Here is a 115343-nt window from a genome sequence, read left to right as displayed (position 1 = left end):
CGTGCCCAGCACGAGCGTGAGATCCGCTTCCGCGACAGTCTCACCCAGTATCTCGATAGCCTCGTCGTCGACGTGGAGACTGTTCTTCTGGAGGTCCACCATCAGGTCAGTCCATCTGGAGATAGAGACGCTGCCACGCCAGTATGGGTACCCCGGAAAGTACGTCTCGGGGAACACGACGATATCTGCACCGTCCCGGCCGGCCCGCTCGATATACCGGCATGTCTTGTCCAGGGTTTCCTCCTTGTCGTGGTAGACGGGCTCGACCTGCGCGGCCGCGAGTGTGAACGATTCGGCTGGCATTCGTTCGCAATATACAGACCATCATCAAATCAGTTTGTCCGAAGACGGTGCGAATCTGGGCTCAGCATTCCGTCGCCATAGTCTGAACTGCGTCCGTACTACCCTACTGGCGTCCCGGTTCTGGGGCCTGCCAGGCGACGATGATACCGGCGACAGCAACCGTGCCAGCCAATACAAACGCCGGCTCGAATCCGGCCCTGTTCACCACAACTCCGCCGGCAATCGGCGCAAGAAACGCCCCCGCTAATCCGATACTGGTCTGGAACGCGACCGCCGTTGCAGCGACGTGCGGGTCAACGACTTCCCGAACGTACGTGAACGAGAGACCAAGTGTTAGTTGGACGGCAAACCCGGTCAGCAAGAGGACGGCAACAAGCAGTGGCAGCGAGCGAAACTGCGTAAACCCGAGGAGAAGCGGCGCAGCAAGGCCGAAGGACGACAACACGACCGGTCGCCGTCTGCCGTTGAAGACCCGGTCCGAGATGAGCCCGCCGCTGATTCGAGAGACCACACCAACGGCGGGGAACACGGCAACGACGAGTCCGCTCACGGCCAGGGAGAAGTCCAGTCCTTGCGTGAGGTACGACGAGCCCCAGCTATTCACGAACAGGTACAGCGCGTAGCCGAGGAAGCCGAGGACACCGACGAGCCAGACGTTCCGGCTCCGGAGCACTGCCCCGAATTCCTGCAGGGACGGGGCATCGCCGCGGCTCCCGCCGTGCCCGCGACTCGCCGGCCAGAAGACGACCAATCCCGCGAGGGCGGGGCCAATGAATGCCAGAAAGACAGCCGGCCAGCCGAACCGCTGGGCGATGAGCGGCCCCGTTCCCTGTCCGAGTGCGAAGCCGACCGGCCCGCTGGCGGTGAAGATGCCGACTGCTGTCGCGCGGTGAGAGCCGTCGACGGCCCGGCTCACCATATCGATACCGGCGTTCCAGACGATGACATACGCAGCTCCGCCCAGTGCACGCGACGCGAGGATTGATTGGTACTGGCCACGCCGACCGGCTAGCCAGCCCCACGTCCCGGCGATGACTAACGTGCCCACCGCAAGTGCCATCGCGGTCCTCGAATCGGTCCGGTCCAGCACAGCACCGACAGGGAGACTGACGACGACAGCGGTGCCGAACATGACCCCGACCAGGAGGCCGGCGGCTGTAGGCCCGACCTGTAGTGACTCCTGAATGAGTGGTGTCACGCTTGCAGGGACGATCTCGTAGGCAGCCAGTCCCAACGAGATGAGGCTTGCACCCGCTACAAGCCACCACGTCGAATCGGCTTTTCGGACGACCGACTCGGCGGCCGCATCTGATACATCCGGATCGGTAGCCTGAGGCGTCATTCGGTGAGAGCGGACTGTTCGTGTGTGGATCGCGATCTCTGCCATCGGTAGCCGGGAATCCCGGGCCCGCTCAGTCCGAAAGCCCGGTTACTTGTGAGCAGTCCAGTTTGAACGTGAAGAGGGCCGTTGAGCGAAAGGGGGAGGTAGCGGTGTCTCACTACTGTGGAGTGTAATAGTAGATCGTATTGAAACCATGGGACCTGAGCCGGGTAGTGCTATCCAGCGGTCGTGGATTGCGGCGTATTGACTGAGAGGACCAGCGATCCCCCAGATGCCGATTATAAACTGATCAATCGATAGTTCTCGAACACTCGGCACTCGAGCGGAGATATGAAGTGGGATATTTGGTATATATCTCTGCTCTAGGATTCCTATACAAATAACTGTATTATTTAACTTCATATTTGGGTATTGTCTGGCAAGTATCCGATATATGGATTCATAAACCCAAATATAATATTTAAATACTGCACTTGCGAGTAGCTATTCAGGCCTGTCAGGATACGCGAGTTCTATCGGGAGTGAGCAGACTGCCCCCTCTGAAATCTGATGTAACTCAGTTATGCACCGTCCCGTATCCCAGGATCATAGTGAGGTGGCTTATGAAAGAATTAGCAGTGGGTGTCCGCACCGCCAACACTGCGTCAAGTATACTGGAGCAGTGGCACACCAGCCGGCAATGTGCGACGCGCTTCGACGGCGCTTTTACCGTCGGGTGGTGACCGGCAACTGAATGAGTCGCTATCGAACGACCGGTTGCTTTCTCCTGTTGGCTGCAATCTGGGGCACCGCATTCATGGCGACAGATGTCGGCCTCGCCGACCTGCCGCCAGTACCGTTTGCCGCCGCGCGCTTCGATATCGCCACCGTTCTCCTGTTCGCCGCGTTGGCCGTCACAGATTCGCTGGAGCGGCCACAGACTCGTGATGACTACGTGTACGTCACCGTGGGCGGTGCGCTCATGATCGGGGCCCATCACGCGTTCCTGTTCGCCGGACAACAGTACGTTACCGGGGCCGTCGCCGCCGTCCTACTCGGTCTCGTTCCCGTCGTCACACCCGCGCTGACGAGGCTGGCGTCCAGCGACGACAGGTTCACCGCGAACACTGCTGTCGGCGTCGTACTCGGCTTTGCCGGCGTCGTCGTTATCGCCGACCCTGACCCGGCGAACCTGCTCGCCAGTACCATCGGCATCGCGCTCGTGTTCGCGGCGGCACTGGCGTTTGCCATCCCAGCCGTCATCACGCACGACACCAGCCCGTCGATGTCGTTTCTCGCCACACAGGCGTGGTTGATGGCTATCGGGGCCGTCGTCCTCCACGTCGCCGTACTCGCGCTCCCCGGACAGTCGTTTGCGGACGCATCGTGGACGCTGTCCGCGCTTGCGGCGATGATGTACTTATCGGCTGTCGCCGGTATCGGTGGTTTCCTGCTGTACTTCCGGCTACTTGACGAGTTAGGTCCCATCGAGATGAGTTTCATCGAGTACGTCATCCCCTTGTTCGCGGCACTTGCCGGCTGGCTCGTTCTCGGGCAACCGGTCACGCTCGCCACCATCGGTGGGTTCGCATGCATCCTCATGGGGTTCATCGCAGCGAAGTGGACGACGTTGCGAGCAGAACTGCGTCGGGTCGTCGAGCCGAAAACCAGTCCACCGGCCGACTGACCACCAACAGGGAGAACAGGCCGTCACTGAATCTCGTGCCACCCTGTCGGTCTACGAAAACCGACAGTCAAGTATAAACGGCAAGAATGACCGGCACACAGGAGTGACAGGGCCCTCGCCCTTCTAAAAACAAGCAAATTGTAGCCGCTATTTTGCCTCCTTTTCAGAGAATCCGCGGCAGCGCTTTCTGTTCACCGACAAACCCGTCTGGAACCGGAATCTTGTAAAAGACAGCCGCATCATAGCTGCTTGCACATACTGGCGGGGCTGAGGGATTTTTATAAGACTACCCGTTGCCGTGTAATATGATACAACCCATTCGGACTCTGTGGAGCCGGTATCGATCTATCCCACTCATTTGGCGTATCTTTGTCGCCTTCATACTGGGAGCAGGTGCCGGTATAGCGTTCGGGGAACAGATGGCTGTCGTCAAACCGGTAGGCGACCTCTTTCTTCGACTGCTCAACATGCTGGTCATCCCCATCATCGTCTTCACACTGTTGACCGGCATTCGGCAGCTCTCGCCCGCGAAATTGGGGAAGATCGGCGGTGCGACAGTCGGTCTCTACGCCCTGACAACGACCATAGCAGGTATCATCGGCCTCGCGGTTGCGAACGTGCTTCAGCCGGGCAGTGGGCTCGAATTCGGCGGCGGTGAAGCACAATCGAAAGCACCGCCGTCGTTGCTGGATGTCGTTCTCGGTATCGTGCCGAACAATCCCATTGCGGCGCTTGCAGAGGGGAACCTGCTGGCGACGGTTTTCTTCGTCATCGTATTCGGAATCGCGCTGACGTACGTCCGCTCCCAGCAAGACGCGCTCGCGGATAGCGTCGATTCGGTGTTCGAGGCCTTCGAGGTGGGTGCTGAAGCGATGTTCGTCATCGTTCGAGGAGTTCTGGAATTCGGTGTGCTCGGCGTGTTCGCGTTGATGGCGTCCGGAATCGGCACCGAAGGCATCGGCCTGTTCTCCTCGCTGGGCGAGCTCGTGTTGGCAGTCACTGTCGCAATCGTTATCCACATCGGCTTCACCTATCTCGTTCTCTTGATGGGCGTGGTTGCCGACGTCTCGCCGATTGCGTTCCTCAGCGGGGCGAAGGACGCGATGGTGACCGCGTTCGCGACTCGGTCGTCAAGCGGGACGCTCCCTGTCACAATGCGCAATGCGGACGAAGACCTGCAAATCGCCGAACGGGTGTATTCGTTCACGCTCCCAGTCGGTGCAACGGCGAACATGGATGGGGCCGCCATCCGGCAGGCGGTCACCGTGATGTTCGCCGCGAACGTCGTCGGACAGCCACTGGTGCTTACTGAACAGGTCTTCGTCTTGATTGTGGCCGTCCTCATCAGTATCGGAACCGCTGGTGTTCCGGGAGCGGGTATCGTCATGCTCACTGTAATTCTCACACAGGTCGGCCTCCCGCTGGAGGTCGTCGGGTTCGTCGCTGGGGTTGACCCCATCCTCGGGCGGATTGCGACGATGAACAACGTCACCGGCGACCTCGCGGTTTCAACCGTCGTCGGGAAGTGGAACGACGGGCTCGACCTGGATGAGGGCGTTTGGTCGCGGAACCTGAGCGGAGCCGCCGAGTTCGTTCCCGGTGACGATTAGGGGATATTGACCGCCCCTCTCAGAAGACGGCAAGTATACCAACGCTTGTCCGAACGTGTCCGCCGTTGTTGACACAACTGAGTTGTCAGCTCTGACAATTGTCGCGCGCCCCCTCAATATTCCCGACACCGCGTCAAAGTCGGGAAATACGGCGCGCAAGCCGCAGACGCTAATGCTGGTACAGTTGTTATTTTAACGTATAGGTATGACAACACGTTTCGTAGCTGGACCGCGACCAGTCCGCACAAAGTGGAGCCGCCAACCCCGCTGTGTCAAGACCACTGTGGCACGGCAAAGTGGACGGGTGCATGGGCGTTCTCCGGTCCGGGGACACCAGCCGGAAAACATTCTCAGACCAATAGTTAGTATCGACCAGGTCCCAGAGATCGAGCGGTAACAGGCCCGATCTCACTTGGTTCGTTTCCGCTCCTGAGTCGGGTGGTCTGTGACGTACACTTTCGTCTCGTCCGGAATGTCGTCGGTGACCCAGGAGTTCGCCCCGATGCTGACGTGGTCGCCGACGGTGATAGCGCCCAGAACTTTCGTGCCCGCGCCGATGACGACGTGGTCGCCGATATCCGGGTGCCGTTTGTATCCCTTTTTCAACCTGTGTTCGTCGCTCTCGTCGGCCTCAAAGTGGAGCGCCCCGAGCGTCACGTCCTGGTAGAGACGGACCCACTCCCCGACGGTCGTGGTTTCACCGATGACGACACCGGTTCCGTGGTCGATGAAGAAGTAGTCGCCGATTTCAGCGCCGGGGTGGATGTCGATACCGGTCTCAGTCTTGGCGTATTCGGTGAGTTCGCGAGCGTACTCGGAGGCCCCAGCCTCGTAGAGTGTGTGTGCGACCCGCTGTACGAGTATCGCCATGAACCCCGGATAGGACCGGATTATCTCCATGTATGTTTTTGCCGCCGGATCGCCTTTGAACGCGGCCTCGACGTCTTTTTTGAGTCGCGCGCGAACCGCTGGGAGCTGATCGATGACGGCGTCGACTGTCTCGGCGGGGTCAGACCCGGAGTACGGTCTGATACCGGCAAAGAAGAGGCCACCAAGGGTGTCGAGACGGTCCAGCACGGCGAGTTCGTCCCGGACCAGTTCAGCGGCGTTCCAGCAGGTCGGGAAGAACAGTCGCTTGAGGATGTCGACTTCCGGCCTTCGGTGTTCCCGCCGCGGAAACTCCATCTGTGTCTGTGTGGGAAACGGCTCTTCGTCGGCCTGGTATGCCTCGAACAGTTTCTCGTGTGTGTCGCCCGTGTAACAGTAGTCCATATCGGATGGTTGGCCTGAACCACCTTAGTTTTGAAACAACAGCTGTCTTTTTCGCTATATGTTGTGTTCTCGCTGGCGCAGTAGAATGGGAAACCGACAGAACCGAACGCCGAGAGGTAGTTATTTGATACTGGCTTGTCATCGAGTCTGTATGAACGGCGAGTGCTACTTCTGTCACGGCATCGTCTCCGCACCCGAAGAGGGCCATATCTGGCTGCGTGAGCACGACAGCCACGAGGTGTACATGCACGAACAGTGCGCCAGCGGTCACAACGTCATCGAAGGGGGGCAGGACCCGGCCGGCGAACTCCTGATCACGTGCCCGGAATGCGGCGAAGTTGAAACCGTATAGCAGCCCACGCAGGTACCCGGCGGACTGCCAGCGCCCCTATCCTACGGGAGCGAAATATCGACGCCGGACTGCAGGCTGGCGGCTTTCACGGTGTTGTACATCAGCATCGCGATGGTGAGCGGGCCGACGCCGCCCGGGACCGGCGTGATGGCGTCCGCCTTCGCTTTCGCGCTCTCGAAGTCCACGTCCCCGACGAGTTCGTACCCCTTGTCCGTGTCAGCATCGACCCGGTTGATACCCACGTCGATGACTGTGGTGCCGTCCGAGAGCATTGATCCGTCTATCATCTCCGGAACCCCGGCGGCAGCGATCACGATGTCGGCGTTGCGAGTCTTGGCGGCCAGGTCGTCAGTTCGGGAGTGACACACAGTTGTCGTCGCGTTTCCGCCCGGCCCGTACTGAATGAGCAGGTTCGCCATCGGCTTGCCGACGATGTCCGAGCGACCGACGACGACAGCGTCTTTCCCCTCCGTTTCCACACCAGTTTCGGCCAGTATTTTCTGTATTCCGTGGGGCGTGCAGGGCTTGTATCGCGCGTTCCCTGCGACGAGTCGGCCGACGTTTTCGGGATGGAACCCGTCGACGTCTTTCATCGGATCGATCCGCTCCAATACGTCGCGCTTGGGAACGTGGTCGGGGACCGGCATCTGGACGAGGATTCCGTGGACGGCCGGGTCCGCGTTCAGCTCGTCGATGGTCGAAAACAGTGCCTCAGCCGGTTCGTCCGCGCTGATCTCGTGATGGAACCCCTCGATGCCGATTTCATCACAGGCCTGCTGTTTCATCGAAACGTACGTTTCACTCGCGCCGTCGTCGCTCATCAACACTGTCGCCAGCCCTGGTGTGACACCCTCGCTGACGAGTGTGTCCGTACACGCCGCGACGCCCTCTGTGATCTGGTCGCCGATTTCGTTGCCGTCGATTATTGTAGTCATTATTGCTGTGTTCGCTATCGGCCCGGGAGTCCCCGGTCAGGCGTCCAGAGTGGGAACCGCTGCTGGACGGTCGGCTGTCGGGGCTGGGCAAGCGTTCGATACTCGTCTCAACCCCCGCCGGAATAGTCGGCGATGGGGAATAATCCAGCCTTTGAAGTGACATCGGCTATTCGTCCAGCGTGCAACCACAAGCGGTCGACAATTCGACAGTATTTCGGGTAAAGGGGCGAGGTACCGAAGGTTTTTGTCCGAACCCGTGGTTGGTCTACACAACCATACCGGGAGGCATCGCCCTCTCATCCGGGAGCAACTGCACTATGACTGATATCCGGTTCAGCACCGACAGAGAATCGTTCATCGAAACTGCGAGGATGGCAGCGGACGGCGCTCGCGTGCCGGTCGAAGCGCGCGTCACAGTCCCTGACCCGTTTGAGGCGTATCGCCGCGCCCGGGACGGGAACACAGACGGCTTCTACCTCGAGACGACCGGCGGGCAGTCCGGCTGGGGGTACTTCGGCGTCGATCCGGTCGAGCAAATCGAAGTCTCTGCGAGCGCGACGCCCGCACAGGACGGCGGGAGTCCGAGTATCGAGACCATCGACGAGCTCCTCGACCGCGAACAGCTAAAGCGCGGCGACTGTACGGTTCCGTACCCGTGTGGCGCGTTCGGCTGGCTATCGTACGACGTGGCGCGGGAGCTGGAGGATATCCCGGAGACGACTGTCTCGGACGGCCTCCCACGGCTCCAGTTGGGCGTGTTCGACTGCGTCGCCGCGTGGGAGGAGCCACACGACGGGGCGGTCGAACTACACGTGACGGCCTGTCCAGTGATCGATGGATCACCTGAAGCGGCATACGACCGCGGCCGTGAGAAGGCCCGCGAACTGGCACAGGACGCTGTCCACGGTGAGACACACGTCCAGGCCCAGCCGACTGCTACGAGCCAGGCCACGTTCGAGAGCGAGTGCGGCGAGGCGGCGTTTGCCGACCGCGTCAAGCAGATAAAGCAGTACGTCAGGGACGGCGACACGTTCCAGACGAACGTGTCACACCGGCTGACCGCCCCGGCGGCGGTCCACCCGGTCGACACCTTCGACGCCGTCCGCCGGGTGAACCCGGCCCCGTATTCGGCCCTGCTTGAGTTCCCCGGCGTCGACCTCGTCAGCGCCAGCCCGGAGCTGTTGCTGGACGTCGATGGCGACCAGTTGCTCACGGAGCCGATTGCCGGGACGCGCCCGCGAGGCGCGACGCCGGCAGCGGACGAAGATCTAGAAGAAGACCTCTGCAACGACGAGAAGGAGCGGGCCGAACACGCGATGTTGGTCGACCTCGAACGCAACGACCTCGGCAAGGTCAGCGAGTACGGCTCCGTCGATGTCGCCGAGTACCGCCGCGTCGACCGGTATTCCGAGGTGATGCACCTCGTCTCTCTCATCGAAGGGGAACTGCGCGACGATGTGAGCATCGCTGACGCGGTCGCAGCGGTGTTCCCCGGCGGAACCATCACCGGCGCACCGAAACCGCGGACGATGGAGATCATCGACGAGGTGGAGACGACGCGCCGGGGCCCCTACACCGGCAGTATCGGGATGTTCGGCTTCGACGACCGGGCGACGCTGAACATCACCATCAGGACGCTGGTCCGCTACGACGGCGAGTACCGGCTCCGCGTCGGGAGCGGCATCGTGCACGACTCCGTCCCGGAAGCGGAGTATCAGGAGACGCTAGACAAGGCGCGGGCGCTCGTCACCGCCGTTGACGAGGCGCTTGGCGAACAGGGGTCGTTCGCAGTCGAATCCGGGAGCGAACCGATGGAGGGGATGCGATGATACTCATCATCGACAACTACGACTCCTTCGCCTACAACCTGGTCCAGTACGTCGGCGAGTTCGACGATGTCACTGTCCGCCGAAACGACGCTATCGACGTGGACGGCATCCGCGAACTCGACCCGGACGGCATCGTCGTCTCACCGGGCCCCGGGACGCCGGCCGACGCCGGCGTGTCCATCGACGTTTTCGCCGAGACGGAGTACCCGGCGCTCGGCGTCTGTCTGGGCCACCAGGCGCTCTGTGCGGCCCACGGAACTCCCGTCGGCCATGCACCGGACGTGGTCCATGGGAAACCCTCGGAAGTCCGCCACGACGGGACACAGCTGTACGATGGCATCGACGACCCGTTCGAGGTCGGGCGGTATCACTCGCTGGCCGTCGAGGCGGCAGCGCTCCCGGACGAGCTGGAAGAGACGGCACACACGAACGACGAGCAAGGCATCGTGATGGGCGTCCAGCACGCCGAGAAACCACACATCGGCGTCCAGTTCCACCCGGAAAGTATCCTCACCGACGCCGGGAAACAACTGGTCGAGAACTTCTGTACCGGAATCGCTGAGGCCTGAAACAGCGACCGCGCAGTCTATTTCTTTTCTGGTGGGTCCACGTCGTGATGCGTCTGAATGTCCGGCAGTTTCCTGACCGCACGTCTGACGAGGGATGTGTGGTCCTGTTCGTCCCGATACCATGTCACGGTCAGCCCACCGACCGCCACGAGCGATATCACGGCGAACGGGCCGCCAGCCAGGACTGCCAGGGCCTGTAACGTCTCAGCGCCCCCGAGAAGCAACACCGAGACGGCGACTGCACCCTGGAAAACACCCCAGAAGACGATATGCGTCGCCGACGGTGCCATCCCCCGTCGCGTCGCCAGCACTGAAACGACGAGCGTCGAGGTGTCCGCCGACGTGGCCATGAACACGATGATGAGCGCGAGGAACAGGAACATAAGGAGTTGTCCCAGTGGCAACGATGCGAACAGCGGGAACCCGGCGACGGCCTCCGAACCACCGCGTTGTGCGATAGCGGCGAGGATATCGGCCCGCCCCGTCTGCTGGATGAACAGCGACGTGCCGCCGAGTAGCAGGAACCAGACCATCGTCGCCGCCGAGGTCGCGACGACGCCCGTGAACACGACGGTCCTGACCCGCCGGCCGCGGGAGAGGGCGGCGATGAACAGCCCCGCGAAGGGAGCCCAGGAGAACCACCACGACCAGTTCCAGACGGTCCACTCCGCGACCCACTGCCCGCCCGTGTGGAGGCTCAACGGCACGAACTCCACCACGTAGGTCCCGAGTGCCTGCGTCCCGCGCTGGAGGATGAACGACCGCGGACCGACGGCAACGATGAGGAGTGCGAACAGTCCGAACAGGACGACGTTGAGACCGGCGATGCGACGGATGCCGCGGTGAATCCCGGTCGCGCTGGAGACCACGAATATCAGCGTCAATCCGCCGACGAACAGGACCGGTCCGACTTCACCGGCCGCCACGTCCCACTGGTAATTGATACCGGCGAGGAACTGCTCGCTCACCAGTGCGACCGAGGTGGCGATACCGCCGATAGTGGCGAAGACGGCCAGCGTGTCGACTAGTTTGGCCCACACCGAATCCAGCCCGTCAACGCCGAGAATCGGTGCCAGCACTGTCGAGACCCGGAGCGGAGCGCCTCGCGTAAACGCGAAGTACGCTATCGGGACGCCGATGACGGCGTAGGCGCTCCAGGCCGAGACGCCCCAGTGGAAAAGGGTGTACACCAGCGCGCCGTTGATAGCGTCCGGCGATCCGGCAGCAGCCCCGATGTACGGCGGCGGCTGATCGTAGTGAAACAGAGCCTCAGTGGGCCCCCAGAACACCAGCCCGGCCGCGATGCCGGCGGTGAACACGAGCGTGAAATACGTCGGATAGGTGTAGCTGGGCTCCGTCTCGGGACCGCCCAGCTTGATGTCGCCCCAGGGCCCCACCAGCAAGAACAGGCAGTAACAGACGGAAAGGAAGACGGCGGCGAGAAACAGCGGCCCACCACCGCGCAGCACCGTGGCCGCTGCCGCGTCAACGGCATTGGTCGTCCGTGTCGGATATGCCGCCTGGAGCCCGAAGAACCCGGCGAACACGAGTACCGGGAACGTGAGGATCGCTGGCTCGTGCTGTGTGAGGAACTCGCGGACGGCCCTGCGGACATCGGTCCGGCGGACGCGAAGGAAGACATCGGCCGCAGCCGGCGCGGTGTTGTCTTCGGAGTACGGAAGCAGCGCGATGTAACACAGTCCCGAACTGAAAAACACGAGGGCGATAGTCAGCCACGCCGGGCCGGTGACGGCTTCGCCGACGAGTGTGGGAAAAAAGAACCCCGCGAGTACGAGCGCCCCGGACGCGGCAAACAGTGGAACCAGTAGCTGGCCGACGATCTCCGCAATGCCACTGGCGTCCGAGGTGGCCATACCTCGATGTTCAGTATCGAATACATATATTACTATCCCAGAGCGCGCTTCAAACAGGGGACAGAGGGTCTCGATACCGTCGGTGACAGGCTTCCGGACGTTTACTCGGGGGCGTCGGCTTCGGGTCCGTCGCCGTCCGTCTCGATTCCGTCCAGCAGTGCTTCGCTCGACCCGCGGCCCAGCACCGACTGGCCCAGGAGTCGCCCGCCGATAGAGCGGGGATTGATAACTTCGTCCGCCCCGACAGCGCGGAACTTTTCGACGTGTTTCTCGGCGGTCGCCGCCGCGACTGTTCTGATGTCCGGATTGACGTTTTTTGTTGCGATGACCGCGAGCACGTCGCGTGCGTCGTCGTTACTCCCCACCACAACGCCACTCGCAGTCCCGACGCGTGCATCCCGGAGAACGTCCTCGTCGGTTGGGTCGCCGGTGAGCAGGTTCACGTCCTCGCTCTGCAGCGACGCGACGGTTTCCTCGTCGGGCGTGACGACGACGACCTCCGTCTCGTCGCCCAGTTCCTCGAGCAGCGATGCCGTAACGTCTCCGTACCCCAGAACCACGACGTGGTCCTCGAGAAGTGTGAGTTCTGATGCTGTCATGACTCCGAACGCTGTCGCCATTCTGGATTCGATAGCCGGCCCGATGAGCGCGCCCACGGCGACGGTGAACGCACCGGTCCCGAACAGGATGATCGAGAGCGAAAACCACCGTGCTTCCGCCGTCATAGGTGTGATATCGCCGTAGCCAACCGTCGCGATGGTGACGACGACGTAGTAGACGGCATCGCCCCAGCTGTCGAGTTCGAGGAACTGGCCCCGCAGTCCGTAAGCACCCACGGTCCCGTAGAGAATGACCCCGAAGATCGCCGACAGCGACGCAATCTGAATCGGTGAGAGGTCCAGAGACTGGTCGAACCGGTGGCGGTTCCGGACCAGCAGCGGGTACGTGACGAGCGTCATCACCAGCAGAGGGATGTCCGTGGGCTGAAACGTGGCAAGCGGCAGCAGTACCAGGCCCAGAAGCACGACAGCCGCCACGCGCCAGGCCAGTCGTTTACGCCGCTGGAGCCCGACTGTCACGATGCCGAGGACGAACGCAAACAACACACCGCCGAACCGGACGAAGGGTAACGGAAGGCCGACGACGGCGCTCAGCGGACCATCGAGAGCCAGCGACGCCTGGCTGAGATTCGAAAGTCCGGTCACGAACGCCAGGAGCGCGACCGCGCCGGTCAGGACAACTGTCGGCTTCGCCCCGGAGAACTCGCCCCATTCGACGAACGGAATCCTGTCGGCCGGATAGAACACGTCCTCCAGTGTCCGGTCTGACGAGTCTTCCGGGACGTTAGCCATTGCCACACTGTTGTCGGAGTCGGCATAAAAAACACGCGGCGAGTGGACACCGAACTGAAGAGAGCGGGCCGCGTACACTCTGCGTGATGCGTCGATTGCACGAGCATAGATGTCGCTGTTCGCCCGGAGAACTCATTGGTAACTGGAGCCGGTTCATACGGGGGCTAGGCAGATGAACGCCGCCGTCCTGTTCGGACTGGGGACGATGATAGCCTGGGGGTTCTGGATAGCGTTCGGCAACATCGCGTCGAGTACGATGGACCCAGAAACCGCAGCGTTCGTGTCGTATGCGGCCGCGACGGTCGTGACCGGCATGTACGTCGCTGTCTCCGACGCGTCGCTCGTTGTCACGAACAGAGGCCTGCTGTTCGCGGGCGCGGCCGGTGTCGCGGCAGCAGTCGGCGTGGTTTCAACGTTCGTCGGCGTAACCGTCGGATCGACAGCAGTGGTCTCCACCATCGGCGGGATGTACTTCATCACTGCTGCGGTCATCGGCGTCATCGCCTTCGGGGAGTCGATGACAGTGACGAAAGCCGCCGGTATCGGGCTGGCGCTGACCGCGATTGTCGTCATCAATCAGTGACTGGACACAACTGGTAAGCTCCCGAGAACGTTGTGCGAGTGCGACCCGACACGGGCGGGATTTATGCAACGAGGCCAGGTAGGGCTGCGTATGAAGCGCGTAATCAGCACCGACGAGGCACCGGCCGCGGTCGGCGCGTACAGTCAGGCAACGACGAACGGCGACCTCCTCATCACCGCCGGACAGCTCCCGCTAACGACAGACGGCGAACTGCTCGACGACGAGCCAGTCGCCGACCAGACGCGGCAGTGTCTCCGCAACGTCGAGGCGATTCTGGAGTCGGATGGGCTCTCCCTCGATGACGTGCTCAAGACAACCGTCTATCTCGACGACATCGACGACTTCGACGCGTTCAACGAGGCCTACAGCGAGTTCTTCGACTCGGAACCGCCGGCGCGGAGCGCCGTCGGCGTGGGTGCGGTCCCGAAAGGTGCAGCGGTCGAGATCGAAGCTATCGCGACCACCGACTAACGAGCGCTGCCGGTCCGGATGTTACCGTAGCTCCATCCCCTCGGCGCGCTCCGCGGCGAGGTCTGTGAGTTCGTCGACGCTACTGTCCGAGCGGTCCGCGAGGACGCGAAGCAACATCCCGAGCTGTATCGCCGCTGCCTCGCGGAGCTCGGCCGCCTCCTCGGTGTCGTTACCGAAATAGTACTCGTGACGGCCGTCCTCGTGGATGATACCGGTATACACCGAGCGCAGGTCGGCCTCGGTTATCGCGGCTGACGCCTCCGTTTTGACCTCCTCGAATCGTGGGTTCATCGTTTCGAGTGGATCAACGTCCCGCTGCCTCATTGTTTCGACGGAACGAACCGACCAGCTCTGTCCGATCAGTGCATAAGCAAGTGATATGTTGTGGGATTCGAGGATTCCAGTGCAACCGGTGGCCGCTGGGTCGGCCGGGGTTTTTAATCATTCAGCACCACGCACAGAGTATGACACAGGAACCCACTACCCTCGCTCGCTCGACCGTCGTCCGGGTGTCGACGGACGAGCGACCAGCGAGCGGGGACCGGACCCTGGCCGCGGCACGGGCAGCGGCGGACTCTGTACCGGTCGTCAGGACGGGTCCGACGGGCATCACAGCGGCCACACCGCTGGTGATGGTCACAAGGAACGGACAGACAGCCTTCTACGGTGACCCGTCACCGGCGACTGTCCGTGACCTCGTTGATGAATTGGAAGCGGGTACAGTACCGACAGCCGACGCGGACGCAGTCGTCGAGCACGACCCCGAAACGGCGTCGCTTCCCGTTCCGGAGCGCGGCCCGCTCTCGGTCGGCCGGCGGTCAGTGTTAGGTCCCTGTGGCTGGGTCGCCCCGCTGGACCCGGCCGACTGGTCGTTCGTCTCGACTGACCGAACCGCTGACATTGCAGCGGGGGGCGGGCTGCTGGGCCGGGGCCGCGGGGACGCGGCTACTAACGAGCCGGTCAGCGATGTGTGGGAAACGACCAGAGCGACCGACGGCGACCCGGTGGTCGTCTGTAACGCAAACGATGCAAGCACCCTCCCGACGGGCGACGAAACACTCCTCTCCGGAGCACCGATGGCGGTCCTTGATGGGGTTGCGGCGGTCGCCGAGTACGTGGACGCCGGGGACGCTGTCGTCTACGTCAACGAGTCTCGGTCGGACCTGCACGTGGACCTCCGGAAGGCAATCGACGCGGCCGCCGATACTCTCCCCGTCGTGCCCCAACTCGTGGCCGGCCCGGACGAGTTCCGCGCCGGCGAACCCACGGCGGCGCTCGAAGCGCTGGAGGGGGCCGACCGCGTCGAACCGCGGCTCCAGCCGCCCGCGCCGGCCAAGCGCGGCCTGTACGGCCGCCCGACAGTCATCCACACGCCGCGGACGTTCGCGCACGTCCAGCGGGCCATCGCCGAGCCCGATAGCGTCGACGCTGACGCCGCTGACCCCGGAACGCGAATCGTGACTGTCACCGGCGACGTTGCCGACCGGGCGACAGTCGAACTCGGGTCGAGCGCTAACCTCGCGGCGGTTCGCGAGGTGGTCGAGATGGACGGTTCGTTCAAGATGGCCTGTGTCGGCGGCGTCCTGGGCGGTGTCACTCGCAGCCTCGACATGGCACCGACCGCCCAGTCTCTCCGCGCCGCTGGCCTCGGCACCAACGGCGTCGTCGAACTGTTCGACAGCGATCGATGCACCGTCGAGACGGTCGGAAAACGGGCACGGTTCGCGTCGATGGAGAACAGCGGTCGGTGCGTCCCCGGCCGCGAGGGGACGAAACAGCTCGCCGAACTCCTTCGGGATATATATGACGGCTCGTTCGAGAGCGACAAAATACGCGAACTTGGCCGTGTGATGCGCCAGTCGAGCAACTGCCAGACCGGCGCGCACGCGCCCCGGCCGGTGACCACAGCCATCGACGAGTTCGAACCCGAGTTCCGCGCTCACACCGACGGCCACTGTCCCAGCGGCACCTGTACGGAGAAACTATGAGCACAGACAAATCGATTCCACGAGTTCCAGACCTACACGACCCACAACCCGAGACGCCAGTCACCCAAGAGTTCGAGACCGGAACCGCCAACGACCCCGACGTGGGGACCGACACGGACGACCCGACGACGCTCACTGTCGACGGCGAGCCAGTCACCGTCGCCCCGGGTTCGACTATCATCGACGCGCTACAGGACCTCGACGACGATATTGTCAGCGTCGACCCCGGTGCCGAGGGCGTCGAAGACGACGCCGACGTGCCGGCGCTGTGTTACTACGACCGCGACGGCGATTGTAGCGACGAGATTGGCCCGCGTAGCGAGTGTCGGACCTGCATGGTCGAAACAGAGGAACACGGCCTCGTCCCGTCGTGTTCGTTCCCCGCCGAGGACGGCCTCACCGTCTCGACGGACACCCCAGACGCCGAGGAAGCCCGTAGCGTCAACCTCGACCTCGTGTTGTCGAACCACAACCTCCGGTGTACCACCTGCAACGGCAACGGCCGCTGTGAACTGCAGGACGCCGCCATCAGCGAGGGCGTCGATCACCCCCGCTACGGCGTCTTCGATGAGCGCGACCAGTACGAACCCATCGACGACACCTCCTCGTTCATTCAGATCGACCGCAACAAGTGCATCCTCTGTAACCGCTGTGTCGACGCCTGCAACGACGTGCAGGTCGAGGGCGTCCTCCGTATCGAGGGCCACGGCGAGGACACCCGCATCGGCTTCCAGTCCGACGCCGAAACCATGCACGACTCGGAGTGTGTCTCCTGTGGGCACTGTGCTACTGTCTGCCCCACCGGTTCGCTGACCGAGAAGGGTATCGGCGGCGCTGCGACGCTCCCGTTGCCGGGCTTCACGCAACGGAACTCCATCGGGAAAGTCATCGAACACGAGGACGTCGAGACGATCGACGACACCACCGCCCCGAACCGCGGGTTCGAACCCGGCGACCCCAGAGCGGCGAAAGGGAAGACCGGCCTCGCCAGGTTCGCCTCGCAAGCCAAGCGCCGGGCCGGCGACATCGCCAAGGACTACGGCAAGAAGGCGTTCCTCGCTGGCGAACACACCGCCGAGAGCATCGCGGCGAACACGATGCCCGAAGGCCGGCTGTTCGACATCGCCAGCGCGGTCAGCGACTACCGCCTCTCGAAAATCGACAAGCAGGAGACGACCTGCGGGTTCTGCGCCGTCGGCTGCCGGTTCGAGATGTGGGGCAAGGACGGCGACTCACTCGGCGTCGTCCCGGTCGATGACCCCGACGACGCGCCCGCGAACAACTTCTCGACCTGCGTGAAAGGGAAGTTCGGCCACGAGTTCGCCAACAGCGAGCAACGGGTCACTGAGCCGCTAATCCGCAATGACGACGGCGACCTCGAACCGACGAGCTGGGAGGAGGCGCTGGATTACGTGGCCGAGCGTTTCACCGAGATTCAGGACGAACACGGCATCGATTCGCTGGGCTGTCTCGCCTCCTCAAAAGGGAGCAACGAGGAGGCGTACCTCGTCCAGAAGTTCGCCCGCCAGGTGCTTGGCACGAAGAACATCGACAACTGCGCCCGGCTGTGTCACTCCTCGACGGTCGCCGCGCTCCAGCAGACGCTCGGCTACGGCGCGATGACCAACCGCATCAACGAGGATATCGGCGAGGCCGACGCGTACCTCATCAGCGGCTCCAACACCACCGAATCCCATCCGGTGCTCGCCACGCGAATCAAGCAGAACGTCCGCGACGGGGCCGACCTCGTCGTGTTCGACCCGCGGAAGGTCGGCATCGCCGAGCACGCCGACCAGTACACCCGGACGAACCCCGGCTACGACGTGGCCTGGCTCAACGGCCTGATTCGCTACATCATCGAACACGACCTGCACGACGAAGATTTCATCGAGCGTAACACGAAGAACTTCGAGGAAGTCAGAGAGAAAGTCCAAGCGTTCACGCCGGAGAAGGTCGAGGAACTCGCGGGCGTGTCACCGGAAGAACTCGCCTCGGCGGCCGAGACACTCGCCGACGCTGACAGCGTCGTCTTCGGCTGGGCGATGGGGATGACCCAGCAGAGCCACGGCACGGAGAACCTCATCGCGATGGCTGACCTCGCGCTCGTCTTGGGCCAGGTCGGCAAGCCGGGTGCCGGCCTCTCGCCGTTCCGCGGCCAAAACAACGTCCAGGGCGGCGGCGGCGACATGGGGACCCTGCCGGGGAGTCTGCCGGGCTATCAGAACCCGGCCGACGACGAGGTCGGCGAGAAGTTCGCCGACGCGTGGGGCGAGCGACCGCCCGAGGAACCCGGGCTCAAAGTACCGGAGATGCTCGCCGAGGCCCACGCGGGGAACCTCCGCGGCATGTACGTCGTCGGTGAGAACCCGGCGCTCTCGGAACCCGATATCCAGCACGCCGCCGAGGCGCTAGAAGACATGGAGTTCCTCGTCGTCCAGGACATCTTCATGACCGAAACAGCGGACTACGCCGACGTGGTGTTGCCGGCGGCCACCTCGCCGGAGAAACACGGCACGTTCACCAACACAGAGCGGCGCATCCAGCGGGTCCGCCCCACGTCTGAGCCGCCGGGCGAAGCCCGCCAGGACTGGGAAATCACGCAGGCCTTAGCCCGTCGGCTCGGCTACGACTGGGACTACGACCACCCGCGGGAGGTCATGGACGAGATCAACTCGCTCGCGCCCATCTACGGCGGGGTGACCTACGACCGCCTCGAATCCGGCGAGGAACACGGCCTGCAGTGGCCCTGCTGGGACGAGGACCACGAGGGCACGCCGTACCTCTACGACTACGACGAGGGGAACTTCAACTTCGAGGACGGAAAGGCCCGGTTCGTTCCCGCGGACGGCGGCCATCCCGGCGAGATCCCCGACGAAGAGTATCCGCTAACGCTCACGTCCGGGCGGGTGCTTTATCACTGGCACACGGGCCAGATTACCCGCCGCGTCGAGGGGCTGATGAGCCACGTCGGCGAGAGCTTCGTCGAGGTGCACCCCGAGACCGCCGAAAAACTCGGCATCGCCGACGGCGAGTACGTACGCGTCGAGTCCCGGCGAGGCGACATCGTGGTCAAGGCGCAGGTCACCGAGCGCGTCGGCCCGGGGACGCTGTTCATCCCGATGCACTTCGCCGCGGGCGCGGTCAACAAACTCACTGGGGAGACGTTCGATCCCACGGCTGGGATCCCCGAGTACAAAGTGTCCAGTGTTCGCGTCGAAGTTCTTGGACCGGAGACGGACGAGACGGTGCTCCGGACGCCGGATGCCGGCGGCAAACAGGTTCGAAAGCGAGGAGCCGGCGACGACTGAGTCGGCGCGGCCAGTCGGCCGCGGTTCCGCAGTCCGATTCGGGACAGCCATACTATCTACAAATTCGGCCGTAATATGGCGGAATCGGGTGTTAAACTCTGATAATATTGCCTTTTGTTTCTCTAATAGTGCCTTCCAAACCCACTTTACGTGTCTACCAATAGAGAACCGGGCAAATAGACCGAAGAAGCGCGTTCCATATCGGTAAATTCGGCCGCTGCGGCTCAGTCTCGCGGGCCGACCGGCCGGTCCGCGACTGCATCGAGGAGTTCGACGAGCGACTCCGTCGTCAGCTCCAGCAGCGTCTCCCCGCGTTCGGCGCTGCCCTCTCGCGGGTCGCCGACGACGCCGTTCTCGGTGAACTCGTCGGAATCGAACGCGAGGTTGACGCCGCTTTGCCACTCCCCCCAGCCGTCGCTGCCACCGTCCGCGGCCTCGTCCAGTCGGTCCTCGTGGACTGTTTCGGGATTCGTATGCCGGAGCAGCGAGGTCTCCAGCGGCCCGCCGTGACCCATGTCGGCGCTGTGGTCACCGACCGCGTCGAACCACGTGAACGGGACGGCGAAGGCCTCGTCGTGGCGGGTTATCGTGCCCGAGACTTCCCGCAGCGCGTCGACGTTGCCGCCGTGGCCGTTGACCAGCACCACGCGGTCCCAACCGTGGCTGGCGAGGCTCCCGACGATGTCCCGGACGTAGGACCGGAACGTCGACTCGGAGGTCCACAGCGTCCCTGAAAAGGCCCGGTGCTCCTCGGCGACGCCGACGGGGACTGCCGGCGCGACGACGACGGGGTCGTCGTAGCGCTCGGCACCGCGTTCGGCGACCGCCTCGGCGTCGAGCGTGTCCGTCCCGAGCGGGGCGTGTGGCCCGTGTTGCTCCGTGCTTCCGACGGGAAGCAGCGCCAGGTCCGTCTCGACGTCCGCCACGTCGGTCCAGGTCTCCGTCTGTAGGTTCATAGTCACATGTCCGGAGGCGGCGAGATAAAGCCCGTTCTCTCGGCGGCTTTTACAGTGGTTGCTGGCGCGCTCTCGCTATTCAGGAGCGCGCCTGAAACTCGAACACCCAAATTGGTAAGTAGATATGCGTATCGGTCACGAAGGGCAGCAGTCCACCCGAGACAGAACGAGTGAAGCAGTTATGTAAGCCCGAGGTAAATGAACGCGAGGCCAACACCGACTGCGACGACTCCTCCGAGGCGCTCCTCAACTCGTCGCCATCGAACTTTCGACTCCGAATAGTCATCCTTGTTCGCCACGACAAGATCGTGTTTCTCTGGCGAACGGATCATCCAGCCACCCGCAAGGATGCTCAGCGTGCCAAACGTGACCACCATAGCTGACCCGCTGACATTTCGTTTGAGGAACGGGAGGCCAGCGAGTACCAGAATCAACAACACGGAGAAGCCGCCCACTTTCAGAAGTTGTGTTCTACTGACTCGATCCATCCGATATGAATCATGAACCTCGACAGATAATGGTTCTGATACTGGTGAAAGCTATATCTCCTGTACTGACCGGGTGTTCCAACTCTGGCATGGGACAAAGAAACGCTGTTGGCAACCACAGTTTACAATTGCGAGTCGGTTCCGGACCCGGATTTATTACGTACTGATACGTGCGTTGTGGTAGCATGTCTACAGCCTCGGATTCGATTCCGATGACGGTCATCAGCGGCCCCCTCGGCGCTGGGAAGACGACACTGGTCAACAGGCTGCTGAGCGAGCCCGGCGACAGGCGAATCGCCGTCGTCGTCAACGACATGGGGGAGATAAACGTCGATGCGGAGCTCATCGCGGACGAGGCGGATACGGGCGAGGAGGGCGTCGTGGACCTCTCGAACGGGTGTATCTGTTGTCGGCTCCAGGACGACCTCGTCACCGAGGTGACGCGGCTCGCCGAAGAACGGTCGTTCGACTACCTAGTCGTCGAGGCCTCCGGCATCAGCGAGCCGATCCCCATCGCCAGAACGCTGACCGTCGGGCCGGACGGGGGCGACCCCCCGGAGGGGTTCCATCTGGATACGACGGTCTCGGTCGTCGACGCCTACGGGTTCTGGAAAGCGTTCGACCCCGAGGAATCGCTTCCGGACACTGCACCCGACCCCGAGCGGCCGCTCACCGAGGTGCTGGTCGACCAGATAGAGTTCTGCGACGTGCTCCTTCTGAACAAGTGTGATATGGTCCCCGACGACGCGCTCGAATCCGTGGAGGCCGCGATCAGAACGCTCCAGCCTCGGGCGTCCATCCATCAAACCACCTACAGCGAAGTCGACCCCGACGACGTGCTCGGAACCGGGCGGTTCGATTTCGAGGCCGCCAAGCGACAGCAGGGCTGGAAACAGGCGTTGGCCGAGTCAGGCGGCCCGGACGGCCACACCGGTCACGATCACGACGACGAGATGCCGGCTGCAGCGGCCCATGGCGTGGAATCGTTCATCTATCGACGAGACACGCCGTTTCATCCCGTTCGGCTCAACGACTGGCTCGACGACTGGCACGGCGCTATCGTCCGCGCCAAGGGGTTCGCGTGGGTCGCCAGCAGGCCGGAGGCAGTCCTCGGCGTGAGTCAAGCCGGCCCGTCGGTCCAAGCCGGGCCCATCGGCGAGTGGGGCGACGACGATCCGTCCACTCGGCTCGTCTTCATCGGGCAGGAGATGGACGAGGACGCCATCGTTGCCGAACTCGACGACTGTCTGGTCACGGATGAGGAGCAAACTCAGACTTTCGACAGCGATCCGTTTCCGCGGGAGCGGTGACCTACAGCAGTCACGATCAGGTCGTGCCGTAGCCGACCTCGTCGCGGAGTTCGTCCCACGACTCGTGGAACCCGTACGTCGACTCGGACTCGCCGCCCATCGCGGTCTGATAGACGTCATCGTAGGACAGTAGCTGCGTCCAGCCGTCGTGGAACCGATAGCTACAGTACTGACACATAGCTGTGCATACTCGGCAGTCGGACGTATAGCTATCGCAAAAAATGGATCGAGAGAACCGGTGTCAGGGCTCCAGCAGCACCTTGGTGACGCCTTCTTCCCGGTTGTCGAAGGCTTCGTACATCTCGGGGGCCTCTTCAAGATCGACGCGGTGGGAAACCACCCAACTGGGGTCGGCGCGGCCTTCGATGATCAGGTCGCGAAGCTCTCGGTTGTAGGACTTGACGTTACACTGGCCGGTCCCGAGGGCCTGCCCCTTCTCGAAGAGCAGCCCGAAGTCGATGCCGAGACGGCCCTGCGCGGCCATGTCGTCGGGGGCTCCCGGGTCCTCCGGTACGTAGAGCCCCGGAATCCCGAGTTCGCCGGTCGGTTTCACCGTCCGGATGAGGTTGTTGATGACCACGGCCGGGTTCTCCCGCGCGGGGTCGTACGCGTCGTCGGCTTCCTTGTCAGGGTCGATGGCCTGGTACCCGACGGCGTCGACACCCTTGTCGACACCGCTGCCGTGTTGCTCTTTGATCTGCTCGACCGGATCGCCCTCCTCGAAGTTGATCGGTGTCGCGTCACAGTGTTCCTCGGCCAGTTCGAGCCGACTCGGGACGCGGTCGATAGAGTATATTTCGGCCGCACCCTTGATCTTCGCACTATACGCGGCCATCAGCCCGACCGGACCGGCCCCGTAGATGGCGACGGAGTCGCCCGGTTCGAGGTTGGCGAGTTCCGTCCCGTGCCAGCCTGTCGGGAAGATGTCCGCGAGCAGCGAGAACGCGTCCTCGTGCTCGTCGCCCTCCGGGAGCTTGAGCGCGTTGAAGTCCGCGTAGGGGATTCGGAGCTTCTCGGCCTGCCCGCCCTTGTACGGACCCATGGCGACGTAGCCGTAGGCCCCGCCGGCGAAGCCGGGGTTGACGTTCGTACAGAAGCCCGTGTACCCGTTCTCACAGTTCTCACAGAAACCACAGGCGACGTTGAACGGGGCGACGACGCGGTCACCCTCCTCCAGCGAGGAGACGGCGTCCCCGACTTCGGTGACGATACCCATGTTCTCGTGGCCGAACACGATACCAGGCTCCGCCGCTGTCCGCCCCTCGTACATGTGGAGGTCGGACCCGCAGATACACGTCGTTGTGATGTCGATCAGTACGTCGTTCGGGTGCTCTATTTCCGGTTCATCTACTTCTTCGACGGCCACTTCCTTCGGTCCCTTGTACACAACAGCGTTCATTGACATTGGTTAACACAACCATGTGCATGCTAGTATAGCTGTCACTTATAACTAGTCAATTATTATGACTTATCGGCTGAGAACCACTGTCGATAGCGCGACGGTAAGTTTCGCTCAGTGCAGTCGGACGAGGTGGTCGTACCCACGAACAGATCGGAATCCGCACGGGGCTCGTGAGAGCTATTGTTCCGGTCGTCACTCCCTAACTGGGGCCGATGTATCTCGACGAGTCCAGACAATCGGTGTCCCATCAGAACCCGTCACACGAACAGTGAGGTAGACTAACGAGACGATGGCGGCGTACTCGATCACACCGGCTACCAGATGGAGTCCGGATGGGATGTTCACCGTGATGATGAACGGCGGGTGATTCATCGATGCATGAAACAGGGCGACGAGCCAGAGGTTGCCCGTCAATGCGTACACGCTCCCGTAGGCCAGCCCCATGAGCGTCAACCCGAGAAGTTCGGCGGCAAGCGCAGACCCGACGCCGTGCCCCAACGCCAGAAACCACCGCGGGAGGTGGAAGAGTGCGAACAGGACTGCGACGAGTCCGATGCCGGACAGCACTGCGCGTCGTGTAATCCCGCCGGCCAGCGCCGTGCATTTCTGCTGCAGGTAGGCGCGAAAGAGGAATTCTTCCGGAACAGCAGTGAACAGAAGCGAACTGAAAAGCGCCGCGAGATACAAGAGCGGATGGGCGGCGGTTCTCGATAGCGTGGCTTCGAACCCGGAGACGCCACCCAGTGCGAGGGCGAGCGCGACGAGGTTGTACAGTCCCCAGAACGCGGCGACAACCCCAACCACGGGCAACAAGGTGCGAGCAGGTGGAAGAAGAGAGCGTGGTGCTACGGCCTCGATTCTGACCGCAGCGACTGTGAGTACGACGAGGAAAATACCCCAGAGCGTCCCCAGAATAGGCGGCGGTGACGTCCTCGGAGAGATAGTTACCAGTCCGGATAGGACGACAAGCACCAGGAGGTACGTTACAACGGGAACCAACGGCCCGCCTTTGAATCTCGGCAGGCCAGTATCAGGGCGCAACATCCAGTCGAGATCCCATAGCGCCCCTCAAAATCAGCTTCCATTTAGCATTTCGGTATGGCCCCATCGGTGACGATCACTTATGCGTGAGAAGAGGGTCACAACGCTTGTTCCCCGAGGTTTAAAACTAGTTTTTAGTCTCTGGTAGCTTTAGTATGCTTCCACCCATCGGATCAAACGCCGGAACCGCCTGAGAGGTGCCCGGCTACCACCCCCTCCCCGAGCGCCACACCAGTTGCCACGAGACGGAATCCATTCCGCTCCGGTTGTCCGCACGTCAACGGGCTCAGCCCTCCCCGTTGTCGACCATTCGATTTACAGAAGGCTGGTAGTACACCAACGGCCGAAATCGAGAATAACAATGAAACGACCCGGGCATCGATTGTACCGCTGCTGTGTGACCGGGTGTGCACTGATTTTCATTGCCGATGATCTGTACGTTGATTGCCACCGCGCACCCGAACACTTCGAGATGACACTCGATATCCGGGGACTGATCGCTGAGAGGCGGTCGCTCCGCACACCGTCGGCAGCTTCGCGGCGGGTGGTCGGCTGTGCGTGATCGTACCGTGGGGCTACTGGCTGTCGTCGCTATCGTGTGTCTCACTGGTAGCATCGCGATGCTCGCGGTGACGACTCCGGCGGACTCCCGCCAGAATAGGGCCGACAGCGAACCGATGTCAGTGTCGGAGGGAACAGCCGGCAAGTTCGATCGGCTCCACGCGGCCGGCATCACGGGCTCTGACGTTTCAGTCGGTATCGTCGACCCAACGGGGTTCGACACGGAGTCGAAAGCGATCGCCGGCCAAGTCGTCGAAACGCGGAGTTTCGGTGTTGGGTCTGCACACGAGACTCGTGAGGCACACGGAACTGCGACGGCGGCAGTCGTGTCACGGACCGCACCGGACGCCGACTTATACCTCGCGCGGATCGACAGCGTCGATAGTTATCAACAGGCCGTGGACTGGCTCGTTGGAGCGAACGTCGACGTAATCGTCGCACCGGTCTCGTTTTACGGGCAACCGGGTGACGGAACCGGACCGGTCGCTCGGAGCGCGACGCAAGCGACGTGGAGTGGATCTGTATTCATCGCCCCGTCCGGCAACCTCGCGCAGTCGCATTGGTCAGGTCGATACACCGCCGAGACCGCCGACAATCGGACGATCTCGTTTACGAACGAGAGCCGGCGGAACTACGTTCGAGGCGGGACCGATATCACGGTCTGGCTCTCGTGGGAGCCCGACCACGCAGACGAGGAGTACACGGTCGAACTGTATCGAACGAACGGAACCGACTCCCGTCTCGTCGCCCGCTCACAGCCCTACCGCGGCGATGCCGTACCAAACGAGCGTATCGTTGCCGATGTCAGGCCCGGCGACTACTATCTCGTCGTTCGGGGGCCAGCATCGCCGACTGGCACTCGGCTACGGCTCGTATCACCGACGCACGACCTCCAACACGCGACGGCCCGAAGCAGTATCGTCGCGCCGGGGACCGCACGCAGAACTATCACTGTCGGGGCGTACAACAGCCGCGTCGACCAACTCGAACCGTTCAGTTCGCGCGGCCCGACTGTCGATAGCCGTACTGGTGTCGACGTCGTGGCACCGGACCGGCAGTTCGCCGCCGCCGCACCTGACGGCTTCGTCGGCTCTTCGGCCGCAGTCCCGTACGTCGGTGGCACTGCGGCCCTGCTGCTGGAGGCCAACGAGTCGCTGTCTCCCCGCGATACCGAACGGCTGCTGGAACAGACCGCCAGCGACGTGGGAAGGCCGGGACTCGACAACGGAACCGGGCACGGAGCAGTTGATCCGGTCCGTGCTGTCCGGGCTGCACAGAACCGCACCGATGGTTAAATCTCTCTTTAAGCCAGCCACAGGCCTATGAAAACTGCCGTGTCACGTATCCGACAGTGACGCTATGTCGAGTCTCATCGAAAAGATACAGGAGCGGACCGGGACCGCTGACGAATCACCGCGGGTGCTCGGCGTCGCGGACAACGAAACCGATGACGTGCTCGATGCGCTCGCTTCGGACACCAGTCGGTCGCTGTTCCGCACGCTGTACGACGAGCCTGGAACGCCGTCTGAGATAGCGGACCGGTGTGACACGTCGGTCCAGAACGTCCACTACCACGTCTCGAACCTCGAAGACGCAGAGCTCATCGAACCGGTCGAAACGGTCTATTCCTCGAAAGGCAACGAGATGACCGTGTACGGCCCCGCGAGTGACCCGATTGTGCTGGTCGGTGACCATGACATGGAGCCACGCATCCAGCAGTCGCTGGCCAATGTTGTCGCTGGGGTGGGGCTGATCGGCTTTGCGAGCCTCCTCGTCCAGTGGGGCGCGGAGAAGCTGGCGAACTCAACCGCGGGGGGGTGGGGTCCTAGCTCCGGCGAGCCCGAACGCAGGGCCGGTCAGCGGGGCCAACACACTCGCGAGGTTCGTTTTCGAAGTCGTCGAGCCAGGCGTTCTGTTCTTCTGTCTCTGTCTCACTGTTCTCGGTATAGCTGCGCTACTAGCCGACGAGTGAGCCTGACCGAGTCACACTGCCAGGCGGACTCTTCGGCTTTGGCCGGTTTGAACGCAGGAGAGAACGACCCAACGCCCGGCGATGACGTTGTAACCGGGTCAGTGAGAGCAGGCGTCCGAATAGAAAAGCTGCCTCGCTGTAGCCCGATAGTGCTTCAGAAACCGTGTGTTCGGTGACCGGAGCAGCTTCAGTCCATAATCGCTCGCAAGCAGATCCCCACGCCGGCGACGGCGAGTACGCCGCCGATGGCGAGAGCGCCGCCCCCAATCCCGAGATTACTGCCCTGAGACTGCCTTGCGACCGACGTTTCGCCGCTCACCGAATCGACGCCGTCGGAAGACGCGTCCGCGGACGTGGCGGTGCCCTCGGTGACAGTCAGTGTTCCGACTGCATCGGGCTGGCCGGCCGCCTCAGTCCCGCGATACAGCGACAGGTCGTAGCTGCCCGCAGCGAGTTGCGAATCGAGGGCGACCTCCGAACCGGATTCGACTGCCACGGCGTCGGCATCCGCGGCGGTTTGGAGAGTCGGTTCGTCGCGACCCGCCGCCGTGGTATCGAACAGGAGAGCGACGCGATTGTCGCCGTTTCCGTCACGGACGGTCGCATTGATCTCGTAGTTGATGGCCGGGCTTCCGATAGAGACAGTGGCCGCGTCAGCGGTTGCCAGGGCGATAGTAATCCGACCGGTGTTGCCCTGTTGAATCCTGGTCACCGACTCCTCGAAACCGAATTCGGTCGTCTCCTCGACCTCGAACTGCTCGTTCGCTGTCTCGTTTGCTTCGACGACGAGGCGGCCGACAGTCGGCGTGCTGTCGGTTGCTTGATCCTCAAAAACGCGGTAGGGATACGCGGCAGGGTCAAGCCTCGACGGGAGTTCCGGCTCTGACGCAGTGACGGTCAGTGAGTCACCGTCGTCCGCGACGGTAAGGGTCTCCGCGTCCGTGCCGGCGGCCGCGGTGTCGAAGAGAACCAACACCTCGCCGTCGCCGTCCTCGTCACTGACGGTCGCGTTGATCCGGTAGTTGGTTGCCTCGCTGCCGACAGAGAGCGTTTTCGTCCCCCCGTCAGTCATCGAGACCGGAATTTCGGCGGTTTCACCCTGGGAGACTGTGACGACGTTTTCGCCGTCGTCAGTCCGCGCCGGGGTCTCTGGCACCGGATCAGTACAGTCGCCGTCGCACTGGGCTACGGTTCCGGTACGTTCAAACAGCGTGTCACCGTCGACGTGGCCGTACAGTTCGTACGACGTGTTCGCTGGCACCCCGGTCAGATCGAACCGGGCGGCGAATGTCCCATTGGGTCGCACTCTGACCTGGGATTGCTGAATAAACGGGTTCGATGCATCAGCTGACTTGATTCTGACCGTCATCTCCGCCCCGGGCTCCAGCGTTGTCTCTCCGGAGACCACCTGTTGTTCGTCGGAGTGCAACGGAAAACTGTCCTCCGAGAGCGTGGCCCGCTCCGCAGCGGCCAGCCCCGGACCCGTCGCCGTTGCAGCGATGAGTACCGCGGCCAGCGCCACCGACCGAACGCTCACAGGATCACCTCCCGGGGCGAGGGCAGATGTGTGTACACTTGGGCTCGGTGCTGCCGACAGTACCGTATCGCAGGTGGAGGGCAATTCGCTGGCATGCGACTGATAGTTACGGTGGAATTGAAAAACCGCCTGCGGTAGCTTAAAACCACGTTGAATTCGGCACTGCCAATCGAATCGTTGCGGCTGTTCAGAACCTCTATCGTGCAATCACCGATAACGGCCACAAGCACCGCAATAGCTGAACCCTGGTGAAAACGGCACGCCGATTCGGCGGCGATGTCCGTGGCGTCTACGTGCTTACTGGTTTGTGCAATGAGCGGTAATAAGGCGTGCAGAACTGGGAGAGATGCAGTATTTTTATGGTAATTTCGGGACGATCTACTGATATGCGAATGGTCCTCGCAAACCAGCTCTCCAACGTCCGAGTAGTGAGTACCGATGGCCGCGAAATCGGCACACTGCAAAACATTACGCTCGATACAGCTACCGGAGAACTTCAAACAATTGTCATAGATAGCGATCTCCCGGAAATATTCAACGTTGAGCGAGATCCCGACGGCTACATTCGATTGCCGGCGACCCTTATCGAGTCGATGCGCGACCACCTGACCATCCAGCCGCCTACAGAACAGAGTGCTGCAAGCGGCGATACTGTAGACTCGTAAGCAGTTCGTCGGCTGTTCGAAGGGCCCTTTCACAGTCTGAGACGGACGCGGTTGTTAGCTGAACGTATTCGATTATCGTTCGATGACGTTTACCGGCGACTGTGTGACTGCGCGTGCGCTTTGAGTGTTCAAACCTCTCTGTTCCCTCGTTCAAGATAACGCCCGTGGCCGAACCTATCGGACTGTAATCAGAGCAATTACATAACGCAAAACGTCTCCAGTGGCAGAGAACGGTGGCGACGTGACGAGGATTCGCCATTTTTTTTCATCACCCGAAAGCCACTGCCGATATGGTCCCGCTTGAGGTGTTCGTTGCCCCCCTCCAGAACAGCGGCGCAGGTGATATCGTACTGTTCCTGCTCAATCTGTTGATTGCCGGTATCCAGATCGCCGGGATGTGGATGGTATTCGAGAAGGCTGATCACGCAGGCTGGAAGGCAATCATTCCGATATACAACCTCTATGTCATGCTCCAGATCGGTGAAAACCCGTGGTGGTGGTTAGTGCTGCTGCTGGTCCCCATCGTGAACATTTACGCGTTATACAAAATTCACGCTGGCGTAGCCAGGGCGTTCGGACGGGGCATCGGCTTCGGACTCGGACTCGCGTTCCTGGGAATCCTCTTCTTCCCACTGCTGGGCTTTGGCGATTACCAATACCGCGAGTCCGCCGGACTCGCCTAAGATCCGCCGGCGCGGTCACGCGGCGGAATCCGCTCTATAGTAGCCATTGAAAATCAATGCACACCCGACCGCACGACTGCAGTGCGGTCGGTGTGTAAATCGTTTCAATTGTTACTATAGCTTGAGGCTCTATCGGTCGACCGTAATCAGAGCGGGTAGTCGCGGGGCTCGTGCTGGACGGAAATCCACTTCGTCTCAGTGATCTCCCGGAGGAACGCGTCGCTGTTGTACTCGCCCACACCGGAAGCGCCGATGCCGCTAAACGGCACGTGGGCTTCGTCGTTTATCGGCTGGTCATTGATGTGGACGTTTCCGGTCTCCATCCGACCGGCGATGTCCTTCGCGACCGAGAGGTCTCCGGCGTGGACGGCACCGGAGAGTCCGTACTCCGTGTCGTTAGCGATTTCGACGGCCTCGTCGACATCCGAGAACGGGATCACTGGCGCGATGGGCCCGAAGTGCTCGTTGGCGGCGGCCGGCATGTCGTTGGTCACGCCGGAGAGCACCGTCGGCTTCACCACCAGCGAATCGTCAGTGCCGTCGATTGCTGCCGTCTCACCGCCAGTTTCGAGCGTCGCGCCGGCGCTGACGGTCCGCTTGACGTAGTCGAGCATCTCGTCGCGCTGGGATTCGTCGATGATCGGACCGACTTCAGTCGCGGCGTCGTGGGCGCTGCCGACGGTGAGCGAACTGGCTCGCTCGGTCAGCTTCTCGACGTACTCGTCGTAGACGTCTTCGTGAACGATGTGCCGATTGATCGAGATACACACCTGTCCCTGGTGGACGAACGAGCCGAACGTCGCCGCGTCCACCGCGCGGTCGATGTCGGCGTCGCCGGTGACGACGAACGGGTTGTTACCGCCCAACTCCATCGCAGGCACTGCGAGGTTCTCTCCCGCAAGTCCCGCGACGTGCTGTCCGACCGCCGTTGAGCCGGTAAACGAGACGACGTCGCTTTCCGGGTGGCTGGCGACGCGGTCACCGATCTCCGAGCCGCGACCGGTCACCACGTTCAGCACGCCGGGGGGCAGGTCGGTTTGCTCGAAGAGCTTCGCGAACAGCAGCCCGCCCGTGATCGGCGAGTTCGTCGAGGGTTTGAGGACGACGCTGTTCCCGGCGGCGATGGCAGGGAGGACCGCTCGCGCGCTCAGATTCAGCGGGAAGTTCCACGGGGAGATGACCGTTACGACCCCCTTCGGTCCACGCTCGACGGTGTTTTCCTTCCCCGGGATGTTCGACTCTGCGTGCTCGCCTTTCATCCGCCGAGGCAGTGTCGCCGCCTCACCTGCGTGGTCGGAGGCGATCTGGATGGATGTCTCGCCCATGATGGCGGAGCCGCCGACCTCGTGAGCCAGCAGGTCGGCGACTGCGTCATCGTGCTCTTGCAGTACCTGCAGGAATTGCTGAATGACTGCGGCGCGCTGGGCTGGCGGGGCGTCTGCCCACTCGTCCTGCGCCTCGCTCGCGGCCTCGTAGGCGGCGTCCACGTCGCTCTCGGTCGCGGCGGGGACAGTGGCGACGACTTCACGCGTCGAGGGGTCTTCGACAGCGGTGGTTGTCCCGTCGTCAGCGGGCACCCACTCGCCGTTGATGTACTGTGTGCTCCAGTCGGCGTCTATCGACAGGTCATTCGACATCTGTGTTTTTACCAAGTGGTAGAATACGGAAAAGCGGCTGAGATGGGGAGAAAAACACCGGTTGGTGGGTACTGATACGTCCCTGGTCTGCTCTCGAGTGATACGTTTGGCAAAACGACGACCCGGCCCCAACTGGCCGGACCCGGATCCTCAGCGACACGTTGTCTCCTGGCAGCTACAGCCTCTCCGGTATCGGGTCTCACCCCGACACGAACAGGTTCGGACGAATACTCATTTTCACAAACGGCTGAAAGAGCCTATGGAGGCACTATCGCCTGCGGAGACCTATCCCGGCGTTGTCCTTGGTATCCTTTGTGCGGGTGTCGGGGTCACGTTGCAGGGCATCGAAAGTAGCGTTCTGTGGGGCCTTATCGGGTACTTTCTGGGCAAATCGATTCAGAGCATGCTCTGGACCGTTACTGGTGATCGGAGCGCTGCCGAACCCCTTCGGGACAGGTGACATCAGTCCGCTTGTGTACCATCCAGTATAGAGATGCCAACGAAGATTCAGGTGTGAGACCAGTCGGAAGGAGAACGCTGTGAACAGCTCTTCGACGGGTTGGCGGGTGCGGAGGTCGGTGACACCATCGAAGTCGTGGCCGACAGGGATATCGACCCTCAGTTGGTTCGCTACCAGCTCGAACACGCCCGGTCGCTGGAGTGGGAATACGCACATCCCGACGCGGAGCCGCGGGAGCTTGCGGTGACCGTCGGCGAACCGCTTGAGGACGAGTCACTCGCCACGATTGATGTCCGTGACCTGAAGCCACAACGGCGACACAAGGCGCTCCTGGAGATTTTCGACGATCTGGCGGCGGGTGAAGGATTCATCCTCGTCAACGATCACGATCCCAAGCCGCTGTACCACGAGCTCAAATCGCTGCACGGGGACGTAATCGAATGGGATTACGCGAGTCAAGGCGGCGAATGGCGGGTCGAGGTCGTCAAGACTGGCGATTCTGAGCCTGCCGACGAGGATATCGTCACCCGGTATGACGTCCGCGAGATACCCAAACAGGAACGGCATCCGACGATCCATCACCGATACGGAATGATACCCCGGGGTGGGACGATGGAACTCGTCGCCCCCCACGAACCGCGGCCGCTGCACCGGGAGTTCCGACAGCAGTACGGCGACACGTTCACCTGGGAAGTCGTCGAGTCAGAGCCCGGCCGCTGTCGCGTCCAGATCACGAAAACATCGCATACAGAGGAGGCCGCTGATTCGGATACCGCTGACGATACTGTGTCGGCCACACCATCTGACGACGAGTCCATCGAGATCACAGAGGAACTCGATGTCAGAGAGCTCCCGCCGGCACAGCGACACGAGCAGATCTTCGAAGCGTACGCAGAACTGGACATCGGGACGGGGTTCATTCTCGTCAACGACCACGACCCCAAGCCGCTGTACCACCAGTTCGAGGCCGAAGCGGGACCGGAATTCCACTGGACCTACCGCCGCCGGGACCCCGGCGAGTTCAGAGTCCTGATTGGAAAGGCCGAGCCGCCCATCGACGGCTCGGCCGACGACGAGACGGAAGCCCCGTTCTGACCGTAGTCGACGGCACTCAAATCCGAGAGTAGGGGAATAGAGCGGTCCCAGCAACGGCTATTAATGGCCGAATCCACCGAGCCGGGCTGACCGCTTGACGCACTCGTTAGGGAGAATTCGCCGTTCGCTCGCGTCTTCGAATCAGTCGGGCTCGATTTCTGCTGTGCCTCCCCACAGGAGTTGGAATAACGCTCGCGGCAGGACTGGGTGGCGATTCGGACGGCTTCACGAGCTTTCATTATGACAGCAGTTACTGCTGAGCAACGCAGAGACGGATTTGAAGCGGTTTTCAACAGCGCAGGTACCCATACGAGACAGCTGAGACCCTCACCGACGATCTGGTGACCGGCAGTGTCTAAAACCGCACCGACAACAGCTAGTATACTGACCGTGGAGCGACTGTATCAGGGCCCCGCATCATAACCCGCATCCTCCACAGCGGCGATGAGTTGCTCTGGGCTGGCGTCGCCGACGACAGTCACCTGTTCGGTGTCCCGGTCGGCTTCAGCGTTCTGGACACCAGTGAGAGCTTCTATGGCCTCTTCGACGGTCTGTTCACAATGACCGCAACTCATCCCTTCGACGGTCAACGTCGTTGACATAGCAGGTTTGCCTAGCGACGCGTAGAACTTCGGGATTACGACTTTAAAACTACAACACTGGCCAGCAGTACGGCCAGATGGGACTGGCTGGTTACGATAGTGCAAGCGGTAGTCACGTTCACTCTCAGCGTACTCGATGTAGCCTGACTGAACAGAGTGGCTCACGTCATTGGTAAGTAGTGTGATGGTACGACAGAGGCTTCGTAGGCGTCCAGTTCCAAGTATCAGATTCCGCTCTCCGAATTATGAATAAATCTATTGTTTCCTTACTATCTAATAAATTTGATAGTACTCGTCAAACATCTTTTTCGATTCTAGACTCGTGACTGAGACCAGTATTAGCTTGGATTATTCCAGAAGTATCTGAGTGCAAAGCAAAATATAATTTATATTCTATAATTAGAACCACGGTTTACTCGATGATTGTTGAAACCTATGCAATAATAGTTTAGAATAATAGGATATATATGGGGTAGTATACTTCTACAGTGGGCCTGCTTGCCGGCGTCTGATTAAGAATGGGACACCAACCTTTCACTACATCTGTACAAAACAATCAAATTTGATAATACTGGGGACACTGATATATTGTTTGAAGGGCTCTTGAGCGTATGGCTCACAGCGACGTGACAAATGCGGGGAATGGTAGACAGCGGGACAATATCGTCGACAGTGGTGGTCTGCTGTCGACAATTCCTGACGGGAGTTCAATTCCTGACGAGACCTGGCAACGGCGCCACAAATATTTCATAATTACAGTCCTTTCGCATATTCCATTTTTGCTCGCCCTAGGACTAGTTGAGACAGCACAGAGTCCGGTTATAGGCGCAACGATCCCCTCGATCCCTACCGGACGGGTACTGCTTCAGATCGGGCTTATTGCCGGATTTGCATTTGCTGCGGCTATTCCACAACTCAGCCGTCGAGTGCGGACCGTCTTAGCGGTCACAGCACTGGCGTTCTGTACTGGTACGCTCGTGCATTTCAGCGGCGGGTACATCGAGGCGCATTTTCACTTTTTCATCGCAATCGGCATCGCTGCTATCTATGAAGACTGGATCCCGTTCGGAATCGGCATCGGCTATGTCGTAGTGAGCCACATTATCTTCGGAATTATCGACCCTACGGCGGTCTACAACCACACGGCAGCGCAATTGAACCCGATTGCCTGGGGCGCCATTCACGGTGGGTTCGTCGCAATGTTGGCTATCTCGCTGACGATTCACCTGAGTTCTATCGAGAAGTCCCGACAAAAGGCACAGGCAGAGATTGAACGTGCTCGCGAACGGGCAAACCGAATCGATAACCTCGAGGAAGAGCGCGCTGAAATCGAACAGCAGCGTGAGGAAGCCCAACGCCTCAGGGACGAAGCCGAACAAGAGCGTGAAGAGGTAGCTGCGCTCAACACCCACCTCGAACTGAAAGCCGAAACGTACAGAGAGGCGATGGAAGAAATGTCGGACGGCGACTTCACTGTGCGCGTAGATTCAGACAGTGAAAACGACTCGATGGCTGAAATCGGAGTTGCGTTCAACGATATGGCGGACGAACTCGAAGAGACGCTCGGCGAGATTCAGTCCTTTGCCGCCGCTGTCGATCGCCAGGTCACGGAGTCGGATTCGGCACTTCAGGAGGTCGCGACAGCAAGCAACGGTGTGAGCGATTCCATCCAGCAAATCGCCGCCGGCGCGGACGAGCAGCGCGGGATGGTCCAAGAGGCGAGCGCCGAGGTTTCGAACTTTTCGGCAGCGGTTGAAGAGATCGCGGCGTCGGCTGATGAAGTCGCACAGACCTCTGCTGAGACCGCGACAATCGCGACCGACGGGCAGGAGCTCGCTGCTGACACGTTAACTGACGCCCGAGAAGTCAAGGCGTCAATTGACGAAACGGTGGAAACAGTGACTGAACTTGACGATCAGATGGGAGAGATCGCGACGATTGTGGACTTTATTTCCGACATTGCTGAACAGACGAACATGCTGGCCCTGAACGCGAACATCGAAGCGGCCCGTGCCGGGAACTCAGGGACTGGCGATGCGGGCGACGGCTTTGCTGTTGTGGCTGACGAGGTCAAGCAACTGGCCGACGAAACGCAGGAGTCTGCAGGTAATATTCGAACCCGAATCGAGAACATCCAGGACCAGACTGGCACCGTTGTGGGTCAGGTCGAACAGGCAAGTGAGCTCGTCGAACAGGAGATTCAGGCCGTCGAAAAGGCCGTCGATGCGTTTGAGCGGGTTGCTGAAAACGCGGAGCAAACCGATACTGGCGTCCAAGAGATCAGCGACACGACTGACAGTCAGGCGGCAACCAGCGAAGGGGTCGTGTCGATGATTGACGAAGTGGCAGAGATCAGTATCGAATCGGCAGATGAAACGGAATCTGTGTCCGCAACTGTCGAAGAGCAGACTGCTTCGATCAACGAAGTGAGTAACAGAATGGACTCGCTGTCCGACCAAGCACAACAGCTCGAAACGCTGGTCGGTTCATTCAGCGTCAGGACCGGTGGCGCACAGTCACGGTAGTGACATCCTCCGCGCCGTGAACGGCGCGGCTTCCCTGCATGGGAATACCGGCTAACTACCGGCAGAGGGTTCCGACCCGACCTCGCCGAGCGTCATTTGCCGTGGTTGGCTCTTCTCCGTGGGGGTCGCGGCGCTGTCACAGGCGCTCCCATCCCGTGAGATGTCATCGCCCGCCGGTTTCAGCGGCAGGCTCTCACCCCACGGGTCGTGGCGGTCAGCAATATTGACCGCCGCGTTGATGTCTGCGTGGTACTCCGACACCCAACACTCGTTGTTCGTACACCGAAACTCATCGCCGTTCCGATACCCGATGTGACCGCACTCGTGGCACGTCTGGCTCGTGTACTCCGGGCGGATGTATTCGACCGGGATGCCAGACTCTCGTGCTTTGTCTTCGATACGCTGTTGAAGCCGAGCGAACGCCCATGCATGGAGGCGTCGATTCATCCACTCGCCGTAATCGAGGTCTTCGCGGATGTACGAGAGGTCTTCCAGAACGACCACAGGCTTCTCGAATCGGCAGGCGTACTCGATTGCCTGCCAAGACGCCTTCTCGATGATGTCTGTGAGTGCGTTCTGGTAGTGGTCGAACCGTTCGTCAATCCGCCACTGGGCGGCGTCACGCTCTTGGAGTCGCTTGAGCGTCGTGTGCATCTCTTTGCGGAGGTGACGAGCGCGACCACCGTTGCTGAGTAGTGGGTCGGTCGGAGTGCCCTGCTCGCAGGCACAGCCCGCGAGCAGGTGTGCTTCGCCAATGTCGAAGCCGACTGGTGTTACATCGTCGTCTGTCGGTTCGTAGTTCGGTTGTTCGACCGGGAACTCGACGGTGACGTGAAGCGTCCACGACGTGCGGTGGTGTTGCAGGCGGAGTTGGCCTGCCGACGCTTCACCGTCCACGAGGTCGTGCCACAGTTCTTCTTGAGCGGGGTTGATACGGAGTGGTATCCAGAAGTTCGTTCCGCGACCGGGCTGTGGTACCCACCACGTGAACTCGTAGTCCCGTTCCGGTGAGTGTTCGAACTCGGCGGCTTGGTTGGTGAGTCGAACCGGGTGGTCATCGTCCAACTCCTGTGCATCGTAGGTTCCGTGCAGTTGCGGAACGTAGTTACACAGGGCCGCTTTCGCCTGATACGGCAGGTCGTAGGGCGTCACCACGTCGCTGGTGGTGGTCATCGTCTCGCACCCGGCCTCGAACGCCTCGTGGAGTCCTGCCCGGTAGGTTTCGAGCAGGTCGCACAGTTTGCGCTCTTTGTGAACCGTCGGCGGGGCGAGCGTGGCCTCCAGCGTTTTCGTGGTTGTTGCGGTCATGCTACTGGTTTTCCACGTAGTCCATCAGCACGTCGATGCTCACTTGGCCGGTCGTGGCGAGGAAGTACCCCGGTTGCCAGAACGCATCTTCGAGCGTCTGTTTCACCTCGGGGTACTCCTGCCGAATCCGGCGGGATGTGACGCCCTTGAGCGAGTTGATGAACTTGGTGAGGTCGGTGGTGGGTTTGGTCGTGAACAGGATGTGAACGTGGTCGGTGCCGCCGTCCACGTTCTTGATGTCGGCCTCGAAATCCTCTGCAATCTCGTGTGCAACTTCAGCCACGCGCTCCAGCCGCTCATCGGTGAGGATGTCGGCGCGGTACTTCGTGACGGTCACGAAGTGATATTGGAGCGCGTAGACCGTGTGCGACCCGGATTGCAGGTTATACTCTATTTGGCCTCACCAAATACAAGACACCCAATTTCAATAACTCTTGTGACGTTGGGTATTCGGTCGGGCAGAACCGCGTGGACTGTCGTACCGGGCTTACGCGATTCACGCCCGCCGTGAACGGCGGGGATTCTCTCGCTGAATCAAGATAGCTCAGACGGACTCGAATCTCTGGGTTGCGCCTGTACCGACTACCACACCGCCCGTGACTACTGACTAACCGCTCTCTTACTCTGACTCGGAAATGTCCACAGTGAGCACCGGCACGGACGATTTTGTGACGACTTTCTGTGCTGTACTCCCGAGCATGTTCTGTTCATATTTGTCCGCCTGCGTCCCCATCGTAATCAGATCAATGTCGGCGTCTTCAACGTACGACACAATGCGGTCCGCTGGTTTCCCTCGCAGGGTGGCTGTCGAGACCTCGATTCCCTCCTGTTCCAGTGCCTCTTGGACTACTGACGTGGCCTCTTCGCCCTCGGTCCGCAAGTTTTCCAGCACGTCATCTTGCATTTCATCATCCATCGACAGGAACGCCCGGTCGTCGACGACATACAGTGCGTGGACTGTGACATCCCGCCCGTCGGCAATATCGATCGTGTGTTCCAGTACCTCCTTTATTGACGCGCTCCCATCTGTCGGAACGAGAATATCGCTATACATCGTCCGTATAAATCAAGTTGTGACAAACATCGCTTTCGATTCTGTCCAGCCACGGTCACACTCCCGGTCAGTCATTGCGACTGAACTGAGCAACTAAGCCAACAACCACATCAGGGCATTTCGACGCCATCAAGATCGGTTTCCAGCGAATCGCCCGTCGTGACTCGCGACCCGCGGCGGCGAAGACGACAGTCCTACGACTGGGCACGACAACTCTTTTTCTGGGGCTCGGATGAGACTGATTCAGAGATAGCCGAGTCGCTCCAGCCGCGACTTGAGATCTACGTCGTCAAACCCATCGATATCGTATTCTGCCATTTCGTCTTCCCCGGCAGCGAGTTGCGTGATTTCGAGCGTCTCACTTTGATCTGCGGAGTCAGCGACAATTTCTGACGGTGGGCGGTCGATAGGTGTTCCATCGATGGGCTCGGACCGCCGGCCCCGCGCGACCGCTTCGTACTCATCGTCCCCCCACGTTGCGCGCTTGTACACAGTGTCGCCGGGGCCGTCCTGGTACACGAGCGACGCAGGCTGTCGGAATCGGTCCGGTTCGTCAGTGTACTGTTCGGCGTATTCCGCCGTCTGCCCGGTCGGCGGCGCCTGGTACGCAGTCGTCTGCCCGTCGCGGGCGACGAACCAGCCAGAATCACCCGTTTCGCCGTCAAAGGCAGCCAGGACGGCGTCGGGAAACCGCGATAACGTCGCCAGGGACGTGATTCGGCGCCCATCAGACTGCCCGGGTGCTCGGACGACCAGTGGGACGTGAAACAGCTCTTCCTGTGTGCCCATGCCGTGCATGACGGCCGGTGGCTCTGTGGCGGCCTGGGGCGGTTCTCCGAACCCGTCACCGTGGTCCGACGTGATGACAACGAGCGTATCGTCTAAAACGCCGCGTGCTTCCAGGTCACCGATGACCTGCTCCAGAATGGCGTCAGTCTGTCGAATTGCTCCGTCGTACAGCGGTTCGAGTAGCTGACCGACGCCCGGCGGCAGTTGTTCACCGTAGACGCTCCACTCCCACTTGATGGGGAGCTCGTCGTGCATAGCCCAGTAAAAGTCCGCGCCCCACTCGTCGTAGCCGTCGCGCGTTGCGTACGGCATGTGTGCGTCCATCAAATTGAGGCACGCAGCCCATGACTCCGTTTGCTCGTCGATCCACTCAGTCAGCTTGTCAGCGTACCAGAACCCGTCGACACCGTTGCGGGTTTCGGACGGATCATCGACGTCTGTTGAATCGGGTCGTTCCGTGACGACGGTCTCAAAACTATCACTGAGTCCGGACGCGTGAACCGTGAGATACGGGTTCTCGGTGAATACGCCGGTCTCGTATCCCTCGTCGTGGAGGAAATCAAAGATGGTCTGGCCGGGCACCAGCCGTTCGGTGATCTGGAGCTTGTGGCCTTCGGACGGGACACCGGTGAACAAACTCGTATGGGCCGGCAGCGACCAGCTCGCGGTTGTCCGTGCCTGTGTGTACACCGTCGCCTCACGGCTAAACTCTTCGAGAAAGGGAGTGGTCGTGCGCCGATGTCCCAGCAGGGAGGTGTTCGCCGCACGCACACAGTCAAGAACGACGAGCAACACGTTTGGCCGACCCATTGTCAGGCTTTGGAAGGTGTCCACAGCAAAAGTATGTTCTGTAATCGATATTTGCACCTGTTTGCGGTCGGTGCCGGACGAGAGTCTCTGTCCTTGTCACCGGCGATATCCGGGTTCTGATCTTACCATCTACTGTTCACTGTCATTACAAATCACTCTCTCGACTTCATCGCTGCGAGGCAGTCTGCCGCTCCTGAAACGATACAGGCGGTCGAGACGCACTGTGGTTGGTCCCCTCGTGAGAATATTTTATATAGGTCGACAGTCTGATGATAAACACGTGGTCAAATCAACGGTCCGGTTTCCCGAAGCGGTGATGGACTGCGTCGAGGAGATGGTAGAGGAGGGTGTCTTCTCGAACAAGTCAGAGTTTCAGCGCTTCGCCGTTGAGTACGTCCTTTCCGAAATCGAGGACTACGAACCCGAGATGGTTGATTTCAACGAGCTCCGGAAAGAGGTGTTTCAGCACCAGCCCGCTACAAACGGGGCCGAAATGTCGCCGGAGATCAACGAGAATTTCTACGAGAACGCTGCGCGCGTCCGACAGTTCGCTATTCGCGGTGACATCGAGACGGCAGAAGAGTACATCGACACTGCGTACCCGGTCACCGATCCCCGGTGTCTGCTCCTCGACGACTTGCTTGAACCCTATCGACAGCGCGAAACCGACGACGAATAGGCCCCTCTCGGGGCCGATACTCGGTTGCCTCCCCGTATCTGGTAGGAATCTCCCCCGGAGCGTTAGTCGTCGTCAGCGCGGGCTTCCGGCGTCTCAGCCGAGCGTGGCCCGGCGGCATGTCCCTCGTGCGTCAGCGCTGTCGCGAACAGTTCTTCCGAGACAGCGGGCACCTCTGTGTCCTCGACCGCTCCGTCGGACTCGATGTCTTCGACTGAACGCGGGTACTTCCTGAGGTCCTTGTGGATCGCGATGCCCGCGTCCGCGCCCTCGCCCATCGCGACCGGGATCTGGTTGTGGCCCGGGGTGAGGTCACCCACAGCGTAGACACCGGAGACACTGGTCTCGCCGTGGTCGTCGACGGCCACTGTCCCGTCGCTGTTTCTATCGAGTCCCAGTTCGTCGGCGAGTTCTGCGTGGTAGTCCGAGCCGAGCATCGGGAAGCCGCCCTTGTATTCCCGAACGCTTCCGTCCTCGAACTCGTACGCTGATAGCCAGCCGTCGTCGTCAGTCCGCTTGCCAGACAGTTCCGTATCGACGATCTCGACGGGGTGATTCTCGAGCATCGTCTGCGTCTCGTCGCTCCATTCCGGCTCTTCGCCGCGAGTCAGGATATCCACGTCGTCGGTGTAGTTTAGCATGATCATCGCGACGTGGGCCGCGGCTTCGCCGGTCCCCATGACGAAGACCGGTTCGCCAACGAACATGAACGCGTCACAGTGGAGACACCAGTGGAGCCCCTTGCCGGTGCGTGGTAGCGGCGGGTCCGGGCGCTCGTCGGCGAACCCGGTTGCCAGGACGACTCGCTTGACTGCCAGTTCGTCGTCGCTCGTCGTTACGGCGAATCCGTCCTCGTCTGCGTCATCGAGTGGCTCGACCGACTCGACGAAGCCCCGCTCGTAGGTCCCGCCGTAGTCCTGTACCTGTTCGCGCGCGGTCTCTAGAAATTCGTTACCCGAAACGTCCTCGGTGACGCCGATCACGTTGTGCGTATCGGTCATCATGGCAGCGCGGCCGCCGCCGCGGTTGATGACGATCGTGTCCATCCCGAGCCGGGTGGTGTACAGCGCACTCGTCAGCCCGGCCGGCCCGCCGCCGACCACGGCCACATCATAATCGTACCGCCCATCGGTGTACATTAACGTAGTGTACGTGTTCAAGGAATAAAAACAGCAGAACAGCGGACAGCTACACAGCTAGCTGATACTGTTGAGTCAATCCCCGACTGAGGTACACGACCGGCAGGAACGGCGTTTCCGGATGAGAGACCGGCGCATTCAGTCACCGGCGGAGCTTCTGATTCGAATACTGGCACACTCAATAGAGCCCGCCAACTGGCAGCGCTGTCTCATCCAGGGCCAAGGGCTGCGATATCGGCTCCGACTGTCGCCCGCGCATCAGCCGGATTCGGATCACTGTCGGCCAGGTGCGTCCATTCGTGGGCGGGCAGTGTCGACAGGTGGTCAGTGATAGCTGTGCTGTACGGCGTCGCTTGCACAGTGCTCTCACTGTCACCCCAGATGTGGTTGATGACGGTCATCGAATCGATACGGATCTCAACGGACGCAGGGTCACACCGCGCCGTCAGTGCCTGCAGTCCGAGATGGAGGGCGGCATATTCGGCGACGTTGTTGTTCGTCCGGGAGCCGACTGGGCGCCCGAGTCGGGCAATCGGTGTCTCATCTGCCTGAATCACAGCACCGGCACCGGCCGGTCCGTTACTGTGCGCGCTGCCGTCCACATAGAGAACTACCCTTGATACGGCGGAATCAGTCGCGCCCTGTTGTGACTGGGGTGGGCCGGCTTCGAGCAGTTCACCGATAGCAGTCCGTATCTCATCATCGGTGGTCTCCGGGTCGAACAGCCCACCGTATCCAGCAATGGCCGCATTGATTGCATCGATAGCGGGGGTGAGTTCGTATCGATACAGGGCCAGCAGTTCGTCGACCCGTGTCGCCAGCGGCGAGAGCGTCTCTGCAGGCAACCGCTCCCTCTCTCCTGCCGGCGGATCGTGACGGTCCATCAATGCCGGTTACTAGCAGCGAGCGAGTAAAGACACTTCGCCACAACGGGCCAGGGAAGGCAGGATGCGTCCCGTGAGTACCGGCTGTTGACCGCATCACCTCTCCGTCTGAGCTAATCAGGGCCGTAGTTAACAGCACCGAGACCGTAGACGAGGCTACGATGGACAGACGGACGTTTCTCGCTGTGGGCGGGCTCACGCTCGCTGGACCACTCTCGGGCTGTAGTGCCCCGAGTGACGACCAGCAAGCGGATGGTGCTACAGCGGCGGATTCCGGACAGACCGGCGGGTCAGAGACGGCTGTGGCTGTCGAGACCGTCGTCGGTGGGCTCGAATCGCCCTGGAGCGTCACGCCGCTGCCTGACAGTTCACAATTGCTGGCCACAGAGCGCGTCGGTCGCGTGGTGCTGGTCGACCCCGCGGACGGGACCGTCACGCCCGTCAGCGGCACACCGTCGGTGTACGCCAGGGGCCAGGGTGGGATGCTCGACGTGGCGCTCCACCCCGGCTTCCCGGACCCCGCGTGGGTGTATCTGACGTATTCGAAGGCTAACGACAGCGGCGAGTCAGCCACGCACCTGGGCCGTGGCCGCCTGGACGTGGCCGGCGCGCAGTTCGAGACGTTTGAACAACTGCACGTCGCGGAGCCGTTCGTCGATTCCGACGGGCACTTCGGGTCTCGCGTTGTATTCGGTCCGGACGGGTTGGTGTACATGACCGTCGGCGACAGACAGTTCAAGGACTTCGGACCCGACCACGTCGCTCAGGACAGGACGAACGAGCTCGGAACCACGCTTCGACTGACGCCCTCAGGTAAGATTCCCGATGCGAACCCGTTCACCGACGACCCGGACGCGATGGACTCGATATTCAGCTACGGTCACCGCAACGCCCAGGGGATGACCGTCCACCCCGATACCGGAGCCATCTGGCAGTCCGAGTTCGGCGAGCAGGACGGCGACGAAATCAACGTCGTCGAGCGGGGCGCTAACTACGGCTGGCCCGTCGCCGACGAGGGCTGTACCTACGGGAGCGGCGAGCCCATCGGCGTCAGCCACGCGGACCGCGACGACGTGGTGGCACCGGTCTACTCGTGGGACTGCGGGTCGGGCGGGTTCCCGCCCAGCGGCACGACTTTCTACACCGGTGATGCCTTCCCGGAGTGGACCGGCGACTTGCTCGTCGGGGGGCTGGCCTCGCAGTATCTCGCCCGGTTCACTGTCGATGGGCGAACAGTCAAAGAAGCGACGCCGCTCCTCAACGACCGCGGGTGGCGCATCCGTGACGTCGTCGTCGAGCCCGATAGCGGATACGTCCTCGTTGCCATCGACTCGCCGGACGCACCCATCGTGCGACTCCGTCCCGCCTGAATCGGGTAATTCGGAGACAACCGCGTGGACTGGCTGTGTCCGTGATCTGAATTGGTGTTGGAGCGATACACCGACGGTGAATGTGGTCGTTCCGGTCCCACACTCCCACGGAAATTTTCCTCGATTAGACCCGACCAGCGAGCCCGGTACCGCGCCATTTTTGCTTCTGAACCCGCTACATTGGCTGTGAATCAGACTGCGATTCTGCACGCCGCGTTCGGAGTACTGATCGTCGCAGGGTTCGTCGTTTCGGGACAACTCCTGAGTTATGGTCTATACGGACTGGGGGCTGCGTGTTTCCTCGCCGGTATACTGCTTGCACGGCGAGACAGCGACGGATCGGAAGCCGCGGATAGCGTCTGACAGCGAGAATCGTACCAGCTTACCTGCTATGGCGGGGCAGAGTAGTTATCGGGCCGTCTCGCGCTATCGATGTGGCCGACACGACTAGCATGGATTGTCGGCTACTCGATCACGCTTCCTGTAGTCGGCCACCGTCGACGGCCACGTTCTGGCCGGAAATGTAGTCAGCCGCGTCACCGCAAAAAAACAGGATCGGGGCCGAAACGTCCTCGAACGTGGCTGGCCGCCCGCGCGGGTACTCCGAGACGTCCACGACAGTGTTCTCGACTGCGAACGGGGACACAGCGTTGACTGTAATCCCGTCGTCCTGTGTATCGTACGCCAGGGTTCGCGTGAACTGCAGGACCGCCTTCTTTGCTGCGAAGTACGGGAAATTCATCGGCACTGCCCTGTCATCCCGCGCGTCCGCCACGCCAAAGTTGATAATCCGCCCCCAGCCGGCCGACCGCATTGACGGGAGCGCGCGCTGCGAGCAGAGATACGTCGAGTACAGACACCCCGCGACGGCGGTATTCCACTCTTCGAGGGACAGTTCGTCCCACCGTCCCTGTGGAAGCGGGCCGACGGCATTAACCAGGATATCGACCGCGCCCAGTTCTGATTCACAGTCCGAGAACAGCGAATCGACGGCTTCGGGCTCCGTTACGTCGCCTTCCACGGTTATTGCCTCGACGCCGAGGTCCCGTGCGTCGGCTGCTGTCTCCGCCGCCGCTGTCTCGCTCGTCCGGTAATGCACAGCGACATCGGCACCGGCAGCCGCTAACTCGAGAAGCACTTCCCGACCGACCCGCTTTGCCGACCCCGTCACAAGAACAGTACGCCCGTCCAGCTCCGGTTGAATTGCTACCACTTCTCAATGTATGGCTGGGACCGTCAAAAATACGAGGGAGAATCCTGCGGAATGGGGTGATTCACTGAGTAAAAAGGCACACACGGCCCCGTGACCAGGATTCACCTGATCAAAGAGTCCCGGATAACGTATCCGAGAACGGCGATGACCCGTACAAAAACGATGCGAGGTTAGTCGTCGGCGGGCGTCTCGGCTTCTTCCGTGGGACCGAGCGGCTCCTTTGGCTTGATCGGGTCACCGGATTCGAGCCCCTTTTCGGCCAGTGCCATACTCCCCATGACCTCGATGATGAGTCGGTTGGCCAGCCCGCTGGTGACACCGCCGTTGTAAGAGCTACTGTCGCTGGTGTCGTAGGCCGGCGACACCTCGACCACGTCGAAGCCGAAGTCTTCGGGGTCGAGTGCCTTGACGACCTCACGGACCATGTAGATGGCCTCACGCGGGATGAGACCGCCGGGCTCGGGCTCGCCGGTGCCGGGGGCGTAGGCCGGTTCCATCACGTCCACGTCGAAGGAGACCCACACGGCGTCGGTGCCGTCGGTGGCCCGCTGGACCGCGTCGGCGACGATGTCGTCGAGGTCCATATTGCCGACTTCCATCGAGGTGTACCACTTCATATCGGCCTCTCGCATCTCCTCGTAGGTGTCCGGGCCGGGCCAGAAGCCGCGCGGGCCGATGAGGGTGTAGTTCTCGCCGGCCATGAGGTCGTCGTCGAAGACGCGCTTGACCCACGCGCCGTGGTCGTACTCGAAACCGGTCAGTCCCTCATCGCCGGTATCGGCGTGACAGTCGAAGTGGATGAGGCCGATGTCCTCGTAGCCGTTCGCTTCGGCCCAGCCCTTGATATCGGGGTAGGAGATGGAGTGGTCGCCGCCGATGACGATGGGCGTGGCCTGCTCGCTGATCTCGTAGACGGCGTCCTCGATGTTGAGCTGGCTCTGACGGGTATCGCCGGGGGAGACAGCCGCGTCGCCGGTGTCGGCGACGCTGAACGTATCGAAGGGGTCGACGCCGGTCTCGATGTTGAAGTGCTCGTAGGGTGGCGAGGGGACCGTCGAGGCGGCCCGGACCGCACGCGGGCCGTACCGGGTGCCCGGACGGATAGTCGTCGCCGTGTCCAGGGGCGCACCGAGGATGCCGATATCGACGTCCTCCTCGTCGAGGGCGTCGCGCTCGACCTCGGGGAGCTTGAGGAACGTCGGGATGCCGCTGAAGATGGGTTCGTTCGCTTCCTTGTGCTTGTCGCCGTAGATGTCGTCGCCGTTTCGGTCGGTCATGATGTGGTAGTTTTCCGGACTCGAACTGGTCGAACCCGGAGCGTTTATCGACAGAAGTAGATGATTGCGAACTACGGATAAGCGTTCCTTCGGATGTGTAAAACCCACTCCTATGACCACGAGTGGACATGTACCGTTGGAGTTTCCTTAAGGAATTTAATGCCACCGGTCACCCGCCCGCCCCAGACGACGACTCCCCGGTGACCAGCGAGGGGTCGTTCCGGAAGGCCAGATGCGTCGCAACCGAGAGGCTGTCGCGGGCGTGTCTGGCGCTTCGCTCCAGCAGGACGACGGCGCGCTGGAGCGCGAGCAGCGGTTCGGGCCGCTCGGCTTCGAGGTGGGCGTTCAGGTCGGCGATGCGGTCGTCGACGAGGTCGAACGCGGCGCGGGCGTCCTCTGTCGCGTCGTAGTTGGGCGTCGTCACCGCCGACCGGGTGGCGCTGGCCGCGTCGTCGAGCGCGTCCCCGAGTTCGGTGAGCTTCGAGGCGGTCGTCGGGTCGGGCGTCGCCGAATCGGTCGCCAGGCCTGCGATTTCGATGGCCGTGTCGGCCATCAGCACCACGTCCTGTGCGACCGAGCGGTAGCCGATGAGGGGAAAGCCCGTCTCCAGCCCGACAGCCTGGTTCAGCCGCGGGTTCCGGTAGATGGTAAACACCAGGCGCAGGAACAAATAAAAGAGCTTCTCGACCTGCTCCTGGCGGCTTTCGACGGTTTCGACGAGGGTCGTATCGCCCTCGATGAGCGCGGAAATCGCGTCCCCGCGTATCACCGCCTCGGTGCGGCTGAGCCGACCGAGCAGCGTCGGGAGGTCGAAGTCCTCCGGGGCGACCGAGCACCGCACCGTCACCGTCCGTTCGGCCTGTTCGACGATGCCTAGTCCCATCAGCCGCCGTTCGGCGTTCATGATGGCGTCGCGGTGTTCGATACCAAGCGGCGCTGTCGCCTCGACGCGGATGAGCTGTCGGCCCAGGACGTACTGCGTGATGATGGCCCGCTCCAGGGCGTCGGCCGTCAGCGCGTCCGCGTCGATGGTCGCCTCCACGTCCTCGATGGTCGGCTGTTCGGGGACAACGAGCAGCGATCCGCCGTTCTCGTCGCGCTGGACGATGACCTCGTCGCCCTTCGAGATGTCGTGCTGGCGCGCCCAGTCGACGGGCACCGTCACCGCCAGCGTGGAGGAGCCCAACTGCTGGACCTTCCGTTTCATTCGAATCGGATCGGGCGTCACTTTCTAGCCTCCCTGTGATTTTGCGGTACGTCCATTGATTACTCTACGTACTGTCCGAATAGGACGTATTTTCCACTTCCGGTTGGAACAAATTCTCCGCACGCGCGTGTGACTGGACGATACGCAACCTGCCACCCGGCCGAATGTTAAAACAGTACTAGGAATTTCATACCGTGGGTACTGTCCATGTGTCCATCTATCTGTGCCTACAGTCCATGCTCGTTGCGGGATAACTCTACTGTGTAAACAATACTGTCATAACCGCTTTATGTAGTGCCCAAAACGAAACTCATGTGACTGTTTACCGTCCGACTCGAAACCACACCGGGACTAAAACTGTCGAAGCGAGCGGTGAAACCGAAAATAGCTGTGCAATCGTCAACGGCGGTGGTGCGACGTGAGTGTCATCCTCTACGGGCTCGCCGCCACCATCGTGACGATGATGACCATCGGGTTCTACGTCGCCAAGAAGGTAAACGGCGACAGCATCAACTACATCGTCGCCGGTCGGGGGCTCATCCTCCCGCTGGCCGCGGCGACGCTGATGGCGCAGTCGCTGGACTCGAACGCGACGCTCGGGAACACCGACCTGGCGGCTGGCTTCGGCTTCTGGGCCGGCGCGGCCCTGCCCGTCGGGCTGGCGACCTGCCTGTTCCTCACCGGGCTGTTCTTCGCGAAACCGATGAACCGGCTCAACCTCACGACGCTGCCGGACTTCTACCGTCGAAAGTACGGCCGCACCGCCGAAATAGTCGCGAGTATCATCATGTCCGTCGCCTACGCGTTCCTGCTCGCCGGGAACCTCGTCGCCGGCGGCTACCTCTTCCAGATTTTCGTCGGCACGAGCTTCCAACTGGGCGTGTTCATCATCGCCGGGCTCGTGCTCGCGTACACCGTCGCCGGCGGGCTGTTCTCGGTGGCCTACACCGACGTGATACAGGCTGGGGTCGCCTTCGTCGGCTCCGTCGCGCTCATCGTCTACGTCACGACTAACTACGGTCTGACGATTCCCACCGGCATGGGTCCGACGAACCTCGGCCAACTTACTGACCCGAGCCAGGGGGCGTACATAAACCTCGCCACCATCGTCGCTCTCGGCCTCGGCGACATCGTCGCCATCGACTTCATGGAGCGTGTGTTCGCGGCCGACAGCCCCGAGACGGCACAGAAGGCCTGCTTCATCGGGGCCGCCGGCACGCTCGTCATCGGCATCCCGTTCTCCGTCGTCGCGCTGTCGGCGAACCCGATTCTGTCCTCGCTCGGCGTCGAGGCCGGGAACCAGGCCGTCCTGTACACGCTCCTCCAGAGCGCCGTGCCGCCGTGGCTGGCCGCGCTCGTCCTCGCCGGTATCGTCGCCGCCTCCTTCTCGACGAGCGACGGGGCGATACTTGGCACGTCGGCGGTCATCGCCCGAAACATCGGGAACATCCGCGTCGACGAAGAGACCGCCGGCAGTCCGGCGACGGCCGCGGACGGCGGCGTCGACGAGGGCTTTTTCGGCTCGGAGAGCGACAAACTACTCACCGTCACGCGCCTGATGTCGGTGCCGATTACGCTGCTGGGCGTGTTCCTCGCGATACGGGTGTCCGCGACCGGGATGTTGCTCGTGCTGGCGTTCGACATCATGCTCGCCGGCGCGTTCGTCCCGCTGGTGATGGGGCTGTACTGGTCCGACATCGCCACCACGCCGGCGGCGCTTGGCTCGATGCTGGCCGGCTCCGGGACCCGGCTCGTGCTGTTCGTCCTGGTCCCGACGACTTACGCCTACGAGAACACGCTCCTGTACATCCCCAACGACATCTTCACGTCGGCCTTCGACGGCCTGCCGACGTTCATCGCCGCCGCAGTGGGGCTCGTGGCATTTCTCGCAATCGCCTACGTCACCAAGGACGACTACCCGATATACAGCGTCGAAAAGCAAAACAACCCAAACATCGTGGCCGGCGGCGAGGAAGACTGACCGGTCAACGTCGCAGGACCCATTTGGCGATTCCGCTCTTGACCACCTAGCGGGGCTCGACGCCGTCTCAGACGAGCCGCGGCAGTCTGGTGGCTTCCTCGGAAGACTCGCTTGTCGTCACAGGGACCTCTCGCCAATTAAACAACCCTAGTCGGAACAGCCGGTAACTGTAGGGCTCCCCGTGAGGGGCGAACACGACGAGCGCGAACCGGTCACGGATGTTTCGTCGGTCGGTGCCCGTCAGGCCAGACGGTGTCGACGCCGACGTGTGGGAGTGATAGAATACGCGTGGCTCCGGCGGGACCCCATCGGTTGCCGTGGCGACGAATCGGCGCCGTGGCCTCGGTGAAACGTTGTCGAGCGGAACGTGGTCGGTCGCATATATCCGGTTACCTTCTCGCGCACACCCGAGATATCCTCCGGCCTCGTGGGGATGACTCGCCGCGACATGTGCCGCTATCGCGTCCCGAACGTCGTCGGGAATCGTGAGCGCCCGGGTCCGGTGACTGAGCCGCACAGTACCGAATATAGAGGGTGTAGGCATAGAGTTGTTTCGACTGGCCGGCCAGTGGTGTCCGGCTCACAGCAGGAGCGCGAAGAGGAGGTACGACCCGACGACAGATAGCGACGGCGTGAGGAGCCAGAGAATGACGATTTGGCTCGTCGCTGCCGGGTCGAACAGGTTCTCAGCAGTTAGCTCCGCAATGTCCTCCTCGCCAATGGCTGGGACTGATGGTGACTCCTCGTACTGCTGTTCCGGATTTGTCGGCTCTCCGGATGCGAGTTCGCCCACAGTCGGACCCGCCGATTTCTCTTCCTCGGTCGATGGGGCGGCGAGAGCGCCAGTACTGAGATTCGGCCCGGGTTTGGACTCGGACGGTGGTGTAGCGAGTTCCGTAAGCGTGACCGCGCGGCTTGCCCGGCCCCATCCCAGGCCGATGATACAGCAGGTCGTGCTCACTGCGAGGCTCGCCGGAATGCCGAAGTACGAGAGGATGGTGATGATTGTCGCTCCGACGGACGAAACTATGAGGGCCGCCAGAATGGGGAGGTCCGTGATGCCGTCGCCGACCGTCGCAAGAGTGCGTCGAGCGATCGTGAACCCGCCGAGGCTGATGGCTGCGACTGCAAGGAGCACGCCCTGATCGATACTGACGGCACCGTTGCCGACCAGGGGGGCGACTGCGTTCGCGGCGTTCGAGGCCCCCGCACTGAAGCCCATGTAACAGGCGATGCCCAGCACCAGCGCCGATCCGATGAGGTCACGGGGGGACGCGTTTCCGTTGAGTCGGATGCGGGGGAACCGGCCCGAACGGTCGATCTGCAGCAACTGCCGTTCCAGGCGCGTAAAGGACAGACGAACCTCGAGTTGCGGATAGACGTACCGGCCGATGACCGCACCGATGACGAGTCCAATGAGCGGAGCAACAATCCACGCGGAGACGATTGTGAACATCAACGCCTCGTTGAGCGACCCCGTCGCGAGTCCGAGGCCCACAATCGCCCCCACAGCCGTCATCGAGGTCGAGGCGGGGACGCCATACACGTTCGAGACCAGCAGCGAGAGGCCAGTGAAAAACAGGACGCCGACACCGGCTACTGGGGTGAACTGTGCGGCCGGTACGATCCCCTCGCTCATCGTGACGATGACGTTGCGGCCGACCGTCCACGCCCCGATGAACGCGAACACGCTGAACAATGCTGCCGCTGTTACCTTTCTGACCAGCTTGCTCCCGACAGCCGGCCCGAACGCGACGCCTGTTGACGAACCGCCGATGTTGAATCCCACGAACGCGGCGACGAGTAAGCCGAGGATGAGAAGCAGCGAGACCATGAAGGTAATCCTATACGTACCATTTCGGATACAGGCATAATGGACTGTTCATCTATCATTGGCGTCTGAGGTCTATTCTGCCCCGAGGGGTCCGGCTACCGCTGCCTGTGGAGTCCGCCACACATCTCGTCGGCGGTTTTATCCGACAGGTGAAACTATCTCTGTCATATGACTGACCAGCCTGTCGACGTCGAATCCGGGGGCGAGAACGTCGCCGGTGAGGCACCCGCCGAGGAGCCGGAAGCCGTCACCGACGACGCGGTCGTCCACGACGACGACGTGGAACTCGAACGGACTATCGGGCTGGTCGGCGGGCTGGCAATCGGGATCGGGACGATGATCGGGGCCGGAATCTTCGTGTTTCCCGGGCTGGCGGCTGCCAACGCTGGGCTCGCAGCCACCCTCTCGTTCGCAATCGGCGGCCTGATCGCGTTGCTCGTGGCGCTTCCGACCTCCGAACTCGCCACGGCGATGCCCCGGAGCGGTGGCGGGTACTACTTCATCTCGCGGGGAATGGGGACGGCCTACGGCGCAATCGTCGGCCTCGGGCTGTGGCTGGGCCTGATGTTTGCCTCAGCGTTCTATCTGGTCGGCCTTGGTCACTATGCGAGCGCCGTGTTCGCCGAACTCAATGTCGCGCTCCCGTTCAGTCCGGTCACCGGAGTCGGGCTGCTGTTCGGGGTCGCACTGACGGCGTTGAGTATCGGTGGTACGGAAAACACCGCGAAGATTCAGAACGCGGTGGTCGGGATTCTCCTCGTCGTGCTCACGGCCTTCCTCTCGTACGGTGTCCTCGACGCCGTGGGCGTGTTCGGTGGCGGAACCGTGCCGGAGCAGTTCTTCTCCAGAGGGTACTTCCCGGTGTTGACGACCGCGGCGCTCGTGTTCACGTCGTATCTGGGATTCGCCCAGGTCGCAACTGTCGCGGGTGAAATCAAGCAGCCGGGTCGGAACCTCCCGCTGGCGATGGTCGGCTCGGTCCTGATTGTGACCGTCTTTTACGTCGTGACGATTTTCGTCGCGACCAGCGCGTTCGGCGCTGAACGGCTGGGGGAGTTCGGGGAGACAGCGATGGTCGAAGTCGCCCGTGACTTCCTCGGATTGCCCGGCGCGGTCGCTATTCTGGGCGCCGGGCTGCTGGCGACGTTTTCGAGCGCGAACGCGTCGATTCTCAGTGCCTCGCGGGCGGTGTACGCACTGAGCCGGGATGCCTTGCTCCCCAGAAAAGCGAGCGAGGTCAACCTTCGATACGGCACCCCTCACGTCGCGCTGCTCGCTGCTGGTGGTCCGATCCTCGTCCTCGTCGCGACTGGCCGGGTCGAACTCCTGGCCGAAGTCGCCTCCTTTCTCCATCTGATCATGTACGGGCTGATGTGTGTCGCCCTGATCGTGTTGCGCCGGCGGGATCCCGAGTGGTACGCACCCAGCTATCAGGTGCCGGGCTATCCGGTGGTACCGGCCCTGGGTGGGCTCGCGAGCTTCGGACTGATCGTGTTCATGCAGCCTGCCTCAATCGGTATCGGCATCGTGGTCATGCTCGCCTCGTACCTCTGGTACCGTTATTACGCTGGGGACGTGACACTCAAAGGAGACATCTGATCATGACGGACCGACCATCGATACTCGTCCCGCTTCGCGTGCTCGAAGGGGAATCGGTCCCCGAAGGTGTCCCAGAACTTCTCGCCGACGCTCACGTCATCCTGCTGGGGTATCACGTCATCCCGGAACAGACCGCTCCCGGACAGGCACGGATGCAGTTCGAGGACCGGGCCATGGAACGGCTCGACGAGTACGAGGAGATGTTCGAAGAGGCCGGGGCGACCGTCGAGCGGCGGCTCGTGTTCACTCACAACGGCCAAAAAACGATCGACCGCATGATTGCTGAGCACGACTGCCTGGCTGTCCTCGTTCCGAACGCGACAGGCCCGGTCGAAGACGTACTGGTTCCAGTCCGTGGGGCCGTCGGGGTTGACCGCCTCGCCCGTGTCGTTGCCAGCGTTTTCGGACCGATGGATGCCGACGTGACGTTATATCACGTCGCAGACGAAGACACAACGGACGACGATATCCAGACCCTCCTCGGTGGGATGACGGACCGATTGGTGGAGTTGGGAATGGACCCGTCGACTATCGAGACACGGATCGACCGCGATCAGGGTCCCCTTGGCGCGATTGTGGATATGGCTGACTCGTTCGATACGGTCGTCATGGGTGAATCCGACCCCTCTCTGACGACGTTCGTCTTCGGGATGCCGGCCGACCAGGTCGCCGAGCGGTTCCTCGGGCCGGTGTTCGTGGTCCAGCGCGAACCGGCCCCGGACGATGCGGACGAGTGACACCGTCCCCGTCTAAAGACGCGGAGGGTTCTCCATTGGGAGTCTAGCTACTGAGTTCGAGAAGCGATTTGTACGTTTGTGTCGATCTTCGCCAGTCTTCAGTTCCGGAAGGGTCCTGCCCAATCGCGGTCACCTCACAGCTGGCTCGCGAATCACTTCAGCAGAGTTGGTTACTCGAATACACCGTCTCCGTCAGAAGGGGTCTGTTTTTGGCGCTCTGGCTGTCGGTCGAACACCGCTATCACCGGGTCCGAATCGGGCACGTGTGGCAGCACATATTCGCCGTCAGCGTGTTCAATAGTAACCGTCTCGGTTCCGAGCAGGGAATCAACGGGTGTCCGCTCGACGCGGAGGCCACTTTCATCCCACGACTCAATGCGCCAGAGTGCCGTCCCGAACAGGCGGTCATATGCGACGAGCGCACCAGCGTCAGGCTCAATTCGGTATTCGAGCGTCCCGTAGCGCAGTAACTGATCGAAACACAGCAGGAGAAGCGGGATGCAAAGGCTTGCGACAAGGATTGCGGCGACAATGGCCCACGACCCGCCAATTGCGAACAACCCTGCAACGAGCAGCCCCAAGCCGCCGAGATATGCGCTTCCCGGGTGCTGCGGGAGCCGGAGTGGACCGCCGATTACGCGCCCCCAACGAACCGGACGGACCCGCTCGGGCGCATCAGTGAGCGCGTCTTCAACAGCTTTCGACTGCGGCGGGGCTTCTTGCCATCCGTACTTCTGATCGTACGACTTGAAATAGACAGCCAGACGGTCACTGTACACTCCCAAAAAGTCGGATGTGAATTTGAAGCAGACGATCATGAGCAGCAGTGGCAGGCCAACTGCACTGGGATCGAGGCTGCCGAGTTCCGCCTCTGGTCCTTCTGTGGCCGCAGTTATCAACGTCAAGGTGAGTATTCCGCCGAAGAAGACAGTGACCATCCTGGGCAGCAGTCCACGAAACGCCGTCTGGGAGTTGTGGTTACGATACTCCCCGTTATAGAAATAGTTCCGCACCGTCGTCACTCCTGTTGAAATAAAAATCCCCCCACTTGCCACCACCACACCGACCAGCGTGTCCGAACTGGGTTCTGGCAGTGGGCCGATGAGAAGTGCGCCGGTAAGAAGCCAGGCGCCCGCGACGATCAGCACAGTAACCGGGAGTGTGAGTACTGTTGTGAGGTAGACCCGAAGATCGGTCCGTGGTACTGAGAGGGACACTTGTCGTGCCGCTAGCGGACCCACGAGCAAGCCCTCAGTCGCAATATCCGGCGGCCGACCGGCGAATAGTGCCCGAACAAGTGCCCACACCGAGTCGACACCGAGTTCAAGCCAGTAGAGGAGCAACAACGCGGCCGCACTCCAGTCAAGTAGACCGACACCAACAATCGGGAGCGCGTTCGTGACGAGAATACTGAGTAGTTCTGTCCGACGGCTGTTCTCCGTAGTGAGAACCCGTCTGACCAGGGGCATTACTGCGTGATGATAGCCGATAGCGTATGAACGAACTGATTGGGCGGCAACCAATGGACCGTGGCCGGTCTCCGTCCCTCATCGAGACGATGGAACTGTCCTACCAGAGGGGCTTGGCATTGACACTAGCTGGGTCGATATTACAACCGACGTCCTGCAGTCAGGTAGCAACACGTGGCGACGATGACATACCTGCTCGCCGCTACGGTTGCACCGCTCGATAGAATCGGTCTCGGCCAACGGATGGCTGATACCGATACTGGCAGTCTCGGACGTGACCCCGCAGTCCTGGGTTCAGTGCCCCACCGCCCACGGATACCCACCGGCCGCCGTATGGGCGTGGTCGTGCCCGGCGTCCGTTGTGCGGTCGTCAGCGCTGGTCTGCATGACGTCATCGATCCGAAGGATCTGTGTCACAACGGCGACTGCCCGTTGCAGTGCAGTTTTGAACACGATCGTTGGTTCCAGAATACCCGCGTCAGTCATGTCACAGGGATGACCATCGGGTCCGACACCGACTGTCTCCGTCCCGTTGTCGTGTCGCTGTTTTGTGCTCGTCAGCGTACCCAGCGGGTCCGTGCCCGCGTTTGTGGCCAGTGTGCGCGGAATCGCTTCCAACGCGGCGCTAAACCCATCGAAGACAAGCTGCGTCCGGTCCGGTATCCCACGGGACAGCGCGGAGAGATCCATTGCCAGTGCGGTCGGCACCGCACCGCCGCCCGGAACGTACGTCGCGTCGTCTAGTGCGACACGGGTGACGTCGATACAGTCAGCGATGATACGGCGGACTTCATCCGCGACGTGTGGCGTGCCGCCACGGAGCAGTAGTGATGCCCGTTGCTCCTCGGGGCAGCCCTGCAGCACGAGTGTCTGAGTCGTCCCCACCGTACGCTGCGTGACCGACTCGACGGAGCCGGTGTCGTCTTCGGTAAGTTCGTCGACAGACATGACCGGCGTACTCCCTGTCGCCCGGGCGATGACGTCGAACTCGTCCCGCCGGGTCCGCTCGACGGGGAGCACGTCACGTTGGGCAAGGGCAGTTCTGACCGCCTCGTCGATTGATTTCTGGCAGAGGAGTACGGTCGCTCCCGACCGCGTCACCTGTGTCACGAGCTCAGTTCTGCGGTCCTGTTCGTGGTCCTGAAACGCGCTCCGCTGTGTCGCATTCTGGAGCTCCACCGACTCGATGCGGTTCGGTTCCTCAATACCGATTTCGGCGTCGACCATGGCGATAGTCGGATTGTCGTGACTCCGAGTGGTTGGGTCACGGAGGGTTTCGAGAGATGTCGAAGAGGTTTCCAGATCGACCACCACGCCGTCGAGACATGCCGACTCGCGGAGTTCACCGCCGGGGTATGACTTGAGTGTGAGCTTCGACGTGTCGAACTCGACAGCCTGCAGTGCACTGAGGGTCAGTTCGGCGAACCGGTCAGTCGAAGCGTCGTCCCACCGCCCCGTGACGGCGGTTTTCGCGATATCCGCGAGCCGGTCGTCGTGCCGACTGCGCAGGTCACGCTCGCACTGCTCAAGCCGGTCAACGGCGGTCTCGACAGCCCTGCCGTAGCCTTCGACGATTGTCGTCGGGTGAAGCCCGTCCGAACGGAGCCTCGCGGCTCCCTCGAGGAGTGCGCCGACCAGTACCACCGCCGTCGTCGTCCCATCCCCGACGGCACTGTCCTGTGCAGCCGCGGCCTGTTCGACCAGGCGGCCGACCGGATGCGTGATATCCATCCATTCGACGATGCTCGACCCGTCGTTCGTGACGATGACCGTTCCGTTCTCGCCGACGACCATCTTGTCCAGCCCGTTGGGCCCGAGCGTCGTCCGAATTGCGTCGGCGAGTTCCCCTGCAGCGGTCTGCGGGGCTTTCTGCTCGTCATCGCCGTCGTCGTCATCGGTCGTCTCTCCCAGCATTAGTGGTGGCAGTCGGCGTTGTCTCTAGCCCTCATTACAGCGGGTCGTCGGTGACACAGAGGTCACCGCGGTCAGCGCTGTTGTGCTCAATGCCAGACGGGGATGCATCAAAGTCGAACGCGCCCGTCGGGAGCGCCAGCGTCGAACAGGCGTTTGGCACGTCTACGACGCCACTCTGTCGCCCCTCGACCGGGACGGTCCCGAGAATGTGCAATGCCTGCTGGCCGGTGTAGCCGAACTGCTTGAGGTAGTCGATAGCCTGGAGACAGGCCCGTCGGTAGGCGGTGTGAGAGTCGATATACTTCTGCTCACCGTCCTCGGTCACCGAGTAGCCACAGAAGGTAACGTAGTCCTCGAAGTTCGGCCCGCGGTGACCAGGTTCGAAGATGGGGTGGTCGACGCCGAACTTCTCCATCCCGTCTTTCACGAGATCGAACTCGAGGTCGACGTAGGCGGCCATCTCGATTGCGCCACAGAACGAGATCTCGCCGTCGCCCTGCGAAGCGTGGAAGTCCCCGATACCGAACTTCGCTCCCTCGACGTAGACCGGGAAATACACCGTCGAGCCGATTGAGAGGTCCTTGATGTCGTGGTTCCCGCCGTGTTCCCGGGGCGGAACGGTTCGGGCCGCGACCTCCGCAGCCTCTTCGGCTTCGTCGGGGTCCATCTCGCCCATGAGCGCCCCGTCGGGGGTCGGCGGGTTCGCCACGCCGGGCTCTTCCTCGCCGGTCGGATGGTTCGGTATCGACTCGGGGTCCTCGGCGTGTTTATCGATAAGTTCCTGTTCGCGTTCGTTCCACGCCTCCAGCAGTTCTTCGCTGGGGGCACACCCCGCGAGGCCGGGATGAATCTTCCCCTCGTACTCCACGTCGGGGATATGGCGGGACGAGACTGTGTAGCCGTCGATGTCCCAGATGGATTTCGCCGCCTTGGGGAAGTGGTCGGTCAGGAAGCCGCCGCCGTTTTGCTGGGAGAACGTCCCGGTGAAACCGAACTCAGAGCGGTCGTTGAGTGGCCCCATGTCGTGGAAATCGACTTTCAGTAGGTCACCCGGTTCGGCACCGTTGACGTGTACTGGGCCCGCGAGATAGTGTACTTGCGAGAGGTCCACGTCGCGGACCTCGTTGGCGTTGTCGTTATCGGTTATCTGTCCGCCGGTCCAGTCGAGAGCTTCCAGCCGCATGCTCTCGCCGGGGTCCGCTTCGACGACGGCCGGAATGTCCGGGTGCCACCGATTGAACGGGTTCGCTCCCGGCTGTTCGTCTGGCGCACTATCGACATCAACCTCGAACTTCGTTTCTGGCATTACGACCACATTATCGGATAGATTACACTAAAGTGTTCGGCCAGTTGACGTTTAGAAATTACAGTTTCAGCCAAGAGCCTACAGTACTCAAAAGAGTATCTTCGAGAGAAGACCACATATCAATATAGATTACCAATATAAGTGTACACGGAGCTTTCTGAAACATCTGTACTTTGAGCCGATTAGTTTTTATTTATGATAAAATGTATGCCCGTAAGTATAGACATCCCTGTCAGAATCTACCACACACTACAGGGCTGGTGTCCAAGGTTGTGCGGCACGCAGGGCCAGTGGAACCCAGCCGGCTCGCCGAAGCCGTCTCATACTGGGAACACCGCAGTGTTGGTACACACTCACAGCCCGAGACCATGTGAAAGCAGGCGAGAGACAGTTTACGAGAGTCACACCAGATTCCCCAAATATTCGAGGGCATAAGTACCGAGTATGCGCCGACGGACGGTTCTCAAATCGACCGGTGCAGTTGGAGCAATTGTTGGCGTCGCCGGGTGTCTTGGGAGTGGTGGCTTCGGCGATTCGAATCCCAACGTTATCCTCGAAGAGCCCGACCGGGAGTTCGAGAGCAGCGACGTTCCGTATCCCGCATGGGGCGAACAGATTCCGGACGTGAGTCTCTCTGTGCCGACCGAATCACGGGAGATCCGGCTGGGCGATATCGAAACCCCAACTCTCCTGACGTTTTTTTACAGCCACTGCCAGACCGTGTGTCCCGTGCTCATCGCAACACTACGAAACGTTCAGAGTCACGCCCAGAACAACGGCTATGCTGATGCGGTCACGTTCCTTCCGATGACCTTCGATCCCGCTCGTGACACTGCAGAACGCCTTGGGGAGTATGCCGACGAAATGAACGTCGACGCCGATAGCGACAACTGGCAGTTCCTTCGGCCGGCATCGAAGCAGCGAGCCAAGGATGTCATACAGGACCAGTTCGGGGTTGTGTTCCAGCGCACCGAACCAGAGGATATGGACATGTACATGTTCACGCACACAGCACTGACGCTACTCGTCAACGCTGATGGGTTCGTTGAGCGTGCATACCGCTCGAAGTCACCGGACGAAGAGACCATCATTGCTGATCTGAAAACGGTGAGAAACGCGTGAACCGCCGGCAGGTCGTTGCGGCGATGACAGGGCTCGGTCTCACCGGGGGGAGTCTGTGGGTTGCGAAAAACGGACTATCGGGTATCCGGCCTCGGGAGACAGAACAGCTCCCGGTTCGCGTTGAGACGCTGGATGCTCACGGCTCGTCGGCAGGCGAGACGCGCGTGCCGACCCCGGGAACTGTCACGGTGATCGACCTCTTCGCTACGTGGTGTGCGCCCTGTGACGACCAGCTCGAGATATTAAACGCGATGCAGCCCGAGTACACCGACGTTTCGTTCGTCTCCGTGACGAACGAGCGGCCAAGCGAGACACTAACCAGAGCTGACATCAGCGAGTGGTGGAACCGGAACGGCGGGGCCTGGACTGTCGGGCTGGACCCCGGCAGCGAGTTGTTGGCGGCGCTCGGGGCGGAGGGACTCCCGTACATCGCGATTGCCGACGAGAGCGGAACCGTCCAGTTCGGCCACAGCGGACTCGCCGGGAAAGAGACGCTCCGAGACGAACTCGACGCACTGGTGTAAGATGGCCGGGGCTGCCGTAATCGGGACACTCGCGTTCGCCGCGAGCGCCGGCATCGCGACGTTCTTCGCTCCGTGCGCGTTCCCGCTTCTCCCGGGCTACATCGGGTACTACATGAACGAGAGTGACGGGGACGTGGGTATGCTGCCACCTGCCACCGCCGCTGCTTTCGGGGCGCTTGTCGCGCTTACCCTCGTCGCCCTGCTCGTTCTCGCACTCGGGCAGCCACTGAAAAACGCACTCCCAATGCTCGAACCGGTCGTCGGACTCGGCCTGATCGTGTTCGGCGTCGTGATGCTCCTGAACAGGGAGCCCGAACTCCGCGTCCCGCTGCCACAGCGACCGGCGTCGGTAACCGGATTCGGTGTGTTCGGTGCTGTGTACGCGGTCGCCGCAGCGGGCTGTGTCGTGCCGCTGTTCTTCGGCGTGGTCACCCAGGCACTCGCATTGCCAGTCCAGGCGAGCGTTCTCGTCCTGACGGTGTACGCACTCGGGGTAGCCCTTCCGCTTGTCGGCGTGACACTCCTTGCGGGCGTTGGTGTCGGTCTCTGGCGCACTTTGGGCAAGTACCTGCAACGAATGCACCAGATCGCAGCCGTCGTGATGATACTAGCCGGCGGCGGGCAGATTTACCTCGCAGTGTTCGAACTCGGCGTGTTGTAGTCCGACCTGTGTTCGCGCGGTTTCACCGAGTCCGCCGTGATATAATAAACGGCGCTATCTCTGTGGAGGGAAGCCGCGCCGTTTACCGCGCGGAGGATGTCACCTGCCCCAGTGATCCCACTGCTGAGACCGCTGTTGCTCTGTGCGCTCTCACGTCGAAAATGACGTATTCGGCGGGTGAAGCGCAGAGAGCGCTCCTGTTATTGTGCATACGGGGCGTGAAATTACGGAAACTGGGACAGTTGTCGGCGGTCGGCTCTTTCGCTAGCGTTCTCATGAGCGACTTCCCGGGCTGTGTCAACCCAACTGTGGTCCGGGAAGGGAGCGGGACGCACATCGTACGTATACCGATAATCACGCTCGTCTCCGTCGAGCGTGATATCGAACGCGTAGACGATCCCGTCCTCGGCCCCGAGCTGTAGCGTGCCGCTGAGAGGCGGTGGGATATCGGCGGCGGTGGCGCGTACGTCCGAGACACGGTACGTGATGACGGGGACCCCATGGCGGGTCGTCCTGTTGGTCGCCGTCCACGTGTACCCGCCGAGGATATCGGGATGTCGACCGATGTTCGTGGGTGCGATCTGTCCGTAGTGTGGGTCGTACCGGTAATACGCGTCGGTAGCGTTGTCGTAGACGTACGCGTCGTCGGACTCCAGTTGCTCTCGCTGGTGCTCGCTCGAGAGACCGTCAGCAGGCTGGACAAACGCATACGTCGTCCCGTTCCGATAGACAGAGGCGTTGTGCCACCGTTTGGCGAGTATCTCGCCCGTGACGGAGTTGATGTAGTAATCGCCCTCCACGAGCCGGCGTTCGGGCGGTGCGGTGTAGACGATGGCGTAGGAGTCCCAGTGTGCCCGCGGAGTGTGCGAAACGTTCATATCGTCTTCCTCAAGCGCCGAGAAGTTGATGTGATCCGGTCCTGCCCCTGCAGGATATGTCTGGTCAGACCCGGGAGAGGTTGTTTGCGGAGACCAGATGGCTGTGAAAGCGACCAGTCCGATACCGGCTGCTACGAGCACGACGAGGCCAATGACGTAGCGACGGTCCATACCCAGTCAAATCACAGCCCCAGTAAGTAAGGTCGTGTTTAGTTAGCAGCATTGTGCCAGACGGCAAAGGTTCGTAACCATGTTTCAGCTGTTTCTGGTTCGACGTGGCTAAAACAGTTTGAAAAAGAAGACGTTCGTCGTTTTACCTCTCGAAACACACGTTCGATACTATTCCGATTTCCGTGGAGTTCGTATCTGAAATCGAGGCCGTGTCGTTGCAGTGCTGTTTTGAGCCAGTCCGCATCATCGACGAGAAACACGGCGTCGTCGACGCTGTGTTTCTCGCGGAGTTCTCCGAGAAAGATTTCGGTCAGCGCTGTAGTGTACGTGGTAAAGAGCCGGATATGGAGAAATCTGTTCGTGTCAGGATCGACGGCGGCGTACAGCCAGTACTGCTGATCGTTGATGCGAATCACGCTCTCGTCAAGCGCAACCTGATTCGGAGCTTCACCGCTATCTGGCTGTAAATCAGCTTTCTGTACCCAATCGTGGACGGCCTTTCGAGAGCGCTGGACACCCAACTTATCAAGAACAGATATTGTATTCGAAAGTGATAGTCCCGCAACGTGCATCTGAATACCGAGCTTCATCGCTCGCTCGGGTGTCCGCTCACGCTCCACAAAATCCAAATCAATCCACTCGCTACTACCGTTGAGGCGTGTGATTTCGGCCATGGACAGCAGAAATCACACTCGCCTCACTTTTCATCCTTAACTAAACACCGCCGTAAGTAAGTGCCCAAGACTCAAAACAGAACTTGTGTGTTACGGGGGACCACAGATCCCCCCTCAATCTGTGAACGATACGGCCACTGTACCTGCCCACACTGCCCTGCGGACGACTGACCGTTCGTTGTTTCGCAGCATCGACGCCGACAGGCCACAGTGTGGCTGTGAACACTTCGATACCCAACGGCAAAGCCGCGTAGCTCATCGGGAATCAAGTCAGGTATGAATGGTGGCGGCGAACCGCGTTTCCCAGAGGCTCGCGCACTCCAGTACTCCCCGGAACGCTGGTGGGCTTATCTTCCGTGTTCGGGATGGGTACGGGAGGCAACCCCACCGCTGTGGCCGCCTATACAGTGTTTCTGGCAGCCACGCTTATAAGAGTAGCTACTTGCAGACAGGAGCGGTCGGACCAGAGTTCAGCAGCGCAATGGAGCAGATCCGAACGGAGCACGATACCGCCAGATTCGGTCCGAAATCGCGTTTCGCCCCGCTGAGCCACTGCTGGGGGTCGCCAGCGCAGCCAGTGGTATCGGAGAGATAATTGGTCTCGCTGCGGCCAGCGTGAAAATCCGGGGTGTTATACAGACCGCAGTCTGTCGCTCACTCAAACCGACCGCTGAAGACTATTTCGTCAAGTGGCTTCCGACCGCTTGGCTCTTCGCGCTCTCTGAGGTCTTCAGGCAGCGTCTCGGGATCGGCGCGTTCACCGACAGCGATCATCGCCTCGGCGTCGAACTCGTCTTCCGGGACGCCCAGGGTTTCGTGGATCCGGTCCCAGTCGAAGCCCGCCATTGGGTGAACAGCCAAGTTGCGCCGAGTGCCTTCGAGAGCGAGATTCTGCCACGCAGCGCCGGTATCGAAAGAGCGCGTCGCAGCGGGTTCGCCGTTGTGCTCGAGGGAAACCTTCGAGAAAACGGCGATGAGCGCGCCAGCATCGCGTGCCCAAGAGCGGTTGGCTTCGTTCAGCAATCCGAGGAACGACTCCCATTCGTCGTCCTCACGGGTGGCGTAGACGAATCGCCAGTGCTGATTATTGAATGCGGAAGGTGCCCAGCGCGCGGCCTCAAACAGCGCCAGCAGGTCATCCTCAGGAAGCGAATTACCAGCCATCGCACGCGGTGACCAGCGATTAACAAAGAGTGGGTCGACGTTGTGGACGGGGTCACGGTACTCAGTGATCTCGTCATCGAGACTACGGTCAGAATACGTTTGTGATACTGTATACAGCTGTTCGGTACGCGTGCTTATGTGCTACTGGTAACACAACTACAATCGGGTGACACAGATGCTATCGTTGGCTAAGTTTCAAAGACTAGGATATAGTGTGGCAAAGGCATATACAGCCGATCAGATCCGGGTATGGCCGCAGTCTCATACCCAACTTGATACGTCTACGCCAGTCTATTCGGACTTAAACCGTGGATATGAACTACGGCCACGGCTAGAGAACCGGTCAACGGCCAGATGATGGAACACCGAGCGAGACTCCGGCGAGGAAGATCGGCATGCCGGCGATAGCAACGATGGCGGCTACCGCTGTGGCAACAGGGATGAAAAGCACGCCCAGGCCGAAGGGCGCAGGCAGTACTGGGAGTACCGGCACCACCGACAGCACGAACCCGATAGCGGCAGTTTTCATTGCCAGCCGGCGGTTCCCGTGGCCGACTGCGTAGCCGACCGGAAAAAGGACGAACGCGGGTCCAAGAACCAACAGAGTGGACAGCACCGGGAGCGTGAATCCGTGCCGGGCGAACAGCGGCGTCGCCGTTATCGTCACTCCGAGGGCGATGCCCGCTCCGATCACCGCACCGCCGACGACCGTACGATAGCTCGCGCGCTCGCGGATACTTTGCTGTGAAAGGGCGACTCCACACAAGAACAGCGCAGTGCCACCACCGAACAGCGGCGCCGCTACGCCGCTAACCCGCAAAACGCCCGTAGCTGCGAGAAGCAAAAGGGTTGTCGCCAGTGCACCGAAACCAGCGAGTACTCTGCCGGCAGAACCCTGTACCCGTCGGAAATCCCAGTCAAGCCAGGCAACGCCGCCGGCGGCAGCGCCGATCAAGAGAGTAAACACCGTTGCCGGGAGCGTAATGTATGCAAGCGCCTTCACCGCCAGCACGGGGCCGAGAAGCGCTCCAACCGCGAGGAGACTCAACAGCGGCCCGAACGCTGTATCCCGGGGAACAAACGTCACGACACGACCGTCGTTGAGCTCGGTCAGCGTCATCCGCCGTCCGTCGTCCGAGACGGTCGCGCCGTCGATGGCCCACCCGACTCTCGTCCCTTCGGGAGCGACGACGGCGAGCCGATCAGCCCCCAGGCCATCGAGGTTTCGATAGCCATAGGCTTCGGTAAACTCGCCAGTGCGGACCGTGCCGCCGACTGACTGCTGGGCGAAGTCGGCCTCACGGTAGCGCAGTGTTATGACGCCGTCGCCAGAAACGTTCGCGCGTAGCAGTTCGGTGTCCCACATCGCCCTGTCGGCGATAGCAGTCCGGAGGCTCTCGTTCGTCCGAAGCCGTGCAGCCCCCGCTGAGTCAGACAGACGGTTGTGGACGACCCACGTTGCGCTGCCGTTCTTGTGGACGGCGACAGTTGCGTTGCTGTGGGTGACCGTGACCGAAACGCCGTGGGACTGGGCCGTCGATTCGAACGAGTCACCGCAGGCGTCACACAACGGCCGCGGCGGCGGCGCTGCACCAGCGGGCATGGCGGTGCCGAGGAGCGGCGCACAGACCAGACAGAGGAGGGCGAGATGGCGGAGTCGATGCGGGGCCATATAACATATCTATCCTGTCATGTGTTAAGAGCCTTCGATTACTCAAACAACAGTTATACCAACACGGACGGCGGGTGACACTTCGACCGATACGGCCCTGACAATTGTACCATCCGTTAGATGTACGTATCCGCGAAACCGCTGTCGGACTATCTGGGATGTTCTTATCTAGTATAACAACTTATACCGACAGAACCACGAAAATAGGCAGAACGCCGTGACAGCAATCGAGATCGAGTCGCTCCGGAAGTCGTACGGCGACGTGACCGCGATAGCGGACCTCTCGCTCAGTATCAACGATGGTGAGTTCTTCGGATTGCTCGGGCCGAACGGGGCTGGCAAGACCACGACGATGGAGATACTCACCGGGCAGCTCAGTCCGGATAGCGGGCGGGCAGCGGTACTCGGTGTCGACCCGGCGACGCAACCAACAGTGGTCCGCGAACGGGCGGGGATTCTCCCCGAAAAGGAGTCACCGCCGAGTTTCATGACGCCGCGCGAGTACTTCGACTTCGTCGGTGCAATCCGGGAGATGCCCGAGGAAACGGTGACCGAGCGGACGGGGGTGTGGGCCGAACGCCTCGGCTTGACCGCGAAACTCGATACGCTGTCATCGGACCTGTCACGTGGCCAACAGCAGAAGGTGATGATCGCCGGCGCGTTCTTCCACGAGCCGGACGTCGTGTTCATCGACGAACCGCTGGCGAACCTCGACCCAATCGTACAAGAAAGAGTCAAGCGCTTCCTGCGTTCGTATCGGGACGCCGGCAATACAATCGTCGTCACCACACACGACGTAGACGTGGCCGCCGAACTCTGTTCGCGGGTCGGCATCATGTACGAAGGCGGCCTCGTCGCCGATGTCCGGCCGGCGGAACTCGATACCGATGTGACGCTCCTCGACGTGTTTTTGGACAACGTCGATGCAACAGTGAATCAGATCGACGAACCGCTGACCCATGAGTGACGCACGGGCGCGCAGGGTGTTCGTCGAGATGCTCCGCGAGGAGTGGCGACTCCACAGTCGGCTCTTCCGCGGCAGTCACTTCTCTCTGTTTCCGGTGTTCATCTGTCTCCTCATCGGGGGCGCGGCCAAGCTTCTCGTCGTTACTGGGACCGGACCAGAAACCGTGTTTGCTGGCCTTCACGCACTGGTGTTCGTCTTCGGCCTACACACCGGATCTATCGGCTTTGTCGGACAGGATGCCCTCCGAAACCTCCTCGGCGACGTGACGCTGCTTGTATTCTCTGCCCGCACGCTCCCGTTATCGCAGAATACGTTGCTGGGTCTGTTCGTTATCAAGGACAGTGTCTACTACGCAGTGCTGTTTCTGCTGCCGATGTCTCTCGGAACGGTGCTGGCAGTCCGTGGAGTCGGTGGCCCGTTCTCCGTAGCCGAGACAGTCCTCCTTTTGTGGACGACCCTGGCACTGCTGTTCGTCCTCGGGATGGGAACGACGATTGCGGCCCTCGGTCTCGCCGGTCGAGGCGTTCCCGGGCTAGCGTTACTCGCGGTCCCGCTCGTCGCAGTGGGTGCAGCGCTGGCCAGCAGTATCGATGTCGTGTCGTACACTCCCTACGGTCTGTTTCTGGCCCAGACTCCTCTGCGAGCCGGAACGACGGTTGTCAGTATCTTCGCCGTCTTTCTGCTCGGGGCCGTCACCTTCGATGCGACCGCGCCTCGTCCCGCTCGGACGGTCAAACCGACCTTCCGCCGCTGGTGGCGGCGGATCGGTGACCCAGTCGCAACGAAGAGCCTGCTCGACATCCACCGGAGCGCTGGCGGGTTCGGAAAGGTCCTCTTCTCGGCGGCGGTGCTGTTCGGTGTCACCGCCGCGCTGGTCGATTTCGCCGGCCAGATCACGGGTGTGTCACCGTCGACCGGTATCTCGTTCGGTGCGATTCTCGGTCTCTCGGGGTTCACGACCTATAACTGGCTCACGCAATCCGACGACGTTGATCTATATCTCTCCCATCCACTCTCAGTCAGAGCTGTTTTCGCGGGGAAGTTCCGGGCGTTCCTCCTGCTCGGCCCGCTGGTCGGACTCGCGTTCTACGGACCCGCGCTGGCCTGGCGTGGCGGGCCGGTCGCCGAGGCGTTTGTCGGAGCCGTCCTGCTCGTCGGCGTCGCCTGCTACATCTTCGGCACAACCGTCTACCTCACCGGCCTCTCGCCGAACGAGTTCCTCTTCGATACGCCCCTGTTCGCTGTTTTCGGCGCGGCAATGGTCCTCCCGCTGGTTCCGGTACTCACCGCCGGGTTCGCCATCTCCCCGCTTTCTGGGCCCCTGCTTACCGCACTCGGTGGGTTCGGTGGCATCCTGGGCGTCGTCGGCGTCGGCCTCTACCGGCGGTCGCTACTGAAGTGGTCAGAGCGGTATCAACAGGTGTGAACTGACGACGTCTGCGGTCGGCATGGTGGTGGAGCAGGTATTCTTGAACTGTCTCCGGACGTATTCGGTGAGGTGACGGACGTCGGCGAGTTGTTCGACCGGCAGCGGATCACCGACATCGTTACCGAGGAGTACAAGTCATACGTGGCAATGGCGGCGGAACGGTCTTTACGAGGCGACGATGGACTGCATCAAATCCCGAGTGCCGTCCGAGAATGAAGGCTCGACTGTAGCTTGTGTCCCAATCTAATCAGATATAGCTGTATTTGATATTTTATTGGTATCGGGAACTATATAGCTGTACTATAGCCCCATTTCGGATGATGACTGCCCAGAAATGCCTAACTGTCCATTGTTTGACTGCAGAAAAGGTGACGTACAACAGAATTGCCCGAGTAGGGAGATAGGTTGCGCTATACACTTATCGGTGCGGTGTCGAATCACAATTATTGCGGCGATCTTGACAAAGAATCCATCGTAGTGAGCAGCCCAAACATGGTAGGTGACTACTATAACAATTATCTCCGCAATTACTCAGTAGAATTAGGATGGAGGAGTCAGAAGCGAGAACGGCGAGAGAAGAGTGGGGAAGCCGGTTCGGCTTCCTCATGGCGATGCTGGGGGCGATGGTCGGCGCAGGAAACATCTGGCGAATGCCGTTTACAACGGGCCAAAACGGCGGCGGGGCGTTCCTTGTGATATATGTTCTCCTGTTGTACCTCATCGCGATTCCCGGTCTCATGGCCGAAACGATGATCGGGCGATACACGAACAACGGCGTTATCGGCACGTTCAGAGAACTGCTCGGGGGCGGGAAGGGCCGCGGGCTTGGACTCGTTGTGCTTATCGTCAACGTCGCACTGATGTCGTACTACGCTCCGATAATCGGGTGGGCACTCTATTACGCCGGCCACTCGCTGCTTCTGACGTTCACACAGGCCGGATTCCAGCCGCAAGCGTTCTGGGACGGATTTATTTCCAGCCCGATGCTCGTTATCGGGATGCACACGCTGACGATGGCCGGACTCGCCGGTGTCCTCATTTTCGGCATCCGGCGTGGTATCGAGCGCGTCGTGAAGTGGATGATACCGCTGCTCGTCGTCGCGCTCATCGCGGTCGGGGTGCGTGGTATCACCCTTCCAGGTGGGATGGACGGACTGGCGTTTATTTTCACTCCCGACTGGACGTATCTCACTCGCGGAAGCACCTGGGTCGCCGCACTCGGCCAAGCGCTATTTTCGACGGGGTTAGGATGGGGGATCGCACTCACCTATGGCAGCTATCTCGGTCGATACGACGACGTCCCGCTCGGGGGCGGCCTGTTCACCGCGGTCGGGAACACGAGCATCGGTCTGCTGGCGGTATTCGCGACCTTCCCAGTCGTCTTCGCGTTCGGCCTCGAACCGAGCGCGGGCTCTAATTTGCTGTTCATTTCTCTGGCCGAAGTGTTCCCGCAGCTACCCGGTGGATGGATGTGGGCCATCGTGTTTTTCGTCTCGTTCTTCTTCGCCACGTTCACCTCTGGGCTGGGCATCACCGAAGTCGGCGTGACGACGGTCTCCGAGGAGACGCGCCTCTCACGAACGGGCTCAGTGCTGGCTATCTGTGGCGCTATCTGGCTGTTCGGGCTCCCAAGCGCCTACTCCTCGTCCTTCCTCGGTCAGATGGACTTTATGTTCGGAACCTTCGGGCTCCCACTGGCGACACTCTCGATCATCGCGCTCGTCGCGTGGAAGCTCGGTCCTGAACGCGCCCGCGTCATCGAACTCAATCGGTGTGCTGGCATCTATGTCGGTCAGTGGTGGAACCCAGTCGTCAAGTATGTCATTCCCGTCGTTGTGGTGTTTATCATCGGTTACGGGGTCGTCTCGAGTATCGGCACCGAAAACCAGACGCTGATGATACTCGGTGTCGCACTCATGGCAGCGCTCGTCGTCGGGAGCACGGTCGCGATGGGTGTCGTCGAAAACGCAGCGAGGACTCCCACGTCGGAGGGGGGTGAGTGAGATGGCGCTCTCGGCCGTCGCCTGGGCGACGATGCTCTTCGCGATAGTCGTGTTACCCGGCGTTGCGACCGTCGTTCTCGTTCGGTCGCTCCGCACCGAGGAGCGGAAACTCACCCTGATCAGAGAGCAGGGAAGCATCGACAGCTACTCCCCACGAGCATTGGAAGAACTCCGTGAGTGGATCCATGCGAACCCGAATGACCCGTACGCCTCCGAGGCACGGGAGCGATACAATGAGTGCGTCCAGACACTCCGTGAGAGCGACGAACCGTACTACGACTGGTCCGCCGACCAAATCGAGACACTGGAGACGATCGAAGAATGAGATCTGTTGAAGAGTTCGACGATCTACCGACGGACGCCTCGTTTACCACAGTCGATACGCATACCGAAGGCGAACCGACACGCATCCTTCTTGACTGGCTGGATGAGTCGCCACTTGCGGGCGAGAGCATCCGGGCGAAACGCGAATCGTTCGCCGACGAGTACGACTGGGTCCGCGAATTGCTGATGCGAGAGCCACGGGGTCATGACGACATGTTCGGCGCAGTCGTGTTCGAACCGCACGAAGAGGACGCTGATCTCGGCGTGTTCTTCATGGACAGCGAGGGGTATCTGGATATGTGTGGGCACGGGACGATCGGCGTCGTCTCCGCGTTCCTCGACCTGGGATACCTGTCTCCCGAACCCCTCATCCGAGTGGAGACGCCGGCGGGCATCGTCGAAGCGAGACCGGAGTATTCCGAAGGCGGTGTCGAACGAGTCACGATACAGAACGTCGAGTCGTTCGTCTACGGAACGACGACCGTCCCTGTCTCGTTTCTGGACTCGCCGCTTCGCGTGGACGTCGTCTACGCTGGGAACTTCTTCGCACTGGTCGATAGCGACCAACTCGGTGTCGGGATCGACACCACTCGGACAGACGATTTCATCGACTGGGGCCTCGAGATTCGGGACGCCGTCAACGACAAACTCGATATCGTTCATCCATTTACCGGTGACCCCGGTACGGTGTCTATCACTGAAATCTACGAATCCGCCAATGATGCCGACCGCAGTATTGTCGTCTTTGGTGACGGGCAGGTAGACCGCTCGCCGTGTGGGACCGGTACGTGTGCGAAGATGGCGCTCTTACACGACACCGGCAAACTCTCGATCGATGAACCCTACATTCACGAGAGTATCATTGGAACCCAGTTCGAGGGGCGAATCACCGAGACGAAACAGCGGGACAATATAACAGTCATAACCCCGACAATAGCTGGGAGCGCCCGGATCACGGGCAAGCACACATTTGTGAAAGACGCCCGGGATCCGATAACAAGCCTCCGCGTCGCCTCGAAGGAGCGGTAGTTACTGGCTGTACTGGGTAAACTACCCTACCCTACTTCGCTCGGGGGCAATGGCCCCGCTCGCTCGTTGAGGGTAGGGCTTTCGCGTGGACTCCCGTTCTACGCCTCAGATGAGGCGGGAAGGTCGTACTCTCCACTCACGTTCAACGTCCCGCGATTCAAGCGCACGTCTACGGGTGCGCCTCCGGCATCTGCATTTTGCCGACGCCGGAGATACTGCAAGCCGATGTTCTTGGAAGCGTTGTAATCGGCGTGGTTCTGGTAGCCGCAATCCTGACACTCGAATTCCTCGCCACAGCGATTATCGTCGTGGGTAAATCCACAAGTGGAACACCGCTTCGAGGTGTTCCGTGGGTCTACTTGGACGGCTTCGACACCCTGCTCTTTGCCTTTGTATTCGACGTACTCGTAGAGGCGACGGAACGCCCACAGATGGTGCCACGATGCTTCTGGAAGCCGCTCACGAATGCCTGTCAGGTCCTCGAACACGATATACGAACAGTCGTGTTCAACTGCTTCGGCTACGATTTCATTGGCGACTCGGTGCAGGAACACCTCGAAGCGCCCGTCTTCTTTGCGCTCGACGCCTGCTATCGCGTCGTGTGCCGCCCGTGTTCCGCACTGTTGCAGGTCGCCACGCCGCTTTTTGTACTCTCGCTTCCAGTGGTTAAACTCGTCTGCCGACCAGAACCGTCCGGTCGAAGCGACCGCGAGTTGATTTACACCGAGGTCCACACCGAGGACTGTTCTGTGCCCGGTCGTGGTGTCGGTGTCATCCTCTTTGAGCATCGACGCATGAAGGTACCAGTCGCCGTCGCGCCGATGCAGTGTTGCCCGCCGAAACTCGTAGTCCTCGCTGGCAACGTACTTCATCGGCGGTGTATCGGGATTCTCAGGGAGAATGTAATCACACTCGATACGCCCGTCCGGTGTCGATAGCGAAACGTGGTCACGGTGGAACGTGGCACTCCGCTTGTCGTAGATAGCGGTATCAGCCGTGAACGTCGGACGAGACGTATCTTGGTCGTTTTTGAGTCGTTCGACGCCGCTTTTGATGGATTCGACCGCTTGTCGAATCCCCTTTTGGACGAGATTCGCGGTCAACTCCGTGTCCTCGCGTAGCTGGTCGTACAGCGCATCTTCGGCCTTCGCTTTCGATGTAACGTGGTAGCCGTCGTCACCGTGCCAGCACCACTCGCTCGCGGTGTTGGCGCAGTATTTGAATTGCTCGACAGTCTCCCGCAGGTGTACATCCGCGCCTTCGGGCGCGTCGAGCTTGATAACGACGGTACGGCGGTATTCCACGATATTTTCACATTTCTGGTTGTGGTCACTTAATGATTTGGGGTTGGTAGGCAACAGACTGGCGGTTGCTCGATACCGGGTCGGCTTCCTCCCCACCCTACTCGCTTGTGCTTCCGCCGGGGCCGGAAGCCCGGCACTCCTTGAGGGTGGGGCCTCCGCCTCGAATTAGGTGATCTCGACACACGCTTGGCAGAAGTATATGTTTGAAACGGGCGGGCAACGCACCGTGGAAAATGACCCCGTGCGTTTCCGACTAATCGCTGGCTGAGTCACAACTGCAATCTGCTGAAAGGATACCGCCGCTTACAGCGAGACGGACGCCACACTCGTACCCAGCACGACGCCGTAGACGAGATGGAAGAACGCGAACAGTCCGACCATCTTCGGTTCGGGCTCCATCGCGAGGACGATGCGCATCCAGAATATCGCGCCAACGACGGTCAGCGCCAGTCCGAAGAGGACGGCCCACAGCAGACTGGTGGCCAGTCCGACACTCCCGGCAGCGAGTCCCAGCGCCGTTACACCGATGGCGAAGGCCCCGCCAGCGCCGATGCCGTACAGCATGTGTAACGCCATCCCTTGCTTCATGTACGACTCCGGCCCCTCGTCGCCGACGTACTTCGCCCACAGCGCCGCCGTTGGCGGTGGCGAGTCGTCTCCGAGCCCCATCATGAAAACCGTCATGACAATCGTTGCGAGCAATCCGCCGACCAAACCAATGAGTATGCTTACCATGAGATTGTTGCGAAACTGCTTTTGAAGTTATGTCTAGTAACCTTATTTCCGATAGTGAGTAATAAACGGGCTGTAACAGTGCAAACAGTCGGTTTCGTTCAGGTAACTGCTAATGCGTTCAACTACAACTTATAGGAGCGAACTCCACGGGCTCCGGGCATGACTGACACTCGCCACAGCCACCAGTGACGGCCTGCGGTGGATGGTTCAATGGGTACATTTCCGCGGACCATTCATATTGCTGGGCAGTGACAGGGAGCGTATGAACGAGGTCGACTTTCTGGTCATCGGCTCCGGCTCCGGGTTAGACGTGGCAAACGCCGCCGCGAACCGGGGGCAATCAGTCGCCGTCGTTGAGAAAGGCCCCCTCGGCGGGACGTGTCTCAACCGTGGCTGCATCCCTTCGAAGCGGCTGTTGTATCACGCCGACGTGCTGGAGACCGTGGAGCGCGCTGGCGAGTTCGACATCGACGTGGAGGTCAACGGCGTCGAGTTCGCCGATATCGTCCGCAAGGTCAACGAGGACGTGGAATCGGATTCGGAATCGATCCGGGACGGGCTTCGGTCCTCGTCGCGACACGACCTCTACGAAGGCGAAGGCCAGTTCGTCGACGACCGGACCATCGAAGTCGTCAGTGGCGCGGACGAGGGCGAACAGATCCGGGCCGAGACGGTACTCATCGCCGCCGGCACGCGCCCCTCCGTTCCGGACATCGACGGCATCGACGACGTGGATTTCCTGACGAGCACCGAGGCACTCCAGCTTGAGACGCCGCCGGACCACCTCGTCATCGTCGGCGGCGGCTACATCGCGGCCGAGCTCGGTCACTTCTTCGGAACCTTCGGCAGCGACGTGACCATCATCGGGCGGCGACCGAACCTTTTGCCCGAAGCCGACGAGGAGATAGCCCAGGCGTTCACCGAACGGTACGCCGACCGCTTCACCGTCCACACCGGCCACGCAGCCACCGCCGTCTCAGAGGATGACGGCACGATCACCGTCGAAGCGAAGCCCTACAAGTACGGTGACGATAGCGGGGTAAAGAATGAGGGTGGCGTGACCGTCCCCGGGGACGAACTGCTCGTCGCTGCGGGGCGCAGACCCAACACGGATCTTCTGAACCTCGATGCAACGGGCGTCGAGACAGACGACCGCGGCTTCGTCGACACTGACGAGTACCTGCGGACGACCGCCGACGGCGTCTGGGCGCTGGGCGATATCGTCGGGGAGTACCTGCTGAAACACAGCGCGAACCACGAGGCACAGGCCGTCGCCCGCAACCTCTTCGGCGACGGCCTCGAACCCGTGGATTACACCGCGATGCCGTTTGCCGCCTTCGCCTCCCCCGAGGTGGCGGGCGTCGGCGCGCGCGAAGAGGAACTCCGTGCCGCCGGGCGGGAGTACGCGACACGAACGTACCAGTTCGACAAGACCGCCCGCGGGAATGCCATGAACGCCGACGGCTTCCTGAAGGCGATTATCGACCTCGACGGGGAGATACTGGGCTGTCACATCATGGGGCCGGAAGCGTCGGACCTCATCCAGGAAGTCGTCGTGGCGATGAAAGCCGGGTCGGGCACGGTACAGGACATCCGCGAGTCCGTCCACATCCACCCCGCACTCTCGGAAGTCGTGCAGCGGGGATTCTCGGGACAGTTCAGCCGGGGAGACAGCGGTCACTCACACTAATCCGGTCTGCTTCCGAGAGTGCCCCTTCGCACGCTCGGTACACGTCCACGGTGCCTATTTATCCGGTAGGTCCGTGTGAGACGGTGTATTGCTCGTCGTTCACGCGGAGTTTCCCATCGACCCGGCAAAGCGCGAGGAAGCACTCGAACTGGTTCGAGAGCTAGCCGAACACTCGCGGGCGGAAGACGGCGTCGTCGATTATCAGGTCGCAACAGATATCGACGACCCGAGCCTGTTCCGGTTCACCGAACAGTACGAGGACGAGGCGGCGTTGGGTGCCCACGCCGAAACCGACCACTTCGGGACATTCGAGGCTGCCCTGCCGGACCTGCTCGCTGGTGAGCCCGAGGTCACACGATTTGACGTTAGCGCAACGACTGACGTCGAACTGTAGTCGATAGCCTAGATAGAGATGGAACACGGGGGTACTCAGTCCAGCACACTCACGGCCCGCCCCGACCTGGTTTATAAACACTTGGTGCGAGTTCAGCGCCGCCGCACGCACCCGATCATAATATATTAGCGGGGGTACTATTACGCTACGTAATGACGAAAGCAGCCATCATCATCCTCGCAGGGACAGAGGGACACGAGAATCTCGGCCGACTCGCAAACGGCCTCGAAGCCGCAAAGGAGTTCGCGGAGAACGACGAGGACGACCTCGAACTCATCTTCGACGGGGCCGGAACGCAGTGGATTCCGGAACTCGAAGACGAGGACAGCGACTACCACGAACTGTACCAGACCGTCAAGGACGACACGGCCGTCTGTGACTACTGTTCCGGCGCGTTCGGCGTCGAAGACGCTGTCGCCGACTCCGGACTCGTCACTCTGGACGAGCACGACGGCCACCCGAGCATCCGCTCGCTCGTCGACGACGACTACGAAGTCATCACGTTCTAACCCCGACAGCAGGCCGGTCACGCTCGACCCTACTGTGGCAAAACACGACGCGGCTTTATCCAGGGCCGTGTAAGTACTTCACAAGAACCACTGCCCAGCCCGGGTTTGATCTCGGGCCGCTGTGGGCTTCCCACAGGACCAGATACCATATGATTTTGCCAGTCTCGTGGACGATTGTCGCGATAGTGACGGGTATCGTCATCGTCGCCGGGGCGACAAACGGGCTTGCTGGCTTCGGCTTCGCTGTTGTCGGGACGATGGCGCTTGCGACAATTATCGACCCAGCGACTGCCGTCGTGTTCATGATTCTCCCCATCCTCGCAGTCAACGTTTCACTGGTTCGGGACCTCTCACAGCGTGAGCTTCGCACCTGTAGCCAGCGGTTCGGACCCCTGATCGTTGCGGCGCTGGTCGGGACTGTTGTCGGGATGGCTGTACTCGACAGGCTCCCGGAAGCGCCACTCCGTGTCGGACTCGGTCTGCTGACCCTGGGGTTTGTGGCGACTGCACAGCAGCGGATGCCGCTTCCCGGATGGGTGTCGGTGGGCAGCAGTGACTTCGGGAAGACACCACTGGCGATGGTCGGCATCGGTGGCGTTTCGGGGGCGCTGTTCGGCGGAACGAACGTCGGCGTCCAGCTCGTCGCGTATCTCCGGAGCTTCGACCTCTCGCACAGCCTGTTCGTCGGTGTCGTCGCGCTGGTGTTTCTGGGGCTCAGCATCACGCGGGTCGCCTTTGCCGCCGTTTTCGGGCTGTACCCCAGCGCGGCTGTCGCCGGAGCGTCCGTCCTTGCGACCGTGCCGGCCGTTGCCGGTGTCGCAGTCGGGAAGCAACTCAGGACCGCTGTCAGTGACCGTGCTCGTCGCGCCGCCGTTTTGACATTACTATCGATTATCGGTCTTAGACTGATCGGCGGTGGCCTTGGTATCGCGTAAGAGTGGGAAATTGTTGCCTCCATCTCTGACACATACCGAACGCGTGAGAGTCAGTATTACGCAGTATCCAGCCGTCTATCGGCTGCTTTGTCGAAAGTAGCGTATCACCGAAACGCAGTGGATTTGCCAGGGTTGCATCTTATATTAGGCTAAAGAACGTAGCCGGGCCAATGAAAAATGCGTCTACGACGCTTTCTCGACGGCAGTACTTGGCGGGAGCCGGGACGGTTGCGACGCTCGGTCTCGGTGGCTGTCTCGGCCTCGGTGGCAGCGATGAGATAACCGTCGCGTATATGCCGATCTTCCCGGATCTCCAGTGGTTCGTGATGGAAGAACAGGGGTATCTGGACGAGATTGACGCGACCATCGACGGTCGGGAGTTCACTGACGGACCGGCCATCGTCCAGGCCTACGGCAGCGGCGAACTGGACGTGGCGATGTTCGGCATCGTCCCGTCGATGATCGTCATCGACAGGGGGCTCCCGGCGAAGGTGACGGCGGCAAACATCAAGGAGCCGATGGCGATTATGGTCCATGACGACCTCCAGTCGCTCTGGGACGAGCACGGCAGCGATGCGTTCGCAGTCTGGGAAGAAGAGCGGGGCCAGAAGTTCCGATTCGGAACCTTCCCGCAGGGGTCCGTGCCGGATGTGCTGCTTCGGTACTGGCTCCAGCAAGAGGGCGTTGACGAGTCGACCGTTGAGATTATCGAAATCAGCGGCGCAAACGCGGTGTGGCAGGCCATCGCCAACGGCGAAGTCGACGGCTCCTCTATCATGGAACCGGTCCCGACCCGCGCCGCACAGGAAGACGTGCCCGTTCGGACGTTCAGAACTGCCGCCGAGGTGATGCCCGGCCAACCGGCCGCAGTGACACTGATGAGCGACGAAGTCCGCGACTCGGACGTTTCATCACAGTTCCTCGAACAGCACGTCCGTGCGACGGAGTTCATCCGGAACAACACCGAAGCGACGGCCGATATCGTCGAATCCGGCATCGGGATGGCCGCCGACCAGGCACAGTCGGCGCTCGAAGGCCCTCTCTCGAATTTCGTCACCGACCCGCGCGAAATCGAGAACGGGACGGAGGTCTTCTCAGAGTTCGCCAACGAGAACGGCCAGATCGATGAACGGCTCTCGCTCGACCAGATCTTCGACTACAGCGTCTACGACAACCTATGATCGGGCGACACGGAGGGCAAGACGATGGCAGTTGACTTCGGTGAGGACGGCGAGTACGCCAGCGAGGTCGATTCGACGATGTTCGAAATCGACACACAGCGGGCGCTCCGCGGGAGCGCCGGTATCCTCGGGTTCCTCGTGCTCTGGTGGCTCGTGGCCCTGACCCAGCCGAGCTACATCCTCCCGACGCCAGCGGCTGTCGCGGAGACGTTCGTGGCCGAGGCTGCGTCCGGCGACATGGCGGTTGCACTCCTCAGCAGTATCATCCACTGGCTTCCCGGCGCGGTCGTCGGGACCGGACTCGGTGTCGCTGCGGGGATCGCGCTCGGCTGGAGCCCGTATCTCGACGACATCTCCGCCCCCGTCGTGCGCCTCCTCCGACCGGTGCCGCCGCTTGCGCTTATTGGCTTCGCGATTGCCTGGCTGGGGATCAACCACGCCGGGGCCGCGTTCATCATCGCCATCGGCGCGTTCTGGATCAACTTCTACGGCGCCTACGGCGGTGTCGAGGGCGTCTCGGACGACCTGCTGGACGTCGCCCGGAGCCTCGGCGTCCAGGGCGACGTGGAACTCATCAGGTCGGTCGTCATTCCTGCGTCGCTCCCGGAGATCATGACCGGCATCCGGACGGGCATCGGTCGCTGCTGGATGCTCGTCGTCGCCTCCGAGATCTTCGGCGTCGCCGGCATCGGCCGCGAGATCCTCCGGGCCTCGAACAACCTCCGGGTCGATGTCGTCATCACTTACATCCTCGTGTTGAGTGCGATGTTCCTGCTCGTCGACACCGCCTTTAGGGCTGTCCAACGGAGGGCGCTCGCGTGGCGATGACCGACGAAACGACGCAACCGCGGGTCCGCGTCGACGGTATCGGCCGGCGGTACGACACGCCACAGGGCGGCGTCCAGGCGCTACAGGACGTCACGTTCGACGTCGCTGCCGGTGAGTTCGTCTGCATCGTCGGCCCCTCCGGAAGCGGGAAGACGACGCTGTTTCGCATCATCGCGGGGCTCGAACCCGCAACGGCAGGGACAGTGTATCTCGCCGGCGATCCGGTGGAGGGCCCCGGGCCGGAGCTCGGGCTCGTGTTTCAGGAGTACCACCTGTTCCCCTGGCGCACCGTCTCTGGCAACGTCGGGTTCGGGCTGGAGAAACAGGGCGTCGACAGCGAGCGGCGACAGCGGCGGGTCCGTGAGTTGCTCGAACTGGTCGGTCTGGACGGGTTCGCGGACAGCTATCCCCGCGACCTCTCCGGCGGAATGAAACAGCGGGTCGCACTCGCCCGTGCACTGGCTATGGACCCCGACCTCCTCCTGATGGACGAACCGTTCGGGGCTGTGGACGCCCAGACCAAGCGAATGCTACAGGACGAACTGCTCGAAATCTGGTCGGAGACGGAGAAGACGATCCTCTTTGTCACCCACGACGTGGAGGAAGCGGTCAAACTCGCGGACAGAGTCATCGTCATGGGGACGGAGCCGGGCCACATCCGAGAGGTCGTCGACGTCGACATGGACCGGCCGCGGTCCCGGTCCGACACTGCGTTCGGAGACTACTACGAGCGCATCCTCGACCTCATTCAATCGTGAGCGAAGTACTGGGAACGGCAGATCATCGATAGCCAGTAGCCCACGCAGTTACCCCTACCTCACTCAACCATTAGTACCGCAGCGACACGAAGGCCTGTATGACTGACCCGTTCGTAGTCATCGGCGGCGACGCAGCCGGACTGAGCGCCGCGAGCAAGTTCGCCCGCGAGGCACCGGGCCGCGACGTGATCGTCTTCGAAAAAGGCGAGTGGGTGTCATATGCCCACTGCGGGACGCCCTACTACGTGAAGGGGACTGTCGAGCGGTTGACGGACCTCCTCTCGCTGTCGCCCGAGCAGGCGGCCGAGCGGGGGATCGACCTCCGCCGGAACCACGAGGTCGTCGGCGTGGACACCGACGCAGAAACGGTCACCGTCGCTCATCACGGCGAGACGTTCAGCCAGCCATACGGCGACCTGCTGATCGCGACGGGTGCACACGCGGTGACTGGGCCGATACCGGGGGCGGAACTCGACGGCGCGTTCACGATGCACGGGCTCGATTCGGCCGCCGCAGTCCGTGCTGCTCTGTCCGAGGAGGGCGACTCCGCCGTCGACACGAGTATCGAATACGTCGATACGGCGCTCGTCGAGAAGTACACCGACTGGGAGCCCCCGGAACGAGTCGCTATCATCGGCGGCGGCTACGTCGGCGTGGAAATGGCCGAGGCGTTCCGGGCCCACGACGTCGAGACGCACCTCTTCCAGCGGTCGGGCCACCTCTTGCCGCCGTTCGGCGAGGCGGTCGGCGAGCGCGTCGCCGACCACCTCCGGAGTCAGGGCGTGACACTGCATCTGGATACCGCCGTCGAGGAACTCGTCGGCGACGAAGACGGGCGCGTCGCGTCGGTTGCCCACGACGGCGGGAGGAACGACGTAGACCTCGCGCTGGTCGGTATCGGAATCAGTCCGAACACGAGCCTCGTCACGGATACGTCGGTGGAACTCGGGGCCTCCGGCGCGATAGCGGTCGACGAGTACGGGGCGACGAGCGTCGATAGCGTCTACGCCGCCGGGGACTGCGCCGAGGACAGCCACACCGTGACCGGCAACCCTGACTGGGTACCGCTGGGACTGACCGCGAACCGGGCCGGTCGCGCAATCGGCCAGACCGTCGCCGGCGATCCTTCGCTCGTCGGAAAGATCGCCGGGACAGCCGTCGTCAAAGCGTTCGATCTCGAATGCGGTCGCGTCGGCCTCCTTGACCACGAGCAGGCCAGCACCGCCGGCTTCGACCCGGTGTCGGAGACAGTCACGGCCGGCTCCCGGTCGGGGTACTACCCCGGCGGCGACGACACCGACGTGACGCTCGTCGCCGACCGAAAGAGCGGTCGCCTGCTGGGCGGCGCAATCGTCGGGGCAGACCGGGCGGCGATACGTATCGACACGCTCGCGACAGCCATCGAGGCAGACATGACCATCGACGAACTCGAACGGCTGGACCTGGCGTACGCACCGCCGTTCAGCCCCGTCTGGGACCCGGTGCTGGTCGCCGCCAAAGTGCTCAACGGACAGCTTGACTGATACGGACTGGTGTGACTGTGTCCCAAACGTAGCGGTCGTGCCATCAGTACCGATATGATGCCCGCCCATCTGACGCTGAACAGGGTCGTCGGCTATGCCTTCCGGGACGCCGGTCGTAGCTGTCTTCCTCCGTGCAGTCTCCCTCGGCTTCGGACGCTCTGTTCGCGAGGGGCCTCAGCGAACGCCGAGGACTGCCCCGCAGCCCTTGCACCGCCAGACGTCGCGGAGCCCCGTTCCGATCCGAATCTGCGGCGGACCCTCGTCAGTCTCTTCGACCTCCATCTCGGGGACTTCCTCGTGCTCAACCTCGTCTACGGTTTCGAAAAACCTGTCACAATTCTCACAGCGTGGCATGCCTATTGGTACCACTACGCGTGTGATAAATTGCTAGTAACCCTCCACTCACCCGGTTCCGGTTCTTCAGAGCCACATGGTGACGTAATCGGGAGCGAGGAAACGGGGAGTGCGGACTGAACGGCCGGGATTACACAGTTCGGAGCGTCACAGTCGCTTCACACCACTGGCAACAGCGAGGTACAGTGGCAAGGCGAGTAAGAGAACCATGCCGATCAACCCCCAATCAGTGAGTCCGAGCGGGACCGTTCCGAAGTAGCCGTTGAGGGGGGTGTACAGCACAGCGAGCTGCAGGAGTATCGACCCACCCACTGCGAACGCAAGCCAACGATTCGACAGTGTCGGTGTCTCTCGGAGCCAGCGGATCACGTACAGCTTCTCGAATTCGAGGAACACGAACCCGGTGAATACCATCGTCATCGCGTACGGAGTGACTGCGGGTGCACCGGCAAGCGTGACCAGCAACAATCCGAGCATTACAACTGTCGATATGACCCCTGTTCCCCCGATGAGTGCGAGCATATCGCGGTCAACGATACCGCGATTCGGGTCTCTGGGCGGTCGCTGCATCACGTCACCACTTTTGGGGTCGGTCCCGAGCGCAAGTGCTGGCAGACCGTCGGTCAGTAGATTGATCCACAGCAACTGGACTGCCGGCAGGACGAGGTAGCCAAAGAGCGAGGCGATAAAGACGATGGCAACTTCGGCCACGTTGGCACTCAACAGGTAGCCGACGAACTTCCAGACGTTGTCAAAGATCGCCCGCCCGCGCTCGATTGCCCGTTCGATTGTCGCGTAGTTATCGTCCAACAAAATAACATCGCTGGCCTGTTTGGCCACGTCAGTCCCGCGGACGCCCATCGCGACACCGATGTCGGCGTTCTTCAGCGCTGGTGCGTCGTTGACCCCGTCGCCTGTCATGGCGACGGTGTGACCGTTCGCCTGCAGCGCCTGCAAGATCCGGACCTTGTGCTCCGGAGACGTGCGTGCGAACACGTCGACTGTCTCGACGCGGTCGCGGAGCGCTTCTTCGGAGCATTCCTCGACGTCGCGGCCTTCCATCACGCGCTGCCCCAGGCCGAGTTCTCCGGCGATGGCCGCGGCGGTCCGGACGTTGTCGCCGGTCACCATCTTCACGGCAACGCCTGCACGCTCAGTCGCCGCAACCGCTTCGGCGACCTCCTCTCGGGCCGGGTCGATCATGCCGACCAGCCCGGCGAAGACCAGGTCGTCACTGACATCGTCGGCATCGCCAGTGGTGGCGTCACGTTCTACGACAGTGGTATCTTCCGTGTACGCCACTGCGAGCACCCTGAGCGCGTCGTCAGCGAACGCGCCGACCTGCTCCCTGATCTGCTCGGCTCTGTCTGGCGTCAGGTCCGTTGGTCCGGCATCGGTGAGGACGCGAGAGCACTTCGAGAGGATTACTTCAGGCGCGCCTTTTACGTAGACCCCGTCATCGTGAACAGTACCCATCCACTTGCGCTCCGACGAGAACGGGATCTCGTCCGTTCTGGGATGCTCTTCGCGGAGGCGTTCCACATCGATTCCGCACTCGTCAGCCGCCATGACGATAGCCTGCTCCGTCGGGTCGCCCTCTTCGAGGGTCGCATCGCTACACAGTGTCCCTGCGCGGAGCACCGTAGTAACGCGATCAGACAGGGCTTCCCCGTCCATCTCGTCACTGTCGACAACAGCGTCGTTGACCCAGATCCGACTGACTGACATTCGTCCCTCGGTCAGCGTCCCGGTCTTGTCTGTGCAGATGACATCGACGGAGCCCAGTGCCTCGACTGCGGGCAAGCGCCGCACGAGAGCGTTCTCGTCAGCCATTTTCCGGACACCGAGGGCCAGCGTTAGCGTCACCACCGCTGGGAGTCCCTCGGGAACCGCGGCCACAGCGAGCGAAATAGCGGTGAGTGCCGCCTGGACCAGTTCGGTCCCCCGGATGACTAAGAGTGGAACCACGAGTCCAGCGAGCACCACCACGCCGACGCCGAGCGTCCGGCCTAACGTGTCGAGTTCGGTCTGCAGTGGTGTGTCGGTTTCCTCCGTTCCTGCGAGCTGGCGGGCGATGGCCCCGACCTCGGTATCCATCCCGGTCGCCGTGAGAACGGCAACGCCCGACCCGCGCGTGACGTTCGTGCCCTTGTACACCATCGGTTCTCGCTCCGCAAGCGGCGCGTCGGCGCCGACTGGGTCGGTTCCCTTCGAGACCGGCGTACTCTCCCCAGTGAGCGCTGCTTCGTCGATCTCCAGGGCCCCACAGTCAATCAGCCGACCGTCGGCTGGAACGACGTCGCCGCTCTCCAGTTCGATGACGTCACCCGGGACGAGTTCGGTCGCGTCGACCTCGACGGGCTGTCCGTCGCGTCGGACTGTCGCAGTTGGTGCGGTCAGTTCCCGCAAGGATTCGAGTGTTCCTTCTGCACGGTAGTCCTGAACGAAGCCGAACAGGCCGTTGCCGACGACAATCACGGCTATCAGTACTGCGTCGACAGCGTGTCCCGCCCACACGGACAGTGCCGCCGCCGCAACGAGCACCCAGATAAGGGCACTATCGAACTGGGCGACAACGATGTCGAATGGTGTTCGTTTGCTTCCCTGCGTGATTTCGTTCTCGCCATGTCTGTCGCGACGAGTTCGGGCTTCTGCTGCCGATAGCCCATCAGGCTCACTGTCAAGCGCCGAAAGAACGTCGGCAGTCGGTTGTGTGTGGGCCGGTTCGGACATGGAGTGGTGATTTACCGCTATGTTGATATGAGTTCGCCTCGTCATCAAAACGGTTCTTGTTTGCGACGCCGATTTTACCGGTAGAGTTGCGTGTGGGACTCGGTCCTGACGCGTCGGCGGCGGGCATGTCACACCAGCCTTCGATCTGGTAGTTGGGAACTAAGTCCGCGAGAATGATCGGATCACGTCGCTATTTGGAACGTCCTCGAAAACAACAACTCGTCTAGTTCGGGTCTCACTGATGACCGGATGCTGCGAGGAACCGTATCGAGTTAGGCTTCAGTCCGCCCAGTTAGTTCATCCGGTACGAGGCGATAGAACTCGAAACTCACTTCACGGAGAGGGTGTTCGAAGATGTCAACAATAGGCATGTCAACGTGTTCGAGCCCTTCCAGCGTGTCCGTCTCGATCCCCTTCTGTTCGACATCTTCGAGCCGACCGTTCGCGACCGCGCTTTGCCATCCCGAATCCGTCTCGTCATAGGTCACGAACGTGGCCGGGCGGTCATCGAGTTCACCCTTCGACCGCTCTGCACCGACAGCCAACCGGAAGTAGAAGGTACTGGTCGGCGCGTCGTACCCGTATGAAACAGGAACTGAGTGCGGCGGAGCGTCGCCAGCAGCGAGCGAGAGGACGCCAGTCCCGCCGTTGTCCAGAAACGCGTCCCGTTCCTCGTCCGTCATCGTGACAGGGTTGTCCGCAGTCATAGTTACTGTCACGACAGGAATAGCAATAAGTGCATGGTCGCCCTTGACTGCTGCCTCGCTGGAGACACAGCGAACTGGAACACACTCAAACGCAGACAGGTATTGAAAGCCTTCCGTGCCTTCAAGATTCGTCAATACGCTGGTCCCGGGCGTTGACTGCCAGGACAGGCATATCAGCGTGTCTAATGATCCGTTCTGTCGTGCTTCCCATGAGGAACCGATTGAGTCCGGTCCGACCGGTCGTCCCCATCGCGATCATATCGATATCGTTCTCCGCAGCGTAATCGAGAATATCTGTCGCCGGGGACCCGGTTACGACCTGTGTAACGGCTTCTACTCCGGACTCGCGTGCTCGCATTGCTATCCGTTCGGTCTCTTTCTCACCTTGCGATTCCAGTGAGTCGATCAGGTTTTTCGGCAGCGTGTATTCGGAGCCGGCTGCGACATCGCCGAGATTGACGACGTTCAGCGCGTGAACGCGGGCGTCGAACTGCGCCGCAATCTCGCAGGCGGGCTCGACTGCGGCCGCTGCCGGTGCGCTTCCGTCTGTCGGGACGAGGATATCGTCGTAGGGAGCGGTGTCGCGACTGCGGTCGGTTGCACGGACGGTGAGAACAGGGACATCAGCCTGCCGGACGACGCTCTCTGTCACGCTCCCGGCGAGATACCGTCCGACACCTGTGCGGCCGTGCGTTCCCATTGCAATCAGGTCCACATCGTGGTCGTCGCGGTATGTGCGTATCTCGTCGGCGGGGGCTCCCTCGCGGATGGTCGTCTGTATCTCTCCAGAGACGTCGATAGCGTCCGTGATGGCGGTGATTGTTTCTTCGGCGTCGGCCGTCATGCGGTCGAGTGTCTCGTCTTCGAGATCGTCGCCGCTAAACGGGCCGCCTGCCGTCCGGGTGTCTATGACAGCCAAGACGTGCAGGCTCGCGCCGAATGCGCGGGCCAGGGCCGCTCCGTGTTCAGCGGCCCGGGTCGCGTGTTCGCTGCCGTCGGTCGGGACCAGGATTGAATCGAACATTGTTGTGTTTTCGACTCGTTGCTGTCAGTAAATAAACCACAGTCACGATTCTCGCGATATTAGAACTCCGACGGCGGCACCGACCATCTCGACTGCGTCGCCACCGGTCCTCATCAGTCTGCGACCCCGAGTATGAGGGGGGAGCGTAACAATCGTACAGGCATTACCAGTCTATGTTGGGAAGATGCCCAATTGAAAACAAGTCGTGGGAACCGCTACTGGGAACCCCTTCGGGCCTTCAGCAGACTACTGTGGCCCACCGCCGGTTTGAGCCTCTTCCGCCTCGCCCCAGCCGCCGGCGTCAACTATTCCGAACAGTTCACGCCAGTTTTCGTCGTCCTCGCTTTCGGGGAGTTGGCCCCGAAAATCCTGAAAATCGGCGTCTGGAACCACCGTACGCATCAGGTCTACAACGACGCGTGCGTGGTACGCTGCGTCCGATGGCTCGGTACCCTCTATTTCGGCGACACGGTCGACGAACTCCGTCCAGTCGAACCGCTGGCCATGGTCGTCGACCGCACCGGTCATGTACCACTTGATCTCCATCGGGAGAGAGGCAGCGAAGTCCTCGGCGTTCTCTTCCGGGATGCGCTGTCCCAGGGGGAGCAGTGTCGCACGAATCGTACGGACGGCCTCACCGGTACCGGGTAGTTCAAGCCTGTGCTGTATCTCGCCGGTGAACTCATCGAAGTCCATGTATTTGTGTTGGCAGTGTAACAGTATAGAGCCCCGTGAGACTTCTCATCTGCTGAAAATCAGCCGGCAGACCTACTACTGGCCGACGAGTAACGAGCGATTTCGGAGATGAGACAGTATCAGGACTCCCCGTGAAAACCCCGCTCTACTTTTTTTAGCTTGGGGGTGCATTCGTGATACGTAACTGGATGATCAGACGCGACCTATGACAATCGACCAATTAGAAGAGTATGGACTTGAACAGATGGACGACGAAGAGATTCGGGAATTCCTCTCCGCACACTCGACCGGGGTCCTGGGGCTTCCGACGACGGATGTCCCCTATCTGCTGCCGCTATCGTACGGCTTTGATGACGGAGCCTGCCTCTATTTCACATATCTCCTCGGCGAATCGAGTCAGAAAGCGGAGCTGACTGAGCGGGCCGGCCGCGGCCGGTTCCTCGTTTACGAGATAGACACTGCGTTTGAGTGGCAGAGCGTGATGCTTGCTGGCGATATCAGCAGTGTGCCGGAGGACGAATGGTCGGATATCACGGCGATGACTCAGAACGCCTGGCGACCCAACACGCTCCAGACGGCCACCACCTCCGGCGGGGTCGCACTCTACGAGTTCGAGATAACGGACCTGGCCGGGATCCGGCAAACCGGATTGGCACCCGACTTTCGGGAGAACATCGAGCCGTGACTGCCGCCGGCTTGTGACGGAAAAAGACGCTCGTGTCCTTGAAGAGCAGATAGACGCCACTTATCAATCTGTCTGCGGATCTGTAGATGCTCGTTCGTCCGGCATATGACAATAGATTATTACTGCTTGAGAATGGTAGGCGGGTTGAAATAGGTACCGAGCCTTTCCGCTAGTATGTACGACACAATCGTGGTTGCGACCGACGGTAGTGCCGATGCAAACCGCGCAGCGACACACGCGCTTGAACAGGCTGAGCAACACGATGCCGAGCTTCACGCCGTCTTTGTTGTCGATACGGATCGACACGCCGAGCCTGCCTTGAGCAGTATGGAACTGGAAACCATCGAAGTCGAAGAATGGGGGAACGACGAACTCACGGAAATCGCTGAGAGAGGTGACGGACTCGGCGTCGAGGTCACCACTCGATGCTGCCATGGGAAGCCGTATGTCGAGATCATCAGCTACGCCGACGAAGTCGACGCCGATCTGATCGTGCTCGGGTACCACGGCCACTCCCACACCGAGACCGACCAGATCGGAAGTGTGACCGACCGGGTCGTGCAGAACGCGGGACGGCCGGTTCTCGTGGCTACCTAAGCTGGGTACACAGATACCCGGTCGGACGGCTGGTCACCGACAGAACCGTGCCGGGCTCGAACCTTGATCCGAATTCAGGCGCGAAAGCGACTGCTACCGAAACCGATTCCAGTGCCACCGCCCGTAACGTGACCTGAGAGATGTTCCAACCCACGGCTGATTGGATCGGACCTGGTCAAACGGTAATGTTGATCGCCGTGCTGGGTCTCTCTACGCTTGGAACCCTGGCGTTGTTTTTCGTCGCAGCAGTCAGTACATCTCGACGCCGGTCACGTCCGTACGTTCTATTGACGGTCGCTATCGGGCTGTTAGTTCTTCGGTCCGTGGTCGGCCTTGGGACCGTACTCGGTGCCGTCCCGATGGTGGCGCACCATCTCATCGAACACGGATTCGACTTCCTCATCGCGCTGCTGGTGCTGAGTGCGATCTACTCTGTTGCGCCACCGAGTGTCCCCGACTGACCCGTGTTTCGACGGTCGCACCATGAACCATTTGGTGTCGCTCAGCGTAGCATCTAGTATGTCTGAACACGCAACAGGCCTCACACGACGGTGCTTCCTGGCCGGGACTGGGACTGTGGCAGTCGTATCACTCTCGGGTTGTCTGGGAACCAGTGAGGAGATGGAACCGGTCACCATCGAGAGCGGACAGAACTGTGACCAGTGCGGGATGGTCATCGACCAGCACCCGGGTCCAGTTGGGCAAACGTACTATCAGGACAACACGCCCGAGGGTCACGACCCGCCGGCACGGTTCTGCAGTACGGTCTGTACGTACCGGCACCGATTCGCCAAAGAACAGTCCGGGTGGACTCCTGCGGCGACGTTCCTTACGGACTACAGTGCAACCGACTACGAGATTCGGACCGACGGGGGCAAGACCATCATCTCTCGGCATCTAGAGGCCGAAGCGTTCGCTTCGGCGGGGCAACTCACCGTCGTCGCGAACTCGGACGTAGAGGGGGCAATGGGGACCGCTATCGTCCCGTTCAGCGACAGCGCGGACGCCGAGTCGTTTGCCGAGGAGTACGGCGGGCAGACCTTCCCCGCGGAGGATATATCGCGGGAACTGGTTGGCGGGATGTAGGCGAGTTCCCGCGCAGTGAGAACGTCCGATACCCTGTTGTCTCGGTGGGTCGAAAACTGCAGTGAAGACTATGTCCACGGTGACCCAGCAAGTGCGTTCCCATGTCGAGGCCAAACCGGGGGTCCATTTCAACGCGCTTGCGGCGGATCTCGATATTGCAACCGGTCAGGCACAGTATCACCTGCGGAAACTGCGTCGTGCCGGCGACGTGGTTGCCGAGGAAATCCAGGGCAAAACGCACTATTACAGCCAGGAGTACAGCCCCTGGGAGCGTCGTGTGCTCGCGTTTGCCCGGCGAGAGACTGCGCGGACGATACTCCTCCATCTGCTGGAGGCGGAGTCTCTGTCGGCAGACGAACTGGCCGACCGACTGGGAGTCGCCCGGAGTACCGTCTCCTGGCACGTTTCAGCGCTGGTCGAGGCAGAGATACTCGAGAAAACGTACGGCGAGCGGGGGCGTGTCATCGTGGCTCTGACCGACCCGGACGAGACACGGCGGCTGCTCGCGGCGGTCCGTCCATCGCTCACCGACCGCCTCGTCGACCGGTTCACGCGGTTGATCGACGAAGGGCTCGCGGCCGCGGCGGACGGCGACTGAAACCTTACTGTTGGCTGTAACTATTGCAAGATATTCGCGGTGGCGAAATTCGTTACACACGGACAGCCGGCAGTATCAGGCCGCATCTGTCGCAAGCATCGCCCCCACGAACGTCAGGACCCACCAGAACAGGAGCGAGAGGGCGGCAACCCACGTCGGGACGAACGCCGACCGGCCCGGAACAGCGACGTACAACACCTGATCGAACACGAGACCGCGGTACGCCCCCGCCGGAGTCAGGGCGAGCGCGCCGCCGAGTGTTCTCGTTGTGATACCGGTGTCCAGCGCTGCAAACACCGCAAGGTCGCTTCCGACGGTGAGGACAAGCAGCCCGGCGAGTGCGAGCACGAGCGCTCGGCCCCGGCTGCCGGCAAGCGCTGATAACAGGAATGCGATAGTCAGCGACGAGAGCGCGTACAGGACTGTCAGCGCGATAAACCGGATGAACAGGAACGGCGAGTCGACGCCGCGATGGCTCGCAAACACCGTTGTCTCCGGTCCCACGGTCGTCGCCACGTTGATACCCAGAGCTAGCAGCGGGACGGCGATGATGATGAGCAACAGTAGCGCGCGGCCCGCGTACACCCCACCGACGTACGACCACGTCGAAAGCGGGTAGGTGTCAAGGATGTCGAGTTCACCCCGGACGGCGGGATCGGCAATCGCACGGTAGCCGACTGCGAAGGCGAGCGTCGGCACGAGTACTTCGACGGCGACGAGCGTATCGACGACGGTGGGGACGTAGCCGCCAGCCGGACCGCCCCCGGCATGGGCGAGGCCGAACAGGACAATCCCCGTGACCAACCCGAGCGCGAGATAGGTACGTGTCCTGACTGCGCTCCGGACCTCTCGCACGAAGACCGTCCAGAACCGGTTTACGTCGGTCATGACTGTTCGCCCCCCGGAGCGGCGATAGCGGCTTTTTCTTGTTCCAGAAGTGCTGTGAACGTCTCGTGGAGCGGCCCGCCGGTCTGTTCCCGAAGAGAGTCGACCGACCCGGTCCGCACGAGGCGGCCGGATTCGAGCACTGCCAGTCGGTCGGCCGTTTCCTCGACTAACGGCAGTTCGTGCGAGCAGAGAACCACGGCGCGACCGGCGTCGGCAATCGATTCAATGATGTCGAATATCAGTCGGCTCATTGCCGGATCGAGACCGCTTGCCGGTTCGTCGAGCATCACTATCGGCGGGTCACCGGCCAGTGCCTGTGCGATTCCCAGGAGACGTGTCATTCCCCCGGAGAGCCCTGATACGGGACGGTCGGCTACTTCTTCGAGGCCGACGCGTTCCAGGAGTCGGTCCGGGTCGTCGTCGACGAGGTCCGCGTAGAACGCGGCAGTCTCCCGGACGCTAAACCCGGGCCGGAAAGTCGGCCGCTGTGGCAGGTAGCCCAGTTGGCGTTCGGCCTCAGGCCCGTCGTACGAGACGGTGCCGCTGGTGGGCCGCTCGACCCCAAGAAGCACGCGCAGGAGCGTCGTTTTCCCGGACCCGTTCGGGCCGATGAACCCGGTCACCGCGTCGGACGGCACGTCGAGGGACACCTCCGAGACGGCTGTCACATCGCCGTACTTCTTCGTGACCTCGTCCGCCGTGAGGTACGTCTCGCCAGTCATGCTGCCCCCTCAATAGATGTCTCGTTTCGAAGGCGCTCGACAGTCTCGGGATTAGCAGGGTCGGTTAGGGGGGCCCTGTCGACAATGCTTCCCCGGCGAAAGCCGGGCGTGGTTCCGCGGAGCGCCCGGAGACCCCGGACACTCGGTGCCGATCTGAGAACGACCGCAGCGTCGGTCTGGTGGAGCCGGCGGTCGACGGAATCGGTGGGCGAGTATGGCTGGGCCAACACGGGGCCACCTCCCCCTGTGAGGTCGTACGCACCGCTCCAGTAGTTCCCCCTGCCTTCGTGAGTATACACGCGTAGCGGCCCCGGTCCCGAGACAGCGTGGCGGTCGTTCGCGATGAAATCGTTCTCGGTGACGATGTTCGACGGGACGACTGTCGACGCTCGCACACCGATGTCATTCCCGTAGAGTACGTTGTGCTCGTACAGGGACCGGTCGGCATTTGTCGACATCGCTTGCGTAGTGTCGACTACCACGTTGTGCGCAATATAGCTCCGGGACCCGGCTAACATGACGCCACTGCCGGAGTGGCGCACGTCGTTCCCGACGATGGCGTTTGCCACGGGGTTCGTCATGACGACGACACCGGCGTACTCCTGTCCCCGAGCGATATTGTCCGCAACAAGCGACCGGGAGGTGTACATCAGGTGGACGCCGAAGCGGTTGTTCCTGAACGTATTGTTCCGGATAGCGGTCCCGTCTGCCCGGTGGAGGTACACGCCGTCGCGCCCGCCGTTGAAGACCGACTCCTGTACGACGATCGGCCCGTGCATCCCGATGACGCCCATGAACCCGTCTTGCCAGGATGCTGACCCATTGACCGTGACGTTCTCGACGACCGCACCGGGTGTCCGCCGCAGAACGACGCCGCTGGCGGGCGTCTCGACGCTGAGGTTCGCGACGTACAGTCCGGACGCGTTCCGACCGGTAACGGCAGCGTCGCTGTTGCCGTAGGCGGTCGTCACGGTTGCGTCCCAGGCGCTATCGCTGGCGTTCGTCGGGTCGCCGACCGTCGTGTTTCCGACGCCGACGATGTCGAACCCGGTGACGCCGACCCGGTCGGCGGTCACTGTCACGACAGTTCCGTTCCCGCCACCGTCAAGCGTCGCTCCGGGACCGCTGAGGGTGAGTGGCTTGTCTATCGTCACCTGTTCGTCGTAGGTGCCAGCCGGGACAACGACCGTCGTGTTCGGCGGTGCCGCATCGACAGCTGCCTGGATCGTCGGCGCATCGGTTCCAACTTCGACCGAGACAGGTCTATTTCGACGCTGTCGTGCCGCCTGTACGGTGGCATCGGCATCACTTCGCCGAGGGCCGACCTGTTTTCTGACCGCTGCCGCCTGTTCGAGATCGAACGAGCGGGTCTTGAGGGTCTCCCAGTCGATGATTCGTCCGCCGCATGTATCGGCGAACGCCGCGGCGTCGTCCCGGTCGGCGAACGGCACAACCGCCGGCCCGGACGGGACTCTCGTCGACCCGTCGACGACGTAGTGGGCCTGATTTGCTTCGACCCAGTCCGGCGGTGTGGCGGTCCGGAGATAGCCGTCGTCACCGCACCTGACCGGCCTGTCACTGTAATCGGAAACGTACACCGCGAGTGGATAGCCGAACTGCTGTTCGTGCCCCGGTTCCGTGAGCGCTGTCACAGCCTGGTCGAGACCGACGTAGCCGATGACGTAGCGATACTGTGAGTAAAAGACTTCGGCGTGCGGGACGCTGATGCTCCGATTCCGAGCGATCTGCTCGTCGGCCATCGTAATCCCGCGTTGCACGGTGTTATCGAACGGTACGGGTTCCGGGCGGGCACTGGTTGTATCGACAGCAAACGACGCAGCGAAAACCAGTGTGCTGAGAACTACCGCAAGTAGGGCGAAGACTTGCACGGTCGTCAGGGCTGGTCGCATCTACTGACGCTACGAGCGACACCCCATTACAGTATGTGGTGTGCCTCTCGAAACTGACGGCGCACCCGCAAGCAGGGTCGGCCGCGACAGCCGGAAAACAGGTCTGGAACCGTTTTATAACTGAAGTTATTCACACACTAATAAACCCACCTACGTGTTACCGATTGGCTACTTGTATCTGCACTCCTTTCAATCAAGATAGAAATGAGTGACAACCATGATCAAAACCCCCGGGCCGAGCAGACGGTCTGTCCGTACTGTGGCGTCGGCTGTACGATAGAGTACGCGGGCAACGGAAAGGCAACCGGCACGGCGGGGCCAGTGAATACAAAGGGTGAGGTCTGTCCAAAGGGTGCGGCCGCATTCGACGTGGTAGCGCACGAGGATCGACTGACGGAACCGCTCGTCCGTGAGGACGGTCGCTTCGTCACTGCACCCTGGGAAACTGCCCTGAGTCGTGTCGCTGATGAACTCACGAGCATCATCGATCAGCACGGGCCAGATGCCGTCGAGTTCTTCGCCTCGTCGAACTGTACGAACGAGGAGAACTACGTCTTTCAGAAGATCGCGCGGATGCTCGGTACTAACAACGTCGATAACTGCGCCCGCCTCTGTCATTCGTCGACGGTCGCTGCGATGAGCGAGCGCCTGGGCGCCGGTGCGATGACGAACACGCTCGATGACCTCGCCGAAACCGACTGCCTGCTCGTCACCGGGGCGAATCCGGCCGAACAGCACCCCGTCATCTTCCGGTCGTACTTCCTGCCGGCGATCCGCAACGGGGCCACGCTCATCCATATCGACCCGCGCGAGACGGACACGACCGATGCCGCCGACATCCACCTCGATGTCCGTCCCGGGTACGATATCCAACTCCTCAATTCGATGGCGAAAGTCGTTCTCGAAGAGGGACTCGTCGACGAGTCCTTCATCGAGGAGCGAACGACTGGCTATACAGATCTGACAGCACATCTTGAGGACGCCGAGTTCGAATCGGGTGCCGACGCAGCCGGTGTTGCCCCGGAAACCGTCCGGGAAGCCGCCAGAGCGTACGCCGAAGCCGACAGGGCGGCGATTGTCACCGGGATGGGGATGAGCCAGCACACGTCCGGGACTGACAACGTTCACGCGCTGTTGAACCTCGCGTTGCTGACCGGGAACGTCGGTCGGCCGGGCACCGGCGTGAATCCGCTCCGTGGCCAGAACAACGTCCAGGGTGCCGGTGACGTCGGCGCGCTTCCCAACGTACTCCCCGGATACGAGCCAGTCACGGACCCGGATGCCCGACAGCGTGTCGCCGACGTGTGGGGCGTCGAGCCGCCGAGCGAACCCGGCCTGACGGAGACGACTGCGACACACCAGTTCGGAGACGCGGTCAAGGCTGCGGTCGTGTTCGGCGAGAACCCAGCCGTCACGGAACCGAACGCCAGTTCTGTCAGGGCCGGCTTCGACGAGCTCGATTTCTGCGTCGTCATCGACCTCTTCGAGACAGAGACCGTCGAACACGCCGATGTCGTGCTTCCGGGGAGCAGTTGGGCGGAGAAGGCGGGGACCGTGACCAACACGGACCGGCGAGTGATGCGGATGCGACCGAACGCTGACCTGCCCGGGAACGCCCGCCGTGACCTCGATATCCTCACGGACCTCGGCCGGCGGCTGGTCAGCCAGTCGGATGCGTTCGACTACGACGGCCCGGAAGCGGTGTTCGAGGAGCTGACACGGATCAACCCACTGTACGCCGGCATGAGTTACGACGGCATCGGGGATAGCTACCAGCGGTGGCCGTTCCCGGCGGACGCCGATTCCGGCACCGACGTGCTCCATACGGAGACGTTTGCTTCGGGCGAGCAAACCGCTCCGCTGGTCCCAGTCTCGCCGACGCCGCCGGCCGATGCCGTCCCCGAGGACCAACTCGTGCTCACGACGGGACGCGTCATCCAGCACTTCAACAGCGGCGTACTCACTCGCCGGTCGGAGACGCTCATGCGAATGCGCGGAGAAGATGTCCTCGAGATCCACCCGGACGATGCCGCTGACCGTGGTATCGACGACGGCGATACGGTCGTCGTTGAGAACGACCGCGGCAGCGTGACGGTGTCTGCGGCCGTAACGGCGGCCATTCGGCCCGGGGTCGTGTTCTGCACGTTCCACTATCTGGACCCGCTCGCAAACGCCCTGACCGGCGATGCGCTCGATCCCGTCGCCGAAATCCCCGAGTACAAGCATTCGGCAGTGCAAGTGCGAAAGCCAGCGGCTCCCACACAGGAGTAGGCAAGGAATCCGGGCAACTTCCAGAGACGATTGGAAAGAGAGAACGGCACAAGTCTTGGAAACAGTCTGGAGTCCGGCTAAACGAGGAACTGGGCGGAGAAGTGAGTGTAGAGTGATAGAACTATATATCGGACCTGTCCCAGTCTCTCCGTCGCTGAATCTGTACCGGTGCAGCCTACGGATGCCGTAGCGACGAGTACTACGTTTTCACTGCCCCGTCGGAGTAATATTAGTCGTCGAACAATTTGTTGACGCGACTCTGCTGCAGGCCGGCTATGCGTTCGAGAAATCCATCGAGATGAGAATATAACGAAGGACGTAACCACATTTGGGAACGCCATTCCACGTAGGTCATCAGTTACCCTGCGTACTGTGATATATTCCTATTCAGTGTAGTTAGAAATAGGTCTTATCTGCATATTGAGAACTATATCTGTGATATAAGCAAATAGATGCGCATAATAGGATGGTATTGATCCAAATTGTATATTTATAAAGATTGATTTCAGATTATCTTGGCCTTATTGGAATTAGTATGGCTGCAAGTACTATCTGGCTGCTAAAATCAAAACTCAATTTTGCCGAGCCATTTTCGATGTGAATCGGCTGTTCAGTGTCTGTCCCCTCGACAACAACGTGGTAACTACCTGATGCCGCGGCCGTCCGATGCAGTTCACCACGACGTGATGGTCACGTCTCGGAGCGGACGGGCCAGCGGGACCGACACCTGGCCGCCGGTGTAGTGGGAGACGTAGAAGCCGACGATAATCTCCAGCGAGCGAGTCGCCTCCGCACCCGTCGAGGGGTTCTCGATGGTGTTGTCCAGGACAGCCACCGCGTCGGCGGCGGCGTTGGCGAAGGCGTCGCGGTAATCCTCGTCCCACGTCCAGGCACCCTCGATTCCCGGCAGGTCGTCCTCGACGTGGGTACCGTCATCGAGCCGCCAGTACCGCCATTCCCCATCGTCGTTGTTGAGGTATAGTTTCCCCTCGCTGCCGATGAACTGGAGCGTCATCGAGGAGGCTTCTCGGGGAATGGTGCAGTCAATAGTAACGAAACTCCCGTCGTCCATCACCACGAACCCGCCACCACCGGCGTCGTCGACGCGCTCCTTCGCTTCGAGCGAGTCGACGGCCTCGTTCTCCCCGGTCACGTACCCCGAAACCCGCTCTGCACGGGCGTCCAACAAGTACACCAGCGTGTCCAGCAGGTGGGTGGAGTTGCGTAATAGCTCCATCCTGAACTGCGTGGCGACGGCGTGAACGTCACCGAGGAGGCCGTCATTCTGGATGCGGCTCCTGAGCCGCTGGAGTTTCGTCGTGAACCGAAAAGAGTGGTTGACCAGTAGTTCTGTATCCGTCTCGTCGCAGATGACGACCATCTCCTCGGCGTCGCTGACAGACGAGGCGATGGGTTTCTCACACCAGATCAGCCCAGGGTCCGCCGCCGATTCGGCGGCGTCAACGACGTGGTCAGCATGGAGGTACGAAGGCGTACAGACGGAGACGATATCGAGTTCCTCTGTCGCGAGCATCGATTCGTGGCCGACGTACCGCCGGTCGGGTGGTATCTCCCAGGCCTCCCCGAACCGTTCGAGTTTCGTCTCGTCGACATCGGCGACGGCCACCAGTTCGACGCCCTCGGTCGCGCTGTACCCCCCGGCGTGGCTTGCCCTAACCTTCTTCTGCCCGATGTCCTCCTCGTCGTGCATCCCGAGGATACCCATCCCAGCGATGCCGCCAGTCCCGATGATGCCGGCTCTGTACGTCATATCAGTCGTACGTGTGGACGCTTCCGGTGGCGTTATCCTCGATGTACTCCCAGTCGTACTCGACGCCAAGGCCCGGCCCGTCAGGCACTCCGACCGTTCCATCGTCGTCGACGGTGTCGAGCATGTCCGAGTAGCCGCCCTCGTACACCGGTGGCTGGGTGTTCGGGCAGTCGGGGTGGACCAGCGCGAGTTCGTAGTAGTTCGTGTTGCGGGCCGCCGCGATGCAGTGGCGCTGTGCCGGCCCCGGTGCGTGGAACTCCACGTCCAGTCCGAACCCTTCCGCCATCTTCGCCCGTTTCATCGCACCGGTGATCCCACCGTCGTACTCCGGGTCCGCACGCAGGAAGTCGGTCGACTCGTTGGCCGCAAAGTCCGTTGCCGGCTCCAGCCCCCGGACGTGCTCGGTCTGGAGGATAGGGGTGTCGAGGGCCTGGCGGAGTTTGCGGTGTGCGTGCTGTGAGATGCCGCCGTCCCGGTACGGGTCCTCGTACCAGAAAAAGCCCTGCTCGTCGAGTGCGCGGCCGAGTTTCAGCGCGTCGGCGTAGGTCTCCAGTTCGCAGGCCGGGTCGTGCATCAGGTCCATCTCGTCGCCGACCCGCTGGCCGACGGCATGGATGGCTTCGAGTTCCCGGCCGAGGTCGCGGGACCCTTCGCTGCCGCCCCAGCCGTGGATCTTGAAGCCTCCGTACCCCATCGAGCGGCATTCTTCGGCGAAGTCAGCGAAGGCCTCAGGCGTGTCGAGCCCGCCGTTTTCGTCCCCGTGATACGTGGAGGCGTAGGCTGGGAACCGCGTCCGGTAGGTGCCGAGCAGTTCGTGAATGGGGGCGTCGTACTTCTTACCGGCGTAATCCCACAGCGCGATGTCGATGGGGCCGATACCCATCCGGTCGTACTTCCGCAGCGCCCGTTTCACCTCGCTCCAGTGGCGCTCCCGCTTGAGCGGGTTCTTCCCGACGAGGTAGTCGGCGAAGGTGTTGATCTGGGCGGCGCCCGGTGAGTTGCCGCCGACGTACTCTCCAGTGATTCCCTCGTCAGTGTGGATCGTGATGCCGAACAGTTTCCGCTCTGTTACCGAGCCCGGTTCGTACACCAGGTTGAAGCCGTGTTGGTCCGTCCCGACGTCCTCGATCGGGTAAGCGAACTCGACGGACTCGATGCTGGTTATCTCTGGCGCCATACGGGAGTATGGAACGCCACGGGAGATAAACGTGGGGCTTACCCGAGGTTTCATTTCACCGCGGTGAGTAGTCCGGCGCGGGATGGTCAGACACATACAAGACGATGTCCGCGGCGGACTCGGCACTCTGGAGTGACGATGCGCTTCGTCGATACCCACACCCACACCTGGGGACCGAACACCGCGGAACTGCCCTGGCCCGAAACAGTCCTCCCACCGGGCTGGGAGGGGGCCTACACCGCCCACGACCTCGTTGAGGACATGGACGCCGCTGGCGTCGAGGAAGCGGTGATGGTGACGACGCCGATGTACGGCCGCGGCGTCCGGGCAAACGAGTACACGATGCGGTCAATCGAAGCGTACCCGGAGCGCCTGTGGGGGGTCGGCCTGATGGACTTCTACGGCGACCCCGACGAAGTACGGGCAGCACTCCGCCGGGTCGTCGGCCACGACCGGATGCTCGGCGTCCGAATGCACGCCTGTCTCGAATACGAGGAACACTCGACGGAACTGAATCGGACCGCCGACTGGATCCTCGACGACGAACTGGCACCGGTCTGGGCCGAGGCCGCCGAACAGGATACAGCCGTGTTTGTCTTCCCGAAAGCCCAACAGCTCTCGATGATCACGACACTCGCCGAGCGCTACCCGGACGTACAGCTGGTCGTCGATCACATGGCCTACCCGGACGAAACGACGGCCCCTGACGCGGCTCCCTGGACGGATTTCGAGGGGCTGGCCGACCGCGACAACGTTGCGGTCAAGGTCAGCTCACTTCCCCGCTCCAGCGAGAACGGGTGGCCCTACGAGGACCTGTGGGGGTACGTCCGTAACCTCGCGGACTGGTTCGGCACCGACCGTCTGCTGCTCGGGTCCGACCACCCGTGGATGGACGATTGGGCGGGATACGAGGACTGCCTCTCGTGGGTCGAGGCAGTGCCGTTCCTCTCAGCGCGCGATTACTCGTATCTGGCCCATCGGACGTTCGAGCGGATTCACGAGGTGTAATCGTGGCCACTACCGAGCACATCGGGACGGTAGGGCCGAGACAGTGGAGTTCGCCTATTCGGTCCCAGATGGGACATCGCTCCTGACGGGCAGTCCGCTCGTGTGCATCCGGTAGGCGAACATCAGCGTAACCTCATAGGCGTCACGGATTTTGCCCGTCTGATCGGTCTAGTTGACCGTACGTCGAACTCAAGCAAACGAAGGTCCCGACGCTGGTCTCACCGCTCTGAGACGCCTTTTTGAACAGGTCTGTGTGGATATTACGCGAATGAGTACGTGAGGATGAACGTATCGGGTGGATATCTGTTCCGCACAGCTGAACTGACCGACGTCAAGAGAGAACGCAAGACTGCAAAATCGTAACAGGCGTACTTTTGTTATACGGATCGGATATCACGCCAGTGAGATGTGTTACCATGTGTGTTCAGTAGAGCGGAACGTTACTGCGCGTGTAGCGAACGCTGGTCCGGGGGCTCACGAGTATACCAGATTGATTTCAACGACGTTGACGGCCGACTGGAGCATTTCGGGGATCTCCTCGTGGAAAAGATCGCCTTTGATGCGGCTCGTCGGCCCGGAGACGCTGAGCGCCGCCACGGGGTCTCCGTCTTCCGAGGTGACCGGGGCGGCCACGCAGCGTAGGCCCGGGAGACGCTCCTCGCGGTCGTACGCGTGCCCTCGCTCCCGGATGTCGGCGAGTTCCGCTTTCAGCTCTGCCCGATCCGTGATGGTGTTCTCCGTTCGAGCGGGGAGACCGTGCGTGTCGATAATCTCGTCGACACGTCCTTCGGGAAGCATCGCGAGGATCGTCTTCCCGAGCGCGGTGCAGTGAAGGTTCACCCGCTTGCCCGCGTACGTGTCGACCGAGACGGCCTCCGATCCCTCGGCGCGGGTGATGTAGACCCCCTCACCGTGTTCTTCGACAGCTGCGTTGGCCATCTCACCCGTCTTTTCGGCCAGCGACGCGACCTCCGGCCGGGCCTTCTCGTAGATGTCCATCCGGTTTCGCTTGTACTCCCCCAGTTCCAGGAACCGTAGTCCGACGTGGTAGGCGCTGCCTTCGTTCGTGATATACCCCTCGTCTTCCAGCGTTTGTAAGTGGTTGTGGACAGTGCTCTTCGCGATGCCGAGGTCGTTGGCCACCGCCGTCGTCCCCGCCCCGTCCAACCGTTTCAGGGCCTCGACGATCCGTAGCGACGTTCTGGTCGCGGTGATGGTGTTCTCTTCTGGCGCCATGATCGTAACAAGCCCCCTACCCACATAGCTCTGTTCACCAGGGCGGAACAGCCGTCCGGACTGGCGCTACGATAGCCTGGGGATGTCGTCGTAGGACTGTCGGAACACAGCGGATTCAGTCAGCCCTGTCACAGCACCGGCTTGGGTCACCGTCACATCGACTGCCACGCAGACGACGCAATGCCCGTTTCCCGTCCAGTTCTACATGTTCTATTGTCGATAATCTTTATGTACTAACGGGTTAAATCTGTATGGTATGCGAGGTAGTGACAGGCGAAAGTTCCTGAAAGCGACTGGAGCAGCAATTACAACCGTCTCACTTGCGGGGTGTGGCGGAGACGGCGGAGGCGGAGGTGACGGCGGTGATAGTGGAGGCGGCGACGGAGGCAGTGGCGACGGCGAGACTGCCGGGGACGGTAGTGGTGGTGACGGCGGTTCCACTGGGGATGGCAGCGGTGACGGTGGCGGGAACTCCCTCGATAAAATCGGGATGACCGCGTACGTCCGTGGCGGTTCCTGGATCACAGCCTACATCGAAGCGGCCGAGTTCTACGCAGAAGACCAGGGTATCGAACTCGACGTCCGCCCGAACCAACAGAGCGCACAGAAGCAGGTCTCGGACATCCGTGAGTTCGCCAACGGCGACCACGACGCCATCCTCGTCGGCGTCTGGCAGACCGGCGCCGCAGAGGGGGCGATCAACCAGGCCATCCAGGGCGGCACACCGGTGTTCGCGACGAACGCCGACACTTCCAGCTCGGAGATCCCGCTGTACGTCGGGTTCAGTAACTACGACGGCGGCGCGAGCTCGGCCGAGCAGATGCTCAACGCCCTCGAACAGCAATACCCGGACAAAGATACGTGGCGCGTGCTGAACGTCCGCGGCGTCCAGGGGAACCAGTCGGCCAACCAGCGCTCGCAGGGGTTCCTCGACGTGATGGCCGAGCAGGACCGTGTCGAGGTCGTCCAGACGCTCAACGGCGAGTACGCCCGGGACGTGGCGCAGTCCACGACCCAGGAGTGGATTCAGGCCAACGGTCGCGTCGATGGCATCTACTCCGGGAACCTCTCGATGGGACTGGGCGTCGTCGGGGCGCTGCGCAACCTCGATATGCTGGCCTCACGAGGAGAGGAGGGACACATCTGTCTGACCCAGATGGACGGGAGTCCCGAGGTGAACCCGCTAGTCGGCGATGGAACGATTGACGCGGCAGTCGACCAGCCGAACTACTTCTACAACCCCATCGCGATGTACTACATGCGGGAGTACGTCGAAAGCGGGATGGACGACAGCGTCATTCCCGAGGTCGGGTCGGAGGTCACGTCGGACCAACTGAGCATCGAGCCCGGCCAGCACAAGGGCGTCGAGCTGTGGACGGAGCCCATCTGGGAGCCAGGAATCATGCGCGAGCAGAACGGCCACCCGTGGTTCCGGACCAACAGCGTCGTCATCACGCAGGAGAACTACGACCAGCCGTTCCTCTGGGGTAACGTCTGGGGCTAACGCTACCGATGGCAACGGATCAAGGATTCATCGGCCGGACCTTCGGGGACCGGGACGACGTGATGCTGACGCTGTTAGATAACATGATCTGGCCGATACTGGCTATTGTTCTGCTCGGGGTGCTGGTATTCGTGCCCCAGACGTTCAGGTCGGCCCGGTTGATCCTGTGGGGGGCCGTCCCCATCGGGCTGCTCGTCCTGGCGGAGAGCCTCTGTCTCCTGTCGGGGCACTTCGACCTCTCTATCGGCTCCATCGCCGGCTTCTCGGCGATGTTCACCGGAATGATCCTCGGGACCTGCCCGAGTTGCTGGGGGCTGACAACCAGCCCGTGGATCGGCTTCGCAATCATCCTGCTCGTCGGGTCGGTCATCGGCCTCGCCAACGGTGTGATGATCGCGAAGGTCGGGCTGAACCCGTTCCTGCAGACGCTTGCGTTTCTCATTATCTTCGAGGGCGCGAAGACGGCGATGCAGACCCAGCCGGTCACGGGCCTCCCGCTCATGTACACGCGGGTCGGCGGGACGCCCGAGTTCGCCATCGGGCTGATGCTGGTGGCGTTCCTGATCGCCGGCCTCGTGTTGCGGTACACTTCCTTCGGACAGGCCGTCTACGCGCTCGGGAGTTCAGAACACTCCGCCCGCGAAGTCGGCATCGATACCGAGCGGCTCATCATCCTCATCTACACTATCAGCGGCGTGCTATCGGCGATTGCCGGGCTGATGCTGACTGGATTCGTGGGCGTCGTCCCGCCGCTGATCGGCGAGGGACTCGTGTTCCAGGCGTTCGCCGGCGCGGTCATCGGCGGCATCAGTCTCTTCGGCGGTCGCGGGAAGATCACCGGCGCGCTCGGCGGCGTCATTCTCATCCAGGTCGTCCAGTCGGCGCTGAACAACAGTCCGGTCATCGACGCGACGCAGATTCAGATGATAAACGGTATTGTCCTGCTAGTAGCGATCCTGCTGTACAGCACCCAGAGCAAGATCCGCGGTCGCATCCTGGCGAGTGGTGCGGTATGAGCGTCGAAGACGAGAGCGCGACGGAACACCGCCACACCGAGAGTACTGCTGATGATACGGCAGGGACGCCGAAGCTCCGCACGGAGAACATCACCAAGCAGTTCGGTCGTATCGTCGCCGTCGAAGACGTCTCGCTCGAGATACATCCCTCGGAGGTGTTCGCGCTCGTCGGGGACAACGGTGCCGGCAAGTCGACGCTGATGAACATGCTCAGCGGCGTCCACAAACCCACGAAGGGGCAGATATACAAGGACGGCCAGCCGGTAAGCTTCGATAACCCATCTGAGGCACGCAACAACGGCATCGAGACGGTCTATCAGGACCTCGCGCTGATGGACGACCTCGACATCGCGACTAACATCTTCATGGGCCAGTTCCCGCAGACCGGGTTCGGCCCGTTCCGGGTCATCGACTGGGGCGAGACCTACGAGCGGGCCGAACAGATAATGATGGACCAGCTCGGGCGGGACCTTGACATCAAGACAGAGGTCGAGTTCCTCTCTGGCGGCCAACGACAGCTCGTTGCCATCGGCCGGGCACTCGCGTTCGATCCGGACGTCATCATCCTAGATGAACCCACGAGCGCACTGTCAGTCGACGCGACCCGGCTCGTCCAGAACACTATCGATACATTGGCCGACCAGGGCATCACCATCGTCATCGTCAGTCACAACATCGAGTCGGTGCTGCAACACGCCGACCGAATCGGCGTCCTGTTCCAGGGGGCACTCGTCGACATCAAACAGCCCGCTGAAACGGACATAGAGGAGCTGAACGAACTGATGACGACCGGGACGCTGTCGAGCGGTCGCCTCGACGACTAGCGGGACCGATCCTTCGGTCCGCCCCTCGGCTCCGGTGAGCGGAGCGACCCGTGACCGCGTTCAGCCATCGGACCGGGCCTGTTCCCGCAGCCCGCGCATGTAGCCGATGGAGAACAGTCGCCCGTTCGTGTGATAGCCGGGGTTAGAGTTGTCCTCGCCGGCCATCGTCGGGACGTGGTCGGGTCGCATCACAACGTCGTCGTCGACGTGGCGCTCGTAGGCCCGCATCGCGGCGAGCATGTCTGTGGGGCCGTCGTCGTGCCACGTCTCGACGAACCGGTCGGCGTCACCTTCGACGTCGCGAAAGTGAACGAAGTTGATGCGGTCGCCGAAGCGTTCGATCGTCTCGGGAATGTCCGCACCCATCGCGGCGAAGTTGCCCTGACAGAACGTGATGCCGTTGTACTCGCTATCGTAGGCGTCCAGTACGCGGTCGTAGTTCTCGACGCTCGTGGCGATGCGGGGGATGTCCCGCAACGAGGACCGGGGCGGGTCGTCGGGGTGAAGGCCGAGTTTCACACCCGCCTCCTCCGCGACGGGGACGACCTCCTGCAGGAAGTGCTCCAGCCCCTCCCAGAGGTCCTCGTGGGTCGCGTCCGGGAGCGTCTCGGGTCCGCCACGAGTCTTGGTGACATCGAACTCAGTGACGTACGAGCCACCGCGAGCCTCGACGTGGGCCCCGGTCCGAGCCCAGCGGACGCCCGCCATCCAGTCGTAGCAGACTACCGGAACCCCGACTTCCCCGCAGTTCCGGAGGAACTGCTTGAACATCTCGATGTCCTCGTCCCGGCCCGCACGACCGAGACGGATGCGGTCCGAGATCGGAACTGACCCCTCCAGGACGGAGAAGTTCAGTCCGACCTCGGACAGCCAGTTCGAGAGCCCCTGGAGGTCGTCGTAGGTCCACTGTGTGCGACCGTCGCCGATCTCCAGCGGGTGGATGACGGCGTCTTCGACGCCCAGTTGCCGTGCGAGGTGCCAGCGTTCGTCCGGTTCGTGTGGCAACACGAGTGCGGGCGAAACCATACCACCCGAGTCGCGGGGAGACCACTAATACCCACCGCCGCCCCCGTAACGCTGATTTGCTCGCCCCGAGTGGATACGGGTATGGCAGACACCGAGCGTGCCGTCTACGTCCAGCGACTCGACCCCGACCAGCGCGAGGCGTACGTCGCGGCCCACGACGACGTTCCAGAGGGCGTGACCGACGCGATGGAACGGGGCGGCGTCGAGGAGTTCGAACTGTACGTCCGGGACGACGTCGCGGTCTGCATTCTGGAATGTGCGGATCTGGACGCCTACCTCGACGCTGTCGACGGCGACGAGGCCGTCGCCGAGTGGGAGCGCTACACCGGCCAGTTCAAGCAGTCGGGCGTCGATGCAGACGCTGATCCGGAAGCAGGTATCCCGTTTATGCAGCGAGTCTGGCGGTTCGAGCCCGACACAGCGTGAGAGACGGGGTCGCGACGCTGCCGGATCAGTGGCCCCAGAGGTTCCCGTCGGGGTCGTACCGTGCGTCCATGATGCGGTCCCACTGTGCGTCCGAGAGATCGACCTCCGTCGCGGCGACGTTCTCGTCGAGCTGGTCGACCGTGCGGGCGCCGACGATTGGGACGCAGGTAAACTCGTCCCAGTCCATCAGCCAGCGCAGAGCGACCTGCGCGGGCGTCGCGTCGACGTCTGTGGCGATGCTCCGGATCTCGTCGAGCACGTGCCAACCCCGTTCCGAGAGGTAGTACTCGTCGAAGAAGTCGTCGAAGCTCCCCCGGGACCCATCGGGAGCCTCGACGGCTTCCGGGTCGTCCGGGTCGGCGCGCTCGTACTTCCCTGTGAGGAAGCCCCCCGCCAGCGGCGAGTACGGGCAGACCGCGATGTCCTGGTCGGCACACACGTCGAGGTAGTCGCGCACGTCCTCGTAGTAGCCGGCGTGGTGGAGCGGCTGCGTGACGTCGAACCGTTCGAGCCCCTCGACGTCGCTCTTCCAGAGGGCTTTCGTCAACTGCCAGGCGGCCATCGTCGAGGCCCCGAGGTAGTGGACCTTGCCTTCCCGCACGAGGTCGTTCAGCGTCCGCAGTGTCTCCTCGATGTCGCTGTCCTCGTCCCAGCGGTGGATGTAGTAGAGGTCCAGGTAGTCTGTCCCGAGCCGATCCAGCGTGCCCTCGATCTGTGCGCGGATGTGCTTGCGTCCCAGGCCCGAGTCGTTGGGGCCGGGCTCGCCCCAGCCGTCGAAGGGGAAGTACACTTTCGAGGCGATGACGAAGTCCTCGCGGTCGTAGTCCTCGAGCCATTCCCCGATGTACTGCTCGCTGGTGCCGTGTGGGGAGCCGTAGACGTTGGCGGTGTCGATGAAGTTGACACCTCGGTCCCAGGCCGCGTCGAGCAGTTCGTGGGCCTCTTCCCGGCCGGTCTCGACCACGCCGTTCGTTTCCTTGCCGAAGCGCCACGTGCCGAGGCAGAGTTCAGAGACACGAGTCCCTGTGCTGCCGAGCTGTCGGTAGTCCATCACGCCGGCTATTCGGCCGGCTCTGTAAAACTGTTTTCCATCCTGCTAACGGATTTCCCGGACTGCTACCTGAACTCCGGGCCAACTTCGTCGCCGAACAGTTCCATCCCCCGGTGATCGGGGAAGTCCAGAAACAGCAACTGGAGCTTCTCGAACCCGAGGTCGCGAATCCCCTCGATCTGTTCGGCTACCTGTGCGGGCGTCCCGATGAGCATGTCGCCCTTCTCGCGAGCTTCGGCGGCGTTGCTGAGTTCGTCGTCCATATCCGATTCCTCACCCCACGGGAGCGGGAAGATGTCCTCGACGGCCGACTCGACCGCCGCCTCGTCCTCTCGGACGAGGACGTGTGCGAGCCACGACCGCTCGACGTCCTCCGGGTCTCGGCCCTCGTTTTCGAGATACTCGTCGAACTTCCGAGCCTTGAACTCGATGGGGCGCCCGCGAGCCCGGCCGCTGATCTCGACGTTCCACTCGTCGGCGTGTCGGGCGGCGAGGCGGAGCATCTTCGGCCCCGCTCCGCCCACGACGATCGGTGGATGGGGCTGGCTGACCGGCTTCGGCTCGTTCAGCGCACCGTCGATTGTGTAGTGGTCCCCCGCGAAGGTCGGATCTTCCTCGGTGAACATCGACTTGACGACCTGAATCCCCTCTTCGAGCATCTCGATCCGGGTGTTGACCTCGGGGAAGTCGAAGCCGTAGGCACGGTGTTCCTCCTCGTGCCAGCCGGCCCCGAGCCCGAGTCGGAGCCGTCCCGACGAAAGGATATCGACCGTCGTCGCCATCTTCGCCAGTAAGGCGGGGTTCCGGTACGTTATCGATCCGACCAGCGGCCCGAGATCGACGTCATCCGTTCGCTCGGCGAGTGCGCTCAGCAGCGTCCAGACCTCGAACTCCTCGGCTTTCGGACCGAGCATGAAGTGATCGGGCGCCCACAACCCCTCGAGCCCGGTGTCGACGGCCGTGTCTACGCCCCGGAGAACGGTCTCGCGGTCGAGGCTGTCGAGCATCGGTGTATCACGGTGAACGCCAGCGCCCGCGTAGCACTGGACCATCCAGTCGAACTGCATAGATCAACTGGCACCGGAACGAGAATAACTGTTTGGGGTTCACAGCCCGCTGTGTGCGAGCCAGCCGCCGTCGACCGCGAGGTTCGCGCCGGTGATGAACGACGCCTCGTCGCTGGCGAGGAACACAGCGGCGTCGCCAACGTCCTCGGGTTGCCCGAAGCGGGGCAAGAGCGTGTGCTCCTCCGCCTTGGCGACGTCCTCGTCGGTGTTGATGTCCTGCAGCGGCGTCTCGATATACCCGGGATTGATACAGTTGACCCGGACGCCGTCCTCGCCCAGTTCCATCGCGAGGTCACGGGTCATATTGACGACGCCGCCTTTCGCCGCCGCGTACGGCGGTCCACCGCCCCCTTCGAACCCACGCACGGAGCCGATGTTGATGATCTGTCCCTGGCGTTCCACGAGGTGTGGGACGGCGAACTTGGCGCAGTAGAACGCTCCGCTCAGGTCGACGTCGATTGACTGCTGCCACTCCCCGATGGTCGTCGACTGGGAGTCCCCGACGATCTGGATGCCGGCGTTGTTGACGAGGACGTCGATACCGCCGTACGTCTCGACTGTCGCTTCGACCATCGCGGCGACGCTGTCGGGGTTGCCGACGTCGGTCTCGACGTACGTGGCTTCGCCGAGCGTCTCCTCGGTGATGGCGACATCTGTCGGGGTAGTCACGTCGCTGTCGTACCGGGCTCCCTGTTTCGGCTCCCGCTGGACGTCCGCGACGACGACGTTTGCACCCTCCGTACCGAACCGCCGTGCGATGCCACGCCCGATGCCGCTCGCCGCGCCGGTGACGACGACTGTCCGGTCCACGTGTCGCTCTCCAGGCATAGCTAGAGATTCACAGCCAGTGACTTAACGGTATCCGAGGTGTGTCTCCGGAGCCATCTCTGCAGGACCTCATTGATATTCACCCATCTCCGGCCGACTCGTCGAGTATCCCCGTCGTTAGCCAGCACCCTTCCTCAGACGATGTTGGCTGCCGTTCGACACGCCAACGGTATGTTGTCGTCGACCCGTTGCTGTGGGCTCGGAGCGGTTGGACTGCGACGCTGCCGTTTCGCTGTAACGGCCTGCGGGTCACCGACTCCGCCTCGAGGAGCGGCCGATACCGGGTTCGGAACGTCTCGACGTACGTCTCGACAGAGCCGTAGCTCCGTCGGGAATCGGGTGCGAGGAACCGCCACGTCGTTTCGATTCCGCGATTGGACCCGTTGTCCGTGAGGACAGCACCGACCTGGAGGCGAACCACCTGCGCTGGCGGCCGGTCACACGTCGGCTGTGCGTCTCGATACGCGGCCGCCGACAGCTCGGGGTTGAACTCGCTCCACTGGCCCGGCCACGCCCCGGCGAGTGCGCGGCCGTTCGGCGGTGGTGTCGGTGTCTCAGACGCGTTCACGCTTGCTGGCGTCTCAGTTGCGGGTACGGGTGCCGGCGTCACAGTCTGCGTCCGCAGTGGCTCGCTGGGCCCGAACACGGCCTGACACCCGCCGAGACCCAGAGAAAGGGCGACGACAGCGAGCGCGACCCAGATACGGTCCCGGACCATACAAATGACATGGTAGCACACGTCTTTGCTTTTGTCCCAGGGTGCTCCCGTCTGGGCGGGCTACGGCATTGAATAAGGTCTGGACCGAGACGACAATCCCGGTCGTGAGTTGTTCGAACCGCGATGCGGTGTTCGTGACATGCTCTGTACGAGGCCAATATTGGGAGGCGAATCAGGAATACGAACGAATGCCTTCGAGACAGGCACCGATGGGATGGTATCCAGGCTCCACAGCGACTCCCGACCGTGTCGGAACTGGATCGTTTGTCTCCGTTACTTTGGTGTACCAGTTTCTCGATTCCTGATTAATGAGATGGTCGTCGGCGTACTGCCAGAATTCATTATACCACCGTTGATACTCTGTTTTTCCAGTTAGATCGTAGAGGACTGCTGCGGCACCGATTCCTTCTGCGACTTCCCAGGAATACTTGTCTTTGACTAGCGGCTCCTTATTTAAATCAAAAGAATAGTAGAAGCCGCCGGCGGCGTCATCCCAGCCGTAGGAGACGGCTGCCCCGAACAGTTCCTCTGCTCTGGGAACGAGCCACTCCTCAGTAGTGTGTCTGGCAAGGACCGACAACAATTTCGCCCACTCGATCTGGTGACCTGGTTGGTATCCCCACGGGCGGAACGTGTGTCTCGGATTGTCCCGATTATAGCCGAAATCGTGCTCCCAGTCACTGGTGTAGTGTTCCCAGATGAGTCCGTCCGTTTCCTCCGCTAACTCCAGTGTGAGTGACTCAGCAATCGTCACCGCCCGCTCCAGATACCGCTGTTCACCAGTTGCCTCGTACGCAGCGATCATCGCCTCACACATGTGCATATTAGCGTTCTGACCGCGATACTCGGCGGCCTCCGTCCACTCCGGATCATACTCGCTCTTACAGAGTCCATACTCCGGCTCCCAGAAGCGGTCGATCAGAAACTGATACAGTTGCTTAAGCTCGTCCGCAACGTCAGAAATACCGGCCTCAACAGCACGGGAAAGTGCCAGAAATGCGAACGCATGGCCATAGCAGATTCGTTTTGAGTCGCGCGGGTTTCTCCCCTCAAGGAGCCAGTGATACCCACCACGAGCGCTATCGCGCTGATACGTTTGTAGGAACCGGAGCCCATGTTCGGCCGCGGACCGACACCAGTCTGGTCCGTTCAGGGTTGCTGCAACGCAATGATTGACGATAAATCTCGACGTGGCAACCAAATGTTTTGAGGAGCGGTCGTATACCTCGCCCGTCTCCTCATCAAACTGCGCAATGTACCCACCTGCGTCTTCATCGATACACTGTGGATAGTAGAAGTTCAGGATATTATTAATCTCCTCTTGTAACCACTGGACTGACTGGTACTTTAAATCATGGCCCATATACCGCCCCACTGTTCCATATACCAATAATGTTCTGCTAAATCTGATAGTGGATTGGTTGCCGATAGACATGCTCGTGTCAGCCGTTAGTCGTCTCCACGGTGTCATGCCGGGTGACGTCTAGCCCCTGAGGAGTATTGAACCGCTAATTGATGGGAATGAATGCCTAGCTTATGAGAAGTCGACACATATTGTCGATTAGGAGATAATGAAAGAGAGTATAGAAGTAGTAAGTGACATATCATCTACTTGATTCGGCCGAAGTAGTATTAGACTGCACTGATTTGCATTCAAATACACTATACTTGACCATTCTATGCCAACACTTAGCGCTTTGGCTGCAGGAGTTCAATTAACCATACTATATGTAGACATAGTTTATGATATAAACACAAGTTCTATCTGGCCGACAGCGGGATCCAGCCCGTCGGTTGCACTCGCCGTCGTCTCAATGGTGACTCAGCTTCAAAGTAGTCAGTACAGTGGACGTACACAATCTCCAGATCGATGTTCGGGAGTCATACAACGATTCACGTACTCTAGCCTGTGGTACTTCTGGATCACTCAATGCAGTGCAGCCACGAATTACAATACCGGTCTACTGCTGTGACTCAGCTATAGTTTTGATGCCGAACAGGACGAGTAAGGTTGACATCAAAAACAACTCAGCCCCCGAGTTACCCGGTGCGCTCGCAACCTGCTGAGCAGGCGGTTCATCCTTCGAGCTCCCAAAATCACGACTCTGGGGCCGGTTCTACAACTCCCTAAATATAACCTATTGAATCTGTTTTTGAGCCAGAAAACGCCGACTATGTCTCTTATTTCAGTAGATCCGATTTTGGCTAGTGCTCCCACTGCTACCACAAGAGCCGCTGTCAGAACCATTCGCGGGCCTTCAGGCGAGCCGTCAACTGGATGCTCTTGCGAAGTCCGCGGCGGACGACACCGCCCGAATTCGGCACGCCCTCTCCATCCTCATACTCCAGTCCTCGGACGACCGTGACGGGGATCCGTTCGTCTGCCTGTCCGAACAGCAATGCTGACCCGGCGGTGAGTTCGTCCGCGACGAGGTCAACGCCGCCTACCTTCGGCTCTCCATACAGGTCTGTTTGTCCAAAGTTGCTATCGATCGCTTCGATCCCTGAGCACCCGATCGCCAGATCCATCGAACCTGGGCCGGCGATTTCCGAGTCGGCCAAGACGACAGCCACATCTGCGCCCGTTTGTGCCTCGATTCCCTCACGGAGGCGACGGGCACTCTCATCGGGATTTTCCGGCAGCAACGTCATCATCCCCTCCGGACTGTTTGACCAATCGACACCCGCGTTCGTACAGAGTCGACCGTTACGCTCGGTCACGAGCATCGCTGGGACCTCAGCAAGTGCGTCCCGTGCCGCCTCCGGGTCGACAGCGTGTTCCAACAGCACGTCTTCCCCGACGTCTGCGATCGGGATCGCACCGATGACCTCGCTTTCATCGTAGATGACAGCCACTTCCCGCGGATCGATGCCGGTGATGTCGGCCACTCGGTGGTCGCGGTCAGTAACTTCGACCTCGTCGGCTTCGATGAGTTGATTCTCGGCGAACGAGACGACCTTCGCGGTGACGACGACGACGTCACCGTCTGCCAGGGGATACTCTTCAGTAGTCGTTTCGACGACTCGGTCGACGAGATCGTCGTTTGGGCCGACTCGCCCAATATCAAGTCCGTGGAACGTTAGTTCTGTCATCATTTGAATGTCGAAAACGGTACACTTCAACACTGGGACCATTGCATACCGATGGGAATACCCGAGATTTTTCGAGATGTGTTCCGCTCAGTCTATCGACTGTATTGAGCAACTCCCATTCCGGTGTGAGAGTCCTTCTATGCCACCTTCGCTCACCAGCAAATAGACAGACGCACCGCATTTCGAGGTATTGCTATCAGCTACCCACCCCGCCCACCGATGTCGGTCTGCTCAGGCCTCTTGTGCTATGACAGCCACACCTCCGTCTCTCCTCCGGGGTTCAGCGAAATGACGATATCGTCGACCAACTGGATATATTCGCTGGCGTGCTTTCCGGACTGGCGAATGCGGGTCCGTTCTTCGAGCAGGCCGGCCTCAGTGAGGATCTTGAGTTTTCGATACGTCGATGATAGGGGAAGGTCACAGGTGTCGGAGATCTCAGTCGCGGTTAATGCTTCTTCACATGTCGAATCGAGAATAGCACGACAGCCAGCATCGTTGAGCGCATCGAGGAACTGCTGCACCGCACTTTCAGCAACGATGGTCTGCACGTCATTCGCGGACTTTTCGGATGTGCGGACAGTCGCCGAAGCCATCGATGACTTGCTCATATACGGTTGTGACAGCGGCCAGCAAGAGTAACGTGCAGCCACACTACCCGGGTGGGTTTATAAGACTGGGGCGAACACATTCGGCTTCTTTCGGCTTGGACCATGAGAAGCCCGCAACGCCGGAGCAAACGGAACGAGAGCAGCGGCACACATCCTCTAGAGGAAATCTTCCAGAATTTTCGATTCCGCGGCCGTGAGGTGTTCTCTGAACGTGGATGGATTGATATCGAGGTCCGCCGCGATTTCCGTCGCGTTGGACTGTCGTGGACGATCGAAGTATCCCTTCTCGTAGGCGGTTTCCAATATTTCGAGTTGTCGCTGTGTGAGATTACTCCGATCTACGAACACACTATCGTGGGCTTGCTCCCCTGCCGGAGATTGGACGAACCGTTTGATATCTACTTCGGGGAACTGGTCGCGCAGCTCGGTAATAATCGCCTGTAGTTGGTCATAATCGGTCGCATGAAACGCGATCGACAGTATGCCATCCTGTGCGACGTACCGGGCGACGGGACACCCGAATTGACCGAGATATTCGCACGGACAGCTCGGACTGCCATCATGGGTAACCCGGTACCGATCTGAGGACCCGTGTGAGAAAACCGGAGTCAGTTCTACTTCGAACTCACCATCCGAATCCATCGAAAACTCGGTCACGCTCTCCGTACAACCGGCTGGACAGACGTTCGTCGACACCGAATCAATCGTCGTCTCCGCCGCCGCTGAGAGTTCGACGATCGGACAGATATCCGGGGCATCGAACTCCACTTCGGCTTTGATTCCTGGCGGCATAATGTATACGAGATACCGTGTGGGGGAACTTTAGTTTACAGATGCCTCTCCGAGACAAACGACACCAGCGCGTTCTCGGCGCATGACACCTCGCTCAAGCGGAATCACCGTCCCGTTCCATTTTGACTCTCCGTCCACTCAGTTCGTCCGGATCGAGTTGATAGAGTCGAACGTCGAGAGTAGGCAGTGACTCCCCCCAAATCTCGAAGAGCGGACGTTTGGCCTTGCCGTATTGTTCGATGTGTTCGGTTGTCAACTCGTCGCGACTGATCTCAGTCAGGATTCCGGTCGCGACAATACTCGTGTAGACAGGGTCGTCCTCTTCGTAGACGACGAGACGGGTATGTGGCGTCGATTTCAAGAACTCCCGTTTCTTGCTCTCGGGATTCGAAACCAGGCGCAGATAGAATCGACGGAGTCTGCTATCGTATCCGTACGATATTGGGACGGCGTACGATTTTCCCTCTCGAGCCAGAGAGATCACCCCTGTTTCGTGCCGACTGAGAAAAGAATCGATCTCACTGTCCGAGAGTACCGTTTCTTTGTCCGGTAGCATTATGCGTTGTATACGACCTGACGGGGGAAGCGTTTAGTATTTACCCAGATATTTACACCATCCCCGACAGGAGCAACGGGCTGTCAGTCCAACAGCTCTCCCCTGCCGATCACTTTCGATACCAACTGAGACCCGACGGGAAGCTATCGTACCGGATGAAAATCGCAGAAAATGTCCTGTCCAATAGAGTCCACTATCCAAATGATTAAGACGAATCAGCGGCCGAGTCTTCCGTGAACGCCGCTTCCGTTACCGAAATTCCACAGATGACACATCCTCTTTCGATGAGTGTGTTTTTCATCGTCCTGTTTATCTCTAAACGCTCTTCGCACTCGGGACAGACAAAGGTGAATTCCTCGCCTTCGTCACTACTCATTGTTATCTTTAATATATTGTATCGTGATAAACGATGCTTCCCATTTTCGAACTATGAGAACCAGGCCTTTCCGGAGTTTCAGTAGTTAGCGTTATTCCTGGCTACTGACTTGGTAGGCTGTCCTCTCGCGTATATGGCACAATGTGGGTAGAATTCGATCGGCTGTCGGCGTCCGCGTATTTGTGTGGTACTCCCACCGAGAGTTCTCATACCCGCTCGGTCGGAGAACCGCAAAAAAATCCCTTACCCAGTGGAGAGTCGACTACTCCTCGCTACGAAGGGATTCGATCCGCTGTTCGAGGTCATCAATCGCGTCCTCCACGCTCTCGCTTGCCTGGTCGCTCAGTTCCTCGGCCTCGTCTACTGCCTCCGCAAAGGCTTCACGTACTCGCTGGACAGCAGTATCGATGTCGTCGGATTCGCTCATGGTGCGGTTATTTGTATTCGCGGTGATCCATTAGACGTGACTATTGTTCCTATGCGGTGAGAATAACCGTCGCCTATCATTTTCTCTCGATGCTATTTCTAGAGCGGACTACTGACAGCGATGAACTCCCTTCCC

The 115343-nt window shown here is 61.2% G+C and carries 105 protein-coding genes, 1 rRNA gene and 1 pseudogene (1 of these 107 running past the window's edge); 48 read left to right on the top strand and 59 right to left on the bottom strand.

Going from position 1 to position 115343, the window contains the following annotated elements:
- Together ACOZ4H_RS17980 and ACOZ4H_RS17975 are read right to left on the bottom strand one after the other, a co-directional pair.
- Positions 1-303, bottom strand: the start of a protein-coding gene (locus tag ACOZ4H_RS17980; RefSeq protein WP_424330636.1) for a carbon-nitrogen hydrolase family protein. 798 nt of this gene lie to the left of the window's left edge; only the first 303 of its 1101 coding nucleotides appear in the window; its start codon is at positions 301-303; the stop codon falls past the left edge of the window.
- Positions 304-406: 103 nt separating this feature from the next.
- Positions 407-1645: an MFS transporter gene (locus ACOZ4H_RS17975; protein ID WP_424330635.1), complete on the bottom strand. Its 1239-nt coding sequence runs from the start codon at positions 1643-1645 to the stop codon at positions 407-409.
- A 733-nt stretch (positions 1646-2378) separates the two neighbouring features.
- On the opposite strand from ACOZ4H_RS17975, the gene ACOZ4H_RS17970 reads away from it, so the two are divergent.
- Both ACOZ4H_RS17970 and ACOZ4H_RS17965 read left to right on the top strand, forming a co-directional pair.
- Positions 2379-3311: a DMT family transporter gene (locus ACOZ4H_RS17970; protein ID WP_424330634.1), complete on the top strand. Its 933-nt coding sequence runs from the start codon at positions 2379-2381 to the stop codon at positions 3309-3311.
- 305 nt (positions 3312-3616) lie between these two features.
- Positions 3617-4921, top strand: a complete 1305-nt coding sequence (locus ACOZ4H_RS17965; protein WP_424330633.1) for a dicarboxylate/amino acid:cation symporter — start codon at positions 3617-3619, stop codon at positions 4919-4921.
- A gap of 408 nt (positions 4922-5329) precedes the next feature.
- Here the strand turns inward: ACOZ4H_RS17965 and epsC are convergent, their stop codons facing one another.
- Complete coding sequence (gene epsC / locus ACOZ4H_RS17960) at positions 5330-6193, bottom strand: serine O-acetyltransferase EpsC (RefSeq protein ID WP_424330632.1); 864 nt, start codon at positions 6191-6193, stop codon at positions 5330-5332.
- Positions 6194-6344: 151 nt separating this feature from the next.
- Between epsC and ACOZ4H_RS17955 the strand changes: the two genes are divergently transcribed.
- Positions 6345-6545: a hypothetical protein gene (locus tag ACOZ4H_RS17955; protein WP_424330631.1), complete on the top strand. Its 201-nt coding sequence runs from the start codon at positions 6345-6347 to the stop codon at positions 6543-6545.
- 41 nt (positions 6546-6586) lie between these two features.
- Here the strand turns inward: ACOZ4H_RS17955 and ACOZ4H_RS17950 are convergent, their stop codons facing one another.
- Positions 6587-7480: a bifunctional methylenetetrahydrofolate dehydrogenase/methenyltetrahydrofolate cyclohydrolase gene (locus ACOZ4H_RS17950; protein WP_424330630.1), complete on the bottom strand. Its 894-nt coding sequence runs from the start codon at positions 7478-7480 to the stop codon at positions 6587-6589.
- Between the two features lie 317 nt (positions 7481-7797).
- On the opposite strand from ACOZ4H_RS17950, the gene ACOZ4H_RS17945 reads away from it, so the two are divergent.
- Entirely contained in the window at positions 7798-9309 is a 1512-nt protein-coding gene (locus ACOZ4H_RS17945; RefSeq protein WP_424330629.1) for an anthranilate synthase component I family protein, read from the top strand.
- Positions 9306-9878, top strand: coding sequence for an anthranilate synthase component II (locus tag ACOZ4H_RS17940; protein WP_424330628.1), 573 nt, complete (start codon positions 9306-9308; stop codon positions 9876-9878). The genes ACOZ4H_RS17945 and ACOZ4H_RS17940 overlap by 4 nt, the downstream gene beginning before the upstream one ends.
- A 17-nt stretch (positions 9879-9895) precedes the next feature.
- Here ACOZ4H_RS17940 and ACOZ4H_RS17935 read toward each other — a convergent pair whose 3' ends face one another.
- On the bottom strand, positions 9896-11752 hold the full coding sequence (locus ACOZ4H_RS17935; protein ID WP_424330627.1) for a BCCT family transporter: 1857 nt from the start codon (positions 11750-11752) through the stop codon (positions 9896-9898).
- A gap of 101 nt (positions 11753-11853) precedes the next feature.
- The gene (locus ACOZ4H_RS17930) at positions 11854-13104 is read right to left on the bottom strand and encodes an NAD-binding protein (RefSeq protein ID WP_424330626.1); all 1251 of its coding nucleotides are present in this window, start codon (positions 13102-13104) and stop codon (positions 11854-11856) included.
- 172 nt (positions 13105-13276) lie between these two features.
- Here ACOZ4H_RS17930 and ACOZ4H_RS17925 point away from each other — a divergent pair, with 172 nt between their 5' ends.
- A complete protein-coding gene (locus tag ACOZ4H_RS17925) occupies positions 13277-13687 on the top strand; it encodes an EamA family transporter (RefSeq protein ID WP_424330625.1) in 411 nt (136 codons plus the stop codon).
- Positions 13688-13777: 90 nt separating this feature from the next.
- Positions 13778-14158 (top strand): Rid family detoxifying hydrolase, encoded by a 381-nt coding sequence (locus ACOZ4H_RS17920; protein WP_424330624.1) that lies wholly within the window; start codon positions 13778-13780, stop codon positions 14156-14158.
- A gap of 21 nt (positions 14159-14179) precedes the next feature.
- Here ACOZ4H_RS17920 and ACOZ4H_RS17915 read toward each other — a convergent pair whose 3' ends face one another.
- Complete coding sequence (locus tag ACOZ4H_RS17915) at positions 14180-14449, bottom strand: hypothetical protein (protein ID WP_424330623.1); 270 nt, start codon at positions 14447-14449, stop codon at positions 14180-14182.
- Between the two features lie 173 nt (positions 14450-14622).
- On the opposite strand from ACOZ4H_RS17915, the gene ACOZ4H_RS17910 reads away from it, so the two are divergent.
- Both ACOZ4H_RS17910 and fdhF (ACOZ4H_RS17905) read left to right on the top strand, forming a co-directional pair.
- Positions 14623-16146, top strand: a complete 1524-nt coding sequence (locus tag ACOZ4H_RS17910) for an NADH-ubiquinone oxidoreductase-F iron-sulfur binding region domain-containing protein (RefSeq protein WP_424330622.1) — start codon at positions 14623-14625, stop codon at positions 16144-16146.
- Positions 16143-19454 carry a formate dehydrogenase subunit alpha gene (gene fdhF / locus ACOZ4H_RS17905; protein WP_424330621.1) on the top strand — a complete coding sequence of 1104 codons (3312 nt, stop codon included), beginning with the start codon at positions 16143-16145 and terminating at the stop codon, positions 19452-19454. The genes ACOZ4H_RS17910 and fdhF (ACOZ4H_RS17905) overlap by 4 nt, the downstream gene beginning before the upstream one ends.
- Before the next feature lie 224 nt (positions 19455-19678).
- On the opposite strand, the gene ACOZ4H_RS17900 is transcribed toward fdhF (ACOZ4H_RS17905), so the two are convergent.
- The gene (locus tag ACOZ4H_RS17900; protein WP_424330620.1) at positions 19679-20410 is read right to left on the bottom strand and encodes a creatininase family protein; all 732 of its coding nucleotides are present in this window, start codon (positions 20408-20410) and stop codon (positions 19679-19681) included.
- 179 nt (positions 20411-20589) lie between these two features.
- Positions 20590-20898, bottom strand: coding sequence for a hypothetical protein (locus tag ACOZ4H_RS17895; protein WP_424330619.1), 309 nt, complete (start codon positions 20896-20898; stop codon positions 20590-20592).
- 212 nt (positions 20899-21110) lie between these two features.
- Here ACOZ4H_RS17895 and ACOZ4H_RS17890 point away from each other — a divergent pair, with 212 nt between their 5' ends.
- Positions 21111-22208, top strand: a complete 1098-nt coding sequence (locus ACOZ4H_RS17890) for a CobW family GTP-binding protein (RefSeq protein WP_424330876.1) — start codon at positions 21111-21113, stop codon at positions 22206-22208.
- Between the two features lie 16 nt (positions 22209-22224).
- Here the strand turns inward: ACOZ4H_RS17890 and ACOZ4H_RS17885 are convergent, their stop codons facing one another.
- The 3 genes from ACOZ4H_RS17885 to ACOZ4H_RS17875 form a co-directional block, all read right to left on the bottom strand.
- Complete coding sequence (locus tag ACOZ4H_RS17885; RefSeq protein ID WP_424330618.1) at positions 22225-22386, bottom strand: hypothetical protein; 162 nt, start codon at positions 22384-22386, stop codon at positions 22225-22227.
- Positions 22387-22449: 63 nt separating this feature from the next.
- Positions 22450-23607 carry a glutathione-independent formaldehyde dehydrogenase gene (locus tag ACOZ4H_RS17880; RefSeq protein ID WP_424330617.1) on the bottom strand — a complete coding sequence of 386 codons (1158 nt, stop codon included), beginning with the start codon at positions 23605-23607 and terminating at the stop codon, positions 22450-22452.
- Between the two features lie 195 nt (positions 23608-23802).
- Positions 23803-24654 (bottom strand): type II CAAX prenyl endopeptidase Rce1 family protein, encoded by an 852-nt coding sequence (locus ACOZ4H_RS17875; RefSeq protein ID WP_424330616.1) that lies wholly within the window; start codon positions 24652-24654, stop codon positions 23803-23805.
- A gap of 551 nt (positions 24655-25205) precedes the next feature.
- On the opposite strand from ACOZ4H_RS17875, the gene ACOZ4H_RS17870 reads away from it, so the two are divergent.
- Positions 25206-26507, top strand: coding sequence for a S8 family serine peptidase (locus ACOZ4H_RS17870; protein ID WP_424330615.1), 1302 nt, complete (start codon positions 25206-25208; stop codon positions 26505-26507).
- 64 nt (positions 26508-26571) lie between these two features.
- Positions 26572-27184 (top strand): annotated as a pseudogene (locus tag ACOZ4H_RS17865) (ArsR/SmtB family transcription factor).
- 187 nt (positions 27185-27371) lie between these two features.
- On the opposite strand, the gene ACOZ4H_RS17860 reads toward ACOZ4H_RS17865, so the two are convergent.
- Positions 27372-28721 (bottom strand): BGTF surface domain-containing protein, encoded by a 1350-nt coding sequence (locus tag ACOZ4H_RS17860; RefSeq protein WP_424330614.1) that lies wholly within the window; start codon positions 28719-28721, stop codon positions 27372-27374.
- A gap of 386 nt (positions 28722-29107) precedes the next feature.
- Between ACOZ4H_RS17860 and ACOZ4H_RS17855 the strand changes: the two genes are divergently transcribed.
- Both ACOZ4H_RS17855 and ACOZ4H_RS17850 read left to right on the top strand, forming a co-directional pair.
- A complete protein-coding gene (locus ACOZ4H_RS17855) occupies positions 29108-29386 on the top strand; it encodes a PRC-barrel domain-containing protein (RefSeq protein ID WP_424330613.1) in 279 nt (92 codons plus the stop codon).
- Positions 29387-29676: 290 nt separating this feature from the next.
- Positions 29677-30069: a DUF5684 domain-containing protein gene (locus ACOZ4H_RS17850; protein WP_424330612.1), complete on the top strand. Its 393-nt coding sequence runs from the start codon at positions 29677-29679 to the stop codon at positions 30067-30069.
- Between the two features lie 146 nt (positions 30070-30215).
- On the opposite strand, the gene ACOZ4H_RS17845 is transcribed toward ACOZ4H_RS17850, so the two are convergent.
- Positions 30216-31706 carry an aldehyde dehydrogenase family protein gene (locus ACOZ4H_RS17845; protein WP_424330611.1) on the bottom strand — a complete coding sequence of 497 codons (1491 nt, stop codon included), beginning with the start codon at positions 31704-31706 and terminating at the stop codon, positions 30216-30218.
- A gap of 559 nt (positions 31707-32265) precedes the next feature.
- Here ACOZ4H_RS17845 and ACOZ4H_RS17840 point away from each other — a divergent pair.
- Positions 32266-33261: a DUF2249 domain-containing protein gene (locus ACOZ4H_RS17840; RefSeq protein WP_424330610.1), complete on the top strand. Its 996-nt coding sequence runs from the start codon at positions 32266-32268 to the stop codon at positions 33259-33261.
- 404 nt (positions 33262-33665) lie between these two features.
- Here ACOZ4H_RS17840 and ACOZ4H_RS17835 read toward each other — a convergent pair whose 3' ends face one another.
- On the bottom strand, positions 33666-33863 hold the full coding sequence (locus ACOZ4H_RS17835) for a heavy-metal-associated domain-containing protein (protein ID WP_424330609.1): 198 nt from the start codon (positions 33861-33863) through the stop codon (positions 33666-33668).
- A 611-nt stretch (positions 33864-34474) separates the two neighbouring features.
- Here ACOZ4H_RS17835 and ACOZ4H_RS17830 point away from each other — a divergent pair.
- Positions 34475-36388, top strand: a complete 1914-nt coding sequence (locus ACOZ4H_RS17830) for a methyl-accepting chemotaxis protein (protein ID WP_424330608.1) — start codon at positions 34475-34477, stop codon at positions 36386-36388.
- 51 nt (positions 36389-36439) lie between these two features.
- Here ACOZ4H_RS17830 and ACOZ4H_RS17825 read toward each other — a convergent pair whose 3' ends face one another.
- From ACOZ4H_RS17825 to ACOZ4H_RS17810, 4 genes are all read right to left on the bottom strand, one after another.
- Positions 36440-37696 (bottom strand): RNA-guided endonuclease TnpB family protein, encoded by a 1257-nt coding sequence (locus tag ACOZ4H_RS17825; protein ID WP_424330607.1) that lies wholly within the window; start codon positions 37694-37696, stop codon positions 36440-36442.
- 1 nt (position 37697) lies between these two features.
- A complete protein-coding gene (gene tnpA, locus ACOZ4H_RS17820) occupies positions 37698-38090 on the bottom strand; it encodes an IS200/IS605-like element ISNph5 family transposase (protein ID WP_077208203.1) in 393 nt (130 codons plus the stop codon).
- A 225-nt stretch (positions 38091-38315) separates the two neighbouring features.
- Positions 38316-38750: a universal stress protein gene (locus ACOZ4H_RS17815; protein WP_424330606.1), complete on the bottom strand. Its 435-nt coding sequence runs from the start codon at positions 38748-38750 to the stop codon at positions 38316-38318.
- 243 nt (positions 38751-38993) lie between these two features.
- A complete protein-coding gene (locus ACOZ4H_RS17810) occupies positions 38994-40349 on the bottom strand; it encodes a sulfatase-like hydrolase/transferase (protein WP_424330605.1) in 1356 nt (451 codons plus the stop codon).
- A 280-nt stretch (positions 40350-40629) separates the two neighbouring features.
- Between ACOZ4H_RS17810 and ACOZ4H_RS17805 the strand changes: the two genes are divergently transcribed.
- Positions 40630-41028 carry a ribbon-helix-helix domain-containing protein gene (locus ACOZ4H_RS17805; RefSeq protein WP_424330604.1) on the top strand — a complete coding sequence of 133 codons (399 nt, stop codon included), beginning with the start codon at positions 40630-40632 and terminating at the stop codon, positions 41026-41028.
- A 62-nt stretch (positions 41029-41090) separates the two neighbouring features.
- Here ACOZ4H_RS17805 and ACOZ4H_RS17800 read toward each other — a convergent pair whose 3' ends face one another.
- Positions 41091-42164, bottom strand: coding sequence for an NAD(P)/FAD-dependent oxidoreductase (locus ACOZ4H_RS17800; protein WP_424330603.1), 1074 nt, complete (start codon positions 42162-42164; stop codon positions 41091-41093).
- Between the two features lie 209 nt (positions 42165-42373).
- Complete coding sequence (locus tag ACOZ4H_RS17795) at positions 42374-43048, bottom strand: ribonuclease HI family protein (RefSeq protein ID WP_424330602.1); 675 nt, start codon at positions 43046-43048, stop codon at positions 42374-42376.
- Between the two features lie 161 nt (positions 43049-43209).
- On the opposite strand from ACOZ4H_RS17795, the gene ACOZ4H_RS17790 reads away from it, so the two are divergent.
- Positions 43210-44418 carry a PQQ-dependent sugar dehydrogenase gene (locus tag ACOZ4H_RS17790; RefSeq protein ID WP_424330600.1) on the top strand — a complete coding sequence of 403 codons (1209 nt, stop codon included), beginning with the start codon at positions 43210-43212 and terminating at the stop codon, positions 44416-44418.
- 472 nt (positions 44419-44890) lie between these two features.
- Here ACOZ4H_RS17790 and ACOZ4H_RS17785 read toward each other — a convergent pair whose 3' ends face one another.
- The 3 genes from ACOZ4H_RS17785 to ACOZ4H_RS17775 form a co-directional block, all read right to left on the bottom strand.
- Positions 44891-45556 (bottom strand): SDR family oxidoreductase, encoded by a 666-nt coding sequence (locus tag ACOZ4H_RS17785; protein WP_424330875.1) that lies wholly within the window; start codon positions 45554-45556, stop codon positions 44891-44893.
- A gap of 245 nt (positions 45557-45801) precedes the next feature.
- Positions 45802-46908 (bottom strand): agmatinase family protein, encoded by a 1107-nt coding sequence (locus ACOZ4H_RS17780; protein WP_424330599.1) that lies wholly within the window; start codon positions 46906-46908, stop codon positions 45802-45804.
- Positions 46909-47077: 169 nt separating this feature from the next.
- Complete coding sequence (locus ACOZ4H_RS17775) at positions 47078-48115, bottom strand: AbrB/MazE/SpoVT family DNA-binding domain-containing protein (RefSeq protein ID WP_424330874.1); 1038 nt, start codon at positions 48113-48115, stop codon at positions 47078-47080.
- A 418-nt stretch (positions 48116-48533) separates the two neighbouring features.
- Between ACOZ4H_RS17775 and ACOZ4H_RS17770 the strand changes: the two genes are divergently transcribed.
- Positions 48534-50096 carry a sodium:solute symporter family protein gene (locus ACOZ4H_RS17770; protein ID WP_424330598.1) on the top strand — a complete coding sequence of 521 codons (1563 nt, stop codon included), beginning with the start codon at positions 48534-48536 and terminating at the stop codon, positions 50094-50096.
- Between the two features lie 67 nt (positions 50097-50163).
- Here the strand turns inward: ACOZ4H_RS17770 and ACOZ4H_RS17765 are convergent, their stop codons facing one another.
- Positions 50164-50640: a Mov34/MPN/PAD-1 family protein gene (locus ACOZ4H_RS17765; protein WP_424330597.1), complete on the bottom strand. Its 477-nt coding sequence runs from the start codon at positions 50638-50640 to the stop codon at positions 50164-50166.
- Positions 50641-50676: 36 nt separating this feature from the next.
- Positions 50677-51930 (bottom strand): anion permease, encoded by a 1254-nt coding sequence (locus ACOZ4H_RS17760; RefSeq protein ID WP_424330596.1) that lies wholly within the window; start codon positions 51928-51930, stop codon positions 50677-50679.
- Between the two features lie 168 nt (positions 51931-52098).
- On the opposite strand from ACOZ4H_RS17760, the gene ACOZ4H_RS17755 reads away from it, so the two are divergent.
- The gene (locus tag ACOZ4H_RS17755) at positions 52099-53529 is read left to right on the top strand and encodes an APC family permease (protein WP_424330595.1); all 1431 of its coding nucleotides are present in this window, start codon (positions 52099-52101) and stop codon (positions 53527-53529) included.
- Between the two features lie 2 nt (positions 53530-53531).
- Positions 53532-54266, top strand: coding sequence for a universal stress protein (locus ACOZ4H_RS17750; protein WP_424330594.1), 735 nt, complete (start codon positions 53532-53534; stop codon positions 54264-54266).
- 170 nt (positions 54267-54436) lie between these two features.
- Here ACOZ4H_RS17750 and ACOZ4H_RS17745 read toward each other — a convergent pair whose 3' ends face one another.
- The 3 genes from ACOZ4H_RS17745 to fmdA all read right to left on the bottom strand — a co-directional run bounded on the left by ACOZ4H_RS17745 (position 54437) and on the right by fmdA (position 58955).
- Positions 54437-55735: a DUF6498-containing protein gene (locus ACOZ4H_RS17745; RefSeq protein WP_424330873.1), complete on the bottom strand. Its 1299-nt coding sequence runs from the start codon at positions 55733-55735 to the stop codon at positions 54437-54439.
- 294 nt (positions 55736-56029) lie between these two features.
- Positions 56030-57649 carry a TCP-1/cpn60 chaperonin family protein gene (locus tag ACOZ4H_RS17740; protein WP_424330593.1) on the bottom strand — a complete coding sequence of 540 codons (1620 nt, stop codon included), beginning with the start codon at positions 57647-57649 and terminating at the stop codon, positions 56030-56032.
- A 34-nt stretch (positions 57650-57683) separates the two neighbouring features.
- Positions 57684-58955, bottom strand: a complete 1272-nt coding sequence (gene fmdA / locus ACOZ4H_RS17735) for a formamidase (RefSeq protein WP_424330592.1) — start codon at positions 58953-58955, stop codon at positions 57684-57686.
- 444 nt (positions 58956-59399) lie between these two features.
- On the opposite strand from fmdA, the gene ACOZ4H_RS17730 reads away from it, so the two are divergent.
- The 3 genes from ACOZ4H_RS17730 to ACOZ4H_RS17720 are packed head-to-tail and all read left to right on the top strand — an operon-like array spanning position 59400 to position 61262.
- Entirely contained in the window at positions 59400-60077 is a 678-nt protein-coding gene (locus tag ACOZ4H_RS17730) for an SCO family protein (protein ID WP_424330591.1), read from the top strand.
- Positions 60074-60601 (top strand): TlpA family protein disulfide reductase, encoded by a 528-nt coding sequence (locus ACOZ4H_RS17725; RefSeq protein ID WP_424330590.1) that lies wholly within the window; start codon positions 60074-60076, stop codon positions 60599-60601. Before ACOZ4H_RS17730 ends, ACOZ4H_RS17725 begins: the two co-directional genes overlap by 4 nt.
- Position 60602: 1 nt before the next feature.
- On the top strand, positions 60603-61262 hold the full coding sequence (locus ACOZ4H_RS17720; protein ID WP_424330589.1) for a cytochrome c biogenesis CcdA family protein: 660 nt from the start codon (positions 60603-60605) through the stop codon (positions 61260-61262).
- A 224-nt stretch (positions 61263-61486) separates the two neighbouring features.
- Here the strand turns inward: ACOZ4H_RS17720 and ACOZ4H_RS17715 are convergent, their stop codons facing one another.
- From ACOZ4H_RS17715 to ACOZ4H_RS17695, 5 genes are all read right to left on the bottom strand, one after another.
- Entirely contained in the window at positions 61487-62311 is an 825-nt protein-coding gene (locus tag ACOZ4H_RS17715) for a hypothetical protein (RefSeq protein WP_424330588.1), read from the bottom strand.
- A gap of 38 nt (positions 62312-62349) precedes the next feature.
- Positions 62350-62985 carry an IS6 family transposase gene (locus ACOZ4H_RS17710; protein ID WP_424328496.1) on the bottom strand — a complete coding sequence of 212 codons (636 nt, stop codon included), beginning with the start codon at positions 62983-62985 and terminating at the stop codon, positions 62350-62352.
- A 281-nt stretch (positions 62986-63266) separates the two neighbouring features.
- Positions 63267-63389 (bottom strand): 5S ribosomal RNA (gene rrf, locus ACOZ4H_RS17705).
- Between the two features lie 250 nt (positions 63390-63639).
- Positions 63640-64266 (bottom strand): nitroreductase family protein, encoded by a 627-nt coding sequence (locus ACOZ4H_RS17700; RefSeq protein ID WP_424330872.1) that lies wholly within the window; start codon positions 64264-64266, stop codon positions 63640-63642.
- A gap of 226 nt (positions 64267-64492) precedes the next feature.
- Positions 64493-65821, bottom strand: a complete 1329-nt coding sequence (locus ACOZ4H_RS17695; protein WP_424330587.1) for a hypothetical protein — start codon at positions 65819-65821, stop codon at positions 64493-64495.
- A 217-nt stretch (positions 65822-66038) separates the two neighbouring features.
- Here ACOZ4H_RS17695 and ACOZ4H_RS17690 point away from each other — a divergent pair, with 217 nt between their 5' ends.
- The 5 genes from ACOZ4H_RS17690 (at position 66039) to ACOZ4H_RS17670 (ending at position 71573) form a co-directional block, all read left to right on the top strand.
- Complete coding sequence (locus ACOZ4H_RS17690; RefSeq protein WP_424330586.1) at positions 66039-66788, top strand: ABC transporter ATP-binding protein; 750 nt, start codon at positions 66039-66041, stop codon at positions 66786-66788.
- Positions 66781-68214, top strand: a complete 1434-nt coding sequence (locus ACOZ4H_RS17685) for a hypothetical protein (protein WP_424330585.1) — start codon at positions 66781-66783, stop codon at positions 68212-68214. The genes ACOZ4H_RS17690 and ACOZ4H_RS17685 overlap by 8 nt, the downstream gene beginning before the upstream one ends.
- Before the next feature lie 548 nt (positions 68215-68762).
- Entirely contained in the window at positions 68763-70220 is a 1458-nt protein-coding gene (locus ACOZ4H_RS17680; protein WP_424330584.1) for a sodium-dependent transporter, read from the top strand.
- 1 nt (position 70221) lies between these two features.
- The gene (locus tag ACOZ4H_RS17675; RefSeq protein WP_424330583.1) at positions 70222-70545 is read left to right on the top strand and encodes a hypothetical protein; all 324 of its coding nucleotides are present in this window, start codon (positions 70222-70224) and stop codon (positions 70543-70545) included.
- Positions 70542-71573 (top strand): proline racemase family protein, encoded by a 1032-nt coding sequence (locus ACOZ4H_RS17670; RefSeq protein ID WP_424330582.1) that lies wholly within the window; start codon positions 70542-70544, stop codon positions 71571-71573. Before ACOZ4H_RS17675 ends, ACOZ4H_RS17670 begins: the two co-directional genes overlap by 4 nt.
- Before the next feature lie 98 nt (positions 71574-71671).
- Here ACOZ4H_RS17670 and ACOZ4H_RS17665 read toward each other — a convergent pair whose 3' ends face one another.
- Positions 71672-72877, bottom strand: a complete 1206-nt coding sequence (locus ACOZ4H_RS17665) for an RNA-guided endonuclease InsQ/TnpB family protein (RefSeq protein ID WP_424330581.1) — start codon at positions 72875-72877, stop codon at positions 71672-71674.
- 303 nt (positions 72878-73180) lie between these two features.
- The gene (locus ACOZ4H_RS17660; RefSeq protein ID WP_424330580.1) at positions 73181-73612 is read right to left on the bottom strand and encodes a hypothetical protein; all 432 of its coding nucleotides are present in this window, start codon (positions 73610-73612) and stop codon (positions 73181-73183) included.
- Between the two features lie 262 nt (positions 73613-73874).
- Here ACOZ4H_RS17660 and ACOZ4H_RS17655 point away from each other — a divergent pair, with 262 nt between their 5' ends.
- From ACOZ4H_RS17655 to ACOZ4H_RS17620, 8 genes are all read left to right on the top strand, one after another.
- On the top strand, positions 73875-75302 hold the full coding sequence (locus tag ACOZ4H_RS17655) for a dihydrolipoyl dehydrogenase (RefSeq protein ID WP_424330579.1): 1428 nt from the start codon (positions 73875-73877) through the stop codon (positions 75300-75302).
- Positions 75303-75390: 88 nt separating this feature from the next.
- Entirely contained in the window at positions 75391-75696 is a 306-nt protein-coding gene (locus tag ACOZ4H_RS17650) for a putative quinol monooxygenase (protein WP_424330578.1), read from the top strand.
- Between the two features lie 152 nt (positions 75697-75848).
- The gene (locus ACOZ4H_RS17645; RefSeq protein WP_424330577.1) at positions 75849-76205 is read left to right on the top strand and encodes a DsrE family protein; all 357 of its coding nucleotides are present in this window, start codon (positions 75849-75851) and stop codon (positions 76203-76205) included.
- Between the two features lie 149 nt (positions 76206-76354).
- A complete protein-coding gene (locus tag ACOZ4H_RS17640) occupies positions 76355-77140 on the top strand; it encodes a TSUP family transporter (RefSeq protein ID WP_424330576.1) in 786 nt (261 codons plus the stop codon).
- A gap of 170 nt (positions 77141-77310) precedes the next feature.
- Positions 77311-78321 carry an ABC transporter substrate-binding protein gene (locus tag ACOZ4H_RS17635; protein ID WP_424330575.1) on the top strand — a complete coding sequence of 337 codons (1011 nt, stop codon included), beginning with the start codon at positions 77311-77313 and terminating at the stop codon, positions 78319-78321.
- A 78-nt stretch (positions 78322-78399) separates the two neighbouring features.
- Positions 78400-79149: an ABC transporter permease gene (locus ACOZ4H_RS17630; protein WP_424330871.1), complete on the top strand. Its 750-nt coding sequence runs from the start codon at positions 78400-78402 to the stop codon at positions 79147-79149.
- A complete protein-coding gene (locus ACOZ4H_RS17625; RefSeq protein WP_424330574.1) occupies positions 79146-79907 on the top strand; it encodes an ABC transporter ATP-binding protein in 762 nt (253 codons plus the stop codon). The genes ACOZ4H_RS17630 and ACOZ4H_RS17625 overlap by 4 nt, the downstream gene beginning before the upstream one ends.
- 98 nt (positions 79908-80005) lie before the next feature.
- Positions 80006-81430, top strand: coding sequence for an FAD-dependent oxidoreductase (locus tag ACOZ4H_RS17620; RefSeq protein WP_424330573.1), 1425 nt, complete (start codon positions 80006-80008; stop codon positions 81428-81430).
- A 174-nt stretch (positions 81431-81604) separates the two neighbouring features.
- On the opposite strand, the gene ACOZ4H_RS17615 is transcribed toward ACOZ4H_RS17620, so the two are convergent.
- The 5 genes from ACOZ4H_RS17615 to ACOZ4H_RS17595 form a co-directional block, all read right to left on the bottom strand.
- Entirely contained in the window at positions 81605-81784 is a 180-nt protein-coding gene (locus tag ACOZ4H_RS17615) for a hypothetical protein (RefSeq protein ID WP_424330572.1), read from the bottom strand.
- 147 nt (positions 81785-81931) lie between these two features.
- The gene (locus ACOZ4H_RS17610) at positions 81932-84517 is read right to left on the bottom strand and encodes a calcium-translocating P-type ATPase, PMCA-type (protein WP_424330571.1); all 2586 of its coding nucleotides are present in this window, start codon (positions 84515-84517) and stop codon (positions 81932-81934) included.
- A gap of 272 nt (positions 84518-84789) precedes the next feature.
- Entirely contained in the window at positions 84790-85224 is a 435-nt protein-coding gene (locus tag ACOZ4H_RS17605) for a pyridoxamine 5'-phosphate oxidase family protein (protein ID WP_424330570.1), read from the bottom strand.
- A gap of 121 nt (positions 85225-85345) precedes the next feature.
- A complete protein-coding gene (locus ACOZ4H_RS17600; protein ID WP_424330569.1) occupies positions 85346-86248 on the bottom strand; it encodes a universal stress protein in 903 nt (300 codons plus the stop codon).
- 246 nt (positions 86249-86494) lie between these two features.
- Entirely contained in the window at positions 86495-86944 is a 450-nt protein-coding gene (locus ACOZ4H_RS17595) for a DUF2267 domain-containing protein (RefSeq protein WP_424330568.1), read from the bottom strand.
- Between the two features lie 205 nt (positions 86945-87149).
- Here ACOZ4H_RS17595 and ACOZ4H_RS17590 point away from each other — a divergent pair, with 205 nt between their 5' ends.
- From ACOZ4H_RS17590 to ACOZ4H_RS17570, 5 genes are all read left to right on the top strand, one after another.
- Complete coding sequence (locus tag ACOZ4H_RS17590) at positions 87150-87629, top strand: pyridoxamine 5'-phosphate oxidase family protein (protein WP_424330567.1); 480 nt, start codon at positions 87150-87152, stop codon at positions 87627-87629.
- Positions 87630-87803: 174 nt separating this feature from the next.
- Positions 87804-88226, top strand: coding sequence for a universal stress protein (locus tag ACOZ4H_RS17585; protein WP_424330566.1), 423 nt, complete (start codon positions 87804-87806; stop codon positions 88224-88226).
- Between the two features lie 185 nt (positions 88227-88411).
- Complete coding sequence (locus ACOZ4H_RS17580; RefSeq protein ID WP_424330565.1) at positions 88412-88687, top strand: DUF7471 family protein; 276 nt, start codon at positions 88412-88414, stop codon at positions 88685-88687.
- Between the two features lie 58 nt (positions 88688-88745).
- The gene (locus tag ACOZ4H_RS17575; protein WP_424330564.1) at positions 88746-89312 is read left to right on the top strand and encodes a nitrous oxide reductase accessory protein NosL; all 567 of its coding nucleotides are present in this window, start codon (positions 88746-88748) and stop codon (positions 89310-89312) included.
- A gap of 70 nt (positions 89313-89382) precedes the next feature.
- On the top strand, positions 89383-89910 hold the full coding sequence (locus ACOZ4H_RS17570; protein WP_424330563.1) for a winged helix-turn-helix transcriptional regulator: 528 nt from the start codon (positions 89383-89385) through the stop codon (positions 89908-89910).
- A 75-nt stretch (positions 89911-89985) separates the two neighbouring features.
- Here the strand turns inward: ACOZ4H_RS17570 and ACOZ4H_RS17565 are convergent, their stop codons facing one another.
- From ACOZ4H_RS17565 to ACOZ4H_RS17555, 3 genes are read right to left on the bottom strand one after another with little or no spacing between them, the layout of a single operon-like run.
- A complete protein-coding gene (locus ACOZ4H_RS17565; protein ID WP_424330562.1) occupies positions 89986-90798 on the bottom strand; it encodes an ABC transporter permease in 813 nt (270 codons plus the stop codon).
- Complete coding sequence (locus tag ACOZ4H_RS17560) at positions 90795-91520, bottom strand: ABC transporter ATP-binding protein (protein ID WP_424330561.1); 726 nt, start codon at positions 91518-91520, stop codon at positions 90795-90797. Before ACOZ4H_RS17560 ends, ACOZ4H_RS17565 begins: the two co-directional genes overlap by 4 nt.
- The gene (locus ACOZ4H_RS17555; protein WP_424330560.1) at positions 91517-93430 is read right to left on the bottom strand and encodes a NosD domain-containing protein; all 1914 of its coding nucleotides are present in this window, start codon (positions 93428-93430) and stop codon (positions 91517-91519) included. The genes ACOZ4H_RS17560 and ACOZ4H_RS17555 overlap by 4 nt, the downstream gene beginning before the upstream one ends.
- A gap of 204 nt (positions 93431-93634) precedes the next feature.
- Here ACOZ4H_RS17555 and fdhF (ACOZ4H_RS17550) point away from each other — a divergent pair, with 204 nt between their 5' ends.
- Entirely contained in the window at positions 93635-95701 is a 2067-nt protein-coding gene (gene fdhF / locus ACOZ4H_RS17550) for a formate dehydrogenase subunit alpha (protein WP_424330559.1), read from the top strand.
- A gap of 673 nt (positions 95702-96374) precedes the next feature.
- Here the strand turns inward: fdhF (ACOZ4H_RS17550) and ACOZ4H_RS17545 are convergent.
- Both ACOZ4H_RS17545 and ACOZ4H_RS17540 read right to left on the bottom strand, forming a co-directional pair.
- On the bottom strand, positions 96375-97472 hold the full coding sequence (locus ACOZ4H_RS17545) for a Gfo/Idh/MocA family protein (RefSeq protein ID WP_424330558.1): 1098 nt from the start codon (positions 97470-97472) through the stop codon (positions 96375-96377).
- A 1-nt stretch (position 97473) separates the two neighbouring features.
- The gene (locus tag ACOZ4H_RS17540; protein WP_424330557.1) at positions 97474-98649 is read right to left on the bottom strand and encodes a mandelate racemase family protein; all 1176 of its coding nucleotides are present in this window, start codon (positions 98647-98649) and stop codon (positions 97474-97476) included.
- A gap of 138 nt (positions 98650-98787) precedes the next feature.
- Here ACOZ4H_RS17540 and ACOZ4H_RS17535 point away from each other — a divergent pair, with 138 nt between their 5' ends.
- Positions 98788-99657: an amidohydrolase family protein gene (locus tag ACOZ4H_RS17535; RefSeq protein WP_424330556.1), complete on the top strand. Its 870-nt coding sequence runs from the start codon at positions 98788-98790 to the stop codon at positions 99655-99657.
- 474 nt (positions 99658-100131) lie between these two features.
- Here ACOZ4H_RS17535 and ACOZ4H_RS17530 read toward each other — a convergent pair whose 3' ends face one another.
- Entirely contained in the window at positions 100132-100893 is a 762-nt protein-coding gene (locus ACOZ4H_RS17530; RefSeq protein ID WP_424330555.1) for an IclR family transcriptional regulator, read from the bottom strand.
- Between the two features lie 256 nt (positions 100894-101149).
- On the opposite strand from ACOZ4H_RS17530, the gene ACOZ4H_RS17525 reads away from it, so the two are divergent.
- The 3 genes from ACOZ4H_RS17525 to ACOZ4H_RS17515 are packed head-to-tail and all read left to right on the top strand — an operon-like array spanning position 101150 to position 104237.
- Complete coding sequence (locus ACOZ4H_RS17525) at positions 101150-102397, top strand: sugar ABC transporter substrate-binding protein (protein WP_424330554.1); 1248 nt, start codon at positions 101150-101152, stop codon at positions 102395-102397.
- 8 nt (positions 102398-102405) lie between these two features.
- Positions 102406-103413 carry an ABC transporter permease gene (locus ACOZ4H_RS17520; protein WP_424330553.1) on the top strand — a complete coding sequence of 336 codons (1008 nt, stop codon included), beginning with the start codon at positions 102406-102408 and terminating at the stop codon, positions 103411-103413.
- Positions 103410-104237 (top strand): ATP-binding cassette domain-containing protein, encoded by an 828-nt coding sequence (locus ACOZ4H_RS17515; RefSeq protein WP_424330552.1) that lies wholly within the window; start codon positions 103410-103412, stop codon positions 104235-104237. The genes ACOZ4H_RS17520 and ACOZ4H_RS17515 overlap by 4 nt, the downstream gene beginning before the upstream one ends.
- Before the next feature lie 60 nt (positions 104238-104297).
- On the opposite strand, the gene ACOZ4H_RS17510 is transcribed toward ACOZ4H_RS17515, so the two are convergent.
- Positions 104298-105263 carry a mannonate dehydratase gene (locus ACOZ4H_RS17510; RefSeq protein ID WP_424330551.1) on the bottom strand — a complete coding sequence of 322 codons (966 nt, stop codon included), beginning with the start codon at positions 105261-105263 and terminating at the stop codon, positions 104298-104300.
- Between the two features lie 81 nt (positions 105264-105344).
- Between ACOZ4H_RS17510 and ACOZ4H_RS17505 the strand changes: the two genes are divergently transcribed.
- Positions 105345-105689 (top strand): L-rhamnose mutarotase, encoded by a 345-nt coding sequence (locus tag ACOZ4H_RS17505; RefSeq protein WP_424330550.1) that lies wholly within the window; start codon positions 105345-105347, stop codon positions 105687-105689.
- Positions 105690-105714: 25 nt separating this feature from the next.
- On the opposite strand, the gene ACOZ4H_RS17500 is transcribed toward ACOZ4H_RS17505, so the two are convergent.
- From ACOZ4H_RS17500 to ACOZ4H_RS17450, 11 genes are all read right to left on the bottom strand, one after another.
- A complete protein-coding gene (locus ACOZ4H_RS17500) occupies positions 105715-106740 on the bottom strand; it encodes an aldo/keto reductase (protein WP_424330549.1) in 1026 nt (341 codons plus the stop codon).
- A gap of 65 nt (positions 106741-106805) precedes the next feature.
- Positions 106806-107807: an LLM class flavin-dependent oxidoreductase gene (locus tag ACOZ4H_RS17495; protein WP_424330548.1), complete on the bottom strand. Its 1002-nt coding sequence runs from the start codon at positions 107805-107807 to the stop codon at positions 106806-106808.
- A gap of 39 nt (positions 107808-107846) precedes the next feature.
- Positions 107847-108635 carry an SDR family NAD(P)-dependent oxidoreductase gene (locus ACOZ4H_RS17490; protein WP_424330547.1) on the bottom strand — a complete coding sequence of 263 codons (789 nt, stop codon included), beginning with the start codon at positions 108633-108635 and terminating at the stop codon, positions 107847-107849.
- 79 nt (positions 108636-108714) lie between these two features.
- Positions 108715-109353, bottom strand: coding sequence for a hypothetical protein (locus tag ACOZ4H_RS17485; RefSeq protein WP_424330546.1), 639 nt, complete (start codon positions 109351-109353; stop codon positions 108715-108717).
- A gap of 172 nt (positions 109354-109525) precedes the next feature.
- Positions 109526-110716, bottom strand: coding sequence for an AGE family epimerase/isomerase (locus tag ACOZ4H_RS17480; RefSeq protein WP_424330545.1), 1191 nt, complete (start codon positions 110714-110716; stop codon positions 109526-109528).
- An 875-nt stretch (positions 110717-111591) separates the two neighbouring features.
- Positions 111592-112446, bottom strand: coding sequence for a coenzyme F420-0:L-glutamate ligase (locus ACOZ4H_RS17475; RefSeq protein WP_424330544.1), 855 nt, complete (start codon positions 112444-112446; stop codon positions 111592-111594).
- 245 nt (positions 112447-112691) lie between these two features.
- Positions 112692-113057, bottom strand: coding sequence for a helix-turn-helix domain-containing protein (locus ACOZ4H_RS17470; protein WP_424330543.1), 366 nt, complete (start codon positions 113055-113057; stop codon positions 112692-112694).
- Between the two features lie 156 nt (positions 113058-113213).
- Positions 113214-113849: a helix-turn-helix domain-containing protein gene (locus ACOZ4H_RS17465; RefSeq protein WP_424330542.1), complete on the bottom strand. Its 636-nt coding sequence runs from the start codon at positions 113847-113849 to the stop codon at positions 113214-113216.
- A 94-nt stretch (positions 113850-113943) separates the two neighbouring features.
- Positions 113944-114405 (bottom strand): pyridoxamine 5'-phosphate oxidase family protein, encoded by a 462-nt coding sequence (locus ACOZ4H_RS17460; RefSeq protein WP_424330541.1) that lies wholly within the window; start codon positions 114403-114405, stop codon positions 113944-113946.
- Between the two features lie 205 nt (positions 114406-114610).
- Positions 114611-114781 (bottom strand): DUF7560 family zinc ribbon protein, encoded by a 171-nt coding sequence (locus tag ACOZ4H_RS17455; protein ID WP_424330540.1) that lies wholly within the window; start codon positions 114779-114781, stop codon positions 114611-114613.
- Positions 114782-115043: 262 nt separating this feature from the next.
- Entirely contained in the window at positions 115044-115208 is a 165-nt protein-coding gene (locus tag ACOZ4H_RS17450) for a hypothetical protein (protein WP_424330539.1), read from the bottom strand.
- Positions 115209-115343: the final 135 nt, after the last annotated feature.

The sequence above is a fragment of the Haloarcula amylolytica genome, from assembly GCF_049705545.1.
Lineage (GTDB): Archaea > Halobacteriota > Halobacteria > Halobacteriales > Haloarculaceae > Haloarcula > Haloarcula amylolytica_B.
Note: the sequence above shows the minus strand (reverse complement) of the source record. Positions and strands in the feature narration are given on the sequence as shown.

Coding starts and splice junctions, on each gene's coding strand:
- ACOZ4H_RS17910 (WP_424330622.1), top strand. CDS start 14,623: ATGACACAGGAACCCACTACCCTCGCTCGCTCGACCGTCGTCCGGGTG.
- ACOZ4H_RS17615 (WP_424330572.1), bottom strand. CDS start 81,784: ATGCCACGCTGTGAGAATTGTGACAGGTTTTTCGAAACCGTAGACGAG.
- ACOZ4H_RS17740 (WP_424330593.1), bottom strand. CDS start 57,649: ATGCTGGGAGAGACGACCGATGACGACGACGGCGATGACGAGCAGAAA.
- ACOZ4H_RS17900 (WP_424330620.1), bottom strand. CDS start 20,410: ATGAACCTACAGACGGAGACCTGGACCGACGTGGCGGACGTCGAGACG.
- ACOZ4H_RS17480 (WP_424330545.1), bottom strand. CDS start 110,716: ATGGGCCATGATTTAAAGTACCAGTCAGTCCAGTGGTTACAAGAGGAG.
- ACOZ4H_RS17975 (WP_424330635.1), bottom strand. CDS start 1,645: ATGACGCCTCAGGCTACCGATCCGGATGTATCAGATGCGGCCGCCGAG.
- ACOZ4H_RS17570 (WP_424330563.1), top strand. CDS start 89,383: ATGTCCACGGTGACCCAGCAAGTGCGTTCCCATGTCGAGGCCAAACCG.
- ACOZ4H_RS17695 (WP_424330587.1), bottom strand. CDS start 65,821: ATGGCCCCGCATCGACTCCGCCATCTCGCCCTCCTCTGTCTGGTCTGT.
- ACOZ4H_RS17590 (WP_424330567.1), top strand. CDS start 87,150: ATGACAATCGACCAATTAGAAGAGTATGGACTTGAACAGATGGACGAC.
- ACOZ4H_RS17935 (WP_424330627.1), bottom strand. CDS start 11,752: ATGGCCACCTCGGACGCCAGTGGCATTGCGGAGATCGTCGGCCAGCTA.
- ACOZ4H_RS17875 (WP_424330616.1), bottom strand. CDS start 24,654: ATGTTGCGCCCTGATACTGGCCTGCCGAGATTCAAAGGCGGGCCGTTG.
- fdhF (WP_424330559.1), top strand. CDS start 93,635: ATGAGTGACAACCATGATCAAAACCCCCGGGCCGAGCAGACGGTCTGT.
- ACOZ4H_RS17850 (WP_424330612.1), top strand. CDS start 29,677: ATGGTCCCGCTTGAGGTGTTCGTTGCCCCCCTCCAGAACAGCGGCGCA.
- ACOZ4H_RS17585 (WP_424330566.1), top strand. CDS start 87,804: ATGTACGACACAATCGTGGTTGCGACCGACGGTAGTGCCGATGCAAAC.
- ACOZ4H_RS17465 (WP_424330542.1), bottom strand. CDS start 113,849: ATGCCGCCAGGAATCAAAGCCGAAGTGGAGTTCGATGCCCCGGATATC.
- ACOZ4H_RS17830 (WP_424330608.1), top strand. CDS start 34,475: ATGGCTCACAGCGACGTGACAAATGCGGGGAATGGTAGACAGCGGGAC.
- ACOZ4H_RS17940 (WP_424330628.1), top strand. CDS start 9,306: ATGATACTCATCATCGACAACTACGACTCCTTCGCCTACAACCTGGTC.
- ACOZ4H_RS17945 (WP_424330629.1), top strand. CDS start 7,798: ATGACTGATATCCGGTTCAGCACCGACAGAGAATCGTTCATCGAAACT.
- ACOZ4H_RS17515 (WP_424330552.1), top strand. CDS start 103,410: ATGAGCGTCGAAGACGAGAGCGCGACGGAACACCGCCACACCGAGAGT.
- ACOZ4H_RS17925 (WP_424330625.1), top strand. CDS start 13,277: ATGAACGCCGCCGTCCTGTTCGGACTGGGGACGATGATAGCCTGGGGG.
- ACOZ4H_RS17450 (WP_424330539.1), bottom strand. CDS start 115,208: ATGAGCGAATCCGACGACATCGATACTGCTGTCCAGCGAGTACGTGAA.
- ACOZ4H_RS17835 (WP_424330609.1), bottom strand. CDS start 33,863: ATGTCAACGACGTTGACCGTCGAAGGGATGAGTTGCGGTCATTGTGAA.
- ACOZ4H_RS17885 (WP_424330618.1), bottom strand. CDS start 22,386: ATGTGTCAGTACTGTAGCTATCGGTTCCACGACGGCTGGACGCAGCTA.
- ACOZ4H_RS17610 (WP_424330571.1), bottom strand. CDS start 84,517: ATGTCCGAACCGGCCCACACACAACCGACTGCCGACGTTCTTTCGGCG.
- ACOZ4H_RS17750 (WP_424330594.1), top strand. CDS start 53,532: ATGACGGACCGACCATCGATACTCGTCCCGCTTCGCGTGCTCGAAGGG.
- fmdA (WP_424330592.1), bottom strand. CDS start 58,955: ATGCCAGAAACGAAGTTCGAGGTTGATGTCGATAGTGCGCCAGACGAA.
- ACOZ4H_RS17540 (WP_424330557.1), bottom strand. CDS start 98,649: ATGGCGCCAGAGATAACCAGCATCGAGTCCGTCGAGTTCGCTTACCCG.
- ACOZ4H_RS17595 (WP_424330568.1), bottom strand. CDS start 86,944: ATGGACTTCGATGAGTTCACCGGCGAGATACAGCACAGGCTTGAACTA.
- ACOZ4H_RS17730 (WP_424330591.1), top strand. CDS start 59,400: ATGCGCCGACGGACGGTTCTCAAATCGACCGGTGCAGTTGGAGCAATT.
- ACOZ4H_RS17660 (WP_424330580.1), bottom strand. CDS start 73,612: ATGGTAAGCATACTCATTGGTTTGGTCGGCGGATTGCTCGCAACGATT.
- ACOZ4H_RS17670 (WP_424330582.1), top strand. CDS start 70,542: ATGAGATCTGTTGAAGAGTTCGACGATCTACCGACGGACGCCTCGTTT.
- ACOZ4H_RS17895 (WP_424330619.1), bottom strand. CDS start 20,898: ATGGATCGAGTCAGTAGAACACAACTTCTGAAAGTGGGCGGCTTCTCC.
- ACOZ4H_RS17525 (WP_424330554.1), top strand. CDS start 101,150: ATGCGAGGTAGTGACAGGCGAAAGTTCCTGAAAGCGACTGGAGCAGCA.
- ACOZ4H_RS17950 (WP_424330630.1), bottom strand. CDS start 7,480: ATGACTACAATAATCGACGGCAACGAAATCGGCGACCAGATCACAGAG.
- ACOZ4H_RS17795 (WP_424330602.1), bottom strand. CDS start 43,048: ATGGACCGTCACGATCCGCCGGCAGGAGAGAGGGAGCGGTTGCCTGCA.
- ACOZ4H_RS17685 (WP_424330585.1), top strand. CDS start 66,781: ATGAGTGACGCACGGGCGCGCAGGGTGTTCGTCGAGATGCTCCGCGAG.
- ACOZ4H_RS17710 (WP_424328496.1), bottom strand. CDS start 62,985: ATGGCCGAAATCACACGCCTCAACGGTAGTAGCGAGTGGATTGATTTG.
- ACOZ4H_RS17825 (WP_424330607.1), bottom strand. CDS start 37,696: ATGACCGCAACAACCACGAAAACGCTGGAGGCCACGCTCGCCCCGCCG.
- ACOZ4H_RS17490 (WP_424330547.1), bottom strand. CDS start 108,635: ATGCCTGGAGAGCGACACGTGGACCGGACAGTCGTCGTCACCGGCGCG.
- ACOZ4H_RS17645 (WP_424330577.1), top strand. CDS start 75,849: ATGACGAAAGCAGCCATCATCATCCTCGCAGGGACAGAGGGACACGAG.
- ACOZ4H_RS17680 (WP_424330584.1), top strand. CDS start 68,763: ATGGAGGAGTCAGAAGCGAGAACGGCGAGAGAAGAGTGGGGAAGCCGG.
- epsC (WP_424330632.1), bottom strand. CDS start 6,193: ATGGACTACTGTTACACGGGCGACACACACGAGAAACTGTTCGAGGCA.
- ACOZ4H_RS17845 (WP_424330611.1), bottom strand. CDS start 31,706: ATGTCGAATGACCTGTCGATAGACGCCGACTGGAGCACACAGTACATC.
- ACOZ4H_RS17555 (WP_424330560.1), bottom strand. CDS start 93,430: ATGCGACCAGCCCTGACGACCGTGCAAGTCTTCGCCCTACTTGCGGTA.
- ACOZ4H_RS17970 (WP_424330634.1), top strand. CDS start 2,379: ATGAGTCGCTATCGAACGACCGGTTGCTTTCTCCTGTTGGCTGCAATC.
- ACOZ4H_RS17505 (WP_424330550.1), top strand. CDS start 105,345: ATGGCAGACACCGAGCGTGCCGTCTACGTCCAGCGACTCGACCCCGAC.
- ACOZ4H_RS17575 (WP_424330564.1), top strand. CDS start 88,746: ATGTCTGAACACGCAACAGGCCTCACACGACGGTGCTTCCTGGCCGGG.
- ACOZ4H_RS17675 (WP_424330583.1), top strand. CDS start 70,222: ATGGCGCTCTCGGCCGTCGCCTGGGCGACGATGCTCTTCGCGATAGTC.
- ACOZ4H_RS17605 (WP_424330570.1), bottom strand. CDS start 85,224: ATGACTGCGGACAACCCTGTCACGATGACGGACGAGGAACGGGACGCG.
- ACOZ4H_RS17880 (WP_424330617.1), bottom strand. CDS start 23,607: ATGAACGCTGTTGTGTACAAGGGACCGAAGGAAGTGGCCGTCGAAGAA.
- ACOZ4H_RS17955 (WP_424330631.1), top strand. CDS start 6,345: ATGAACGGCGAGTGCTACTTCTGTCACGGCATCGTCTCCGCACCCGAA.
- ACOZ4H_RS17715 (WP_424330588.1), bottom strand. CDS start 62,311: ATGGACCGTCGCTACGTCATTGGCCTCGTCGTGCTCGTAGCAGCCGGT.
- ACOZ4H_RS17720 (WP_424330589.1), top strand. CDS start 60,603: ATGGCCGGGGCTGCCGTAATCGGGACACTCGCGTTCGCCGCGAGCGCC.
- ACOZ4H_RS17580 (WP_424330565.1), top strand. CDS start 88,412: ATGTTGATCGCCGTGCTGGGTCTCTCTACGCTTGGAACCCTGGCGTTG.
- ACOZ4H_RS17475 (WP_424330544.1), bottom strand. CDS start 112,446: ATGACAGAACTAACGTTCCACGGACTTGATATTGGGCGAGTCGGCCCA.
- ACOZ4H_RS17485 (WP_424330546.1), bottom strand. CDS start 109,353: ATGGTCCGGGACCGTATCTGGGTCGCGCTCGCTGTCGTCGCCCTTTCT.
- fdhF (WP_424330621.1), top strand. CDS start 16,143: ATGAGCACAGACAAATCGATTCCACGAGTTCCAGACCTACACGACCCA.
- ACOZ4H_RS17455 (WP_424330540.1), bottom strand. CDS start 114,781: ATGAGTAGTGACGAAGGCGAGGAATTCACCTTTGTCTGTCCCGAGTGC.
- ACOZ4H_RS17890 (WP_424330876.1), top strand. CDS start 21,111: ATGACGGTCATCAGCGGCCCCCTCGGCGCTGGGAAGACGACACTGGTC.
- ACOZ4H_RS17745 (WP_424330873.1), bottom strand. CDS start 55,735: ATGCCCCTGGTCAGACGGGTTCTCACTACGGAGAACAGCCGTCGGACA.
- ACOZ4H_RS17790 (WP_424330600.1), top strand. CDS start 43,210: ATGGACAGACGGACGTTTCTCGCTGTGGGCGGGCTCACGCTCGCTGGA.
- ACOZ4H_RS17635 (WP_424330575.1), top strand. CDS start 77,311: ATGAAAAATGCGTCTACGACGCTTTCTCGACGGCAGTACTTGGCGGGA.
- ACOZ4H_RS17500 (WP_424330549.1), bottom strand. CDS start 106,740: ATGGACTACCGACAGCTCGGCAGCACAGGGACTCGTGTCTCTGAACTC.
- ACOZ4H_RS17915 (WP_424330623.1), bottom strand. CDS start 14,449: ATGAACCCACGATTCGAGGAGGTCAAAACGGAGGCGTCAGCCGCGATA.
- ACOZ4H_RS17655 (WP_424330579.1), top strand. CDS start 73,875: ATGAACGAGGTCGACTTTCTGGTCATCGGCTCCGGCTCCGGGTTAGAC.
- ACOZ4H_RS17755 (WP_424330595.1), top strand. CDS start 52,099: ATGACTGACCAGCCTGTCGACGTCGAATCCGGGGGCGAGAACGTCGCC.
- ACOZ4H_RS17520 (WP_424330553.1), top strand. CDS start 102,406: ATGGCAACGGATCAAGGATTCATCGGCCGGACCTTCGGGGACCGGGAC.
- ACOZ4H_RS17810 (WP_424330605.1), bottom strand. CDS start 40,349: ATGGGTCGGCCAAACGTGTTGCTCGTCGTTCTTGACTGTGTGCGTGCG.
- ACOZ4H_RS17535 (WP_424330556.1), top strand. CDS start 98,788: ATGCGCTTCGTCGATACCCACACCCACACCTGGGGACCGAACACCGCG.
- ACOZ4H_RS17620 (WP_424330573.1), top strand. CDS start 80,006: ATGACTGACCCGTTCGTAGTCATCGGCGGCGACGCAGCCGGACTGAGC.
- ACOZ4H_RS17855 (WP_424330613.1), top strand. CDS start 29,108: ATGCGAATGGTCCTCGCAAACCAGCTCTCCAACGTCCGAGTAGTGAGT.
- ACOZ4H_RS17565 (WP_424330562.1), bottom strand. CDS start 90,798: ATGACCGACGTAAACCGGTTCTGGACGGTCTTCGTGCGAGAGGTCCGG.
- ACOZ4H_RS17630 (WP_424330871.1), top strand. CDS start 78,400: ATGTTCGAAATCGACACACAGCGGGCGCTCCGCGGGAGCGCCGGTATC.
- ACOZ4H_RS17625 (WP_424330574.1), top strand. CDS start 79,146: ATGACCGACGAAACGACGCAACCGCGGGTCCGCGTCGACGGTATCGGC.
- ACOZ4H_RS17510 (WP_424330551.1), bottom strand. CDS start 105,263: ATGGTTTCGCCCGCACTCGTGTTGCCACACGAACCGGACGAACGCTGG.
- ACOZ4H_RS17780 (WP_424330599.1), bottom strand. CDS start 46,908: ATGACCGACCGAAACGGCGACGACATCTACGGCGACAAGCACAAGGAA.
- ACOZ4H_RS17495 (WP_424330548.1), bottom strand. CDS start 107,807: ATGCAGTTCGACTGGATGGTCCAGTGCTACGCGGGCGCTGGCGTTCAC.
- ACOZ4H_RS17815 (WP_424330606.1), bottom strand. CDS start 38,750: ATGTATAGCGATATTCTCGTTCCGACAGATGGGAGCGCGTCAATAAAG.
- ACOZ4H_RS17930 (WP_424330626.1), bottom strand. CDS start 13,104: ATGGCTAACGTCCCGGAAGACTCGTCAGACCGGACACTGGAGGACGTG.
- ACOZ4H_RS17560 (WP_424330561.1), bottom strand. CDS start 91,520: ATGACTGGCGAGACGTACCTCACGGCGGACGAGGTCACGAAGAAGTAC.
- ACOZ4H_RS17800 (WP_424330603.1), bottom strand. CDS start 42,164: ATGTACACCGATGGGCGGTACGATTATGATGTGGCCGTGGTCGGCGGC.
- ACOZ4H_RS17765 (WP_424330597.1), bottom strand. CDS start 50,640: ATGCCTACACCCTCTATATTCGGTACTGTGCGGCTCAGTCACCGGACC.
- ACOZ4H_RS17470 (WP_424330543.1), bottom strand. CDS start 113,057: ATGAGCAAGTCATCGATGGCTTCGGCGACTGTCCGCACATCCGAAAAG.
- ACOZ4H_RS17920 (WP_424330624.1), top strand. CDS start 13,778: ATGAAGCGCGTAATCAGCACCGACGAGGCACCGGCCGCGGTCGGCGCG.
- ACOZ4H_RS17640 (WP_424330576.1), top strand. CDS start 76,355: ATGATTTTGCCAGTCTCGTGGACGATTGTCGCGATAGTGACGGGTATC.
- ACOZ4H_RS17530 (WP_424330555.1), bottom strand. CDS start 100,893: ATGGCGCCAGAAGAGAACACCATCACCGCGACCAGAACGTCGCTACGG.
- ACOZ4H_RS17760 (WP_424330596.1), bottom strand. CDS start 51,930: ATGGTCTCGCTGCTTCTCATCCTCGGCTTACTCGTCGCCGCGTTCGTG.
- ACOZ4H_RS17460 (WP_424330541.1), bottom strand. CDS start 114,405: ATGCTACCGGACAAAGAAACGGTACTCTCGGACAGTGAGATCGATTCT.
- ACOZ4H_RS17775 (WP_424330874.1), bottom strand. CDS start 48,115: ATGAAACGGAAGGTCCAGCAGTTGGGCTCCTCCACGCTGGCGGTGACG.
- ACOZ4H_RS17545 (WP_424330558.1), bottom strand. CDS start 97,472: ATGACGTACAGAGCCGGCATCATCGGGACTGGCGGCATCGCTGGGATG.
- ACOZ4H_RS17600 (WP_424330569.1), bottom strand. CDS start 86,248: ATGTTCGATTCAATCCTGGTCCCGACCGACGGCAGCGAACACGCGACC.
- ACOZ4H_RS17965 (WP_424330633.1), top strand. CDS start 3,617: ATGATACAACCCATTCGGACTCTGTGGAGCCGGTATCGATCTATCCCA.